Here is a 110,120-nt window from a genome sequence, read left to right as displayed (position 1 = left end):
CGTGGTCACGGCCATCGGGACGGTCGTGGTGGTGGTCGTGGGCACGACGGTGGTGGTCGTGGTGGGGGTGGTGGCGAGGGCAGTCGACTGGGCGGGTTCGGCGACGAGCCGGGGCCGTTCCGCGACGCCCGCTTCGAGCACGAACCGGATGCCGAGCCAGGACAGGGCCACGGCCACGGCGGTGGACGCCGACCACGCCGCGAGGTATTGCAGGCCCCTGGTCACGCGGCCATCCTGCCGGCGGTCCGGCCGCCGTGGACGCCTGGCCGCCCGGCACGTCGTTGACCTGCGTGGAGCTGTCGGGTGCCCTGCGCGGGCCGGCCGTCGACTCGCCCACCCGCCGGCGTGGTGAACCGCGCGGCGGGTTTTTCGGGGGCGCGGGTCGCCGGCCGGCGGGTGGAAAGCGCGGTTCGGGCCCGCCGAAGGGCCTCCGGGGCGGCCGGCGGTCATTTCGGAGTCCGCCGGTGGCCGATCCGGGGACAAATGCGTTTTCCGGCGGTCGCGGGGTTTGTCGTCGAACTTCACCGATTCGGTTCCGGTGAATTGGGCGTGATTCCGGCAATGCTCGGGTAGCGGGGCTGTCGGCTGGTGGCGGGCGACTGCGGTTGGTGGGTGCCGGTGTCGCCGGCAGGTCCAGCAGGTGGATGTTGTTCACCCGTTCGTGTCGATGGGCGTTACGGTGCGCGCCATGGTCTCGGTGTTGCTGGTCGAGGACGACCCGGTGGTGCGCTCGGCGGTGACCCGCGCGTTGACCGGGCTGGGGCACGCGGTGCTGCCGGTCGGCACGGCGCTGGAAGCCCTGCGGGAGATCGCGGGCGTCACCCCGTTCGACCTCGTCGTGCTCGACCTCGGGCTGCCCGACATGGACGGCGCGGACGCCCTGCGGATGATGCGCGGGCTGTGCGACGTGCCGGTGATCGTCGCGACCGCGCGCGACGAGGAGGCGGAGATCGTCCGCGTGCTCAACGCGGGCGCGGACGACTACCTGGTCAAACCGTTCTCCAGCGAGCACCTGGCCGCGCGCCTGTCGGCGGTGCTGCGGCGGGCCCGCAAGGAGGAGGCCCCCGAGCCGCTGCGGATCGGGCAGCTCACCGTCGACCTCGACCGGCGGGAGGCGCGGCTGGCGGGCCGCGAGCTCAACCTGACCCGCAAGGAGTTCGACCTCCTCGCCTACCTGGCCGCGCGGGAGGGCAAGGTCGTGCCGCGCGGCGAGCTGCTGGCCAACCTGTGGAACCTGCCCGGCCGGCACGACGACCAGACGCTCGACGTCCACCTGTCGTGGCTGCGGCGCAAGCTCGGCGAACGGGCCGCGCAACCCCGCTACCTGCACACCGTGCGCGGTGTCGGGTTCAAGTTGACGGCCGTCGAGTGAGGAGGTCGCTCGCGCTGGTCTCGCTGGCCGTCACCTCCATGGTGGCGCTCGCGTTCCTGATCCCGCTGGCCCTGGTGGTGCGCCAGCTCGCCGAGGACCGGGCGATGGCCGAGGCCGAGCGGCAGGCCGTCGCGCTCACCCCGGTCCTGGTGATCACCGCCGAGCCGGTCGACGTCGAGCGGGCGCTGGTGTCCACCGGCGGACGCCTGGCCGTTCACCTGGTCGGGGGACAGGTGATCGGCTCCGTGAAGGCCACCGCCGAGCAGCTCGGCCGCGCCCGCGAACAGGGCCTCGCCTTCGCCGATTCGGTGTCCGACGGGCGGGTGCACCTGCAACCCGTCGTGCTCGGCGAGGACCGGGTGGCGGTGGTCGAGGCGTTCGTGCCCGAGGACGAGCTGTCCCGCGGCGTCACCTCCGCGTGGCTGGCGCTCAGCGGCGTGGCGCTGTCGCTGGTGCTGGCGTCCGTGCTGGTCGCCGACCGGCTCGGGGCGCGGGTGGTGCGGGCGTCCCAGGCCCTCGCGGAGGGCGCGCAGCGGATGGAGCAGGGCGACCTGACCACCCGCGTGGTGCCCACCGGGCCGCCCGAGCTGGCCGACGCGGGCGGGGCGTTCAACCGGATGGCCGACCGGATCGGGCAGCTCATGGCCGCCGAGCGCGAGGTGCTGGCCGACCTATCGCACCGGCTGCGGACGCCGCTCACCGCGTTGCGGCTGGACTCCGAGACGCTCGGCGCGGACCCCGGTGCCAACCGCGTCCGGCAGGCCGTGCACGCGCTGGAACGCGAGGTCAACGAGCTGATCCGGGCCGCCCGCCGGGAGCTCGACGACCCCGAGGGCGGGCAGTGCGACGCCGCCCAGGTGGTGCACGACCGGCTGGTGTTCTGGTCGGCGCTGGCCGACGACCAGCAGCGGCGGTGGAACATGCGGGGCACCGAGCGCAGCGGGTTCGTGCCGCTCACCCGCACCGACCTGGCCGCGGCGATGGACGTGGTGCTGGGCAACATCTTCCGGCACACACCCGAAGGTGTGGGTTTCGTGGTGGCGCTGTTCCACCGGCCGGAGGTGGTGGTGATCGTCATCGAGGACGCCGGACCCGGCATCGAGGACCTGGAGACGGCGCTGCGCCGTGGAAGCAGCAGCGCCGGCTCCACCGGTCTCGGACTCGACATCGCCCGCCGCGCGGCCGAGTCCACCGGGGGCTCGCTGGTCGTGGACCGCGGGCCGCTCGGCGGCACCCGGGTTCAACTTCGGCTGACCCGGGTACCCGAGGTCCAAGGTTAACCGGCCGTTTCTTTCCGTCACCTCATACAACCTTTAAATGTTCCTTAAATAAATCATGGTTGACAATTCCGTGGTGACCGATAAGGTCATTTACGGAATTGAGGCCGACCGTAGTGCTCTCCCCCTTGCCCGGTCCGCCCGGTTCTCCGTTCGGTGCGGCGACCGCAGCGCGCTTACCCTGCGAAAAGTGCTCGTGCGGTCGCCGCGCCCGTAAAATCGTCTAGCGCAGATGAGGTTTTCCTCGTGTTCCGCATGAGCACCGCACTGCCGGTCGTCGTCACCCTCGCCGGGCTGGTCCTGGCCGGGTGCGGCGACGCCCGGGACGACGTCCGGGGCGTTGCGCAGGTGGCCGCCACGGCCACCACCAACGTCCGCACCACCTCGCACCCGGAGGCCCCGTCGGTCACCCCGACCCCCTCCGGGAGCACCTCCGCGACACCCCCCGCGACACCTTCGGCGGCACCTCCGGCGAGCACCGCCGAGACCACCGCCGAGCCGATCACGACCACGACCGCCGCCGCCGCCGCGACGCCCGTCGAGCACCGGGCCGCGCCCGAGCCCGTCGCGCCGGTGCGCGGTGACGTCGAGGCCGCCGAGGCCAGGGTGTTCACCCTGACCAACGACCAGCGCGCGGCCCACGGCTGCCCCGTGCTGGGGGTCGACGAGCGGCTGAACCGGGCCGCTCGCGGGCACAGCGCGGACATGGCCGCCCAGAACTACTTCGACCACCGGTCCAAGGACGGCCGCACGTTCGTGGACCGGGTCAAGGCCGCCGGCCACCCCTCGCCCGGCGCGGAGAACATCGCCGCCGGTCAGCGCACCCCCGAGGAGGTCGTGAAGGGCTGGATGGAGTCGCCCGGCCACCGCGCGAACATCCTGAACTGCGAGCTCAAGGCGCTGGGCGTCGGCATGGCGCGCGGCGGCTCGTACGGCGTGTACTGGACCCAGAACTTCGGCTGGTAGGTCGAGGCCGGGTATGTCGGTAGATAAGGCCTGGTCAAGTGGGTTATAGCCGTCTCGCGAAGGTGTCAGCTGGTCGAGTGGGGCGGTAAACGGACGAGATTGATGGTCACCGCCCGAGGGCCTCCAGTGCTGCTGCGCTTCGCGGGTTGGCGACTCGGGCGGGAACATAATGATCCTCGGCGATCTTGCGCGTGTTGCCTAGTTGGTTCGCCACGTCGCCGATGTCCAGGCCAGCCTCGTCCATCGCCCTCGCCACCGTTTTGCGCCCCAGTACGTGGCTGGTGAGGTCCGGGTAGCCAGCCCAGTCGAATGCCTCTCGCAGCTGGCGGCCGGCGGTGGTGAGCGACTGCCAGCCGCCCGACTCGGGAGACGGGAACAGCGGGCCGCCGCCGGCCGCCAGCTTGCGGCGTCGCCACATCGGCACGGACCACTCTGGTACGCGCAGGAGGAGTCCCTTCTGGCCGCCCTTGCGTCCGGAGACGCGGATCAGCCCCGCCTCCGGCTTCCGGACCAGGTGGGCATTCACCGTCAGGACTTGTTCCTTGTTGTCGAAATCTTCGCCAGTCAGCGCGAACAGTTCGCCGATCCGTACTCCCGTGGACAGGAGTCCGTCACAGCTATCGATCAGGTTGTCCCATACGCGACGGCGCGCCGATACTCGCCCGCGTGAATCATTCTGCTTTGTTTCGATGAACTGGCTCAGCTTCGCCCTGAGGTCTGCTACTTCGTCCTTGTCCAACGCGACGACTTCTTTCGGGTCGTGGTTGCGGAGACGCTTCATCTGGCGACCGTAGTTTCCGTGCAGGACGGTCGAATTGTGACGGATGACGAAATCGCAGATGAGCGTCAGCGTGGTCTTGACCTGGGCGGCAGTGCTGTAGCTGCGCAGATCCTGCGCCTCGTCCACCAAATCCTCGAACACTCCCACGGAGAGTTCGTGGAGTTGCAGTTGGCCACAGGCCGGAATGATCCACGTCCTGGTCCACGACCTGAAGTTCTTGACGGAACTCCAGGACATCGCCCCGCTATCGGCCTGCCCCTGGATGTAAGTGAGCCATAGCCCGCAAACTTTATCGAAGCGGGTTTCGCGGTTGATCGTCTTCTGCCGTACCTCCTTGGCCATCGACACGAGCTGCTTCTTGAGATTGTTCGTGGCTGCTGTCTTCGTGCGGCCGCGTTTCTTGACGCGAGGGAGGTTGCCGTTACGGTCGCGAAAGTAGGCGCTGGCCTCCCACCCGTTCGCGAGTTCGGTGGTGGTGATCTCGCCCCACGAGCCGACCGGTGTCCTGGGTCTCGCCATCACGCTGCTCCTTCGGTGCGCGCGCGTTCGCTGGCTGCGAGCTGCAAGGCGAGGCGCGCGGTGGGCAGGTCGACCGTGCACCGCTCGGCGACCTGGTGGGGATCCGCTGATCCGAGGATGGCAGGTAGAGCGGCTTGGGGGACGAGCAGGCGTGCAACATGCTCGCGGACGGCCAGTTCTTCCGCGGCGGCGGTGCCGACGGTGGCGGGCCCGCGGTGGAGGTGGAGCAACTCGTGGGCCAGGGCGACATGGAGCTGGCCGTCGGTGAGGCCCGGCGCGAGGGTGATCTCCCGACGCGCGAACTCGACCTCGGCCAGTCCGCCGAGCTGTGGCACGGCGAGCCCGAGGTAGAAGCCGCCTCCCTGGTGGAGGGCAGCCTTGATCAAGTTGAGGAGCGGCGGATTGTGGTGCATAAACCGTGAACGTCGATCATCGGTCAGCCGTTACGGCCCGACCGAACGTAAGTTCGAGGTTCCACCCGCGCGGCCTAAATTCCACGTCGATCCGCCTGCCCGATGTAACGCCCCTACTACTCCAAAAGAGTGACGTTAAGGTCGCCTTAGTCGCTGATAGTCAACGCGCTGGCGTTTCGTCGTCCGGGTTATACGCCGCGTGAGTGATCCGCTGCTCACTGTTGCCCGGCATTGGTCGCAGGACGTGAAGGTTGCCGGGCACGGCAGGAGCGTCGGTCGAAGCCCCCTCCGAGGACTCGCGCTTGGTGGACCTGATCACATGCCACACCATGTCGGTGATCAGCGCGCGTTCGCGCCGCCCGAGCAGATCGGCCTCGGGCGGCAGTTCGAACGGGCCCAGCCGATCCTGTTCGGCCACGTTGCGGAGTCGCTGCAGGAGTTGCTCCGGGTCGGTTGCCGGTCGGTCGACCTGCTGCTTCCTCGCAGCCCTTTCGGCCTGGAGGATCGCCGCGACGAACTTGCCCAACGTCGCGTCGTCGGGAATCTGTGATCCGCCCCAGATCTTGCCGATCGACGCGCGGCTGACGCCTGTGGCGTCCTCGACTGTCCGCAGCGAAAGTCCGACGAACGCGGGATGTCCTCGTAGGAAGTCGCCGATGGCAGACACGCGGATCCTCCAGGAGCGTGGGGGTGCTGTCTCGCGGTTACGCGACACGGCGCGGCCAGTGTCGCACGATCAATGAGGGTCGCAACTCCGCAGTCACCGCTGGTAGGAGCCCCACTCGACACGGAATAGTGGATCTTCACATTCACAAATGTCTCGTTGTGGGTTGCCGTAGGCGAGACAGGAGACGTACAGTCCTCGTGTCGATGAACGATCTTCGAAGGGGACTGATGTGACCACGGGTGATAGGCCGGTGACGCGTCTCGCCGTGTCGATGCGCTCGACGCGTACGACACTGCGGCAGCTCGCCGAACTGGCCGGTACCGGCAAGGACACCGTCCACCGTCTCGCGCGGGGCCGTCAGGTCATGGTCGCGGGCACGGTGGGTGCGCGTATCGAGAAGGCCCTCGGCGTGCCGGCGGGCTCACTGTTCGTGTACGCCCGACTGGGATCGCAGCGGGTGGCCTCGGCGCGACAGGACGCGGCATGAGTCGCTCTTCCTCAAACTCCAATCCCGACGGAGTGGTTCGTCCCCACCAGCCGTTTTCCGTATGCCAGCAACCGTCTCGTCGCTTCGGTGTTCCGGCGAGACGGCCTGCAGGGGTGTTGTGAGCAGCGGGTGGCGGGAAAGGGCGCGGGAGAAGAGTGCCGATCAGGTGCCCCGTACCGCGTGGACGGTGCTGGAGGTGGCGGACTCGATGCGGGTCGGCGAGCAGCAGGTACGTGACTGGATTCACAGCGGGGAGCTGTCGGCCTTCCGGGCCGGACAGACATACCGCGTCCCGAACTCCGAGCTGGAGCGCTTCTACGCCCGGCAGACCGAGAAGTTCGCCAGCGGTCTGCTCGACGCGTGATCTCAATCCCCTGAACACGAGGGTGGGCCGCCCACCCCGCCGGACGCGACCCGGCCGAGGCGACGACCCACCCCACACGAGAGGACCCTCGTGCACGACCTACAGAGTGACACCGCGGTGCCCGCAGCATCAACTGCGCCCGCAGACGGCGATCCCACGGGAGACCTTGCCGCCGCGTCGAACGCGCTGCTGGTGCAGGCCGCTGTGCGCAAACTCCGTGCGGACCGGTCGAACGAAGCGGTGGCGGAGACCAAGAAGGCTGTCGTGCAGGCATTCCGGCGAGGCGCGACCGGGATCGCGGTAAGCCCGCTCAGCCCGGACGCCGAACTCGCGCAGATCACGGTGACGAAGGCTACGTACAAGGCCACCACCCGCGACCGCACCAAGACCGAGGACTGGATCAAGGCCAACTACGGCGAGAAGGTCAAGACGCGCACCCGGATCGTCGGCTCCGACACCGACGTGCTGAACGTGCTGCGCACGCTCGCGCCGTACCTCCTGGAAGAGGAGGAGTACGTCCCGGACAACGTCATCTACGAGCTGGAGCTGAAGTCCCAGAAGGCGCGCCAGCCGATGGGCTGGGGCGGCGAGGTCGGTGACGACGCACCTCCCGGAATCGAGGTGACGATCAGCGACCCCAAGGTCAACTTCACGTTCCGCGACCGCGAGTTGATCGATGATCTGATCACCTCCGGCGTCGTGGACGAGGACGGCACCATCACCGGGCACGGTGCCTGATGACCGCGCTGACGACCCGCAGGCCGACCGGCGCTGCGCCGTGGTCACGAGTCCTGCTGTCCGGCGAGGCGGGCGTAGACCCGGGTTGGGTCGCAGCCGAGTTCTCCGGTGGTCACCGGCTGGTCACGACCTACTGGTTGGAGGTCGGCACAGGCCGGACCGGCGACATGTACGCGGCAGTGCCGGGTGCCGACTACGAGCTGCTGGAGCACGACGGCAGCTGGTCGGAAATCTACGAGCAGCTGTGCGCGGCGTGGGAGCTGGCGCGGGAGGTGGCCGAGGACGGAGGGCTGTCGACGGGGCTGGTCGTGAACGGCACGTCGGGTATCTGGCAGATGCTGTGCAGCTTCGCGGACACGCTGTCACGCCGCCGCGCGGCCAGCGCCTTGATCCGCGACGGGCTCGACCCGGCACCGGCCTACTCCTCGGAGATCAAGGTCGAGATCGACCCGGACGTGTGGACGCTGGTCGGCGCACGGCACCGGCAGTTCATGGCGAAGGTGTTGACGTGGCCTGGGCCGGTGATCCTGACCGCGTGGGAAGACCGGACCGCTGACGGGCGCTGGGACCTCAAGGCCCAGCCGAGTCTCGGCTGGGACGTGACCGCGTGGGTGCGCTTCACACAAGACGAGCGGCCGGAGATCGTCGCGCTGAACACCGCCGTGCACGGCCGGTCCACGGCGGCGGAACGCGCGGCGCTGCGCGAGGAGTTCACGCTCGACCGGTTGGTGTGGACGTGGTCGGGCTGCGACCTGTCGACGCCGATGCCGGTAGTGCGTGTGCTGGACGCGGACCAGGTCATGCCCGGAGAGCAGCCGCCCGTGCGCGCGGTCCGCCCGGCCCGCGCGCCCGCGCCGAGGACCATGCGCCGGTCGGTACCGCCACCCGAACCGCCGCCAGGCGACGAGGCCCCACCGTCCGACGCGGAAGTCACCCTCCACCTGGTCGACGCGTGGACGACCCACGGGGACCGGGCGAAAACCCCCACCCTCTGGGCACATACCAAGGCGGCGGGGGAAAGCGTGCTGTCCACCGATGTGTCCGGGCTGCTGTTGGAAGCCGAGCGGGTGCTGCTCGACGTCGCCGAGGGGACGCCGATCACGGTTCGCGAACTGGCCGAGCGCGCGGCCCGGCACCTCACGAAACACGGCGTCGCCATACGAGCCGAGAGCGCGAGCGCGGCATGAGCGCCGCGCTCGCCCTGCTGCCCATCGGCACGGCGTGCGTGGGAGTGCGGGTGGTCACCGTGTGCTGCGGTGGCCACCGGCCCGCCCACGGCGAGGCGTCGACCTGCTCGTGCTGCACGGACTGCGTCACCAACGCCGGCGGCCGGGCGGAGGTCCCTGCGGAACGGGTCCGCGCCGACCGCGCCGCCACGGCCGCCCGTCTCGCACGGCTGCGCGCCACAGTGCGCCGGGCCGTGCACGTCGTGATCCACGACGCCGTGGACGCCCACGTACGCCCCCTGGCCGACGCGACGAGGCACGCCGTGGCGATACCACCCCAGCAGGCACGGCCCGCTCTGCCGGAGCTGGACGAGATCTGCGCGCGGTACGAACTGGTGGACCGGCTCAAGGTCGGATTCACCGGAATGGTGCCGACGTGAAGCGCAGCGCGCTGCCGAAGCGGACCGCTCCGCTTCGGCGGGGCACGCCCCTGCGCCGCACGCCGTTCCCGAACCGGGGTCCGGCGCGGCGGGCCCAGATCGCGCCGGCGGCCGGGAAGAAGCTCGTGCGGCTTCGCCCGGGGCTGGGTGGCCTGTGCGAGGTGCGGTCGCCGTGGTGCCAGGGCAGGGGAACCCAGTTCTCCCACCGCTGGCACCAGGGTCAAGGCGGGCCGTGGACTGCCAGCAACGGCGTGCGCGCGTGCGGCCTGGGCAACGCGGCCGGCTGCCACGGCTGGATCCACCAGCGTCCGGTCGAGGCCGAGAAGTTGGGGTTGATCGTGCGTCCTGGTCCCGGCGGCAAGGCCGACACGACCTTGATCCCGGTGAAGATTCACACCGTCCAGTACGGGTACGCCTGGGTGTTCCTCGACGACAAGGGCGGCGTCGTGCCCGACACCACGCCGCGTGTGCCATGACGCCGCCGCCGTCCTCCTTTGAGGACCAGATCCTGCGGGCCATCGCCGACGGCATCCCGCACGACGAGCTGCTGGGCCTGGGCGAGTGGACGGTGCGCGACGTCGAGGACACCCTCGCGCGCCACGACCTGACCGTCACCCCCGGCGGCACGATCGTCCGCGCGAGCACTCCGACACCGGAACTACTGGTGCTGGCTGGCCGGTCGTCGAGCCCACACGTGCGGCAGGCCGCGGCCCGCGCCGGCACCGCGTTCGTAGCCCTGGCCGGTGCGCTGGCGCGAGAGCACGCGCGCGACCGGGTCGACGCGGTCCGGCGTGCCCAGAAGCTCGCGGTCACCGAGTGGTTGAAGACGCTGCAGCTGCTCCAGTACGCGGCGGAGGGCGAGCTGCGACGCCTGCAGCGGCCGGTCCCGCGCCAGCGGCACGCAACCCCGGCACGTCAACGGCGGGAGGCCGCCTCTTCATGACCAAGGACAAGGCAGGGCAGTTGTCGGTCTACGCGCCGTTCCTCTGGGCGTTGAAGGTCCCGAAGTTGTTGCTGGGCAACGGCACACCCGACACGACCGCGCACCACGTGCTGCTGGTCATGGCGACGCACGCCGATCCGGACGGGACCAACATCCGCCCGTCGGTGGCGACGCTGACCCAGGAGAGCCACTTCAACGACCAGCGCACGACGAAGGACGCGCTGCGTCGCCTGGAAGCCGCGCAACTGGTCGTGCGGACTGGTGAGCTCACCGGCGGCACCGTCATCTGGAAGCTGAACTTCGAGCTGGAGTTCAGCGGAACGGGTGCGGCGGAGGAGTTCCGCAGCCGGCGCGAGAAGGCGTTGACGAAGCAGGCCGAGCGCAATCGCCGCTACCGGCAGCGTATGCGCGACGCCGCACTGGAGCGTCATGTGACGCCGCACGGCAGCGTCACTGACGGCGCAGTGGAGCATCACGTGACGCCGCAGGTACCGTCACACTCGCAGGTCAGCCCGGCTACACCAGCCCTTGACCAGCCCTTGACCAGCCCAGGGACCTTCCGGGGCACGCTGCCCCTGGACCCCCTGCGCAACGGCCGCGCTGCGCTTGGCCGTACCGAAGACACCCCTACCGCGGCCGACGTGCTTCCAGACACCACGACGGAAGTCGATCCCGAAACTCACGTTCCCCCGGGCGTACGCGCGGACCGCGGGGAGCACGGGCCCGACGACGAGATCACCGGTGAGCCGTCACCGCACCACGACTGCGTGGCTCCCGAGGTCCGGGCTTCGTCCCCCGCCATCCCCCAGGGCCGGCCGGGCGACGCGCCGCTCGCGGTCGGGAAGGCGGCCGAGAAGTGCGCCGAGCACCCGCTACTGCTCGGCGGCACCGGACAGGACGGCACACCCAGGTGCCCGCTGTGCCGCCGCACGGCCGGGACCGGGCCCGCCCCGGCACCGCAGCAGGCACCGCTGGCCCGGGTGATCCCGCTCCGGGCGACCGATCGGACCGCGTCGTGACCACGGAGGCGAACAGCGGGGCGGAGCGGCCGGACCGGTACGGCGAACCCCGGCCGGTCGAGCACGTGTGCAGGAACGGGTGGATCGACCCCGACGCGGACAACCCGCGGCCGTGCCTGGAGTGCAAGCCGCACCTCGCGCCCGCCCGCCGGGTCAGGACGGGGTGGCCGTGACCGCCCGTCCTCCGTGCCGGGCCTGCGGCCGGCCTCGCCTCCCGATTCCCGGCTCGCCGCACCCCACCGAGAAATCCTGACAGGACCGTCCACAACGGTCGAGGCTTCGACGAAGGAGAGAATCCGATGATCACCCCGTTAGAGGGTGCCGATGGAGCTCAGCGCCTCCTGGGCCCGTGTGTTCGCCGGGCGGCTGCGGTCGTCACCGTGGCCGTGGCCGTGGTCGGATGCGGGGCGGCCGACACGTCCACCGCGACACACGGCGGGATCTGCGTGGACGACACCACTCGGCTCCGCGTCGAGGACACGCGGTGCGGCGGCCACGATGCCGAAGGGCGTCCGACCGTCGCGGATCACCACTGGCGGTGGATCCGCGCCGACGGGGACGACCAGGTCCCGGCAGACGGCCAACTCGTCCCCGCAGGACTTGGCCGCGCGACCGTCACGGCCGGGACGCTCATCGTGACAGGGCTGTCGAGCGCAGGCGGCCCTGTCCGGACGCTCATCACGGTCGACCGCGTCACGCAGGCAACCGCAGCTGGAGGTGCGCGATGAGCGGCGACGAACGCCGCGACTACGGCCCTACAGGGTGCGCGCGTCCATGGGGCCAGGGGCTGGTGCTGGCGATCGCCGCAGCGGCGGTGTGGCTGGTGGTGGTTCGTCGTGGTTGAGAGGAGACGGCCGGTCAACCTGCGATACGTGCCGCTCGTCGCGGCGGCGCTTCTGGCCTCGGGGTGCGGCTCGCTGGATGAGCCGGACGCGACACACGGCGGAATCTGCGTAGACGAGGTCACGCAGGAACGAGTGGACGACGACCGCTGCGGTGACTTCGACGATGAAGGCCGCACCTCCGCCGGCGGGTTCTTCTTCATGTGGATCGACACCGGCTCCGCCCGTGCTGTGCCAGCGAGAGGACAGCAGGTGCCCGCCACGATCGGCTCCCGTTCTGTTCCTGCCGGCACGCCGATCGCGAAGGGAATGCCGGTCTCGGGTGGATCGATGACGTCGATCCAGCGCGGCGGGTTCGGCGTTCGGGCAGGGACCACCGCCGGAATCGGCAGCAAGGCGGGGAGCTGACATGACGGTGCTGTTCGACGCGCTCCAAGTGTTCGTGCCGCCGGCCGAGCACGCCAACTTCCACCCCCGCGCCCTCCACTTGTGGGGACGCGGGGACGGGCGGCGGATGCTGCCCGACTTCGGATCGGCAGGCACGATCTGATGGCCGCCGATTCGTTGATCGAGTGGACCGACCACACCTTCAACTTGTGGTACGGCTGCGCGCGGGAATCGCCGGCGTGCCGGAACTGCTATGCCGACCCCATCGCCAACCGGTTCGGCGGCAGCCTGGCGCGAAGCGCCGCCACTCGACTGGTGAGTGCCGGCGCGGAACCCGGCACGCCGCTGAACCTGTGGCGGCGTCACGGACCGCGGTTGATCCTCTCCGAGCACAACGCCCGGAAGCCGTTGGCATGGAACCGGGCCGCGAAACGGGCCGGTGTCCCCGCGCGGGTGTTCTGCTCCTCGATGAGCGACGTGTTCGAACAGCACCCCGTGCTGGAGGTGAACGCCGAGCTCGACGCCGAACGCGCGCGACTGTGGAAGATCATCGAGCAGACGCCATGGCTGCGGTGGCAACTGCTCACCAAGCGGATCGACCTGGTCTCCGAGATGGTGCCGTGGGGCAACTCGTGGCCGGCGAACGTGTGGATCGGCACCTCTGTGGAGACCATGAAGTTCGCCGACCAGCGCATCCCGGAACTGCTGAAACTGCCCGCCAAGATCCGTTTCCTGTCCTGCGAGCCGATGCTGGAGGAACTCGACCTACACCGATACCTGGGCTGCTGGCGGCGCACGCCGACCGGAGCGTTCACCGCCAGCGCGATCGACTGGGTCATCGCCGGCGGCGAGTCCGGGCCCCAGGCAAGGCCGATGCACCCGGAGTGGGTCCGCGGCCTACGCGACCAGTGCAGTGCCTACCGCGTGCCGTACTTCTTCAAGCAGCGCGGGGAGTGGACCTGGGAGGCACCCGCCGGTGACTGGTCGGACCCGCAGCTGTACGTCGATCGCACCACCAGGAAGACCGTCGACCGGGAATCCGAGATCACGGCCGGAGGGTCTTGGACCGGGGTGTGGCGGACAGGCAGGAAACGAGCAGGCCGCCTGATCGACGGCCAGTTCCACAACGCGTTCCCGGAGGCGGCATGACGAGCCAGTCCACGTGCGCCTGCGGTTGTGGCAGGAACGTGCAGGGCGACCGGATCCCGGCGTTCGCCTCCGCGCAGTGCGTGAAGCGGTGGCGTGCCCTGATGGACATCACCGTCCCCCGGGCGACCCACCGCGCCGGGGCAACGGCCTGGACGCCGATCCCAGACGGTGTTCCCGCCGAGACCGACGGGCAAGCCGGGACGACCAATCCCCCGGGCGAGGCCTCGCCCAGACCGGATCCGCTGTCGGGAACCGATGCTCTTCCGCCCCCACGGACCGGCAGCGACGGCTACGCGGTCTGGGACGCACCCCGGCCAGGGAACTGGTGGTCACGCCTGGCGGCCCGGTGGGCGTCGAACGCCGCGCGACGGGCGGCACGTTCACCGCGGCACGAGCCCAAGGAGAAGACGTCATGATCCGCTTGGCGACCATCAAGTTCTTGTCGCTGTTGGAGGACCTGTTCCCGATCGCGCAGAGCGAGGCGGGGCTCTCGGGGTACGCGGGCATCCTCCTGCACGCCGCCGACGTGGAGGAGGGCGGCGAGCCCGGTTCGACCAGGTGCCTGGTCGGCACGTCGAGCAATCACGTCTCCATCGGGCACTGCTGGGTAGAGGCTGACGGCAGCCTGCCTCCCACCCTGCTGCCGATCACGTGCGTGAAGACGTTGCGCGCCGCACTGCCGAAGCTGCTTCCGAAGGAGGACAAGAAGAACCACGTCGTCCAACTGTGGCGCGAGGGCGACCACGTGCTGGTGGCCGAGGACCCGGACCTGTTCGGTGGCGGGTGGGAGCAGCACTACGCGTACGGCAACCTCGACGATTGGCCGCGTGAGGTCTTCCCGCTGCTGGCCTCGGCCCGGCTGACGCCGCCATCCGACTGGAAGCCGCTGGAAAACCGCACGGACTACTCGGCCAAGCGCCTCGCGGCCTTCCTGGCGATCGCAGACCGGCACGGCGGCAGCATCTCTACCTATCGCGCACACCAGCGCGCCAACGTGCACATCCAGATCGGCTACCACTACCGCGGCCTGCTGGTGCCCTCGGCGGGATGGAATGAGTCGTCCTCTGAGGATGGACTCGCGCCTACGATCGGCGTGTACGCAGCGGACTTGCCAGCTCTCTCCACGCAGCAGGCAACGCCCGACCCGGTCTCGGCATGATCGTGGCCCCCACCCAGATGGGTGGGGGCCACCCCCGAACCGCGACGTGAAACGTGCGTCGCCAACGTACTGCTGTGCTTGGTGTCAAAGACAAGCAGGCTCACCACCGGTCATCCGGTGAGCCCGCTTGTGCATGTTGCCGATCACCCCGCCGTGGGTTTCGCTGGCGGTCGTTCGGGCAACTTGGCCCCCGGCATCCTCAAGTACCAGCGGATGAAGGCGACCGCGATTCCGGCTGCCTGTCGAGTCCCTGCACGTCGCAGGAACTCGTGCTTCAGCGGTGTTGGGAGACGAAGGTAGTAGCGGGACGCCCTGGGTGGACTGATCGTTTCATCGCTGGTCACAGGCCGCTCCTGGGTGTACATGCGGGGCTGGAAGAGGTGTCACAGGGTACGTCGAAAGTGTCTCGTCACGCTACTTGTGAGACGAGACGGCTGATGGTAGCTTCTGTGCGTACAGAAATAGCGTCTGAACTGGGGAAACCCGTGAACCTCTTGGAGTCTCGCGTGGTTGCTCTCGATGTATTCATGCAGGTAAAAGCGTCTCGTTGTGCAGGTGCTGATGCGAGACGCTTGGTGGTTGAAGCCCCCTCCGTCGCTTGGGCGAACAGCCACCAGTCGCCCTACGAGTACGTGTCCTCGGACTTCGTCTCCGACCACCGCCGCGACCTTGACACAGCTGCTGCCGACCTCATCGAACCTCTGCTGCGGCAGGTCTGGATGGGCCTCGGCTACGAGGTGGAGATCGGCACGGCGGAGGACGTCGAGACCTCCCCGATGGACACCGCGACCTACCACTCCGTGTGGGACCAGGCCGCCGCGCTGCTGGACCCCGACCTGCTGGTCGACCACGCCGGCCTGGCCGACATCCGCCGTACCTACTCCTGACCGGGAGCAACGATGACCACCCTGACCACATCCCGCGATGCACTGGACCTGCTGCGCTACGGCTTCGGCTACCCGGCCGCAATCGCTCGGCCGGCGGTGGCGTGATGGACCTGGCCACCGCTTTCCGCATCGACTACGCGCACGACCTCGACCAGGCCAGCGACGGCATCTCCCGCTACGGTGCGTACCTGGCGCGGTCGGACCTGTTCCGCGAGTGGGGCTCCGCCGGCACGCCCACCGCCGACCCCGCCGAGTTCGCCGACGCCGCGGTCCGGACCGCGCTCCCGCCGGTCATGTCGCCCGGCTACGTGCGTACCGACCCGCGCGTCGTCACCGTCTCCACCCACTGGGACGACGACGTGGTGCGCCTCTCGGTCGCGGTCACCCTGGTATCCACTCCTCCCGAGCCGGTGGCCCGCGTGTCCCGCTCGTGGACGACGTGGCGGCGCGACTCCGGCCGGTGGACCGAGCCCCACGACGCCACCGGCCCGGTCCTTCTGCCCACGCTGACGGTGCGGGTCCCGATCCCCGCCGACCTGCTGCCCACCCCGTCCTACCGGGACGGGGTGCCGCGCCTGGACTCGGCCCGGCACGCGGTCGCCGTTGTCGTGGCCGAGTGCAACCGCGTGGCCAGCCCGGTGCTCGCAGCCCTTGCCCTGGCCGGTGTCCGATGACCCGGAACCCCAGCCTTCAGGGTCCCGCGGTACTCCACCTCGACGCGGCGACCAGGTCGTGCACGATCGTCGCCGACGGCCACCAGTACGGCCAGTGGGGTTCCGGCATCGGGCGGGCCGCCGCCGAGGACGTCATCGCCGAGGACGGCTGGGCGTTCGCAGCGGACTCGACGTGGACGTTGGAGCCCGACGGCTGGTACCGGCCCGTGGTCCGCGACGAGGACGCCCTCGTCCGCGCCGACGACGCTCTGCTGACCGAGTTGGGCGGCCGGTCCCTTCCGGTGGCCGGCGACGAGTTGAGCGTGCTGCTGGTCCGCTGGCGGATGGACGTGGACCGCCGTCCGGCCCCGCCGCTGATCGACACCGACCGCGCGATCGGCGCGATCGGCCGGGCCCGCCGCCGCCACCGCCTCGCCCGGATACTGCACGGCCTGCGAGCGGCCGTGCTCCCGGGTGGCCGCCCCCACTTCCCCTCGGGGGCGGCCACCACCCCGGACGGCCCGCGATGACGATCCTGATCGCCGCGGTCCTCGCGGTCGTGTCACTCCTCGCGGTCGCGTGGGCGACCGGCGGCCCGCAGGCCGACGCCGAGCGCCGAGCCCTGTTCGGCAACCCGGACGCCCCGCACCCCGACCGCGTTTTCCCGGATCGCGGCGGCCGGTCATGACCCACGCCCGCCACCGCGCACCCGTCGTCCTCCCCGGCACCGCCACCGTCCGGGCGCGGGCCGCGCTGATCGTCGGCGTGCAGATCACCGCCGGCCTGTTCCTGCTCGCCGGCCTGACCGGCCTCGCGATCTGGCTGGCCGCCGCTCGCGACCCCGGCCCGCCCATCCCGACCATCACCCCCGTCTCCGTCGACCTGGACCACGTCCCGCTGAGCACCCCGCTGGAGATCACGTGAGCACCATCCACACCACGGCAGGCGGCGACCTGCTGCGGCACCTGGCCGACGCCGTCGACTGCCTGCCGGTGGCCCTCAACCCCGACAACATCAGCTACACCGGCCTGGGGCTGCACGTCTTCACCGACCGGTCCGTCCCGGTTGAGGGCCTGCTGCCCCTGCTGGACACCCTGACCGACCCGAAGACCACCGCCACGACGCTGGACGGGTTCGTGTCGGTCGACGTCACCGGCACGACCCCCACCGGCCACCTGGTCCGGGTCACGATGGTCAACGCGGACACCAAGGGCCTCGGCCCGGCACCCGGCCTGAACGACCAGACCGCCCCGGTCCCCCTGACCGCGGCAGACCTCGCGAGCACCCGGTCCGGCGACCAGGCGGCTGGCCGTGGCTGACCTCACCCGCGACCCCCGCGTGGTCGCCGAGCGGGCCCGTGACGGCTGGACCACCTGGCATCCCGGCGACGGCACCAGCTACCAGGCCCACGTCGTCCGGATCACCGGCGGCCCCGACCACACCGACAAGATCCTGCTGCTCAACGTCGGCCGCCGCACCTACCCGATGCAGTGGTCCGACACGGACTACCGCCACCGCGAAAACGGGCGCTGGACCCGGACCACCGCCCGCGAAAACGGCATCCCCGGCTGGGTGTGGGAAGCCGCCGAGCCGCTCCTGCACGTCCTCGGCGCGACCCGCGTGGCCGACGCCGTACCCGACACCGGTCCCGACGCCGAGACCGACCCGGCAGCCTGCCTCGACTCCCGCGACGACCGCTACGTCCCGGCGTGCGGCCAACCGCGCTCCGAGCACTGCGACCTGTGCCGGTTCTGCCCCGGCCGGCACGACGACGACTGCGACCACAGGGACGAGGACCGCGCCGGCCTGGCGCTGCTGTCCACCCCACCCGCAACACGCCCGCCCACCTGGGAGACGCAGTGACCAACACGACCTGCGGCCGGTGCGGCGCACCACTGCCGATGCCCCCCGACCCCGCACTTCCCTGCCCGGCCTGCACCCGCCCGAGGCGCAAGCCCGGCACCCACCACCCCCGAGAGGCCCTCCGCTGATGCTGCCCGCCCCCGTCCTCGCCAGCACCCTGCCCGCCGACACCCCGCGCTGGACCGACCGCCACGGCTCCGTGTGGGCCGAAGCCGGTGACGACCACCTGGTGGTGATCGAGCACGACGACCGGCCCGTGCCGATCTCCGGCCCCCGGCCCCGCGCCGAGGTCGAACGCCTCTGGGGCCGACTCACCGTGGCCATCACGCCCGCCCAGCTCGACGCCGCCACCGCCGTGATCACCTCGCCGCTGTCCACCTTCCGGTCGCCGCCTGCCCAGATCACGAGCCTGCTGCTCGCCGCCTGGCCCCACCTGGACGAGAGCACGCTGCCCGAGGTCGCCCAAGCCGCCGCCTGGCATGCCGCCGCCGAGGTCGGCCTCGAACCCGCGGGCCTCCCGGCCGTGCTGCTCGCCGCCGCACCGCACATCCCCGCCGCCCTGGCCGAGCCCGCCGACCCCGACGGCGAGTACGTCCGGTCGCGCTACGGCGTTCCCGCGCGCGTCGGCGGCCACGTGGTGGTCGACGGACGCCGCCAGGGCCGCATCGTCGCCTTCAGCCCCGGCATCGGCTACCCGATGGTCCAGTACACCGACGGCCGGCATCCGGTGGCCTGCCACCCCGTCCAGGACGTGGCCTACGTGCCCGACGAGGTGGCCGCGCGCCTGATCGACCCCGACGGGCCGGGCGATCGCCAGACCGCCCTGCGCCACAACCGCGACCTGATCGGGCTGTGGCACCGGCGCGAGACCGATGCACCCTTCGAGTGCGAGGTCGGCCGGTACGCCGCCGCCGACGCGTTCGCCAGGTTCGCCTTCATCGCGCCGAACTCGTGCCGCTGGTGCGACGAGCCGCGCGAAACCCACCTGTCGCAGCACTGCGAACTGGTCGGCTGGCACACCTGGGCAGAGCCCACCGACGCCATGCGCCTGTCCCGGATGCGCGGCCGACGCGCACGCCGCCAGGAGGCGGCGGCGCGGCAGGCCCGGACCGCGGCCGGCCACAGCCCCATCGCCGCCGACGACCTCCGTCGCGCACTCGCCGAGCAGATCACCAGGGCCGCCACGAACCACGGCCTGCCCAACCTCGGCCCCCTCCTGATCGACGAGATCACCGGCGGCCTGGAGCCCGACCTTGCCCGCGTCGCCGGGCTGCACGCCGAAATCACCGCACTGCGCGAGAAGCTCGACCAGGCGCACCAGGTACTCGGCGAGAACCTCCTGGTCGACATGGAGCCGCCGGTGCCGCCGTACGGCTCACCCGAGCGGGCCGCACGCGTCGCCCTGCGAGGTGACCGGTCGTGAGCATGCTGACCAGGATCGTCGTCGGAGCGGTCGCGATCATCGCCGCCGCGCAGGTGGCCGCCTGCCAGCCGGACTCCAACCCTCCCGGCCCGGTGCCAGGCACCACGGCGACCCCCGGGCGGCGCAGTGCGACGCGCTCGGTGGACTGGCCCGCGCACTGGGAGCGGGCCCGCGTGCGGGCCGGACGGTGGTTGGCCGAAGGCCACACAATCCAGCGCTGCACGCCGAACGCCGGCGACTGGGAGGTCTTCTGCATACGCGGCGGGCGTCACCGGATCGGCGGCGGCGACCGCCTGCAGGACGCCGTCGACGCGCTCGCGGACCACCTGTGGACCTGCGGAACGCAGGAGCCGGCGACGCCTGCGCACGAGCGCGTCGCCGTGATCCCCACCAACCCCGCCAGGCGCAAGACCGGGGAGACTGCCGATGTCCGCTGATACCCCCATCACCGACCAGCCCGCAACCGAGTTGCAGGTCGGCGACCGCGTCCACCTGGACGACCAGGGCGGCCTGGACGACTACGGCACCGTGGTCGAAGCCCCGACGCTGATGTACGCCGACGACCCCGGCCCGCGCGTCCGGGTCGAGAGGCTGTATGTCCACACCGAGGACGTCACGCCGCTCGTCTCCGAGGTCCGCCGTGTGCCGCCCGGCGAGGAGCAGGAGATCTCGCTGCGACCGTGGCTCGTCACCGGCGAGCAGATCTGCGACGACCCGGAGGAGTACGACCACCCACACCAGGTCCTCGTGCACGAGAGCGACCTGCCCGAGATCATCCGGACCTACCTCGCGGCCAACGGGATGATTCCGCCCGGCGGGTGGGGTACCGCTCTCCCGTACCTGACCGCCGCCAAGGAGAACGAGCCGCGGGAGCGCAAGTCCCACCCCTGGCCGCACGACGACGTCGCCAACGACTTCCGCAACGCCGTCTGCGGCGACGGCTACGGCAGCCCCGACACCCGCATGATCGGGCTCGCCGCCCCGGAAACCGCCAGGATCAGCGAGTACGAGGTGGACGACGTCGTCCACTGGCAGGCCACCTACCACTCGGGATCGCCGTGGAAGCCCGGCGACGACACCGGCAGCGAACTGCTGCTCCACGCAGTGCTCCGGCTCCGCACCGGCCAGTGGGTGTCGGTCGAAGCGTGGAACGACTACACCGGCTGGGGATGCCAGGACGGGTCCGTGGTGCGCATCGGCGACACCGAGGACGAGGTGGTGTGGCGCGGCCTGTCCGACGACGGCCGCCGCGCACTCGGCTACGCCGCCGCCCTGCGAGGTGAGCGGTGAGCATCGTGACCGTCCGCTCGATCTTCTGCGACGTCGCGTCGTGCGGCCATTGGCATGGCCAGGCGACCGCCGGGCAGGCGACGCTCGCGGAACTGCGCCGCGCCGCGGCCCGCGCCGGATGGACCCGCCGCTACGGCGGCGACTTCTGCCCCGACCACGACGTCCAACCCGGGGACCGGGTCGTGCTGCGCCTGTCGCCCAACGGCACCGAGGTCTCGGGTGTGCTCTACCTCGACCCCGACGGCGGTCGGCGCGTGCGGGACGAGTTCGGGCACGGCTGGCCGGTCGGGGCCGGGGACGTGCGCCGAGCCGAGCCGGTCGAACCGTCCGAGCCGGCCGCGCCGCCCGCGCCGGACGTCCTGTGCCGCTGCGGGCACCCGTCGGGCGACCACCTCGACGGCACCGGGCCGTGCCGGCAGGAGTCGCTGTGCATCTGCCGGCGTGCCGTGGCGGGCACGGGACGCCTGGTCACCTGCATCGGCTGCGGGCAGTCGCGCCACCACCACGGCCGCGGCTGCTGCTACGCCTGTTTCCACGCCCACCGCAAGGCCGGAACCCTCGACCAGCTCCCGCGCCTGCGCCGCGCGGCCGAGGAGACCCAGGAGATCTACCGCGACCTCACCTGGAAGGGCCGCACCCGCGAGCAGATCGCCGAGCACCTCGGCATCGGCATGGACGCCCTGAACTCCGCGCTGGCCCGGGTGATCCCCGCCGACAACACCAAGCGAGGCCCCGCGTGACCCCGCCCCAGCCGCCGTTCCCCGGCGCGCCGCACCCGCACACCACCAGCACGGCCAGTGGAGGCAGAGCATGAGCCGCACCGCGACGCACCGCCCGGCGACCCGGCGGCGTCGGTTCCGCCACGACGACCTGGTCGCGGTCGACTTGTTCTCCGGCTTCGGCGGCCTGACCCGGGGCATCGAGGACGCCGGGTTCACCACGATCATGGCGGCCAACCACAACGCCTACAAGGTCGAGGTGCACGAGGCGAACCACCCGGGGGCCGAGCACTGGATCGCCGACCTGGTCGACCCGGAGTCCTCGGACTACCACTCCGCCCGCGACCTGCCCGCCGCCGACCTGTTGGCGGCCGGGGTGAGTTGCGTCAACCACTCGCAGGCGAACACGGTCAAGGCCTACGAGCAGGGCCTGACCCTGTTCGGGTTGGACGACCCGGAGTTCGAGGCGAGGGTCACCCGCAGCGAGCGTGACCGGGCCACCGCGAACTGCGTGCTGCACTACGCGGCCCAGCACCACCCCCGGCTGGTCCTGGTCGAGTGCACGACCGAGCTGGCCTCGTGGGGACCGGCGATCCCGGGGCGTCCGACGGTCGGCGACGGCTCGACCTACCGGTGGTGGCTCAAGCAGTTCGAGAACCTCGGCTACCGGCACCGGGTGCTCTACCTGAACTCGATGTTCTTCGGCGTGCCGCAGTCCCGCGACCGCCTCTACATCGCGTTCTGGGACGCGGCCCTGCCGACCCCGGACCTGGAGCACCGGCCCGAGTCGTGGTGCGACCGGTGCCAGACGGTCGTGGAAGGCCGCTGGTCGTGGAAGACCGGCGTCCCCGCGACCGGATCGGTGCGGTACGGCAAGCAGTACAACTACCGGTGCCCGCGCTGCCGCGGCGAGGTGTTCCCGCCTGCGAGCCCGTCGCTGCACGCGCTCGACCTGACCAACCTCGGGCCCCGGATCGGCGACAAGCCGCTCAAGTCCTTCACCGACCCCGCGACCGGCGGCACGGTCCGGTTGCCGCTCGCGCCGGCGACGATGGCCCGCGCCGAACGCTGCCGCCAGCGCTTCGCCGACTTCCCCGCGATCCTGCTGCCCGCGAAGGCGGTGCGAGGCTCGGAGCGGCACCCGTGGCAGCCGATGTCCACCCAGACCAGCCAGCAGGAGACCGCGCTGCTGTCCACCGGCGCGCTGCTGGCCGCCGCGGGCAACACCTTCGAGCGGGCCGGGTCGGACTGCCGCACCCGAGACCTGGGCCGTCCGATGTGGACCCAACCGGCGACCAGCACCACCGGCCTGCTCACCCCGCCCCTCGCCGCCCCCGGCCCCCACGACGACGCGGTGCTGCTCGCGGCGGTGAACAACTACCAGGGCGCGCCGCGCGGGCTCGACGAGCCGCTGCCCACCCAGCCCGGGTCGGAGACCCTCGGTGTCCTCACCGCGCGGGTCATGCCCAACCGCACGCACGCGACCAGCCGCGGCCTGGCCGAGTCGATGGAGACCCTGGTCGGCGGTGCCGGGTCCGGCGGGCTGGGCGTGCTGTCCACCGGTGTGGTCCCGCTGCGCAAGGCCGGCGTGCCGACCGTGCACGCCGAACCGATGCCGACCGTCACCACCGCGCAGACGCTCGGCCTGCTCAGCGCCGCCGGGACCATCAAGAACAACGGCCCGGTCGACCAGGCGCGCTACCGCGCCCACCCGGTCAGCGACCCGCTCGGCACGATCGTCGCGTCGGCCTCCAGCCAGGCGCTGCTGTTCTCCGGCTGGTCCGAGCCCGCCACCACGACCGACGCCACCGCGCAGTGGCGGGCGGCGCTCGCCGAGCTGTCCCTCGACGACTGCCACTTCCGGATGCTCGGCCCCCACGAGGTCGGCCGCGGCTGCGGCTTCGACGTCGACTTCCCCGGCCACGGCGGCACCTTCGTGGTGTGGGGCAGCACCCGCGACCAGGTGGACGGCTACGGCAACGCGGTCTCTCCACCGGTCGGGACGTGGATCGGGTCCCGGCTGCGCGCCGTGCTCGACCGCCCCGAGGCGGCGGCGTGACCGGGATCCTGCTGGAGCACCTGCCGCTGTGCAAGCGGTGCGAGCGGTGCGAGCGGTGCGAGCGGTGCGAGCGGTGCGCCGCCGGAGTCTCCCAGGAAGGCGGGAACCGGTGACCGCCATGCCGCGCTGCGGCCGGCGCGGCTGCCCGGAGAGGGCCACCACCCACCACCAGGAGAACTCCATGACCAACTCCAACACCGCCCCGGAAACCGACGACACGTGGGTCTACCCCGCACCCGCCTGGCGGCACGGCGACAGGGTCGCCATCGAGGACAGCAGCCGCGACGACTACGACGAGACCGGGACCGTCATCGGACCCGACCCGTACGACGACGGCGCATGGCTGGTGCGACTCGACGACGGCACCGAAACCTCCGCCTACGCCCACGAACTGACCGGCATCTACCCGCCCGCCCCCACTGAGAGGACCCAGACGTGAGCACCGAACTCCAGAGCCACCAGATCTTCAACGCCGTCGCGGACGCACTCATCGCCGTCGGCGTGGGCACGCGGGAGAAGAAGCGCATCCTCGCGTCCACGATGGACGTCGTCGGCGTGCCGTTTCTGTCGTTCGCCCACTACGAGTCCGACCAGGCCATCACCGAGCTGTTCGGCGAGCGCGGCATCCGCCGGGCGGCGTGGGCGGTGCCCGATGCCCGCTGACTCCGCCGCTCCTCGTGGTTCTACCGACTCCTATGCGCGGGAGACCGGCTCAACCCTCGCCACCAGCGAAGATTCCTCGGGTACCTCCAGCCCAGTGGCGTACGCGGCGATCGCCCACTACGACGGCGAGCCGGACCCGGACTTCGTGTTTCCCTCGGCCGAGGCGGCACAGGCGTACGTCGCCGACATGTGCACGCGCCCAGAGGACTGGCGGGTGTACGAACTCCACCCGGTCCGCCTGCCCGCCGGTCACTCGGCGGCCGCCGACATCCCTCTCAACACCGGCCAGCTGGAGGTGCTCCACGGACTGGCCCACGGGCTCACCGCGCGCATGGTCGGGAAGGGCCTGGGCATCTCCGAGCAGGCGGTATCGATGCGCCTGCTCCGCATCCGCAAAGCGCTGCGAGCGACGACCAACCACCAGGCGCTCTACATCGCCGCGGTGCGCGGCCTGCTCCCGCTGGGGCTGGGCGGCGAGGAGGACCTGGCCGATGGCCGATGAGCTCCGTCCCCGCGACCGGCCCTGTGCCCGCTGTCCGTGGTCACGGGAGACGCCTGCCGGCCAGTTCCCGCTGGAGCGCTACGAGCAGTTGCGGTCGACGGTCGGGATGCCGGGCGACGAGGTCGCGTTGTGCGGTCCGATGTTCGCCTGCCACAAGACCCCCGAGGGACGCGAGCAGCCGTGCGCCGGATGGCTGGCGGCAGTCGGGCGCGAGCACCTCGGTGTCCGGCTCGCGATCGCCACCGGCCGCTTGGACCCGGCCGCGCTCGACCCGAAACCCGGCTGGCCCGAGCTGTTCACCGACTACGACGAACTCGTGTCCATCCAGGCGGCCCGGCAGGGCCGCCACGGACACGACGACAGGGAGGGGGACCGACTGATGGACCGCGGAGAGATCATGCCCGCCGTGCGCACCGCGGTGTGGACCAGCGAACAGGCACGCACGCTCCAACTGGCCGACCGCGCCCGTGCACGCCGTGCCGTCGCCGCGCGTTCGGCCGACGTCGAGGACTGCGCGCTCCTGCTGAACATGCTCGGCCTGCACCCAGGCCAACGCGAATCCGAGATCGCCAACTGACACCGGTGCCCGGCGGCTGCGCCCTGGACAGCCCGCCGCCGGGCCCGGCCCTACCACCCCGCCACCAGGACGGAGCACACCCATCATGCAGCCCGACCCGGCGACCACTGCGGCCGCTGTCACGTTCCTACTCGCCTTCACCGCGATCACCCCGGCGCACTGGCTGGCGGATCACTGGCTCCAGACCGAGCACCAGGTGATCCACAAGGGGGACCACGACTGGCGCGGCAGGTGGGCCTGCGCCCGTCACTCCGCCGTGCACGTGCTCACCACGATCCCGTTCCTGCTCGCGGCCTTCGCGCTGGTCGACGGCGTCGGCGTGTCGATCACCGGCCTCGTGGCCGGCCAGGCGTGGACGTTCGGCAGCCACTACCTGATCGACCGCCGCTGGACGGTCAGCGCCGCAGCCCGTGCCCTCGCCCCGATCGGCAAGGCCCGCTTCCACAACCTCGGCGAGCCACGCTCCCACCTCACCGTCGTGGCCGAGCGGCGGGTTGCCGTGGCCGCCGGTGACAGCCCGGCGCACGAGGTGACCGTGCAGGAACGGGTCCCGCTGGACCGCCCGGTGCTGGGCACCGGCCGATACGCGCTCGACCAGTCCGCCCACCACGCCGCGCTCTTCGTCACGGCTCTGCTCACCGCGACCCTCTGAAGGGGAAGACACCATGGACTGGCGACACCGCTCGATCTGCAAGGACGAGGACCCCGAGCTGTTCTTCCCCATCGGCAACAGCGGCCCCGCGCTGCTCCAGATCGCCGAGGCGAAGACCGTCTGCCGCCGCTGCCCGGTCGTCTCCGACTGCCTCGCGTGGGCGTTGGAGTCCGGCCAGGACAACGGGGTGTGGGGTGGGATGAGCGAGGACGAGCGCCGCGCCCTCAAGCGCCGCAACGCCCGCACCCGAGCCCGCAGCAACGCCTGATCTTCCAAGAGACTCAGCGCGTGACCTCGCCTGCCCGCGATCCGCCATCGTGCGGGGATCGCGGGCAGGCGAGGTTCGTCTCATCGGATGACAGCCCGCCCGGGGTGGTCCCGTCCGGCCGGGAATTGTCGGTGGCCGCCGACATCCTGAACTTGTTCTCCTCTCCGTCGAAAGGACTTCATCATGGCCGGCGCACAGGGCGCTCCGTCCGACGTCGTGCAGTTACCCGCGGAGCCGGTGGGCGTCGGCTCGTTGCAGCACCTGCTGGGGCTGGCCGGCTGGCAGTGGCGGGTCGCAGTCCGGCGGGGTCTGCTGCCCGCTCCCGACATCGACGGGCCGGACTCCGGCCTGTGGTCGCCCGACTTGGTCGCCGTGCTGCTGGGCGAGGCGGACGCCGTGCGTGAGGCGGTCGGCACGGGCTGGCCCGTCGGTCTCCAGCGCACCGCCGACCGGTTGTCCTCCCGGACCGGGATGGCAGTGGAGACGGACGACGTGCGCGAGCTGGTCAACCGCGGCCTGCTGGAAGCCTGCGACCTGTTCGAGGGCCGCAAGGGCGACTTCCCGCTCTACGCCAGCACGGACGCGGACCTGGTCGACGCGTCCGCGCTGGAGGAGATCATCGCCGACCGCGAGCGGAACCGTCTGCTCGGCTCCGACCAGGCGGCCAAGCGGCTCGGGATCCGGGCCTCGGACTGGAAGTGGATCGAGCCCGCCGGGTGGATTGCGCCGGTGGACCACGCCTGGCGGAAGGTCGGACGCACCGGTCGACGCGAGGTGCTGTGCCGGCTCTACCGGGCCGAGGACGTCGACGCGCTGCTGGAGATCCCCGGCGTGGACTGGGACGAGGTACGCGCGTGCGACAAGGGCGACGGGTCGCCCTTGAGGGCGTTCGCCCCGAAGCTCGCGCCGGGCCGCGCGGAGCTGATCCGGCGGTGGATCGCCGAGTTCGCCGACCTCAACGGCCTGGACGTGTGGGCCCGCTACGACGGCCGCGACGACACCTGGATCGTGGACTGGGACCCGGTCGACGGGCACCCTACGAAGACCGAGATCCGCCGCGCCGCCGCGGACGAACCGGCCCTGGCCCCGCACCTGAGCGCGATGGTGTTCGGCTCGACTGCCGGAGAGGCGACCCGGTGGGCACGGGCCATGCTGGAGCCCGGCGCGGCCGTCATCCTCGACACCGAGACCACCGGCCTGGACGGCGTGGTGGTCGAGATCGCCGTCATCGACGCGGCCACCGGCAAGACCCTGCTCAACACCCTGGTCGACCCAGGCGACGTGGCGATGGAACCGGGCGCTCAGGCGGTGCACGGCATCACCGGCGAGCACCTGGCCGGCGCGCCGACGTGGGACAAGGTGGTCGCCAAGGTCCGCAAGGCCACCAAGGACCGGGTCGTGCTGGCCTACAACGCCGAGTTCGACCGGCGGATCATCCTCGGCGACTGTGCCCGGTACCGCGTGAAGCCGATGCACCTGGCCGACACGAGCGCCTGGGGCTGCGTGATGAACCGCCGCTCGGACCACCTCGGCATCTGGCGGTGGGTGGCGCTGGGCGGCGGCCACCGTGCGCTGGGGGACTGCCGCAGCGCGCGGGACGTGCTGATCCGCATGGCCGGCCAGGCACAGGCAACGCCGGGCCGGGCCTGACCCCGCAGGGTCGTTTCCAGTTGGGAAACCCGTCCCGGGCAACACCACAGGCCGGGGCGGGTTTCGGGTTTCCACGGGTTTCGGGAAACAATGAAACAGTTGTGCCCCAACGGTTACGGCCTCATGGTGGGCACATGAACACGCCGCTGATCACCTCCTCGGCCGCGCCGGTGCACATCGCTCCGGGCCTGACGCTGCACCACGAGCTGTTCGACCTCGCGGCGGCCGGGGTCGCCGAGCACCTGCCCGACCTGAAGCCGCTGCGCCCGGAGGACTTCTTCGGCACGGGGTGGACGCTGATCCCCGACGAGCTGACCGGGGAGCCGTACAAGGCGGAGCTGGTCGTCAGCCGCACGGCCGGGTGGACGGCGAAGTGCAACTTGTGGTTGGCCCCGGACCGGCGCGGCGGCGAGGTCGCCAAGCCGCACAATCACCCGTGGGACTTCCACTCGGTGACCCTCGGCGGCCTGCTGGTGGAGGACCGCGTCGTGCTGGTCGACGGCGAGCCGGTGCACAGCACGGGCGTCGAGCACCGGGTGGGCGACGTCAACAGGTTCGGCCGCGAGGTCTTCCACGAGGTGATCGACCTGGAGCCGCGCACGCTGACGCTGATGATGTGCGGGCCGGGCATGAACCACTGGGGCTACCTCGACCAGCAGGGCCGCTACAGCCGGGCGGAGCTGCCGGCGGGGTTCCGGGCCCGGCTGCGGGAGCTGAACCCCCACCGGCCCGACCTTCGGCGCACCGCGAACTGATGGGAGCCATGATGACCACGACGACCTACACCGAAACGGCCTCCGCGCCCGGTGCCTGGAGCACCCGGCTGCTGCTGCCGGAAACCCCGATCGAGACCGTCTACACCCTGCTGGCGGACCTGTCCGCCAGCACCGGTATGCCGATCACCGCGTACGTGGTGGGCGGCGACGGCGACCCGGCCGACGAGCTGCTGCTCGTGCGCGACCCGAGCCGGACCCACGGGTGCCCCACGGTCGGCGAGTACGAATCACTGGCCGCCCGGCTGGTCACGGAGACCGGCTGGGCCGTGGTGCCGGCCGGCACACCGCGCGGCATCCTGGTCGGCCTGGGACTGCGCGAGGGCTACGGGCCCGGCTCGCCGCAGCACTCGCTGAGCGAGGTCGAGCACCTCCTGGCCGAGCACGGCACCGACTGGACCTGCCGACCCGCGCGCCTGGCATCGGCGAGGCTGCTCGACGGGCAGATCCAGTGGTACGACGAGGTGGGCGCGGTGGTGGAGGCGGCGGTCGAGATGACGGCGGCCATCGAGCTGATCGCCGCCGCCTTCCGCCAGGACCGGGTCGTGATCACCGACTACGCGGCCGACCGGACCCGCGCCCTGGCCGCCGCGTAGGCGGAACACCGGCCCCGGGCATGCAGCAACGCCCAGCCGGAGAGCACGACGCCGGGAAGTAACAACGGGCCTCATGAAATGAGGCCCGTTGTTACTCGCGTCGCGCTGGTGGTCACATGGCATGCAGTCGGCGGCCGGGTCGGGTGAACGGGTTGTCTTCGGAGTCGGGGCTGAAGCCGGCGAGGTCGGCGATCTCCTTCTCGGTGAGGCCTTTCCCGCGCAGGACGTCGCCGATCAGCGCGATGAGTTGCGGTTGTTCGGGTGCGAGCAGGTCGCTGTCGGGCTCGTTGACCTTCCAGCCGCGGGCGTTGAGGTTCTTGTAGAACGTGGTGCGTTCGGTGCCGGTGACCAGTTTGAGCCGGTATGCCTTCTCGAACAGGGCCTGCATGGACACGCCCCACACGCGTTTGAGGTCCCGGAGCCGGCCGGGGGTGGCCGGGCGCAGGTCGGGGCGGATCACGTGGGAGGGCATGAGGAACTCGGCGGCGAAGGCGTTGGCCTCACCTTCGGGGTCCTCGGTGGCCAGCCCGTTGTGCAGTACGAGGTGCCCGAGTTCGTGGGCCATGGTCAGCCGTATCCGGTCCGGCGGGGCGGCGCGGTTGACCAGCATGACCGGGTGGTCGCCGATCCACTGGGACAGGCCGTCGATGCGGTGGGTGCCGAAGTCCTCCTCGAAGATCACACACCCGGCGGCTTCGAGCCAGCGGGTCAGGTTGTGCACCGGGCCCATCGGCATCCGCCACTGGGCGCGGACCATGAGCGCGGCCTGTTCAGGGGTGACGTCGACGGGGTCGAAGCTCGGCACGGTCTGCTCGGCACGCATCGACACCTCCTCGAACAGGATCGACACGTGCAGCCGGTACTTGTTGAGCCGCGCCTCCAGACGTCGCCACAGGGTCGCCTTGGTGGTCTTCTGCCGGCGCATGTGGGCGTCGACCGCCAGCGCGCCCCGCACCGCGTGGTCGCGCACCAGAAACCGCGGGGTGACGCCGAGCGCCGCGGCGAGCCGGGCGGTGGTGTCCTCGTCGGGTGTGCGTTGGTTGTTCTCGTAGCGGGACATCGCGACCTGGCTGATGCCGGCGGCCGCCAGCAGGTCGTCCTGGGTCATGCCGATGGCGCGGCGGAGGGTTCCGAGGAGTTCCCCGAAACCGTTCACGACGTTTCCTCGCCGGCCCCCGTGCTCGCCTCGTACAGGTCGATCTGCGGCAGCGACGGGTCCACCGGGTTGGAGTTGATCGGCCGGACGCCGTCGGTGCCGGCTTCGCCGGTGTCGACCTCGACCACCCAGATCGCGTCGGTCTCCAGGCCGTCGCGCAGCGAGATCACGGCCTTACCGATCCGCCGCTCCTCCGGGTCCCACCGGTATCCGAAGCCGAGCCGCACCTCCTCCAGCCCGGACAGGGTGGTCTCCGACTGCGCCCAGAACGCGAGGGCGGCCTTGGTGGGGTAGGACCGGACCCGGTCGGTGATGCTGTGCCGCTTGACGCGGGCGCGGTAGTTCAGGCCGACCGCGATCTCGCGGGTGGCACCCAGGTCGGTGAGCAGCACCTCGTCCACGCCGTCCAGCTCACGGCGCAGGTTCGCCCACAGCCGGTCGTGGATCCAGGAGGCGAGGCCGCGTTCGGAGTGGTCGGCGACCCAGCCGGGCCGGAAAGAGCGGTAGTCGGACAGGTCGTCCCGGGTGGTTGCGGTCGCGTCGACCAGAGAGGCGACGACCTTGTCGCCGAGGTCGCGCAGCACGTCGTCAGCAGGAGGGGCGGAAAACATACCAGAAAATATACCACCTTGATCAGTGGTCGCATAGGCGGGTCTGAACACCCGAAAGCCCAGGTCACTGCCTCAGGATCCCGCCCGTGAAATCACCCCTCGGCGAAATCTCCGTCGCGTGTGGGCGTAGCCCGCGCCTCGTCGATCGGCAGGTTCGTCCGGGCCTTTGCTACCCGTTCGGGCGTCTCGCCGTCCGAGACCCGATGGCTACGGTCGGAGGTCGGTCGACTACGGGAGGTGGGAACTGTGTCGGTGACGACGGAGCGCGCGGTGGCGGCGCGCACGCTGGTGTCGGGGGAGCTGTTCCGGCGGCTGGTGGTGCGGGTCGCGGCCGAGGAACGGGCGGGGTTGGAGTGGGCCGAGCGGGTGGTGGACCAGGCAATCGCGTTCGTCGCCGCGTGCGGGACGCTGCCGCCCGACGCCCGGATGTCGCCGTCTCCGGCGGTGGACATCGGCTGGCACACGCTGATCCTCTACACCCGCGAGTACGCGGAGCTGTGCGGACGGGTGGTGGGCCGGTTCGTGCACCATCAGCCCGACGACGAGCCCGGCGACCGGGCGGGCGCGGAGGGTGGGGTGAGCGCGGTCGAGGTGATCCGCCGCGCCGGCTACCGAGTCGACCCGGAGTTGTGGCCTCGCGGTGCGCGGGGATCGGCGGATTGCTATGAAGACGGCAACTGCGGCGCGTCCGGGGCCAAGGGCGACGAGAACCAGGACACCCGGCTGCCGCCGCCCTGACCCGGGCCACCCGGGCGACGACGAGGGAGTACGCGTGCGGACCAGTTGGGCCGACCTGCCGGAGACGATCCGGGCCGGACTCGAAGATCACCTCGGCGAGGTGGTCGACGCGGCCGATGTCGGCGAGGGGCAGAACAGCGACGCCTGCGCGGTGCTGACCACTGCAGACGGCGAGGCGTTCGTCAAGGCCGTGCACGGCTTCAAGATCCAGACCCGGTGGCTGCGCAACGAGCTGGCCGCCGCGACCCTCACCGGCGGGTTCGCGCCGCGCGTGCTCGCCCACACCGAGGCCGACGGCTGGCTGGCCGTGGCGTTCGAGCGGGTACCCGGCCGGGCTGCGGACCTCGCGTCGGGCTCGCCCGACCTCGCCGTGGTGGCCGACGTGGCGATGATGATCGGCATGCTGCCCGCGACCGGGCTGCGCCCGCTGACCGCCCGGTGGGAGACCACCGGCTGGTGGGCGCGGCTGGCCGAAGCGTCGCCTGAGGCGGTGGACGGGTGGGACGTGCCGATGCTGGAGGAGTTGGCCGGCCGGCTGCCCGGCTTGGTGGACGGCGACCGGCTGGTGCACACCGACCTGCACGGCCAGCAGGTCCGCATCGACGATGCCACGAACCAGGTGCGGGTGGTCGACTGGGGGATGCCGGGCGCGGGCCCGGCGTGGGTCGACCCCGCGTTCCTGGTGCTGCGGCTGGTCGAGGCCGGGCACACCCCGGCCGCCGCTGAGGACTGGGCGCGCCGGAGCATCCCGGCCTACAACGACGCCACCGACCAGGCGCTGGACGCGTTCGCGGCGTACCTGGCCGGGATGTGGAGCTGCTGGGCCGTCGCGCCGCACCCGGCACCCGGCGCGGCGCACCGGGCACGGCTGGCCCGCGGCTACGCCGCGGGCCGACTCGCGCTCGTCGGCACGACGCGCGGAGCCTGACTCGCTGCGGGTGACAGCGCGTTACCGATACTGCACGGGATGCGCCCGTTCACCACGGATTGCGCGGCCGAACGGGTGAAAACCCTGCCTTGGCCCATGAGCGCTCTGTTACAACGGTGTCAGGCCATCTCCTACGGGGTCGGGTCCACTGTGAGGGTTTGCGGAGGCCCGCCACAGGCACCCCCTCCCCGCGTCGGCCTGGCGGCACCCGGCCGTCTGCACGACCCGGCGGGCGCATCTCCCCCCCATGCGCCCGTAGCCCCTCGGGGCCGGTACGGGTCGTCGCGGCGGTGCCGCCAGGCACGACATCCACCCCGCCCGGGTCAGGCCGCCAGGTGCGCGGCCAGCGCGGCGGCGATCCGCTCGGCCGACACCCACCCGTCGTCGTCCGCCTCGACGTCGAGTACCGCGACCGGATCGCCGGCCAACTCGATCAGACCGGCCGGGTCGGGCACCGCGTAGAGCCGCACCGAGGCCGAGGCCGGGCGCAGCGGCACCAGCAGCCCGCCGACCCGGATGGCCATCACCTGCAGGTCGTCCCCGCCGTGCGGGTCGACCCGCACCTGGTCCGACTCGGCGTCGACACCGGCTGCGGCGAGGTGTGCCAGCACGGCGTCGGCGACGCCGTCGCTGGCCGCGATCACCCGCGCCCGGTGCTCAATCCCGCGCAGCCGGTCGCCGTGTTCCACCTGGATCTTGCGGCCGTCGGCGTCGACCGCGGGCGGCGGCGGGGCGTCGAGCTCGGCCCACCGGGCGCGGGCGGACTGCTCGGCGCGGGCGGGATCGACGACGACATTCCTGGCCATGGCGAGGACTCCTCGGGTAGCGGGGACCGGCGGGAGCCTACGTGGCCGCCAAGCCGGATCCGCCACGGCATCGAACGCCCGTTCGACTACATCGCCAGTGACAGCTCCCGCAGCCGTGCGGTCGCGCGGACCAGCTGCTCCTCGTCGTCGTCCCACCGGGCCCGCGAGTACGCGACCAGCGCGTCGACCAGCACAGCGGGGTCGGCGACCACGCACCACGACCCGTCGCACTCCAGGCAGGCGTGGCTGCGGCGGCGCGACCCGGGCTCCCACCCGGCCAGCACCCGGCCGGGCCGCAGCCGGACCGCGCACCACGGGCAGCGCGGCCGGTCCTCGTCCCGCTGGTAGACGGTGCGAGCACCGGACAGCGCCGCACCGACCAGATGCCGAGTGCCATGCGACCGCCATTCCATGCCGGGCAGGCTATGTCGCGGGCGCGCGGAGAACCACCTGGCGGGAGTGCCCCGGCGAGGTTCAGGTACTCGCGTTCCGTGAGGGTTTGGCGGTGTTCGGCTTGCCGAGCCATCCGCGCACGGTCAACCTGTTCACCCCGACCTGCCCCGCGAACGCGAGCTCGGAGCCCGCACCGCGCGCGCCGGGCACGATCGTCATCAACGCCGCCTGTCGCAGCGCCCCCTTGACGCGGCGGTCCGCCTCGCGCACCGCGGCGAGTTCGGCGGCGAGCTCGGCGACCACGGCGGTGTCCCCGGCGAGGAGTCGGCGGGCGGTGGTCAGCGCCGCCTCCCGGATGTGGTGGTCGTCCGGGTCCGGCCAGTGGGCGGCGATGTCGTGGGCGATGCGGGCCAGCTCGTCGGCCTGGTCGGCGTCGAGGTGGCGATCCTCTCCGGGCTGCGTGGTCATGTCTAGAACTGTACAGATCATGGCTGGGTGTGTCTATCTCTAGACACGTCACCCGTTTGGACCTGTATACCCCTAGACACTTATCTGTATAGTTCTATACAGAAGCAGGGGCACGAACCACCGGAGGACGAGATGAACACCACCACCACCACCGCTGCCGACGCCGCTCGCGACATCCGCTACCTGCACCCGCTGCTCGCCGCCCGCCCCGGAGCGGCCGTCAGCCTCACCCGCCTGCGGGAGGTGCTCGCCGGCCGCAACTACGCCCACTCCCGCGCCGTGGTCGACGCAGCCCTGCTCGACCTGGCCGACCGGCCCGACGTCATCCTCTGGGCCGAGGCCGACCAGAAGCGCCTCGACGCCGCCGACCGGGCCGCCGCGATCCGGCTCGGTGGCACCGACCGCCACCTGCTGCTCATCACCGGCTGACCCGGCCCGCCCGGTGCCCCCGGCCCCCGCCCCGAATGTCGGGCGGGGGCCGCTGCACGTCACCCCTCCCGATCCATCCATCCCCTATGGATGGATGTTCCCGCTCGTCGGCCGGGACAGGCCGCGGCCCCGACCTCCTGCGAGGTCGGGGCCGCGTCGTCGGTCAGGGTGGCGTTGTCGCCGCGACTACTTCGGCGGTTGGACGGAGTCGCACCAGCCCGCGTGCATCTGCCCCACGGGGGCACCGCAGGTGCAGGCCGGGTCGCCGGCGTCGAGAACAGTGGTCGTGATCATGGATCCTCCATCGGGTTGACCCGGCCGGGGACGGCCGGAGATCGGTGGGCCCGCGCCGTCGGCGACAGCACGGGAAATCAGCGGGTCAGGCGGGTGCGCAGCGGGCCGGGATCGAGTCGTCCGCCGGCCAGGTCGAGGCAGAGGCCGGGGTCGGCGCTGCCCTGGGCGAGGACGGCGTGCAGCTGCTCGCCGGCGTGAAGGTCGGGGCGGCCGAGGCGGGTGTGGATCTGGGAGGAGAGCACGTCCGACCAGGTGTAGGCGTAGTAGGTGCTGTCGTAGCCGCCGACCAGGACGTGCCGGAACGCGGGCAGCGGGTACCTCAGCGGAACGCCGGCGTCGACCAGACCGGCGGCGGTCAGCACACGCTCGGCGAAGTCCTCCAGCTCGTCAGGGCCGGGCAGCTCCTCGCGGGTGAGGCAGTGCAGCTCCAGGTCGACCAGGGACGCGGCGACGTCCTCGTGCAGCCGGTAACCGGCTCCGTGACGGGCACCTCCCAGGCGGTCCGCGATGTCGGCCGGGATGGGCTCGCGGGTGGTGTGGTGGCGGGCGTAGTCGCGCAGCACGTCGGGGTCGAGCGCCCACATCTCCAGCACCACGGCAGGCACCTCGACCACGTCGCGGGGCAGCCGGGCGTGGCCGGCGTCGCCGGGGTAGCGGACGTCGGAGAGCATGGCGTGGGCGACGTGGCCCATCTCGTGCCACACCTGGGCGGCCTGGTCGGGGGTGAGCAGCACGTCGCCGTGCAGCCGCGCGTCGGGCTGCGGGAGGTTGAGGCACAGGGCGACGATGGGCCTGCGGTCGAGCAGCCGGGACTGGGCGACGAGTTCGGTGGTCCATGCGCCGGACCTCTTGCCGGGGCGGTGGTGCGGGTCGACCAGGACCAGCCCGAGGTGCCGGCCGTCGCCGTCGACGGCCTCCCACACCCAGGCGTCGGGCACGGGCGCGACCAGGTCTCGTCGGGGACGGAACCACAGGTCGAACAGGTCGACCAGCACCATCTGCACCCCGTCGAGCACGGTGTCCAGCGACAGGTAGTCGCGCACGTCGACCTCGGCCGCGCCGCCGTCGACGCGCCGGGCCTGGTAGGCGAGGCGGGGCCGGTCCCACGGCGGCAGGTCCCACGGGCCGTTGGGCAGGGAGGCGTCCTCGGCGGCGGCGAGGCGTGCCGCGTGCGGTGCCAGCTCGTGCAGCAGCCCGCGCACGGTGTCGACCGACCCGGCGGTCTGGACGGCCAGGACGTAGTCGGCGTGGTGGCGGTACCCGAGCAGCGCGGCCCGCTCGGCGCGCAGCCGCAGCAGCTCGGCCACCAGGGCGCGGGTGTCGTGGGCGTCGCCCCGGGAGCAGCGGTTCAGCGACGCGGTGTGCACCCGGCGGCGCAGGTCGGCGTCGTCGAGGTGGGCCAGGATCGGCTGCACGGTGGTGCCGGCGAGGGTGAGCAGCCACCCGCCGAGACCGCGTCGGGCTGCTGCCTCGGCGGCGCGGGCGAGGTCGACCTCGTCCAGGCCGGAGAGGGCGGCGGGGTCGGTGACGTGCACTGCGGCGGCCTCCTGTCCGGAGGTCAGGCGGGCCTCGATCGCGGTCTCCAGCTCGGCCTCGCGCACGGTCAGCTCGTGCAGCCGGTCCCTGCCGGCCGGGTCCAGGTGCGCGCCGGCGCGCCGGAACCGGCGGTGCAGGCGCTCGACCAGGCGCAGGTCCTCGTGCTCCAGGCCGAGCTCGTGGCGGCGGCCGTGGACGTCGGCGACGCGGGCGGCCAGGGCGGGGTCGAGCCAGGCGGCGGCGTCGGCGGCGGCCAGCAGCGGCGTGACCACGGCGTCCACGTCGCGGCGGGCGGCGGTACCGCCGGTCTTGAGCAGCACCGACCATGCTTGCCGGATCGGCCACAGCCGGTCGTGGGCCAGCTCGATCGCCACGACGTCGTCGACCATCGGCGGGGCCGGGCTGTCGCGGACGTCCGCGAGGGCGACGGCGCGGGCCTCGATCGCCGCGCGGACGGCAGGCTCGACGTGGTGGTCGGCGACCAGGTGCAGCGGCGGCCACCCGGACGGCCAGGTGCTCGTGTCGGCGAACAGGATGTCGGGGGAGGAGGGCACGTCCACACGGGTCTCCTGGTGGTGGGCGGGATGGGACGGGACGACCACGGCCCGGCGGCGCGGGGTCACCGCGGGAGGAGCGCGTGGCGGGCGCGTGGCGGGAGACGGAGCACGACGGCGGTGGCGTTGTCGCTGTCCGGGACGGCGGTGACCGCCGCGTCGACCAGCGCGTCGGCGAGCACCTGCGGGGTGTCGTGGTAGTCGGCGACCAGTTCGGCGGTCCGGGACGGCGGGATCTGCTTGTGGACGCCGTCGCTGGTGAGCAGCACCAGGTCGACCTCGGCGTCGGGGCCGCGCAGCAGGGTGGAGGCGATGGTGGCCGGCACGGCGGTGACCAGGGTGCCCGTCACGTAGTCGTCCATGACGTCCAGGCCCTCGGCCAGCGTGTGCAGCGCGGCGTGCCCGGCGTGGTCGAGGTCGGGGTTGGTGAGCATGTGGCGGATCAGCGCGGCGGCGGTCTGGTCGGCGGTCCAGCGGCGCAGGCCGCCGGCGCGCGACCAGGTGGCGACCGCGCAGTCGCCGACGTGGGCGATCTCGATCCCCCACTCGGTCACGCTCACCACCGCCCCGACCGCGTTCGGCGCGCCGTCGTAGTCCAGGTACGTGGCGGCGGCCCACAGCAGCCCGGCCCGCGCGCCCTGGGCGGAGGCGACCAGCGCGGCGGGCTCGGCGGCGCGCCGGGAGGCCGCGCACACCTCCGGGTCGGTGCCGATGCCGTCGATCACGACCGCGCCGGTCCCGAGCGGGGTGGTCACGGCGTGCGCGGCGTCGGCCTGGGCGGGCCGGCCGCCGACGCGGGTGGCGATACCGAGTGCGGGGGCGGTGGGCTGCGGGGTGTAGTCGTCGGGCGGCCACTCGATCACGTGGGGTCCTCTCGTGTGGATGTTCACCTTCACCTCACTTCACGCGCTCTCCCTCTCCCCGACCTGCTCAAACAGGAGAGGGAGAGCGTGAGGTGAGTGCGCGGGCGGGCGTGTGTGCGGGGGTGTACACGCCCTTGGTGCCGGGCGGCCGGACGAGCACCTGGCGGACGTCGACCAGCCGCCCCAGGAGGTTGTCGACCGACTGCTGGCTGGTCTCGTACCCCTCGGCCAGCAGCGCGGCGAGGATCTCCCGGCGGCCCATCCGCCCGGCGGCGGTGACCAGCGCGACCACGCGGTCGGTGAGCGGCGGGCGCTGGACGGCGGCCGTCACCTCGGGCTCGGGGACTGGTGCCGGCTCGGGCGCGCGGTCGGCGTCGGCGGCGGGCAGCGGGATGGCGGTGCGGGCCAGCGCGGCGGCCACCATGTCCCCGGCGGCGGCCAGCAGGTCGGCGTGCTCGGAGCGGGGCCCGTCCGTCCCCGGCGCGGGCGGGTCGGCCTGGCGTGAGCGGCCCTGGAGGTAGGCGCGGAACTCCCCGGAGTCCCGGGTGGGCAGCGAGGCGAACCATGTCCCCGTCGCGGCCAGCTCGTCGGGCGTCCACCGCGCGCGGGGCTGGAGGGTGTGGGCGCGGGCGATCTGGGCGATCGTGGGGCCGTCGTGCAGCACGGGCTTGGCGGACTCCTGCGGGTAGTAGAGCTGCACGTAGCGGGGCTCGCCCCGGTCTGCCAGGTAGGTCTCGCCCGGTTCGGGCAGGTCGGGCAGGCCGTAGAACCGGTCGCCCAATGCGCGCCGGCGTTCGTCGGCGTTGCCCGACCGGCACATCGCGGTCAGCGTGGTGTTGTTGAAGATCGAACCGCCCTCGGCCCCCCAGAACTCCACGAGGAAGTCCTGACCGCTCAACACGACGTAGACCTGCACGAACAGCGTGGAGCGGGTGAGGTGGCCGACGATCTGCCCGGCGGTCCAGTCGCGGCCCTGCCAACGGATCACGCGGCTGTGGTCGGTCAGCACGCGGGTGGACTCGGTGACCACGATCCAGATCGGGGTGAGCGCGCGGCGCTCGTCGGCCGGCAGGTGTTCGCGGCGGGTCGCCTCGCCCAGCATCGCCACCAGCATCTTGAGGGTGTCGTCCATGCCCTGCGCGACGCGGATGGGCAGCTCGACCGGGCTCCCGGTGCCGTCGTCGATGTCGACGATGTCGGCCACCAGGTCCTCGACCTTGGCCGCACCGCACACCACGACCTTCCCGACCAGGATCCCGGCCAGGATGATGATCCTCTCCAGGGCGGTTTTGCCGGACCCGGTCGCGCCGACGATCTTGATGTGCTGGCAGAGGTCGGCGGTGACCTCGTGGGCGCGCCGGTCGCGGCCGACCGGCACGGCGCGCGGGTCGAGCCGGGAGCCGTCGAGCACGCGGAACGGCAGCGCCTTGGAGGCGGGCTTGGTCCAGGTGACGGTGATGGTGACCCGCCCCATCTGGCCGTCCTCGGTCACGTCGACCCCGCTGCGGGGGACCGGCACCCCGAGCAGTTCCTGTACCGCCAGCCCGATGTCCTCGGCGTTTTTCCTGGTCAGGGCGGGTAGCGCCTCGATCTTCGGCATGGCTACCGCGCGCCAGTCCTCGCCGGCTGCCTTCGCCTGGACCTGGGCCTGGCGCAGTGCCCGGCGGGCGACCGCGAGCTGGGACTCGCGCAGGCATTCCCACGACACGCCGGCCCCGTCGGGCAGTTCCTCGGTTTGCACCACCTGGTAGTGGGAGTGGCCGACCCCGGCCAGCACGGCGGCCCCCAGCACGTCGTCCAGCTCCCAGTCGTCGCGGTAGTCGGGCAGGTCGTCGACCAGTTCGCCGTCGAAGACCTTCTTCTCGATCTCGCCGGGCGGGCGGGCGATCCGGACCTGGGTGATGTTGAACTGCCAGATGATCGCGGTCGCCAGTTCGGCGAGGGCCAGGCCGGCCAGCGCGGGCAGCCACCACCAGCCCTCGACCGCGGCGCACGCGATCCAGACCGTGTGGAGTCCGACCGCGAGGATGTAGGCGCGCGACCACCAGACCTTGACCGTCCAGTCGACCAGCCGGAACGCCTCGCCGCCGAGCAGCCAGTTGCAGCCCTGCCACACCGCGGAGACGGCGCTGACGAGCACCAGCAGGCCCGTCCACCACCAGTCCAGGCCCAGGGCCGGGGGGAGGTAGGCCAGTGCGAAGCTGGCCGCCGCGGCGGCCAGCACGAACAACACCTTGATCGGCACGGCGAGAGCTCCTCTCCGGGGCGGCCGGTCAGGCCGACTTCTGCGCGGACCCGTAGGTGAGGGACTGGTTCTTCCACCCGACGGCCAACGTGGTGTAGCCGTCCGCGTCCTTCTGCCGCTTCGAGGCCTGCCGCATCAGGCTGTCCCTGGCCGAGGACAGGCGCGGGCAGCGGTTGGCCTCGGCTGCGAGGTCCGCGGCCTGCCGCTTCATCTCCGCGGCCTGCGCGAATGCCTCGGCCGAGGCATCGCGGAACGACCCGCGGATCTCCGCGACGGTGGTGTTCTCGTTGAACTGGAAGTAATCGTCGAACTCGCGGACGTTGATCGTCATGGTGGTGCTCCTGGTGTCGATGTACGGATTCGGCAGGTCAGGCGGGTGAGATGAGACGTGAGGTGAGGTGTCCGGCGGGGGCGGGGCGGGGTCGGCGGGCCACTCGTAGTCGGCGGCGCGGGGCTCGGGCCAGTCGATCTGGTCGGCCGGCGTGTGGGGGTCTGCCAGGTAGTCGACGGCGGCCTGGGGCAGCGGGTCGACGTCGAGCAGGTCGTCGTCCACGCCGACCGCGAACGGCTCCGGCGGCCGGCGGCGCAGCGGGTCGACCAGGGCCTGCCATCCGGCGCGGACGTGGTCCTCGGTGCCGTAGCCCCAGCGCTCCCACCGCGACAACCCCTCCCGGCCGTCCGGCGGGGCGTCCGTCGGGTCGCCCCGGTCGTCCGGGTCGTCCGTCGGGTCGTCTCCGTCCCCGTTGTCGCGACCGGCGGGGGCGACGACGCCCTCTCCCCGGGACGGCCCGCCGCCCAGATCGCCGTCGGTGGAGATCACCGTCCCGCGTCCGCCCGGCCGGGGTCCGTGGCCGCCGGTCCTGCCGATGAAGGGCAGTCCGCGTCCGGCTCGTGGCCCGCCCCGCCCACCGGACGGGCGCGCGTCGCCCGCGCCGCCGGCGGGGCGTCCTGCCCGTCGGCCGCCGGACGTCCGGCCGGCACCGGCGGGCGCACCGGGACGTCCTGTCCCGCCGGCCTGGCGTCCCGACGTCCGGCCGGGCGTCCGGGGCTTCCCGGCCGAGGAGGCCGAGGAGGCCGAGGAGGCCCGGGGGCGTCCGGACAGCCCGCGCAGCCGTCCCAGGGCACCCCGTCCGGTGCCGGACGCGTCCGGGCGGCCCGTCCTGCGCGGCCGGGTGCCGCCGAGCCAGGACGGCAGGACGCCCTGGGCGCGGGAGAGCGTCCGGCGGGACGCGTCCCGGGCGGCGGCTGCGCGTCCGGCCGCCGCCCGCTTCGTCCTGCCGAACACGCCGCCCGTGCCGCCCGCGCGTCCGGGACCGCCGACGAACCGTCCGTCCCGCCCCCGGCCCCTGCCGTGCCAGGACCCGAGGCGTCCGGACAGGCGGCCCGTCCCGGGCCACCGCGACCGGCCGCCCAGGCCCCGGCTCAGGCTCCGACCCGGACGGCGTCCGGACAGTCCGGAGCCGCGCCACAGCGACTGCGCCGCCCACCCCAGGACGGCCACCAGCACCAGGCCCATCAGCACCGCGGCCCACCCGGGCGGGGCCGCCGCGAGGGCGAGCGTCCCGCCGACCAGCAGGCCGAGCAGTGCCAGGACGGCCAGGACCGTCCGGCGGGGCACCTGCCCCACCCGGATCCTGGGCAGCGCGTCCTGGCCGTCCCGACCTGCGGCGTCCTGCCCGTCCTGGGTGTCCGGCCGGGCGTCCGGACGGCGGGTGTCCTGGCCGGGCGGGGCGGGGCGGCGCGGTGGGACGGCGACGTAGCCGGGCGGCCGGGACGCGTCCTGCGCCCCGCCCGCACCGTCCTGGCTGGTGCCGGTCATCCGGTCGCGTCCCGTCCTGCGCCCTGCCCGGCGTCCTGCTCGGCGCGCATCGCGGCCAGGACACGGAACGAGTGGTCCCGGGCGAAACCGACGCCGAGGACGTCCTTCGCCCACGCGACGAAGCCGCGTCCGGACGGCCACTCCTCGTCGTGCTCGGCCCGGTAGCGGATGATCGCCTCCCGGACAGGACGGTCCCGCTCGTCGAGGCGGACCAGGACGGTCCGGTCGGCCGGGCCGGACGCGTCCTGTGGGGCCGGGGCGGTGTCCGGCAGGACAGGCGGGGTGGCGCGTGGCGCGGTCCGGACCATGGTCAGGCGGGAGGTGGGGACCGAGAGCCCGTCGGCGTCGACGTCGACGTCCCACCGGGACGGGTCGCCGTGGCGCAGGTACCGCAACCGGCTCGCCCACCCGTCCCGCGCGGAACCGGCCGCCGGGACGGGACGGGACGCCCGCCGCCGGGCGCGCTGCGCGTCCCCCTCCTTCAGCAGGACGGTGGCGCGGGCCAGCGCGGTGTCCGCGTCCGGGATCCGGTCCTCCACCGCCACCTTCCACGCGGTCCAGGTGTGGCGGGAGGCGACCAGCCAGCGGGCCAGCCCGAACTCCGGGCGCGGCGGGATCGGGCTCGCGGTCCACAGCCTGGCGATCTCCTCCGCGCGGCGGTCGCGGTCGGCGCGGTGCTCGCGCAGCTCCCAGCCCAGCACCGACAGGATCGAGATGCTGCCGAACAGCACGCCCAGCACCGACGGCCGGTCCCACGCGGGTGACCACTCGTGGTAGTTGACCGCGGAGGCGTAGAGCACGACCGCCCACATCACCGCCCGGTAGAGCGCGGGGGAGTCCCCGCTCAACCGGGCCAGATGGGCGAGCCTGGCCATGAACAGGCCGACGGTCTCCAGGAAGATGCCGACGGCAAAGGCCACGGCGAATGCGACCAGCGGCACCCATGGGCCTTCCAGGCCCAACTCGGTGGCCGCGAACGGCATCAGGCGCGGCTTGAGCGCGGCCACCTGGCCGAACATCGCGGCGGCCGAACCCAGCAACAGCGGCACGGTCAGCACGACGTTCCACAGCCGGGTGCCCCCGGGCCGGCCGCGCCTCGGGTGGAGCAGCACCAGATCCTCGGCCGGTTGGTCGCGCTCGTCGCGCTCCCGCTGACGCTTCCACTCCTCGTGCTCGGCGACCAGCGCCGCGTCGGCCGTCGCCAGCTCGACGCCGGTGGCCTGCGCGCGCAGCACCTCGGCCTCGGCCTCGGCCAGCACGCGGGCCCGGTCGCGGATGGCGGCGGCCTGCGCCCGGGTGAGGGCGCGGCGTTCCCAGAAGCCGGGCGCGCCGGGCGGCCTGGGTACGTCGGTCTCGGTGGTCATGGCAGGGGTCTCCAGCTCAGAGGATGCGGGCGAGGTCCCGGCCGGTGAGCCGGCCGGTGTGGGACAGGGCGTCGGCGACGGCCTCGACCGCGCCCCAGTGGTCGTGCAGCAGCGCCCGTGCCTCGTGGCGGGCGTCGTCCTCGGACAGGTCGGTGCGCCGTCCGTAGTCCGCGACCAGTCGCAGGTCGCCGGGGTTCGCGGCACGCAGCCGCCGCGCCGGCCGCCCGGTGCGCAGGGCCTCGGCCTCGACCCCGGCGACCGCGACCAGCAGCCCGACCGCCGGGTCGGCGGGCGAGGTGAGCGTCCTCCCGGTGACCGACCACTCGTCGGGGCCGACCCACCGGCGGGTCCGCACGTACCAGACAGCGACCTCCTCGACCGGCTCGTGGTAGAGGTCGGCGAGCACGACGTGCCCCGCCTCGTGGTGGGCGGCGGCGTCGCGGAACCCGGCCAGCAGGCCCGCGACCTCCGCGTCCGGGACGAGCGCGGCGCTCACCGTGCGCCCCCGGACAGCACCCGGTCGAGTGCCCGCCCGGACAGCCGGCCCGACGCGGCCAGCGCGCCGGCCACCGCCTCCACCACCGGCCAGTGATCGCACAGGAGGTCGTGGCACCAGGCCCACACCCCGTCGCGGTCCAGCCCGGCGTCCGGGTCGGCCAGGCACGCGGCCAGCTCGGCGAGGTCGGTCTCGCTGTCCCGGCACGCCGTCCGACGTGCCCTCGACAGCGACACCCCGGTACCGGCCGCGACGTGCATCGCCTCGGCCTCGATCCCCGCACCCGCCACCGCCGCGGCCTCGTCGGCAGTGCCGGTCACACGCCCGTAGACGGTGCGACCACGCGGTGCCCGCAGCAGCCGGGGCCGCACCCACACCTCCCGCACCGGAATCCCCAGCGCCGTGGCCACCACGACGTGCCCGGCCTCGTGCACCGCCACCAGGACCACGTCGTCCACGCGGCTCACGACCGCCTGCCGGCCGGGACCATGGCCAGTGCGTCGCGCATGTACTTGCGGCGGCGGACGACCAGTTCCTCCGCGGCCTGTCGAACTCGCCAGACCGTCGTGGGGTGGTGCAGGTAGTACTGCACGTTGCCCGCGAGGTAGTAGGTCATCCGGGACTCCGGGTCTGTGGCGAGAAGCTCGGCGAGGTCGTTCGCGCGGTCGCGGAGCGCCTGTGCGAAGCCGGGCTGGTCGGCGGCCCCCGCCTGGGTTGCGTCGGCCAGCACCCGGCGGACCGTCGCGGCGGCAGCCACCAGGTCGACGTGCTGGTCGGCCAGGCGCATCGCGGTCTGCGGCCACGGCTGCTCCGGGTCACGCAGCGCTGCCCACGTCGTCTCCAGGCTGGCAAGCACGGTGCGGCAGTCCCGGTAGGCGTCGGCGATCCCGATCGCGGCCGAGTAGCCGGGCATGTCCGGGTCGGGGGCGGTCACCGGTGCCCGCCCCCGAAGTCCTGGTTGCTGCGGGCCATGCGCGAGTAGAAGTCGTGCACGGCCTTGCTGGGCTTGCTGGGCTTGCTCATCTGGAGTTCCTCCGAGGTGGTCGGTGGGTCCGGTCGGGGCGGGGGTCTTGTCGGGGTGTCACCCCGCCCCGACCGGGGCTAGTGGGGTTGACCTGCGGGGAGGTCGGGCTGTGCGGCGGCCGAGGAGAGGTAGGCCTCGCTGAGGGCTGCGAACGTCCTTGCGCGGTCCTCCTCCCAGTGCGCGGCCAGGTTGGTGGCGTGCCACAGCAGACGGCCGGCCGCCCGCCGGTGCTGCTCGGCCGTGGTCGGCGGGGTGCGGGTCAGGTCGTGGAGCAAGTCGTTGGCGTTCATGGCCGCGTCGGCACTGGTCACCAGGTCCTCCTCGGAGAGCTGTCGTCAGCGGGATGAGGCATGGGCCGGCGGAGTGGCGAGCGGGACGGCGTACGGGAGGGTCAGCAGGTAGTCGCCGTCGTCGGTGTGCACGGTCGCTGCCCCGCGCCAGGCGGAGCACCGCTCGGTCGTGGCGACCACCCGGGCGCTACGGCCGCGCGCGACTTCGATCCGGTCGCCCCGCTTCAGAGCGAGTACGTCCACGGTGGCGGTCATCGTCGTGTCCTCCAGGTCAGGCGGGGAGTCCGGTAGAGCAGTTGGTGGCCCGGCAGGGGAAGCGAGGGAGATACCTCCCCTGCCGGGTTCCGCACCGCGCCGGGATGAGGGGGTCGCAGGGGCGGTGCGGAGCTTCAGGTGGTGTCGGGCTGTGGGGCGCTGTGGTGGTGGGCCAGGGCGGGAACTGCGCGGACGTAGTACGTCCGGTAGTTCGTCCAGGCGTCGGGCTGGACGTAGTAGGTGCCCTTGCCGTTGCCGACCCGCTCGGCCAGCAGATGGCCGGCTCCGATCGCTCGCCGGAGCGTTTCGGTGCTGACCCCCAGTTCCGGAGCCAGTTCGCTCAGCCGCCGAGGTGGCGAGTCGGGCGTGTGCATGGGGCTTGTCCGTTCGTCAACCTATCTAGATAGACCTATCTAGATAGGCAAGTTACCACACATGCCACATACCTATCTAGAACGGTCGTCGTACGCTGTGGGTGTGGCAGATGACCCCCGCTCCGACGCCGGTAAGCCCTCCGAGCGGCCATACCGCACGATCGCCGCCGAGCTGCGCGCCGCCATCGCTCGTGGTGCCTACGTCGCTGGTCAGACGCTTCCGAGTGCCACGATGCTGATGGCGGAGTACGGCGTCTCACGTCAGACCGTCGCGAACGCGATGGACATGCTGCGTGGTGAGGGGCTCGTCGAAGGCCGGGCGGGTGCCGGTGTGTACGTCCGACGACGGCCTGTTGCTGTGCGCCTTGCGCGCAACCGGCTCTCCCGCGAGGCCCGCGAAGCCGGGCGTGGCGCGTTCTACGCCGACGCGGCAGCGGCAGGGTGGACTCCCACCGTGGAGGTCACGGTCACGGTGGAACCAGCCACCGAGGACGTCGCCGACCTGCTGGCGATCAACCCGGGCGACGAGGTCGTGGTGCGGGCGCGGGTGATGCGCGCGGACGGCGTCCCGGTACAGATCGCCACATCGAGGCTGCCCAGGTCGATCACGGCGGGGACCCGGATCGAAGACGAGGACACCGGGCCGAGCGGCACCTACGGCGTGCTGGACGAGATGGGGCATCGGCTCGGTCACTCCGTCGAGCGGGTGAGGACTCGTCCCGCGACGTTGGAGGAGGAAGACGTCCTGCGCCTGCCTCCTGCCGCGCCGGTGTTCGACGTGGTGCGGGTCGCGTACACCGCAGACGGCCGGCCGGTCGAGATCAACAGGATTGTCATGGCGGGCGAGCGGTTCGAGCTGGTGTACGAGATCGACATGGGCTAGGCCGAGGCGAGCCTAAAGTCGCCAGCGCGGCCCGAGTCCTGCTTCGGCCACCGGCGCGGTGCCGATCGCGAGCATCGGTGCGCGCCGAGCACCCGGTACGGGGAGCACCAGCAACTCGCTGACCACGTCGCGCAGAGTGCCGGCGTAATCCCACACGATCTCGCGGGTTTCCACCCGCATCCGGAGACCGAGCGCGTCGGTCTCAGACCGGATGCGCAGTGCGTCCCGCCAGCCGTGGGGCCAGACACGCGCGGCGTCGAGCTGCTCCCGCTCTTCCTCCACCGGCAGAAATTTCCAGCCGGCGCAGCGCAGCAGCACCAGACCTTCCAGTCCGGGGTAGCGCGCGAGGATCTCGGCTTCGGTGAGCGGTACCAGTGCGGTCATGCCGAGGGGTCCGAGTTCTCGCCCACCACGAGGCGGCCGACCAGGATGACGGCAGCCAACGCGCTGGCTCCGATGATGCAGATGACCCATGCCATGCGCCGGACGCTAGGAACGGATGCGGCGGAACGGGTACCACGTGGCGTGTGACTACCCGATTGCGCTACGGGCCGACGACTCCGAGTCGTCGGGCGAGTTGCCGCAGGCGCGTGGCGGGTGTCCGGCGCTGAAGCAGATCGGCGACGACCTGGCGGGGCAGGGACTGGTAGCGGATCCAGTCCGGTGCCATCTGCTCCATCGTCAACAGCATGGTCAGCGCCGTGTCGTCGTTTCCGAGTCGTGTGTGGACATACGACAGGTCGGCGAGGTGGCGGGCACGACTGGCAAGTGGGAGCGCGCCATCGCGGGGGAGTTCTTTCGCTGCGGCCAGCGCTTCGGGATAGCGGTCGAGCACGACCGCGCAGTCGACGGCCAGCATCGCCACCTTCGCCGGGCCGAACGTGGTCTGGTGGTCGGCGCGGTCGCGGCCGACGCGTCCGGCGACCTCTTTCGAGACGGCCAGCAGTTCAGCGGTGCGGTCCGGCTGAAGAGCACGCGCGGCGGCGGTCGCGGCGGTTACCGTAAGAGTGCCGTACGCGGTGAGCTGCGGGAGCTCGGAGCCGCCAGCGGGCTCGATTTCGGACGCCGCAGTCATGGCCACCTGCTCGGCTTCCTTGTAGCGGCCGGCTACCAGAAGTTGCCACGACACCGACACCCGCATCGCAGCCGCCAGCAGCTCGTCGTTCCCGGTCTTCGCCGCGATCAGCGCCTCACGGATCGCGAGCCACGCGGTGTCCGGGTGCCCGAGGTGCACGAGCGTGTCACCTGCCGCCTGGTAGGCGCGGGCCAGCGCGGCGGCCACCTCGGGCCGCTCTGCAGAGGTCACGGACTTGAATGTGGCGCGCAGGCGGACGAGGGCGTCGGGAAGTAGTTGCCCCAGCAGGTTGTACTTGCCGCTCCAGTACGCACCCCAAAGGTAGTCGGCCGTCCGGTGGGCCTCCTTGGCGGTGAGCGGCTCACTGGGGTACACGACCTCCGCGATCAGGTCGTCCACCGGGGTGAGCGCGGCGCGGATGGCCACGATACCGGAGTCGGGCCCGTTCGGCATGGTCGCAGTCGTGCCGAGCAGCGTGGCAACGCCGGTGTCCAGGGCGCGCGCCAACCGCTGGAGACTGTTGATCGACGCGGTGTGCCGCTGTTCCTGTTCGAGCGCGCGGACCAGGGACAGCGATACCCCGGAGCGATCTGCCAGTTCGCGCTGAGTCATGGTGTTGCCGCGCAACTGCCTGATGCGTGCGCCGATGCCCGGAGTGTCCATGCGGACCGCCGCCGTCCTTCGTCGAGGTGTCCCCTCCGCCGTGGTGCCCCCGGCGGCCAAACCGGGGGCGGTGCACCTCGACGAAGAGTTGCGGACCCAGCGTATCGGTCTCCGGCGTCCTCGGAGCGGGCATCTCCTCATCACTTCACCTCCGATGCGGCCCTGCCAACCCCCCGAGGTGCCTGCTCCACCCGTCTCGCCCCAGGCTGGCTCAAGCGAGACAGGTCGACATACGCTGATCAGCGCAACCCCACACCGCCACCGGGGTTGACGCCAAAGGGGGGTTGACATGGACACCCGGACTCCCGCCGAGATCGAGGACTCCGAGAGGCGAAAGGCGCAGGTCCTGCGTCTGCGTCGTCGCCGCTGGACCTTCCAGGAGATCGGTCAGGCGCTCGATCCGCCGGTGTCTCGTCAGCGCGCGCACAAGATCTACGCGGACGCGCTGGCCGAGATCGTGCGTCCGGAGCTGGACGAGCTGCGCAAGGAGTACCGCGAGACGCTCGACGAGGCTCTGCGTGAGGCGTGGCAGATCAGCGAGCGGGACCACGTGCTCGTGTCCCACGGTCGTGTGGTCCGTGCCGGTGTCCCTGCGATCGATGAGGAGACCGGCAAGGCGGTGATCCGAGAAGGGGAGGGTGCGCCGCTGTTGGACGATGCGCCCAAGATCAGTGCGCTGGGGCTCGTTAAGTCGCTGGTCGAGTCACTGCGCAAGCTGGACGGCGTAGACGCACCGGTCAAGTCGCCGTTCGGCGGGGGCTTCGAGGTGAACGTGAGGATCCACGGCATGGACGCCGAGGCCATGCGATGACCGGGGTGTGGTGGCGGCGGCTGGCGCTGGTCCTGCTGGTGCTCGCGGGGTTGAGGTGGGGTGATGTGTTCCGGTCCTGGGTGCCGGGCGCGTGGGGTGTGGCGTTGTCGGTGCTGATGCCGTTCGCCGTGCTGATGATCGCGGCGGCGGTGCCGACGGTGGCGGAGCGCCCTCAGTGCTGGTTCCAGTTCATCGTGGCCATACCGGGCGTGGCGGGCACCGACCACGTGCACCGCTGCCGCCTGGACCTCGGGCACGTCGAGTCCAGCCACGATTGCCGGTGCGGGTTGAAGTTCTTCCCGGCGGGGTCGGAGGCCAAGCTGTGAGGGCGGTGCCGATCCCGGACCAGGTGGTGTGGGCGAGCGGCCGGCGTGTCGTGATCGGCCCACCCGACGGCGATCTGATGGGCCCGATCGCCGCGGTCGAAGCCGTGGCCGACATCTCGGCTGGTACAGGCCTGCCGCAGCTGGCTGTCCGGTGCGCCTTGGAGCCCGGAGATCTGGAGGCATTGGCTGCGGGCGGCTGCGTGTGGATCAGCTTCTACGGCGGCGGGATGCCGCCGTTCTCCGTGGCAGTCGGACCGTGACCGTCGTCGAGGTCGAGATCGTCGGCGGCGAGTACTGGCCCGCGCCACTCACCCCATGATCAATCTCTCGTGTTAGTGCAGTAAGTACTCGATTCAGGAGGAGTCCGCCGTGTTGAACGTCGAAGGTCGCCACCCCGCTGTGCAGGAGTTCGCCGACATGTTCGAGGTCGATCACCTTGACCCCGGTCTGCCGCGCGAGGTGAGCGCCTTGTTCGGCGAGCAGGCGCAGCAGCTGCTCGACCTCCTGCCGGATGGCCTTGGGCTGACGCGGGCGCTGCACCGGCTGTGGGAGGCGAAGAACGAAGCCGTCTTCCTCGCCGTCCGCACCCAGCGCAAGGCGGACGAGGCGTGACGTCATCATCGGAGTCCCTGGCCGGTGTCGTGCACATCGCGGGCAACGACGTCCGGGTGGACCACTTGCTGCGCCAGCGGTGCTCCTGGTGCGGCCTGACCCTGGTCGACTACGACCTGACCCGCGTGGCCGTGCCGGAAGGCCACGACCCGACGCCAGCGACCTGGCCGGTCGGCGGACTGGTGCTGGTGGACGGCAACATGAAGGCGACCGTCGGCGGCATCGGCCAGGACGTGAAGCTTCCCGCCAACGCATGCGCGCTCATCGACCCGACGGTGACGGCATGACGGCCGGCTACGCGATGTGGCCTGCCTCCGGCTGGCGCGAGACGAAGCTGCTCACCCCGGAGGACCTGCCCAACCTGCTGCTCGACCACCTCGACCGGGTGTGGTCGCAGCGCAAGCCGTACACGGTCCAGGTCCCGGTCTCACCCGAGTTCGTCACTGACGAGCCCGCGATGAAGTACGTGCGGAACACGCTCGCCGGCGCGGTCGCGGAACTCCTCGAACCCGACCAGCGGACCGCGATCACCACCACCGGCGTCCAGTGGTGGATCCGGCCGGTCGGGAGCGACGAAGAGGAGTTCCCTGTCCCGGAGTCTCGCCTGGGCGAGTTCAGGGACCAGCCCATGGTGATGGTCTTCGCCAGGGTGTCGGGGATCAGCGTGCCCGCGTACATCGGGGGGACCTGGTGAGCCTCCACGGCACCGACGAGTGGGCCGGGCCTGACCGGTGGCGTGCCGCCGTCTCCCACTACAACCTGCCCACGGACTCGCTGGCCGTCCAGATCGGCCGCCCCGGCACCGACGGCTGGCACGTCATCACCGGACTGGGCCACCTGACCAACACCACGCCGCTGTCGTTCGACAAGCCGCTCACCGTGCGGGAGCTGGCCCGGATCAAGCGCCGCTGGCTGCTCGCCTACAAGCTCGGGGACACGACCGTGCTCCATGACGACGGCACCGGCACGGAGTGGCGCGGCAGCAAGGGCTGGCGGCGGTGCTGGATCAAGTTGAGGATGTGGATCGCGTGACCGGACAGATCGGCCAGCCCTTCGCCCTGACGGAGGGGCAGCGCGAGAACCTGCTGTGCCACTTGTACGTCGTCTTCTTCGCACCCCCGATCGAGTTGTGCGGCTGCGGCGACCCTGAGGCGGGCGTCCGCCTGATCCACGAGTTGCTGAAGCTCTACGACGAGCCGGGCTTGATCTACGACACCGTCGGCGCGGTGCTCGGCGACAACGCCGGCGTGCAGCAGGTGGTGCTGTCCTTGCTCGGGGCAGCCGAGTTGACCATGTGCAGCACGACGCTGTGGTCCGCGTACCTCCTCCCTCGCGGCAAGTGGGTGTTGTGGGCTGTGGCACGGCTCGAACAGGCCGCGGTGAGTTGGGCTGACAGGCTCGACTCCGAGGGCTCCGGCTACCCGCACAACGGGCACGCCTGCGTCGATTCCTGCTGGGAGATACCGAAGTGACCGCGCGCAAGCCGCTGATCGACGGCATGACCGAGGCTGCGATGAACGCCCAGGCGCGGCGCTTATGGCCGGACCGGAGCAGCCTGGAAGAGCGTGCCGCCCCGCTGTCGGAGGAAGCCGTGTTGGAAACCACCGGTGTAGCACTGAGTGAGAAGAGCCGGGCGCAGTTGCGTTTGAAGGCGGGCCTGCTGGAATCGCTGGTAGGTGCCCGCGCACAGGAGGTCGAGCGCTGGGGCCGGTTCACGGGCTTCGTGACCTTGACGAAGGGACAGTGCGAGGAACTGTTCGACGCCCACCACCTGTCCGACGACTGGGAGGAGACCGCGACACCCGGCACCAGGATCGGGCCGATCCTCGGCGACGTCCCGGTGGTGCTGGTCGCCACCGTCGAAGAATCGACTCCGTGGAAGCTCGGGTGGCGGCCACAAACCAGGGAGCAGGAGCCGTTGCTCGTGCAGAAGCTGGCCGTCTACACCGAGGTGTCGTGCTGCCTGCTGACCGACTCGACCGGCAAGAACCACTGCACCCACACGCCCCGCGAATACCCGCCGCTGTCGTGGAGGTGGCGCGCCCGCGAGCGGTGGCACAACTTGCGCGAGCGGGTGGCCCAGTGGATCGCAGGCGACCGCTGGCCAGCCGACGACGAGACCGCCGCGGCGGTGCCTGGCACGCCCGTGGGCGGATCGGCTGCCACCTTCGAGGAGTACTTCGGCCAGGGGATGGCTCGCGCGCTGAAGGAGTTCGAAGGGTGACCGCGCCGTTCGGAGGGGACGAATGGCCCGACCTGCTGGCCAGAGGCGGACCGGTGGACTGGCTCGACGTAGGGGTCGCCGCACCCCCGGGTTTCCTCACTCCGCAACGACTCCGCGATGCCCCGTCGAAGCGGGAGCTCGCCGCACTCGGGTCGATCGGCACGCGCTACGAAGGCCCGTTGACCGGCCACGAGGAACGGCGCGAGTTGCCCGTGGCCGGTCAGATCACGTGGGACACGGTCGTGGACCTCTACAAGCAGTTCGGCCAGGCCGACGACGTACCGAAGGTCGTGGTGATCCCCGAACGGCAGTGGGAGGCCCTGCGCCGCGCGGTGTCGCCCACGCTGGCCTCGGAGATGGCGACCACGCTGTCGTTCGTCACCGCGCCCTTCGGAGGGCTGCGAGTCGTCGTCGCACCCACACCCCGCACTCGTCGCGTTCCGGTCCGGCGCACCGGCCCGCTGCTCGGCTGTCGAGCACGGCACGCCGGGGCGCTCCGCGTGGCCCGGCTTCAGCGGCGCGTCGACCGACGAGCTGCCCGCCGACGCCGGCCGGTCGCGTCGGTGGCCTACGCCGTCGTGACGTCGGAGGTGACTCGTGGTTGACCTCGCCACGCAGGTGCTGTCGGCGATCGACGCCGCCGAGCGCGACGCGCGAGCCGCAGCCTGGAAGGACGCGGACTGGGTCATAGCCTGGCAACCTGTCCCGAAGCCGGACGAGGAGATCCCCGACCCGGTGGTGCTCGCCGACGGCAAGCCGATCATCCGGCTCCACACCGAGTACGCGGGACACCTCGCGGTCGACCACGTGGTCCGCCAAGACCCGACGGCCGCGCTCCGACGTTGCGCAGCCGACCGACGCACCGTCGAGCGACACCGCCCCGTCCCGGACCACGGCCGGTTCAGCGACGACTGGGCCGACAACTGCCCCAACCCGGACGACTGCGCCCACTACGAACGCCCGCCCGTCTGCACCTGCTGCTGCGACAACACGGGCGACCCGGTGCCTGCGCCTTGCCCGGACCTGCTCGACCGGGCAGACGCCTACGGAATCACCGCAGTGGCGCGGGCATGACCGGCAACCGGCTCGTGGCCCTCGTGCTCCGTGTCCTCCACGTGCCGTGCGGCGACTTCGGCGGCCAGTGGCCCGACCGTCGGACCCGCTGGTGCCTGAAGACCTTCGGCCACTCGGACAGCCACGCCTACGACTTCACGGAGCAGCCGCTACGACGCGCACGGCTCCGCGCGCAGGGTTGGGGTACTGCAAGGGAGGCCGAGCGTGGTTGACCGCACCTCGCAGCGGGAGCCAGCTCGGGTGCTCACGCGGACCAGGCCCCGGCGCAGCGAGTGCGTCGTGCTGATGATCCGTCCGTTGAGCCTGGTCCTGTTCGGTCGACGACGCCCCTAGTTCGTCGGCTCCAGTGCTGCACGCCCCCGCCGGTGCCGCGCGGGTGCCCGCGCTGGCTCGGCAGGTGGGTGACGCCCTCCGGACGCAGCGTGGGATTGTGCCCGGATGCGGTGGAACGTGGTGGTAGCGGCCTGCACAGCGATGGTCGCGCTCGTCTCCCTGGGGTTCATGATCGACGCGGGGACGTGGTTGGACAAGGACGAATGGGCGGCGCTCGGCCAGTGGGCTGGCGGGATCGGCTCGGCCGCGGCGGTGATCGTGGCGCTGTGGATCGCGCATCGCGATTGGACACGAGCGAGAACCGCTGAAGCCGCGGAGCATCAGGCGCAGGCGCTCCTGGTGCTCGCGGAGGTGGTGGACAAGGAGATCCGTGTGACGAACCACGGCTCGCGACCGGTCTTGCGGCTGGTGGTGCCACGCCTGTACTGGCCCGGCGGAGGCATCCGAGCGGATCGTCACGAGTTCGCGCCGCCGGTGAAGTCGATCCTGCTCCCAGGCGGTACCTGGAACGCCCCGCTGCCGAACAGCGGCACGCCCAAGGGCAACATGCTCATGATCATGAAGATGCTGGCGGGAGGCAACGGGGTATCCGCAGAGCTGCGCTGGACGGACTCCCACGGCAACCACTGGGCACGCCGTGGCGAGGAGGCACCGCGGCTGATGGCCGAGTCGGACTGGACACGACTCGGCGCTGACGAAGTGGTCCGCGAAGTCGACCTGGCGGGGCAATCGCCTTCGGCAGGCCCGCGCAGTATCGGTGCGCCGCTCGACGACCTCGATGACGACGACTGACGACCCGGCGATCGCCGACGGTTGGCAGTAGAGTGCGCGCGTGCCGAGCCTGGAACCGTGCCCGACCTGCGGCAGCGACGTGCTCAAGCTCCCCTACGGGGACAACCCCGACGTGCTCCTGGCCATCGAGCCGCGCGAGGTGCTGACCTCGTACGTCCCCGAGCCAGACCGGTGGGCTTTCCTCCGCGGCGTCGGCTTGGTGTGCCTCGACGGCGTGCTGACCCAACCGACGCGCTGCTTCGTCATCCATCCCTGCTCGAAGTACTTCGCCAACCGAGGCAGCGGAAGCACTCCTACGTCACGCTCTACCCCCACGTCACCGTCCCCGCGCGCCCCGCGCGACCCGGATCGTCCCGCCCTCAAAGGCCGCCAGCAGATCATCGAACGCGGCCGGGAGACCGACCGCCGAGAGCGCGAACGAGCACACCAACGCCGGTACGGACGCGACGATCCGAACCACGGCCGCTAGCCCCGGCTCCAGCTCGCACACCGAAACGACGCTGGGAGCGCCCACCGGTTCCGGCGAGGCGCTCCCAGCGTCGTCATGCGGTCACGCGCCGCGCAACGCGGCCCGCATCTCCTCCAGCAAGCCCCGGACGTCGTGGTGCAAGCACTCGCCGTCCCAGTCCTGGAGCCGGAGCGCGGCGGTGATGTAGGCGCGTCGCACCTTCTCCAGCTCGGCGCGCAGCGCGGAGTTCTCGGACTCCTCGCCGCCGGCCTCGCGCAGTTGGTCGGCCAGGGTGGTGATCCAGCCCGCGTCGTCCTCGCACACCCGCGTCGGCTCGGCGTCGCTGGCGAACTGGACCTCGTGGTACGGGTGCCACTCCAGACGAATCCTGCTGTTCTCGTCCTCGTGCTCCCGCCAGCCCACGACGCCCGTGTGCTTCGGGTCGTGGCGCATCGCGCACAGGTACGACTTGGACAGGTCGGCTACCTCGTCGGTGAGACCCTCGCCCAGCTCCTTGCGCAAGAACGCGGGCTTGTCGTGGAACGTGACAGCGGGCGCGGTGTCGTCCTGGTTGTGGACCTCGGGCACGGGGGTGGCGGTGTGCGGCGTGGACTCGGTGACCTCGTGCGTGCCGGTCGGGGTGATCATCGTGATCGCGTGAACCATGCCGCCGCTCTCCCGGATGCTGGCGGCGCTGGTCAGGGCTGCCGTCCGGCGGTCGGTACCGCGCTCGATAAGCAGCGTGCCGGACTTGCCGCCCACGTTGGTGTACGCCACGTGGTGGTCGCAGACAGCCGGGTCGATCGACAGCGTGTGCCAGAGGTTGCCGTTCACCAGGACGACGTAGGTGCCGTCTTCGTTGTCCCACAGCCGGGCGTCGGGGCACTGGGCGAGCACGATCCAGGCCGCAGCGGGCGTCGAGACGGCTCCGGCGGGGTCGCGGACGAGGTCGTGGCGGCGCGCGGTGTACACGCCGGCCTTGATGGCTGTGATCATGCGGGTGGCGTTGCGGCGAACGATCTTCACGAAGTGCCTTCCCGTCCAGGGTGGTCGGTCGATCCGCCGTGGCGAGGGCGCGTCCCGGTCCGCGCCCTCGCCACGAGGTCAGGTCCAGCAGCCGCGCCAGCAGTGGGCGTCGCCGCACCCGTGCGGGTACTGCGCGACGTGGTCCGCGCGCACGGCGTCGCGGCGGGCGGTGCTTGGGGTCCGCGAGCGCACCATCCACCTGGGCGCGGATGCGGTGCGGGATTGCGTGCCGGGGGCGGTCTCGACCAGTCCTTCCACCACGTGCGCACCCTCGTGCCCGGCGTCCCCCGACTCGCACGAGTCGGGCCCCCACGCCACCAGCGCGCCGACGACCTGCCCCTCCCAGAGGTAGGCGACCAGCACGGTGCCGACGATCTCGCCGCGCCGCAGCGGGAACTCGACGGTCGCGTCGGCCAGGAACTCAGGCATGGGGATATCCCGGGATGTAGTGGGCTGGTGAAGTGGGTGCCCCAGGCCATCGCGGCCCGGGGCCTCGCGGCAGAGGCGGCTACGCGCCGCGCAGGACGTCGGACACGAGCCGCTGTGCCTCGACCAGGTGCCCGGTGGCGGTCTCGCCGTCCCACGGCGGCAGGTCGGAGCCGCCGCCCCGGCTGTACTCGTCGGAGACGACCATCTCGGCCTGGATCAGGCCGCTGCGGGCGTGGCCGAGCGCCGTCTCCAGTCGGGCCGTCTCCTCGTCACGCCGGGACAGCACGGCGTGCAGCGCGGCGACGATCCGGGTCCGGCCGGCCCCCGGCAGCACCAGGTCGTCGCCGATGTTGTTCTCGATGGCCGCGACAAGGTGGTGGACGTCGACCTCGGTCTGGGTGGGCTCGGCCGTGGTGCGGGGCTTGTTGTTCGACAAGGTTTCCTCCGTGGTGCAGTGGACCGGCTGAGCTGCCGTGGCGTGGGCACGTCCCGATCCGTGCCCCACCACGACGGCTCAGCGGCAGGTGTAGACGCCCCAGCAGGCGGCCTTGCCGCAGTACGGGTCCCAGCCCGACCAGCAGTCGCAGTACTCCGGGTCTTGGCCGGGGGTGAGCAGGGTGCTCGCGTTGGTGCGGGCGTCGGCGATCTGGTCCGGCGTGTCCGCCGGGCCGATGCCCACGGAGTGGTGCGCGGAGTTGTGGTTGGAGTCGTAGGCGGTGACCCGGTAGGTCGACCAGGACCGGCAGCCGTGGGTGCGGCGGATGACGGCGAACTCGATCACGCGGGTGCCGCCGGTGACCGTGGCGGTGGCGACGACCTCGCGGGACACGACCTCGCTGTCCGACACCGCAGGCGTAACCGGCGGCGTGGACTTGGCGCGGGTGCGGCGACGGCGGGTGGGGGCGGACTCGGGCGCGTCGACCGTCACGTGCACCCGGCGGGTGCAGCCGCCGGTCCGCTGGACGGCGATGTCGGCCCGGGTGCCGGGGACGATCTCGATCGGCCAGGTGATGCCGGTCAGGCTCGCGCACTGCTGCTCGGTGCGCCACGCCCCGGCCTGGGTGCGTCCGGGCCGGATGGTCAGGGTGACCGTGATGGCCACGTCGGGGGCGAGCTGCTCCCGGACCGCCCGGGGCAGCGGCAGCCGGCCGCCGTCGATGTGGGCCTGGGTGAGCCGCACGGTGCGGGCGGTGGTCGTGTCCTCGACCTCGAAGTCCGGTCCGGTCACGGGGATGGTGGTCGTCATGTCGTCGCTCCAGGATCGGGCGGCTGCGGAGTTCGGAGCCCGCAGCCGCCGTGTGGGTGGGGATTGGTTCCGGTCCCCTCGCGGTCCGTAGGACCGTGGTGCCGTCTCCGCGAGGGGGTCGACCTGGGCCACGGCCCGGTCGACGGACGGACTCCGGCCGGGTGCCGGAGCCGCCCAAGCTCAGGCCGCAGCCGCGAGGCCGGTCGCGGCGCGGCGGGGGTGGATCGACTGCAGGTTCGCGGTTGCCGTGAGAATCGCCGCCGCGATCCGGTGGTAGCAGGGGTGGATGCTCCGCAGCCCGGCCGGGCAGTTGCAGGCCTGCGGGGCTGCCAGGTAGAAGCCGTCGCCCTTCGAGGCCGCGACGCGGAACACCGGGGTGTGGCGGGTGCGGATGGCGACGATGCCGCCGTCGGCGATCACCTGCTCCGCCTTCTCGATCGCGGCGTCCTTGAACCCAGCCGTGGCCTCGGCCTTGATCGCGGCGCGGATCTTGGTCTCGCAGCCCCGGCCGTACCCCTTGGCGATCGAGCGGGCGGCGCGGAGGACACGGCCGCAGCGGGTGCACCGGGTGGTGGTGGCGGGGGCTGCGGTCGTGGTGGTCATCTCGTCCTCCGGTCGCTCAAACTGTGTAGCTACACAGTAACCCGAAACCTTGTAGCTACACAAGGGGTCTGTCAAACTCCGTAGCTACAGAAGGAGGTGGAATGGGCGACACCACCAAGCCCCGCCAGGTCCGCATCCCCGATGGCTACTGGGCCACGTACGAAACCGTGTGCGCACGCCTTGGTCGCACGCGTGCGGAGGACATCAACGACCACATCCGGGCCCTGGTCGAGGAGCACGGCACCCCGGAAGAAATTCGCCTGATCGAGCAGGCCGACCACGAACTCGCCCAACGCCGCTCCCGCAAGGGCGGCAGACCATCCATCACCGCACCGGAGGAGTAGGACGTGGCCATCACCACCTCGACCGAGTTGGCGCACGGCGTGCGAGCCGCAATCGAGGTGCTGGAAGAAATCGCGCTCGCCGCGGTGAAGGAAGCGGCCACCGCCGATCGCCCCGAGGGCGTGGCCGAGTGGGTCACCTACGACGGCACCTTGCGCTATAGGGGAGGTGATTCCCTCGCGATCGGACCGTGGAACGGCGACATCCCTGCGGCAGCATGTGCGCTCGTCGCTGGCCAAGATCCCGCCGCCGTACTCCGCCGATGCGCCGCAGACCGGAAGTTGGTCGCCGAGGTGGCTTCGTGGCGGCACACCTACATCGAGGAGGACACCTGGTACTCGTGTGCCGTCGCGGTCGATCCGGAAGATCCTGAGCAGCGCCCGGGTGGCGGCTCGGCCAAGCCGGACGACACCCGACCGGACACATGCGACTGCGGACTGGAGGGCCGGAGGCTCCGGATTCTCCGCCCGCTCGCCGAGGGCTACGGCATCACCGGCACCGCTCAGGAGGAGTGAAGTGGGCAACCGGAACACCCCCCGACCGGACAGACTCGCCGTCGACGAATTCGTGCGGTGGCTCCTACGGCAGATCGCCATGAGCGCGCAAAGCGCCCGAGCGATGCCTCACGCGATCGAGCACATCCAATCCCTCTGGTCGCCAGCGCACCTGCTCGCCCAGTGCGAGGCGCACACCGCGATCCTCGACCGGCACCACGCCCGCACGGTCATGGTGGTCGACTACGAGTACTACGAACCGGGTGCGCAGGCGTGCGCCGAGTGCACCCAAGTCGACGGCCCGTTCGACCTCTCGGACGACCCGGACTACGTCCTCCGCCGCTTCCCATGCCCGACGTGGCACGACGTGGCCTTGGCATATCGGCACAACAACGGCTACCGCGAAGAGTGGCGGCCATGATGAAGCAAGGCACCCAGATTTGCCGCTGGCTGGCGCGATCGTCCGCGGGCACAATCACCTCTCGAACCGCCTTCTCTGGCCACGTCCGCTTCGCGGCCTCTCTGTAACCTGATGTCGCAGCCCCCACCTGCACCGATGGTGGAGGTGTGCTGTGACCACGGTGGTGGAGCACGACTACGCGCCGCGCGGCACGGCTCGCCAGGTCATGGAGTGCCGCGATGGCGAAGTGCTCGTCGCCGGCCCGGCAGGGACGGGCAAGAGCCGCGGGTGCATCGAGAAGCTGCACACGATGTGCCTGCTGAACCCCGGCATGCGCGCGCTGATGATCCGCAAGACCGCCGTGTCGCTCACCTCGTCGGGGCTGGTGACCTACCAGAAGCACGTGGCGGCAGAGGCGATCGCCGCCGGGGTCGTGAAGTACTTCGGCGGCTCCTCGAAGGAGCCGCCCGCGTGGAAGTACGCCAACGGCAGCGTCCTGGTGGTGGGTGGCCTCAACGACCCGTTGAAGATCATGTCCACCGAGTACGACGTGATCTACATCCAGGAGGCGACGGAGGTCACGAAGGAGGACTGGGAGTCCTGCACCACTCGACTGCGCAACGGGGTCGTGTCGTTCCAGCAGCTGCTCGCCGACTGCAACCCTGACTCCGAGACGCACTGGCTGTACCTGCGCTGCCAACAAGGCCAGACCCGGATGCTGGAATCACGGCACTGGGAGAACCCCACCTACTTCCACGAGGACGGCACCCCTACCGACCGGGGCCGTGACTACGTCCTGGGCAAGCTCGCCAACCTCACCGGCGTCCGGCGGGCCCGGCTGTACGAGGGCCGGTGGGTCAGCGCCGAGGGTGTGGTCTACGAGCAGTTCGACCGCAGCGTGCACCTGCTCGAACGGTTCGACATCCCCGAGACCTGGCGTCGGTGGTGGACGGTCGACTTCGGCTACACCAATCCGTTCGTGCTCCAGTGCTGGGCCGAGGACCCCGACGGCCGGATCTACCTGTACCGGGAGATCTACCACACGCAGCGCCTGGTCGAGGACCACGCCCGGGACATCCTGCTCACCGTCACCAAAGTGGTCGGCGACGTGCCCGACCGCGAGGTGCTGACCGCCAAGGACATCCGCGAGGACGTCGCCGCGAAACGTCGCGTGTGGATCGAGCCGAAGCCCCGCGCGGTGATCTGCGACCACGACGCCGAGGACCGGGCCACCCTCGAACGCCACCTCGGCATGTCGACCACCGCCGCGAACAAGAAGGTCAAGGGCGGCATCGAGCTGGTGCAGTCCCGGCTCAAGTTGGCTGGCGACGGCAGGCCGCGGCTGTACCTGCTGAAGAACTCGGTGGTGGAGCGCGACGTCGAGCTGGACGACAAGCTGCAGCCCTGCTCCACCGAGGAGGAGCTACCGAGCTACATCTGGGACACCAAGGGCGGGGTGAAACCCAAGGAACAGCCGGTCAAGGAGAAGGACCACGGGATGGACGCCAAGCGGTACATCGTCGCCGAGCTGGACGCCGAAGGCCGGCCGCGTGTGCGGTTCATGGGTCGGTGAACCTCGGTGGTGAGAGCCGGACTCGAACCGGCACCCTCCGTCACCCCGCAACAGCTTCATCCCGGGATTCGCTGCGCATCGACGGTGCTCTCCCTGCTGAGCTATCTCACCCTGGTGGCTGCCCTTGGGTCATAGCCTGGACCGGCCGGTCGGCCTGTGCGCTGGGGAGCCTCGCCGGCTCCCGGTGTACGGCCAGGGCTGTGCCGGTGTGCGACGTCCTGATCGTAGCCGGGGCCCGGGTCGTCCTCGGACTTGTCCGCGATGTAGGAGATCAGCGAGCTGGTGACCACGACGCGGCGGCTGCCGACCAGCTTCGTCCGGACGGGGAGCTGGCCGTGCTGGAGGAGCCGGTAGGCGTAGGCGCGGCTGACCCGCAGAGCCCACGCCGCATCCTCGACGCTGACCATCGCGGGCCACAGGCGGATCTCGTCGAGGGTGGGTCCCTGGGGCCGTTGACGTGGGGGCATCGCGGCTCCTCGGGTGGGGATCCGTAGTAGACACAATGGACACCACGGACGTTATTTACGCTGGTAGACAGCATAGACGACTGTCTCGCCCGGAGCTTGATCGTGCGAGACACTGCGCCCTACCTTGACCGCATGTCGGACGTTCGCGTGCGGGTCGCAGTCGGTGCGGTGAGCCCCGACGTCCGAGCCCGGTCCCGGACGCCCGTCTCCGTCGTGGGGGCGGAGCGGGCGTCCGTCTACTCCGGTCGCCCCAGTCGGGGGTGCCCGTGACGATCCGCAAGCTCCGCCTGCCGCGCCGAACCGCAGTCAACATGGTGGTGGGGCTCGGCGCGATCGTCACCGGCCTGTGGCTCATCGTCGCCACGCTGTTCGGAATGGCAATCGGCGGCGGCGCGGGCCTCGTGCTGTCCGGGTTGGCGCTGCTGCTGATCGAGGCGCTGAGCGACCCGCCGGACGACCGGGGGCGGCGATGAGGAGCCTGTTCGGGCGCTTGGGCGCGCCGGTCAACCAACCGCCCGTGCCGTACACGCAGCGATCGACCCGCTCCGGCCTGGCCGGGTTGTTCGGCGGCGGCACGAGCACGACCAAGACCGCAGCGCTCAACGCCTACCGGGGCGTCGGCACCCTGTTCGGGATCGTCAACCGCACGTCGAACGCCACCTCCCAGGTCGACTGGCACCTCTACCGCAAGGCGAAGTCGGGCAAGAAGGAAGACCGCGTCGAGGTCACCTCGCACGCCGCGCTCGACCTGTGGAACCGGCCCAACCCGTTCATGCCGCGGCAGGAGTTCGTCGAGACCTCCCAGCAGCACGTCGACCTGGCCGGCGAGTCGCCGTGGGTCGTGGCCTACGACCAGCGCGCCAGGAACCTGCCGCTGGAGCTGTGGCCGGTCCGTCCCGACCGGATGGAACCTGACCCGCACCCCGACAAGTTCCTGACCGGGTGGAAGTACACCGACCCCGACGGCGGCGAGATCCCGCTCGGGCTCAAGGAGGTCATCCACCTCAGGATGCCCGACCCCATCGACCCGTTCCGCGGGTTCGGCCCGGTGCAGTCCATCCTCGTCGACCTCGACTCGTCCCGTTACACCAGCGAGTGGAACCGGAACTTCTTCCGCAACTCCGCCGAGCCGGGCGGAATCCTCGAAGTCGACAAGCGCCTGTCCGACGAAGAGTTCGACGAGATGACCACCCGGTGGAACGAGCAGCACCGCGGCGTCGCCAACGCCCACCGGGTCGCGGTCATCGAGCAGGGCAAGTGGATCAACCGCACGTTCACCATGCGCGACATGCAGTTCGCCGAGCTGCGCGGCGTCGCACGGGACACGATCATGGAAGCGTTCGGCTTCCCCAAACCGCTGCTCGGCATCGTCGAGGACGTCAACCGGGCCAACGCCGACGCCGGCGAGTACGTGTTCGCCAAGTGGCTGGTCGTGCCGCGCCTGGAGCGCATCAAGGGCGCGCTGAACAACGACCTGCTGCCGCTCTACGGCGACACGGCCCGGGACCTGGAGTTCGACTACGACTCGCCCGTGCCCGACGACGACGACGCCGAGAACGCCGCGCGCGAGTCCAAGACCAACGCGTTCAAAATTCTTGTGGACGCGGGCGTGGAGCCGGACGACGCGGCCGAGATCGTCGGCCTGCCCCGGATGCGGATGCGGACCGCCCCCGCACCGGCACCCGCGCCCGCCGGCAAGGCCGCGGACACGTCCGCCGACGCGCAGTGGCAGAGCATCGTCGCCCGCCTGGTACGCAACGCCGACGACCCGCCGGACGACGACCCGCCCGAGGTCGACCTCTCCGCCACCCAGGCCGCATTCACCGCAGCCTTGGACCTGCTGCTCCTCCAGTGGGTCGGCATCGTGGCCGACTGGATCACCGAGCTGATCCAGCAGATCGTGGACATCTTCCGCAGTGGCGGCGACCGCACCCAGCTCGCCGACATCGAGGTCGCCACCGCGCCCGCTGTCGACGCGCTGCAGGACGCGATGACGGACCTGGGCGAGACCGCAGCCAACCTGGTAGTCGACGAGGCCGCCGAGCAGGACGTGAACCTCGACCCGGTGTGGCCGGCGCGTGCCGACTACGCCGAGGACGCGCGGCTCACCGTCGACCTGCTCGCCAGCGGTATCGCGACGTCCGCGGCGCGCGAGGCGCAGCGTGTCGCCGGACCCGATCCGGACGCCGACCAGGTCGGTGAAGCCGTGCGGACGCACCTGGAGTCGCTGACCGACGCCGAGCCGCGCAGGGCCCTGGGCGGGGCGCTGCACTCGGCGGTCAACCACAGTCGCTTCGCCACGTTCGCGGCCGGTCCGGTCGGCGCGCTCTACGCCTCCGAGGTGATGGACAGCGCCACCTGCGGGCCGTGCAAGGCGATCGACGGCCGTTGGATCTGCAACACCGACGACCTCGCGCCGCTCTACGCCCTGTACCCGCTGGCGGGCTACGTCGACTGCAAGGGCCGCGAGCGATGCCGCGGCACGGTCGTGGGCGCATGGCGTCCCGGAACAGGAGAGGCGTGATGGGGCGGCAACAGCGGCTGAAGATGCAGCGGCGAGGCGGTGCGGTCGTGAACCGCCTCGTGCCCACGGTGGAAGGAACGAGCGGGCAGCCAGTGCTCCGTGCCGACCGGGCGCGTGCGGCGCGTGAGCGTGCCGCAGGGCATCGCCCGTCGTGCACGTGCGGCGCGCAGGTTCCGGAGAACCGCGACTGGTTCTCGATCCGGAACTTCACCGACCAACCCAACCGCGCGGCCATCTACCTGTTCCAGGAGATCGGCTACTGGGGCGTCTCCGCGTCGGAGTTCGTGCAGCAGCTCAACCAGCTCAACGTCGACTTCCTGGATGTCCACATCAACAGCCCCGGCGGCGAGGTGGACGACGGCGTGGCGATCTTCAACGCGCTGCGGCAGCACCGTGCCCGGGTGACCGTCTACATCGACGGCCTGGCCGCGTCCGCAGCCTCGTTCATCGCCATGGCCGGTGACGAGGTCCTCATCTCCCAGTTCGCCCAGGTGATGATCCACGAGGCACACGGCCTCGAGTTCGGCGACGCCGCCGACATGCGTGCGATGGCCGACCTGCTCGACCGGTACTCGGACAACATCGCCGCGATCTACGCCTCGCGCTCCGGCGGCCCGACCGCGCAGTGGCGCGAGTTGATGCGCGTCGAGACCTGGTTCACCGGCGCGGAGGCGGTCGACGCCGGCCTGGCCGACGACACCTACGACCTGTTGTCCGCCGACGAGTCGGACGAGGACGAGCGGATGGCGGTCGCCCGCTGGGACTTCAGCGTGTTCGGCTTCCGCCACGGGGGCCGTGCTGCGGCCCCGGCCCCGCTGCTCCCCACCAACCAGGTCGCCGCCGTCGAGCCCCGGGCGGACGATGCCGGGCAGGACGCCGCCGTCGAGGACGTCGACACCACCGCGCCTGGTACGCCCGGCGCGGACGGCAACCCGCCCGCGCCACAGGACTCCGGCGCACAGACCGAACCCGTCGCCGAGCTCAATGTTGAGACCGAAGTCGACCCGGCGAGCACGGCCACCGACCCGGTGGAGCGGCGGCCGGCCGACGAGGCAGCCGCTCCGGACGAGGCCGCCCCCGAGCCCAAGGACGCCAGGCCCGAGTCCGCCGAACCCGACGATCAGCCCGACATCGTCGACACACCCACGTCGGACCCGTCCGGGGACGTGTCCGCAGATGCCCCCGACAGCGAGCCCGCACTCGACGACGCCGGTACGTGGGCGCAGCTCACCGCCGGCCTGACCGCCGCCTCGTCCGATCCGGACGACCTGTTCGCAGATTTCACCAGAGCCCTGAAGGGGGCGGAAGCATGAGGACCACTCTGTCTCCGGGGCGGCGCGCGCTGCTCGCCGCACGCGGTATCGACCCGAGCCGGGTCGGCCGGGTCACCAACCGCGCCAACCTAGCCCCGCCGCCCGGCGTGCCGGTCCCGCGCAACGCCGAAGAGCTGGCGGAGATGGTCGCGGACCCCACCCGCATCAAGGACGTGCTCGCCGACCGGGCGGCGTTCGGCGGGTGGGTGCAGGCCTACGCCGACCAGCAGCAGGGCGAGGGCACCGAGCTGCGTCGCATGGTGGCGGAGGAGTCCCAGCGGCAGCTGGCGAACCTGCTGCGGGAGAACGACGTCAGCCCCGAGGGCGAGGAGCAGATCAAGCGCCTCAACCTCAGCCCGCAGAGCCCCACCGCGGCCCGCCGGATGCTCACCAGCTACCGACAGGCCACCGCGCACAACCCGAAGGCACCGGGTGCGCTGCTGGACAACCGGTTCCCCAGCGCCAACGAGTTCATCTACAACATCTGGCACCTCAACCAGACGCCCGAAGCCATGGCGACGCGGGCGGAGATCAGCAACGCGTTCGGGTCCGTCGTGCCGTCCGACGGCGGGTTCCTGGTCCCGGAGACGCTGCGCTCGCAGCTGCTGGAGATCGCGCTGGAGGAGTCGGTCGTCCGTCCGCTGGCGACGGTCGTGCCGATGGAGTCGGCACGCGTGCCGTTCCCGATGATCGACTCGACCACCAACGCCGGTTCGGTGTTCGGCGGGATGCTCGCCTACTGGGGCGAGGAGGGTGCGGCGCTGACCGAGTCCTCGGCGAAGTTCGGACGCATCGTGCTGGACGCCCGCAAATTGACCGGGCTGAGCGCGGTGCCCTCGGAGCTGCTGCAAGACAGCCTCATCTCGTTCACGGCGCTGATCGAGCGGCTGTGGCCGCAGGCGCTGGCCTGGTACGAGGACGTCGCGTTCATGACCGGGAGCGGCGTGGGCGAGCCGCTGGGGTTCCTCGGCGCGGGCAACAACGCCTCCGTCGCCGTCGCGGCGGAGACGAGTCAGGAAGCCGACACCATCTACGCCGAGAACATCATCAAGATGTACTCGCGGATGCTGCCCGCCTCGTTGAACCGGGCGGTGTGGATCGTGTCGCCGGAGGCGATCCCGCAGCTGTACACCATGGCGCTCAGCGTCGGTACCGGTGGCGCGCCGGTGATGCTGGTCAACGCCGCGGGCCCCGGCCCGGCCACCATGCTCGGCCGCCCGATCATCGTGTCGGAGAAGGCTGGCCGGCTCGGCGACCGCGGCGACGTCGCGTTCGTCGACCTCGCCTACTACCTGGTCGGCGACCGGCAGCTCATGACCGCCGCGTCGTCCACCGACTACCAGTTCGGGTCGGACAAGACCACGTTCCGGATCATCCAGCGGGTCGACGGCCGACCGTGGCTCCAGTCCGCGATCACCCCCCAGAACGGCGGCCCCGCCCTCTCGCCGTTCGTCGAACTGGCCGCGCGCTGACCTGCGCCTGCGCCCCACGTACAGGAAGGAACGATCCTCATGGCACAGGCGGCTCTCGGCCGGCTCTTCGACATCAGCGTCGGCTGGTCCCCGGTCGACGCGCAGACCGCGCAGACGGGTAAGCGGGTCTCGCTGCGCAACGCGGGCGGCTGCACGATCGTGGTGATCAAGGCGGCTGGCACGGCGGGCGACGACCACTCCTACGACCTCCAGCAGCACACCGCCTCCAGCGGCGGCACCACCGCCGACCTGGACATCATCACCTCGTACCACCTCAAGGACGAGGTGACCCTCGACGGCGACGAGACCTGGGCCCGGCTCGCGCAGGCCGTCGCGAGCGAGATCACCGAGGCCGGCGCGGCGGGCACCTCCGCCGAGCACGAGCAGATCCTCGTGATCGAGATCGAAGCCACCCAGCTCGCCGACGGCTACGACTACATCTCGCTCAACAGCGGCGGAGAGGGCAGCAACGCCCAGCTGTCCACCTGCATCTACCTGCTGCGCGACCTCATGGCCCAGCGCGCCCCGGTCAACCTCGCAGCCCCGCTGTCCTAAGGAGACGGACGCATGGCTCCCACTCCCACCGCGCTCAAGGCGATTCGGCGGATGCTGCTCGGCTCCGACCCGATCTCCAAGGCCACGGGCACGCTGGCCGCGACCACCGTGCCGCTGTTCACGATCGCGGGCGGCCGCGTCATGGTCACCAGCCTGATCGGCGTGGTCACCACGGCGATCACCGTGGCGAACTCCTACAAGCTGCAGAACAACCCGACCACGGGCGACACGTCGGACATCGTGGCCGCCACCGACATCGGCACCACCGACACCGCGGCGGGCACCGTCCTCGGTTTCGACGGCGCGCCCGCCTCGTCGATCGTCCGCGGCGCGGCCGGGCTCTCCCGCCGGCTGATCCTTCCCGTCGGCCAGATCGAGCACGTCTCGGCCGGCACGGACGGCGCGATCACTTGGTACCTGACCTACGTGCCGTACGACGACGGCGCGTCCGTAGTCGCGGCCTAGTCGTGATGCCGGTCTGTGGGCAGTGCGGGACCCGCTACGCGATCGGCGTGGCGGTGTGCCCGCACTGCGCGTCCACCGAACTCGCGGACGACACCGTAGGCCGCGTGCCGGCCGCGGTCACGGCCGGCTGCACCTCGGACGGCTGCCGGATGGCGGGCCAGAAGCGGCGCGTACTCCTGCGCCGGGCAGCGGTCGGCGTGGTCGAACTGCCCACCTATCTGTGCGAAGTGTGCGGAAGCCGGCTCGCGCTCTGGTGGCCCGGTGAGCTGAGAGAGGACCCGAAGATGGCCAAGGTCACTGTCCACGGCGGACCGAGCAACGCGGCCGACCCGAACGGGCCCGACGTCGCGCCGCCCAGCCGGGTCGCCGAGGAACCCGTCGAGCGGTCGGCCGACCAGGGTGACGTGGTGACGGTCGGCGAACACGGCCCGGAACTGGTGGTGGGCGAAGGGCACGGGCACGTCGAGCCCACGCCGGACGTCGAGCCGCAGCAGTCGCCCGACGAGAGCGGGGACGACACGGCCGAACACGTCGCCGAGCCGGACTACGAGGCGCGGACCGCCGTGCAGCTGCGCGCCGAGCTGGCCGACCGGGGGCTGTCGACTGCGGGTCTCAAGCCCGAGCTGATCGCCCGACTCCGCGAGCACGACGCCAACCCCGGCACGCCATGAGCTGGGAGCAGCTGTTGGACATCAGTCGCGAAGCAGCGGCGCTAGTACGGGAGGACGTGGCCCGCACGCCGACAGCCTGCCCCAACGACGGCGAACCGTTGGCGCGCAACAGCAACGGCGTCCTGCACTGCCCGTTCGACGGCTGGCGATCCACCTGACCGCTGGGGGCCCGGGGCGGACGGGCCCCCAGCACCCCACACCGAGAGGAGGTGACCGATGGCCACGATCCCGTGGTACTGCTCGCGCGAGGACGTGATGGGCGCGACGGACTCGAAGTTCACGGCGCGCGACACCGCACGGGTGGACCGGGCCGTCGCCGCCTCCTCGCGCGGTATCGAGCTGACCCTGCACCGCAAGTTCTACCCGTGGACCGGGACGCGCACGTTCGACTGGCCGAACGACCAGCACGGGACGTCGTGGCGTCTGTGGCTCAACCAGCACGAACTCGTGTCGGTGTCCGGCATCGTCACCGGTGGAGTGACGCTCGCGCCGGCCGGTTACCTGCTGCGCCCAGACGCCGGACCGCCGTACACCCGCGTCGAGATCAACCTCTCCGGCGGCGCATCGTTCGGCGCGGGGGCGACCCACCAGCGGGCCATCAGCATCGCCGGAGTGTGGGGCTACGACGCAGACACCGACCCCGTAGGTTCGCTTGCCGTCGCGGTGTCGAGCACCACCGCCACGAGCATCACGGTCACCGACTCGGCTGCGGTCGGCGTCGGCCACATCCTGCTCGTGGGCTCCGAGCGCATGATCGTGACCGGCAAGCGAATGGCCAGCACCGGCCAGACCGTCCAAGCCCCACTGGCGGCGCAGCAGAACGCCACCACGCTCGCCGTGGCCGACGGCTCCACCTACGCCTACGACGAGGTGGTGCTGCTCGACTCCGAGCGGATGCTCATCGTCGACATCGCGGGCAACAACCTGAGCGTGCGCCGGGCGTGGGACGGCTCGACGCTGGCCGCGCACACCGGGTCGACCATCTACGCCGGCCGCGCGCTGACCGTCGAGCGCGGAGCACTCGGCACCACCGCAGCCACCCACCTGATCGGCGCGCCGATCGCACGCCACCACGTGGTCGATCCGGTCCGGCAGCTGTGCATCGCCGAGACCATCAACACGGTGCACCAGGAGCTCGCCGGCTACGCGCGGCAGATCGGCGCGGGCGAGACCGCCCGCGAGTCCTACGCGCGAGGCCTGCGCGACTTGCGCGCCGAGGTGTACGCGGCCTATGGCCGCAAGGCCCGGATCCGGGCGGTGTGACATGACCATCGTCGTTGTCGCGTCGGGGCCGATGTTCAACGGCCGCGCGGTCGAGGCGTCCGGCGAGTTCCTGGACGCGGCGCTCGACGAGGTTGCCGGCCAGGGCTACGCGAACGTCATGAGCAACCTCAACGCGTCGATCCAGAATCCGACTCCGTACTACGAAACCCAGGTCACCGTCGACCGTGCGGGCAGCGACCGGGTGGTCCACGACCGCGACGTCATCTACGGGCCGTGGCTGGAAGGCACCGGCAGCCGCAACTCACCGGAGACCTCCTTCCGGGGCTACCGGTCGTTCCGGCGCGCCGCCGCTCTGCTGGACAAGCAGGCCCTGGAGCTGTCCGAGCACGTGCTGCAGCGCTACCTCCCGAGGATGAGGTGAGCGCCCGTGCCGAACGGCTGGGACGGACCTGACCCCGTCGAAGCGTCCGACCTGGACGACTACGAGCTGGGCACCCGCTACCGCGCGAACGTCGACCTCACCCTGACGCACGCCCGCGTGTGGACCGGGGCCAGCGAGATCAACATCTCCAACCGGCGCGCGCGGGTGTGGACCACCGGCGGCGCGCAGCTGGGCATCGCGACCCTGCCGGACGATCTCGGCAGCGGGTGGACCACCCACGCCTACGACGCCCCGGTCGAGATCGCGGCCGGGACGCAGTTCGTCGTGTCGTTCGCCACGGGCGGCAACGAGGGCGCGGCGGCCGGTGCACTGGTCGCCGACGTGAACTCGGCCGACAGCGCGCTGACCGCGCTCGCCGCGGGCAGCGTGACGCCTGGCAACGGCCTGTACCACCTGACCCCCGGAGTCTTCCCGAACACCGGCAGCGGCAACCAATCCTTCTACGGCAGCGACGTCGTTTACGAGCTGGGCGTGGGCGGGAACACCGCGCCCAGGATCACGCAGATGTCGGTGACGGCGAACGGCGCGCTGGCCGTGGCGACGGTGGTCGTTGAGGACGACGAGAGCCTGGTCGGCGCGACCTACCGGTACCGGTGGGGCGACGGGACCAGCGACACCGTCACGACCCACCCGATCGCGTCGGCGCAGCACACCTACACCGATTCCGGCGTGTACGCCGTGACCGTGACCGTGACCGACGCGGACGGCGCGCTGGACTACGAGGCCCGCCCGGTCGTGATCGTCGTCCCGGACATCGGCGTCAATCCGTTGACGGAGGCCGTGATCGCGGGCGTGCTCGCCGCGGTCGAGACCCACGCGCTCACGTCGGGATGGTTCGAGACGGTCAACGGGCACGAACCGATTTCACGGCCCGGCTACGGGGTGTCGGCCGCGGTGTGGATCGACGCGCTCGGACCGGTGGCCGCGCGGTCCGGACTGCACACCACCTCCACCCGCCTCGTGCTGGCGGTCCGGATCTACACCGACGGCGACGCGCCGCCCCACGACTGGATCGACCCGCGGGTCACCGCCGCGACCGCGGCGCTGATGGGCGCGTACAGCGGCGACTTCACCCTGGGCGGCGCGGTGGCCGAGGTGGACCTGCTGGGCGCCTACGGGCAACCGATGGCGGCGCAGGCCGGGTGGCTGAGGTTGGACGACGGGGCCCGGATGCGGGTCATGACGATCACCATGCCGGTGATCGTCAACGACGTGTGGGAGCAGGTGCCCTGACGTGTGGAACGAAGGTCAGCCGGTAGTCACCGTGACGAACACGGTGCTGGACGGAACGGTCGTGCGCTGGTTCCCGGACCTCAACTCGGCGCAGATCCAGCGGCCGTGGATCTGCGCCTCGCACCACGGGGTGCGGGTGGGGCCGAGCGTCTACCTGACCGAAATCCCGGACGACGTTGTCGACGCCGCCCGCGCCGCGTGGCGGGAACTGACCTCCGGTCGTGGCGGTGACCTCGCTTACCTCGCGACGCATCGCAGCCGCACGGTCCCGAACGGGCCGCTGATCCCCGTGGAGGACACCGATGGCTAAGAGCAACGGGCTGGGGATGCAGCTCTACGTCGACGGCTACGCGATCGGCGACGACACCAAGGAAATCGGCGAGATCGGCGGTGGCCCGGCCGCGCTGGACTACACGCCGATCACCAAGTCGGCCATGGTCCGGATCGGTGGCCAGCGCGACGGCCGCATGAACTGGACCGCGTTCTTCAACCCCAGCAACGGTGAGACGCACGACGTGCTCGGCGCGCTGCCCACCTCCGGCCGGTACGCGATGGGGTGCATCGCCACCACGATCGGGTCGCCAGCGGCGAGCCTCTACGGCAAGCAGATCAACTACGACCCGACCCGCCCGCAGGACGGCTCGCTCTCCGTCGCGGTCAACGTGCAGGGCGACGGGTACGGGCTGGAGTGGGGCGAGTTGCTCACCGCCGCGCCGCGCCACGACACCGCCGCCACCGACGGCTCGGGCGTCGAGTTCCCCGGCCAGGCGTACCTCCAGTTGCCCGGCAGCTCCGGGAACACCGCGACCACGCCGGACGCCGCGGCGCTGGACATCGTCGGCGACATCGACATCCGCGCGCACATCGCGGCCGACGACTGGACTCCCGCCGCGGACAGCGCGATCGTGGCCAAGTTCCTGACGACGGGCAACCAGCGCTCCTACTCGCTGCTGCTGTCGACCGCTGGCGCGCTCGTGCTCGCGTTCAGCACGGACGGCACCGCCGTGATCAGCAAGACCTCGACCGCGAACCTGTCCGCGCTCGCCGCCGGGGCGTCGGCGTGGGTCCGCGCCACGATGGACGTCGACAACGGTGCCAGCGGCTACACCGTGCGCTTCTACACCAGCACCGACGGCACCACCTGGACCCAGCTCGGCCTGGACGTCGTCACCGCCACCGCCACCTCGATCCACGCGGGCACCGCAGTGCTGGAACTGGGGTCCCGCAACGGTGGCACGACCGACCTGCTCGCGGGGAAGGTGTTCGAGGCCGAGGTGCGCACCGGGATCGGCGGGACCGCCGTCGCGCACCCGGTCGCCACGACCTCCGGCATCACCGACCTCACCGGCCTGGTGTGGACGGTCAACGGCACCGCCTCCCTGTCCAACCGGACCGTGCACGGCCTGCAGGCGTACCTGCACGTCGTCGCCTTCACCGGGGCCGACGCCACGATCAAGCTGCAGGAGTCCAGCGACAACGGCGCAACCGACACCTGGACCGACGTGGTCGGCGGCGCGTTCACCGCAGTCACCACCGGCCCGCAGGCGCAGCGCATTCAGACCGCGCGCGGGCTCACGGTCGAGCGGTACCTGCGCGTCGTCTCCACCACCAGCGGCGGGTTCACCTCGCTCGTGTTCGTCGTGGCCGCCGTCAAGAACGAAACGGAGGTGCTTCTGTGATCAACCGCATCCCGCCCCGGCTCAGCCCCGCCGCCATGATCACGTTCGCGACGGCGGCCCCGCTCGGGCCGACCCGGCACTGGCGGAAGGCGTCATGTCGGGAAGTCGACTGCAAGCACTGGCGCGAGGGCTGGATCAGTGCATTCGACGAGTCGGACCCCGACCAGCACGCCAAAGCCCAGTACGTTCGCAACTTCTCCGGCCGCCGATTCACCGAGACCCGCGACGAGCAGGGGCGCACCATCTTCCGGTTCCACACCGAGCAGATGTGTTTCCACGCGGACAGCCACGTCATCCGCGACGAGGACGTGCCCCCGCTGTACGTGGCGCGCGGAGGCGACTGGCGGCAGGACACCAGCGCAAGGGTGACCGTCCACTCCGGGCCCGATCCTTGGCTGGACCACATGCAGACCAACCTGGAGCGCGTCGCGGCGCGCTTGGAACCCGGGGAGTAGAACGATGGCCAAGATCAACGGTCTCGGATGGACCACCCTGAGTGTGGACGATTCGGGCGGTACCCCCCGAGACATCCGCAACGACACCACCAACTTCGACTTCGCGATGCCCCGCGCCGTGCAGGACGTCACCGGCGTGGACAAGTCCGCAATCGAGCGGCTGCTCAACCTCGCAGACTTCTCCATCAACCTCAACGCGGTCTTCAACGCCGCTGCGAACGCCTTTCACGCCGTGTTCAAAACCGTGCCCAGCACCAGCGTCGCGCGCACCGTGTCGCTCGCCATCGCGTCGCAGACGCTGGCGAACGAGTGCCTGCCGACCGACTACCAGGTCACCAGGGCAGCCACGGGCGAACTGACGTGCGCCGTGCCCTTGGTGCTCGCCGACGGCACCGTGCCCACCTGGTCCTAGCCCCCAGCCCATCCGCCGAAAAGAGCACAGTCATGGGATTCACAGGACGGATCATCGAGCTGCGCTGGCCCGGGGACCACGCGCTGCACGACATGAAGGTCGACATCCGGCCGCCGTCGGTCGCCGCGCTCGATTTCCTCGGCGACCGGCCGAAGGTGGACGACAACGACGCGTGGGAGGCGTACGCCCACCGCAAGGTCGAACTGTGCGCCGAGCACGTCGTCACCTGGAACCTGGAAGACGGCGACGGGCAACCGTTGCCGCGCACGGGCGACGCGCTTCGCGGGTTCGACGGTGGAGCGATCATCGAACTGCTCGACGCCTGGGCCGACAACGCGCGCGTCCCGAACCCGTCCAAGGCCGAGAACCCGGCCAGCAAGCAGGCGCGGGAGCCGATCGACCCTTTGGCCGTGACCTCCGCTCCTGGCTCGCCCATGGGTTCGAGTTCGGCGGTGGAGGCGTCGATCCCCGTTCTGGACGTCCCGTCACCCGACCCCGAGAGGTCGGAATCGCTGAGTTCTACCTGACCGTCTGGGAGCGGTTCGGCTGCGATCCCGACCGGTTCGACCAGATGGACAGCCGGGTCATGCGGTGGCTGGAGATCGACTCGCTCGTGCGGCAGCGGCGCGCGGAGACGCAAGCGGCTTGAGGAGGTGAGCGGTGAACACCGTCGAAATCGTCGTCACGGGCAAGGACAAGTTCTCCGCCACCCGCGACGCGATCGTCAAGAAGGTCGAGGGGATCAAGTCCGCCGCCGACAACGCGGCCAAGTCCGTTGGTGCGGTCGAGAAGGCGGCGGCCAAGCCTTCACCGGCCGCGATCGACAGGCTTTCTCAGTCGCTGGTCCGCGCCGACGCCAAGGCCTCCGCCGCCGCTGACGGCCTGGAGCGCGTGGCCGACACCGCGGCGAAGACGGACCGGGTGGCGGACTCGCTGGACGAGGCAACCGCGGCCGCCGAGCGCCTGGTGGCACGGGTCGCCCGGCTCGGCGACGAGACCGCGTCGGTTGCGGAGCGGATGCCACTGGGCCTGGTGTTCCGGGACGCGGCCCGCGAGTCCGGGGCGGCGCTGGACGAGCTGGTGCTGTCGCTGTGGCGGACAGGAAGCGAGGCCGGCGAGGCGCTGTACCGCGGGCTGCGGCTGGACCGGTTGCAGTCCCGGATGCGGTCGGTCGGCCAGGTCATGGCCGAAGCGCTCGACCGCGGCTTGGAACCCGCGCGCCGGCTGCGGGCCGTGCTGCTCGGCGCGGCGAGCTCGGCGTCGGATGCGTGGGACCAGGTCGCGGACGCGGTCGACAGCGCAGCCGCGGCATCGGTGCGCGCTGCGGCGGTGATCGGGTCGACCTGGATGCTCACGGTCCGGCGCGTGCGCACGTCGGCCGCCGAGGCGAAAGCGGCGGTGGTCAACGCGTGGGACGACGCGATGGACCGCGTCCAGACGCGGGCCGCCGCTGCCCGCATGTTCGTGGTGGACACGCTCGATCGAATGGCCGACCGCGTGGCAGTCAGGGCATCGCGCATCGGCGACGCGATGGAGGACGCGTTCGACCGCGCTATGGCACCGGCCCGGATGTGGGGTGCCCGCACGGTCGAGGTTGCGGACCAGGTCGAAGCGGCCTGGACGCGCGCCACCGTCCCGGTTGTGCGGTTCGGGCGCGCGGTGCTCGACGTCTCGGCCGAGACCGCGCGGCTGACCGGCAGGGTCGTCGGACCGTTCGGCCGCGTCGCGGTCGCGATCGGCGACGTGCTCGGGGACGCCGGGCGGCGCGGCGGCCAGGCGTTGTCACGCGGCATCGACGACTCGCTGGACCGTACGCTCGCGTCGGTCAAGTTCTGGTCCGGCCACGTCGTCGCGCTGGCGCGTTCGACGTGGGAGTCGGCGGGCGAAAAGGCCGACGCGATGCGGAAAGGGTTCGGGCGCGCGAAGGACAAGACCATCTCCAGTTTCACGGAGATGGCGGACAAGATCACCGGATCGCTGCCGAGGGCACTGAACAGCCCTGCGCTGATGGGCGCGATCGCCGCTGCGGGACTGCCTCTCGGAGCAGCGGCGGGCGGCGCGATCGTGTTGGGGTTCGGCGGTGGATTGGCTGCGCTCGGCATGGTCACCACGGCCAGGACCGCTGAGGTTCGCACGGCGTTTCAGCGGATGAGCGACGACGTGAGCGGCAAGTGGGCGGGCATCGCCGAGCCGTGGCGCAAGACCATGGTGAACGTGTCCGAGCACATCGGCGACGCGTTCGACAAGATATCGCCGCGCCTGTCCAGGTCGTTCGACACTCTTGCCCCTGCGGTGTCGCGGTTCTCAGGAAAATTCTTCGATGCGTGGGCTGGCTTCGACCTCGAACCGCTGAGTCGCGGCGCGTCGCGCGTCATGGACGACCTCGGCGGCCGGATGCCCGGCATCGTGGACAGCCTCTCGGAAAACTTCGACGAGCTCGCCGAGTCGATCGAGCGGAACCCGAAGGCGCTGGGCCAACTCGTCGAGGCGGGGACAGGGTTGGCTGGCCACCTGATCGGCGACCTGGGCAACCTCAACAGCGAATTCGGCGCGATCGGTGAAGAGATCGAGATGTTCACCAACTTCTTCCGCTACGGGAAGTACGAGGTGAACGCCGAAATCGGCCTGACAGCGGACGGCGAGTCGATGATCGTGACCAGCGGGCGAATCGACGCGATGTTCAAGGACATCGCGAAGGGAGCCGCTGCCACCGGGCGCTCGACCTACGATGCGAAGACCGCGTCCGAACAACTGGAGAGCGCGTGGCGTGCGCTGGCGGACGCCGGCGACGACCTCGCCGAGCGAGGATCGGGCATCCAAACCCTGCTGGACCAGATCGCGGGCCGCACCCCGTCCTACGAGGAAGCGACCCAGCAGATCAACGACGGCATCCGGGGCCTGTCGGACACGTTCTCCGACGCCACCAACCACGCGGACGGATACGGCAACGCACTGGTCGGAGCGGACGGAAAAGTCAATACCCTGACCAAGAACGGATCCGATCTCCAGGACACGATCATCAATCTGCAGAGCGGATTCTCCAACGCTGCGGCTGCCGTCCGGGAGTTGGAAGATGCGGGCTGGTCGCATGACGCCGCCGTGCTGAAGGTGAACACCGACATGATCGAGCAGTACAACCGGTTGGTGGCTGTCGGCCAGATCATGGGCCTGACCGAGACCCAGATGGAATCGCTGCTCGGTGTGTACGGGCTTACGCCGAAGTCCCTCGACACGATCGCGAGACTCGACGAGAACGGCGTCCCGCAACGGCTGGACGCCATGGCCCGGAATCGGACGGTCACCTACACCGCGCAGTACGTCGACTACGGCAATCCCAACACTTCGCACGACAACTCTCGCAGATCGAACACCGGGTGGGGCGTCGGCGGCTACGCACACGGTGGCGTGTCGGGCGGAGGCTGGACGACGGTTGGTGAGCTCGGGCCCGAGCGAGTGAAACTCACGCCGGGCGCACAGGTGCAGCCCTACACCGAGTCCCGCCGGCAGTTGGAGCCTGCGGGGATGACTACGGGAGGCAGCAGCGCAGGGTTCACCTTCGATTTCGCCAACATCGGCCGCGCGGGCGGCTTGGACCGGCTCTTCATCGACTGGCTGAAGAACATGGTGCGGTCCCGCGGCGGCCAGCCGGAGGTGTTCGGATGAGCTTTCCTGCCACCGCACAAGATCTGATCGCCGAGCTGCACCTGGCCGGTGGCTGGCGCGACGTCACCGGCCACGTGTTGCAGCGCGGGGGCCTCAACATCCAGCGCGGCCTCAGCTCGGAGGACAACACCGGCTCTGCCAGTACCTGCGCGTTCGAACTGGACAACACGAGCCGCGACTACAACCCCCGGAACCCGGTCGGCCAGTGGTTCGGATCCATTGGGCGCAATACCCCTTTCCGTCTCTCCCTCGGACTCGGAACCGACACGTTCACCCGCACCGTGTCCAATGGTTGGGGAACCTCGGAAATCGTCCACAATGGCTCGGCACTGACGTGGTCCTCGACCCGGAACTCCGGCACGGCCGCAGACCACGCCGTGTCCGGTGGCAAAGCCACGCACACCATCAGCGGGACGGTCGCGTGGCGCGCGGACTACCTCGGCTCGGTCTCACGATCACGAGTCGACGTCGCTGTCTCGGTCACGTTGTCGGCCTCCGACGTGACCGGCGGAGATCTGGAGCCCGCGAACCTCCTGCTGGGCGGTGTATCCACAGGCGACTACCACATGGTCCGCGTGGTGATCACGACCAGCGAGGCCGTCACGGTCCGGCTCATGCACGCCGACGGCACCTCCTACTCGGACACGGTCACGGTGCCCGGCATCACCTACGTCGGCGGCATGACGTTGCGCGTGCGCGCCCAGATGGAGGGCGCGGGACTGCGCGCGAAGGTGTGGAACATCGCCGCCGGCGAGCCCGCAGGTTGGCACGTGAGCGCCGGTGTGGGGTCGAAGGGGCCCGCGCGTCGAGGCTGGGTCGGTGTGCGCAGCGGTGTCGGCGGCGGCAACACCAACGTGCCGGTGACGTTCTTCTACGACGACGTCGCGATCCGGAGCCCGCGGCACGCTGGCGAGGTGCCGACGTGGGAGCCGCACCGCGACGGCACGGGCCAGGACAGGTACGTGCGGGTCGAGGCATCGGGCATCCTGCGCCGGCTCAGCCAGGGCGAGAGTCCGCTCCAGTCGGCACTGCGGCGCGCCTCGGTGTCGGCGGGGGCGGTGGCGTACTGGCCGTGCGAGGACGGCTCGGAGGCGCGGGAGATCGCCTCGGCGCTGGCTGGTGATGAGTCGTGCCGGATCACGGGGAGTCCGAACCTGGCCAGCAGCACCAGCTTCGCCTGCTCAGACCGGCTCCCGGTGATGAGGGACGGGTCGTTCGACGCATGGACGACCCCGTACCCGGCGACCGGCCAGCTCCAGATGCGGTGCCTCTTGGAGATCAGCGTGTCGGACCCGCCGGTCAACGACGCGATCATCGCGCGCCTCTACACCTCCGGCAGCCTGTTCTGGCAGGTCGTCTACGGGACCGGCGGAACCCTGAGGCTGGAGGGCTGCCGGGATGAGGCCACCATCCCGGTGAGTTCCGGTTCGGTCCCCTTCGGGATCGACGGCAAGTCGATCCGCGTCTCGGTCGAGCTGACCCAGACGGGAGCGGACATCGAATGGGACCTTGCATACCTCGAAGTGGGGCAGTTCACCGGCTTCGTCTTGTCCGGCACCGCCACCGGGTACACGCTCGGCGCTGCCACCAGAGTATGGGTCGCACCGCAGCGGAACCTCGACAGCACAGTGCTCGGCCACGTGCTGGTGCAAAACCAGATCACCGGCTTGTTCGACTTGAAGGCGCAGCTCAACGCGCACGTCGGAGAGACGGCTGTCGCCCGGACCACGCGGCTCTGTGCGGAAAACGCGATCCCGGTCATCACGCACGGCGACGCGGCCTACAGCACGGCCATGGGAGCGCAGTCGGTGAGCACCCTGCTCAACCTGCTGGCCGAGTGCGCCCGCGCCGACGCCGGAGTACTGCACGAGGCCGCAGGGGACGTGGCCCTGTCCTACATCGCCCGCGACTCGCTCTACAACCAGCCGGCTGCGGTGACGATCGACTTCGGCGGCCACGAGCTCCAGCCCGGATGGGAACCCCGCGAGGACGACCGGACCACCCGCAACGACGTATCCGTGCGCCGGCGCGACGGCTCGTACGCGCGTGCCGTGCTGGAGACCGGACCGATGTCCACCGCGCCGGCAAGCGAGGGGGGCGTGGGCCGGTACGACACCGACGACACGGTCAACGTGGAGCACGACGGGCTGCTGGCGGACCTGGCCGGATGGGCTCTGCACCTCGGCACTGTCGACGAGCCGCGCTACACCTCGATCAGGGTGCTGCGCGAAGCATCGAGCGTGGCCGCGAACGCGACGCTCTCCGATGCGCTGCTGGACCTCGACGTCGGCGCGCGCGTCGTGGTGACGAACGTGTCCTCGGCGGACATCTACGACGACGTGACCCAACTCGTCGTCGGCTACGAGGAGTACATCGGCCGGTTCCAGCACCAGGTCGCGATCACCGGCCGGCCGGAATCGCCGTACCACGTAGTCGATCTGGATGACGGCGAACTCGACCGGTTGGACTCCGACTCGTCGAGGCTGGCCGAAGACCTCGACACCATCGAGACCGACATCGACGTCGTCACAAGCAACCCGACCGAACTGTGGACCACCAGCGCGGCCGATTGCCCGTTCGACATCCGCATCGGCGGCGAGGTCATGACCGTGACCGCCGTGTCCGGCAGCTCGTCGCCGCAGACCTTCACGGTGCTGCGCAACGCGAACAACGTCGTGAAGACCCACCAGGCGGGCGCGGGCGTGCGTCTTGCCCAGCCGAGCTACCTGGCGTTGTGAAGGGGGAGTAGACCATGCCGATTCCTTCAGGGGCCAGGCTCACATCAGGGCGCGCCAACGCTCTTGGGCGACTGGTCGCCCAGACCACGTGGACGACAGACAGCAGCACGTTCACCACGTCCGAGGTGATGGTGCAGTCGGTGCCGTTCACTGCCACGGCGGGCGTCTACTACTGGGTGCTGGTCGACGCGGGATGGACCTGCTCCAGCACCGGCACCGCGACGTGGCGCATCCGCGCGACCGGCGGAGCGTCGGTCACCACGAGCGGGTCCCAGAAATACATCCGGAAGAGGCGCGTCCACACCGCCGGAGCGTTCGACTTCCTGGAGGTCAAGAGCCAGGTGTTCGCCGACATTGTGCCCTCTGGCGGCCAGATCACCGTCGGCCTGTCCGGGTCATCGGATGCCGGCACCGGGAAGCTCATTGCCGCCTCGGACAACGTGGGCTGGATGGGCGTGTTCGCCGTGGGCTTGTCGTGAGGGGAGGTGTGAGTGGGTGACATCGCGGATCTGCTTCAGGCGATCGGTGCTGTCGTCACCGCGCTCACCGGAGCAGGAATGGCGGCTTGGGGGGTGGTACGCACCCGCCGGGAGCGGCCAGCGGCTGCACAGGCTGGCGCGGAACGGGTCGCCAAAGCGCTCGCCGACGCGGCGGCGGACGGAGAACTCACCGCCGAGGAGATCGCTGAGGCGTTGCGGCACATCCAGCCAAATCCACCGGCCGAGGACGGAGTTGATCCGGCGTGACCACTGAGGACCGGTTCGCCGGCGTGGTCGATGAGGCCGCTGACCAGGCCGCCGAACAGACACGCGACCACAAGGGCCCGTGGTGGATCGCGGCGGGGTTCGGGCTTCTGCTTGCCGGCGTCGTGTGGCTCTCCTGGCACACCGTCCACCAGTCGGCCGAGATCAGCCACCTGGATGAGCGGCAGCGCACGGCAGCAGATGCCGCCCACCAGTTGGCTGACCAGGTGCGTTCGCTGGGCGGTACTCCAGCGGTGCAGCCTCCGGCGGTCGGCGAGCAGGGAGAAACGGGTCCTGCAGGGCGGGGCATCGCGTCCACGTCGATCGTGGCCGGCCGGCTGCTGATCGCCTACTCCGACGGCAGCACCGAGGACAAGGGCGCGGTGGTCGGCGCGGCAGGCCCGGTGGGCGCGCCAGGTGTCGACGGCGCGCCGGGCCGCGGCGTTGTCGGTACCGCGATCCTGGCTGGCCGCCTGATCCTGTCCTACTCGGATCAGACCACTGAGGACGTGGGCCAGGTCGTGGGTACGACCGGCGCGGACGGCGACGACGGCGCGCCCGGCCGCGGTGTCACCAGCGTGGCCGCACTCGACGATCGCTTGATCGTCACCTACACCGACGGCACGTCGACGGACGCCGGGCCGCTTCCTGCCGGGCTGGCGGGTCGCGGCGTGCAGCACACCGCGGTCATCGACTGCCGGTGGCGGGTGACTTACACCGACGGCACCACTGAGGACGCGGGCGTGGCATGCACCACCCAGACCGTCACGCCACCGCCCTCCACCACGGCGTCGACTCCGACGCCGCCTCTACGACCTCTCGGGAGGTGACATGCGCACGATGTACGACAGCACGCGGCCGTGGGAGATCCCGGCCGGTGCCGAGATGGTGGCCGGCTACGTAGACGGCCGGTGGGCGTGGTCCCAGGAAGCGTGGGACCGGTTCCGCAACGCGATCAAGGTCAGGATCAGCGCCGTCGGCGCGACGCACCACGCCGAGGTCTTCGACGTCGAGCCTGGGTGTATCTGGCCGCCGGAAAACGTGGTGCCGCTGGTGGTCCGTGCACGGGCGGCCGGGATCGACCCCACCGTCTACTGCAACCGACGCAACCACTGGGCCGGGGTGCGCGCCGTGTTCGACGCGGCAGACGTACCGCAGCCGCACTACTGGGTGGCCGAGTACGACGGCGTCGCCGAGGTGCCCGCCGGATCGGTCGGGAAGCAGTACCGCGCGCCGGAAGCGTCCGGCAAGGCCAAGAGCCCGGCGCACTACGACATCAGCAGCATGGCCGACTACTGGCCAGGCGTGGACGAGGAGGACAACATGCCCAGCGCACGCGAGATCGTGGACGAGTTGCTGGCGCGGCCCGTGCAGTTGTGGGCCGGACAGGAGGTGGCGATGGTCAACCTCCTGCGTGGTGCGCAGGGGTACGCACACACCCTGTACGACGTGCTGGTGCCGAACGGGGACAACTTCGGTTCGCCACTGTTCACCGACAACCCCAACACCGAGCAGGCCCGCACCGTCAGGCTGCGGGACTTCTACCAGGAGCTCCGCGACGGCCAGGCCGCCAGCGCGGCGCGCGAGTCCGCGGCGCAGGTCGCGCTGGAGCGGGTTCTGGTTGCGCTGGCGACGCAGAACGGCGGCGAACTGGACGTGCCCGCACTCCTGGCCGACGTCCGCCAGGCCGCAGAGGACGGGATCGAGACCGGCCTGCGCGACCGCGTGGTGTCGGTCGACGTCTCCGTGCGCGGGCCCGTGATCGACCCCGCCACCGGCCCGGTGGCGGCGAACACCTTGGAGGTACCGGCATGACCGCATCCGTTGACCAGCGCCCGCGCCCGATCCGCGACGCGTTCCGCAGCATCGGCTCCGCGATCGCGCTGCTCGGCTCCGTCACCACCAGCCTGGTCGGGTGGGGAATCCTCACCCAGGTCCAGGGCGACGCCGTGACCGGCCTGCTCGGCGCGGTGCCCGGCGCGGTCACCCTCGTGACCACGGCGCTGGCCGCGTTCGGCGTGCTGCGCCGCGCCGAGCCGCTCGTCACGCCGATCGCGGATCCGCGCGACGACGCCAGCCGCGCCCTGGTGCCCGCCGACGCTGGCCCGGACAGCATCGCGGCGGCCGGTTGACCCATCGCCGTCCGGTGTCCTGCCGGCTCTTCTAGATACAGAGAGGTTCGGTGCGTGAGCGGCGCACCGAACCTCTCCCGCTTATCTACCGGCCGCAGGCGAGATCATTGAGAACTCGCGCTGTGATTCCATCCGATGACCTTTCGTCGGACGGCAGCATCGGCTTGCCGCTCATGCCGATGTAGTCGCCCATTTCCCACAGGCGCTGCCCGGACTTGCAACTCCGGGAGATGCCTGTTCGCTTGCTTCCGGTGTCATCAGTGCATCCGTTGTCGATTAGATCGTCGGTGATGGGTGCACTGTGGTAAACGACCCGAGCGCATTCTCCCGCCGTCGTCGCTGTTGTTGGCACAGTCGAAGTTGCCGTGGAGGGCGTTTCGGCGGTGCACGCCGTCAACATCACGAGCACAATGGGGATGGGGATGACGGCTCTGGCAGGCTGCATCAGTACCTCCGGCGACGAATGATGCCGTGAAGTGTGCCAGGCCCTCGCTATCTCGTAGAGGCGTCTGCGAGTGCTCGTCGGACACACAGGGCGAACGCGAGCGTCTGCGAGGCGTTGAGCAGCGGAGCTCTTCCGTCGGGGGGTGTCAGGATTTTGACTGCCCCGTCACGCGTTGCCGCTGCGCCGAGCCTCAGTGGGGCACCGTCAGCATCGGTGCAGTCGATCAAGTGGCTTGCCATTATCTCTGGCCCGGACTCCATTCCGCTCCCCTCCTTACCCGCGCGGGCGCTGGCATGCGGAGCCTGCGCCACTGCGGATACCCAGAGGAGAGTATGCGAGTTTGGTCCGTTTGGGGTACTAGTCCATATGAGTGAAGTTCGCGTCTCAAATGGGACGGCGGGCGAGAAACTGGCGATAAACCATGCTGGGCGGGGAGGGGCTGGCCGGGGCGAGAAGGGGCCCGCCCCCTCAGGGATTGCTGGTCAAGGGGGCGGGCGGGGGCGGGTAGGGGCCAAGAGGGGCTAGTTGATCAACCTCTGATTTGCTGGACCCAGAACTTCGGCTGGTAGCACCGCCGAGCGGAACCGGGACCGGGGGCGCGGCCGAGCCCCCGGTCCCGCCGTGGTCAGAGCTTGGGCTGGTGGCCGTCGGTGGGCAGTTCGTCCAGGATCAGCACGGTGTGGCTCGACGTCACGTCCGGCATCGTCTGGAGCCGGCTGAGCACCAGGTCGCGCAGGCTGTGCGCGTCCGGCGCGCGCACCAGCAGCACCAGGTCGTAGTCACCGGACACCAGCGCGCCGTGCCACACCTCCGGGATCTCCAGCACCCGTTGCCGCACCGCTTTCCACGAGTGCTGGCTGATCTTCAGGTACACGTAGGCCGAGATGCCGAACCCGTAGCGCTCCGGGTCGACCACCGCCGTGTAACCGGTGACCACGCCGTCCCGGTGCAGCCGCTCCACCCGGGAGTACGCGCTCGCCCGCGAGATGTGCAGCTTCTCCGCGAGCGCCCGCATCGACAGCCGGCCGTCGGCGCGCAGCTCCTCCACGATGCGCCGGTCGGTCGCGTCGAGCGGTGCCGGGTGTCCAGGGCTGGGCGTCATGTGGCCGACGATAACCCGTTCGCGCGTCAATCCGTCCAGAATTCCACCTCGGATCTGGATCTTTGGCAGGTGTGACGCGGACCATGCGGGTGTCCGGTCACGCCGAGCATCGGAGGAGCCCGTGGTCGCCACCAGGGAGCGGTCGTTGCTGCCGACCGAGGAGCCGCTGTCGTTGCTGCGCAAGGACGGCGCGCCGGTCACCGACTCGCCGCTCGCGATGCCCGACGACGAGGTGCTGCTGGAGCTGCACCGCCGGATGGTGATCGGCCGGCGCTTCGACACCCAGGCCACCGCGCTCACGAAGCAGGGCCGGCTCGCCGTCTACCCGTCCTCGCGCGGCCAGGAAGCCTGCGAGGTCGGCTCCGTGCTGGCGCTGCGCACCGAAGACTGGCTGTTCCCCACCTACCGCGACTCGGTCGCGCTGGTCACCCGGGGCGTCGACCCGGGCGAGACGCTGACCCTGCTGCAAGGCGGCTGGCACCTGGGCTACGACCCCTACCAGCACCGGGTCGGGCCGCAGTGCACCCCGCTGGCCACCAACACGCTGCACGCGGTCGGGTTCGCGCACGCCGCGCGCGTCAAGGGCGAGGACACCGCCGCCCTGGTGCTGCTCGGCGACGGCGCGACCTCCGAGGGCGACACGCACGAGGCCCTCAACTACGCCGGGGTGTGGCACGCCCCCGTCGTGTTCCTGGTGCAGAACAACGGCTACGCGATCAGCGTGCCGCTGTCCAAGCAGACCGCCGCGCCCACGCTGGCCGCCAAGGGCGTCGGCTACGGCGTGCCGTCCGTGCTGGTCGACGGCAACGACGTGGCCGCCGTGTACGCCGTGGTCCGGGAGGCCCTGGAGTCCGGCGGGCCCACCCTGATCGAAGCCCTGACCTACCGCATCGAGGCGCACACCAACGCCGACGACGCCACCCGCTACCGCACCTCCGACGAGGTCGCCGCGTGGCTGGACCGCGACCCGGTCGACCGGATCGAGGCGCACCTGACCGCGCGCGGCCTGCTCGGCCCCGCGCGCAAGGCCGAGATCGCGGCCGAGGCCGAGGACTTCGCCGCCTCCGTGCGCGCGAAGCTGAACGTCGACCACGAGTACGACCCGGCCACGCTGTTCGAGCACGTGTACGCCACCCCCACCACGCACCTGCGGGAGCAGGCGGCGGCGCTCGCGGAGGAACTGGCGTGACGGCGTCCGTGGCGGGTACCAGCCTGTCGATGGCGGGCGCGCTCAACCGGGCGCTGGCCGACGCGCTGGAGGACGACCCGAGCGTCCTGGTGTTCGGCGAGGACGTCGGCCCGCTCGGCGGCGTGTTCCGGGTGACCGACGGGCTCGCCGCGCGGTTCGGCGAGACGCGCGTCTTCGACACGCCCCTGGCCGAGTCCGGCATCGTCGGCACCGCGATCGGCATGGCCATGAACGGGCTGCGGCCCGTGGTCGAGATGCAGTTCGACGCGTTCGCCTACCCGGCGTTCGAGCAGATCACCAGCCACCTGGCGAAGCTGCGCAACCGGACGCGCGGGAACGTGTCGCTGCCGGTGGTCATCCGGGTGCCCTACGGCGGCGGCATCGGCGGCGTCGAGCACCACTGCGACTCCTCCGAGGCGTACTACACGCACACGCCCGGCCTGACCGTCGTCACGCCCGGCACCCCCGACGACGCCTACCGGCTGCTGCGCGACTCCATCGCCTCGCCGGACCCGGTGATCTTCCTGGAGCCCAAGCGGCGGTACTGGACCCGGGGCGAGCTGTCCGACGTGGCCGTGCCGATGGACCGCGCGCTGGTCCGCCGCACCGGTTCCGACGTCACGCTGATCGCGTACGGGCCGATGGTCGCGACCGCGCTGGAGACCGCGGCGGCGGCGGTCGAGGAGGGCTGGGACGTCGAGGTCGTGGACCTGCGGACGTTGTCGCCGTTCGACGACGAGACGGTGGGCGCGTCGGTGCGCAAGACCGGCCGGGCCGTCGTGGTGCACGAGGCGTCCGGGTTCGGCGGGTACGGGGCCGAGGTCGTGGCCCGGGTGACCGAGCGGTGCTTCCACCACCTGCACGCGCCCGTGCTGCGGGTGACCGGGTTCGACATCCCCTACCCGCCGCCGAAGCTGGAGGAGCACCACCTGCCGAGCGTGGACCGGATCCTGGACGCGGTCGCGCGGCTCCAGTGGGACGACGAGGTCGTGAGGGGGTACGGTGCCTGACTTCCGGCTGCCCGACCTGGGCGAGGGGCTGACCGAGGGCGAGATCGTCACCTGGCTGGTGGCGGTGGGCGACCACGTGTCGATCGACCAACCCGTGGTGGAGGTCGAGACGGCGAAGGCCGTGGTCGAGGTGCCCTGCCCGTACGAGGGCGTGGTCCGGGCCCGGTTCGGCGAAGCGGGGGAGAAGCTCGCGGTCGGCTCCGTGCTGCTGTCGGTGGGCGCGGAGGAACCGGCCGGGACCGGCTCCGGCAACGTGCTGATCGGCTACGGCACCTCCGACCCGCCCCGCCGCCGCCGCGCCGACCGCCGCCGCTCCGGCCGAGCCGCACCCGCCGAGCCTGTACCTGCCCGGCTTGTACCCGCCCAGTCCACATCCGCCCAGCCCGCACCCGTCGAGCCCGCACCCGCCGAGCCCGCCCGGGGTGGTCCGGTCGGCCTGGCCCCGGCGGTCATCTCGCCGCTGGTGCGGCGGATGGCGCGGGAGAACGGGCTGGCGCTGGCGGGCATCGCCGGCAGCGGCCCCGGCGGGGTGATCCGCCGGGTCGACGTGGAACGCGCGCTGTCCACCCGGCCGGCCGCGCCCGGGGTCGAGCGGCCCGCCGCGCCGGGTCGGCGCATCCCGTTGACGGGCCTGCGCGGGCTGGTGGCGGAGAAGCTCGCCACGTCGCGGCGCGAGATCCCCGAGGCCACCGTCTGGGTGGACGTCGACGCGACGGACTTCCTGGCCGCGCGCGCCGCGCTGCCGTCGGTGTCGCTGCTCTCGCTGCTGGCCCGGTTCACCGTGCTGGGGCTGAAGAAGTTCCCCGAGCTGAACTCCCGGGTCGAGGGCGACGAGGTCGTCGTGCTGGACGAGGTCCACCTGGGTTTCGCCGCGCAGACCGACCGGGGCCTGGTGGTGCCCGTGGTCCGCGACGCGCACACCCGCACCACGGCCGACCTGGCCGCCGCGATCACCGACCTGGCCACGTCGGCGCGCGAGGGGAAGATCGCCCCGGCGTCGCTGACCGGCGGGACGTTCACGGTCAACAACTACGGCGTGTTCGGGGTCGACGGGTCGGCCGCGATCATCAATTACCCGGAGGCGGCGATCCTCGGCATCGGCCGCATCGTCGACCGGCCGTGGGTGGTGGACGGGCGGTTGGCGGTCCGCAAGGTCACCCAGTTGACGCTCGCCTTCGACCACCGGGTGTGCGACGGCGGCACGGCCGGCGGGTTCCTCCGGTTCGTCGCCGACTGCGTGGAGTCCCCGATCACGGCGCTCGCCGACCTCTGAGCGGGCATCCTCGTAGATTGGTACCCGTGACCGCACCCGCCTACCCGATCCGCACCGAACGCCTGCTGTTGCGCCCCTTCACCCCCGCCGACCACGCGGCGCTGCACTCGTGGCAGTCCCGCCCCGACGTGGTCCGGTACCTCTACGGAGAGGCGAAGACACCGGAGGAGACCACGGAGAGCCTGGCGAACAAGGCGTCGATCACCTGGCCCGCGAAGGAGGGCGAGCACCTGGTGCTGGCCGTCGAGCACGACGGCCGGGTGATCGGCGAGACCGTCCTGAAGTGGCTGAGCGAAGAACACCGCCAAGGTGAGATCGGCTACATCTTCCACCCCGACCACCACGGCCGCGGCTACGCCACCGAAGCGTCCCGGGTCATGCTCCGGCTCGGGTTCGAGAACCTGGGCCTGCACCGGCTCGTCGCGTCGTGCGACGCGTCGAACGCCGCGTCGTGGCGGGTGATGGAGCGCCTGGGGATGCGCCGCGAAGCGCACTTCCGGCACGCGGAGATCTTCAAGGGCGCGTGGGGCGAGGAACTCGTCTACGCGATGCTGGAGGACGAGTGGCGCGCTAGCCGGTGATCTTCTTCACCAGTTGCTCCTTCACCGCCTTGAGCTCCTTCGCGCCCAGGACGGGGAGCAGGACCTCCAGCTTCTCCAGCGGCACGGTGTACAGCTCGGCCAGGTCCGGTTCGACCTTCGAGCCGCTGACCTTGGCGCGCGCGATGAGCGCCCTGGTGGCGCGACCGGTGCCCGCGTACTGGGCCACCAGCACGACGACCTTGTGCGCGCCGGTGTTGCCGCTGCTGAAGCTGTTGCTGCTGAAGTTGAGGTGGTAGACGTGGCCGTCGTGGACTTCTTCGGGCTGTGCCATGCGGTGGTCGCCTCCGGGGTCGTGGGCGGGTCGCGGACCACCCTGGTACGCCGGGCGGGCGGACGTGGCCGGGTCGCGACGAGTTCAGCCATCCGGCGCAGTCCCGTCGTGCCGGAGCCGGGATGATCGGCGGTGGAGGTCCGGGGATGGGCTACGTCTGGTACGTCGGCTACGGGTCGAACCTGCACGCCGACCGGTTCGACTGCTACCTGTCGGGCGGCACGCCCGACGGTGCGGCGCGCGGCTACCCGGGCTGCCGCGACGTCAGCCCGCCGCGCGCCGTGCGCCCGGTGACGGCGGCGGGCGGGATCTACTTCGCGACCCGGTCACCGGTCTGGGGCGGCGGCCGGGCGTTCTTCGACCCCGACCTGCCGGGCACGGCCGCCCTGCGCGGCTACCTGATCACCACCGCCCAGTTCGCCGACGTGGTCGAGCAGGAGATGTACCGCGAACCGGGGCCGGAGATCGACCTCACCGCGGTCCTGGCCACCGGCCGCGACCAGCGCGGCCCCGGCCGGTACGACACCCTGCTGCACCTCGGGGACGTCGCCGGCCACCCGGTCCTGACCTGCACCGCGCCCTGGTCGTCGGGCGACGTGGAGCACACCGCGCCCTCGGGCCCGTACCTGAGGGTGCTCCGCGACGGTCTGCGCGCCGCGCACGGCTGGTCCACCGGCGACGCCGCCGCGTACCTGGCCGACCGCACCGCGTTCTGGACCCGGGCGGAGATCGAAGCACTCCGGGGAAGGTCGCGGCGCTGAACCGCGTCCCCCCGGAGGCGACCGGACCTAGTCGCCGTCCGGCGGCACGGGCCTGAGGTTGCCGTCGCGGTCGGCCACGCACGACGCCACGCGGGCCGACGTGCCGAGGAACTCCGTCATGCACCGGCCGAACTGCTCGTGCCCACGGGCGTTGGGGTGGAACGACTCCTGCAACGCGTGCCGCGCGCGGACCTCGTCCCGCAGGCCGTCGAAGTCGACCATCAGCCGGGTGAACCACTCGCGCTCCGGGTTCTTCCCGCCGGCGCACGCCTCGTGGTCCGCCCCGGCCCGGGACAGGTCCAGGAACCGCGCCCCCACCGAGGACGCCGCCTCGCGCAGGCCCGCCGCGAGCTCGCCCACCGCCTCGTCGCGCACCCACTGCAGATCGTCCGTCCGCAACGGACACCCGGCGAGGTTCTGGAGGTCGAAGGGCAGGTCCGGGCCGACCGGGGCCGCGTAGGACTGCACCACCAGCGTGTACGACAACGGCGTGTACCCCTCGTCGTGCAGCACCTGGCGGATGTCGCGCAGGGCCTGGCGCACCTTGGGCACCATGCGGTCCACGCGCTCGCGCCACTGCTGGGCCAGCCCCGTCGCGCAGTCCGCCCGCTCGAACCACGCCCGCAGGCACGCGCCCAGCACGTCGCCGAACTTCGGGTCGTCGTTGGCACCCGTCGCGACCACGACCGTCGTCACCCGGTACTCGCGGGCGATCCGCGCCAACTGCCGCGCCTGCGAGATCTCGGTGTTGTTGGTCCCGTCGGTGAGGCCGACCTGTTCCGAGCTCGACCCCGAGCACGCCAGGTTGAACACTTTCTCGACGCCGGCGACCTTCGTCCGGTGCACCGACGCCTTGGTCGAGCGGTGGCACCAGTTGTCGTTCTCGCCGTCCGTGCCGGGCTCGTAACTGCCCGCGCCCTCGCCGGACATGGTGCTGTCGCCCAGCGCGACCAGCGCGGCGGGTGCGTCCCGGTTGGGGCCGAGCGGCTCCCGGAGCGGGGAGTCGGCCACCATGAGCAGCACCGCCAGCAGGGGCAGCACCAGGGCGAGGGCGACGAGACGGCGGAGCATCGCGGCCTATCCTACGGACACCCGCCCCGCCGAGAGGACCACCGTGCGATCGGCCGCCCGGTGCACCTCCTCGTGGTGCGTGGCGATCAGCACGGCCGCGCCCGCGTCGGCGGCGCGGCGCAGCACCCGCACCGCCACGGGCGCGCTGACCTGGTCCAGGTGGGCCGTCGGCTCGTCGGCGAGCAGCACCTTCGGCGCGCCGATCACGGCCCGCGCCAGCGCGGCCCGCTGCTGCTGGCCGAACGACACCTCGGCGGGGTAGCGGTCGGCCAGCCCGCCGATGCCGAGTTCCGTCAGCAGGGCGGCGACCCCGCCCACGTCCGCGCCCCGGCCGCCGAGCCGCAGCGGCAGCGCCACGTTCTCGGCCAGCGTCAGCTCGCCGGCCAGACCCATCGCCTGCGGCAGCAGGGCGCACAGCCGCCACGCCGGGGGAGCGGTCAGCACCTCGCCGCACAGCTCCACCGTGCCGCCGTCGGCCCGGTCGAACCCGGACAGCACGCTCAGCAACGCGCTCTTGCCCGACCCGGACGGCCCGGACAGCGTCACCAGCTCGCCCGCCGACACCGCCAGGTCGACCCCGCGCAGCACGTGGACCGTCCCGCCGGGCTGCGCGAAGGACCGCCGGACCCCGACCGCCCGCAACGCCGTCATGCCGCCAACACCCCGTTCCGCAGGTCGAACCTGGTGTCGGCCAACGCGATCAGCCGGGGGTCGTGGGACGCGACGACCACCGGCACGCCGCGCTCGGCGAGGTCCGCCACCGTCTCCAGCACCAGGTCGGCCGAGACCGAGTCGAGCTGCGAGGTCGGTTCGTCGGCCAGCACCACGGACGCGCCGCGCGCCAGCGCGCAGCCGAACGCCAACCGCTGCTGCTGACCGCCCGACAGCGCGCTGACCCGCCAGTCCGCGGTGTCCGGCAGGCCGAGCTGGGCCAGCAGTTCGCGCACCGCCGCCGCGCGGCCGGACGCCTGGGCCGCCGCGCGCAGGTTGTCGCCCGCGGTCAGGTGGCCGACGAGGTTGTCGGCCGGGTTCTGGAACACCAGCGCGATCTCGGTGCGCCGCAACGCCCGGCGCGCCTTGGCCGACAGCCGCGCGGTGCCCCTGCCGCGCAGCTCCACGCCGCCGGTCGTGGGCCGCTCGACCAGGCTCAGCACCCGCAGCAGCGTCGACTTGCCCGAGCCGGACGGCCCGGCCAGCACGGTGATCCCGCGCGCGGGCACGTCCAGCGTCACGTCCGACACCGCGTTCACCGACCCGGCGGGCGTCCGGTACTCCACGCCCACGCCGTCCAGGCGCAGCACGTGGTCCGCGCGGGCCGGTCGCTCGCCGTACAGGTCGGCCACGGCCGCCTCCCCCTCCTCGTACCGGTCAGCCACGGATCAGCTCCCCGATCCGCGCCGAGCGCACCGCGCGCACCGCGATCCACGCCGCCACCAGCACCACCAGCGCGCTGCCCACGACCGTCACGCCGAGCAGCGGCAGCACTTCGGGCAGCTCCGGGGCCGGGGTCAGCCGGGGCGCGGGGTCCAGTCGCGGCACGGCGTACCCGCTGCCGACCGCGCTCGCCGCCGACCCGACCACGACCGCCGCCACGGCGAGCGCGCCGAGCTCCAGCAGGTGGCTGGACAGCAGCGCGGAGGGCCGCAGCCCCATCCGGGTGCTGAACGCGGCCGACAGCGCGTTCTGCCGCCGCCGCACCTCGATCGCCAGCAGCAGCGCCATCGCCGCGACCACCGCGAGCACCGCGCCGATGGCGGCGACGAACCCGAACGTCCACTGGATCGTCAGGAACGGCAGGCCCGCGATCGCCCGCGACTTCTCGACCCCGTTGCGGTAGGTGATCCCGCTGTCGGACAGCGCGTCACCCACCTCGCGCAGGGGTTTCGCGGACCACACGTACCAGGAGCCGACGTCGGACGGGTCGGCGATCAGGTCGCGCGGCACGACCCAGCCGGACGTGCCCAGCTTGGGGAAGGACGCCAGGTGCGCGGCCGGGGCCAGGCGGGGCAGGCCGGGCAGCGCGATCTCGCCCTCGGCGGCGCTGCCGATCCGCAGCGGCCGGTCGAGCAGCGCCGGGTCGAAGTCCTGCGGGAACGCGCCGTCGCGGAACGTCGCCGGGTCCACCACCAGCCCCACCCGGTCGTGGAGCTCGCTCACCCCGACGACGGTGGAGTTCCCGCGCAGCGCGGCCGGCAGCTCGATCAGGTCGGACACCCGCACGACGCTCTCCGCGCCGGTGTACATGCCGGACTTGACGTCCAGCGCGGTCTTCTGCGACCCCGCGATGCTGGTGCCCACCGCGATCGTGCCGACGGCCAGCACGCCGACCAGCAGCACGCCGGTGACCGGCCCGGCGGCGGCGGCGAGCCTGCGCACGGCGAGCTGGGCGGCCGGCCTGGACCAGAGCGACACCCGGTGCGACGCCTTGAGCGCCCAGCGCGCCACACGGGCCGCGACCAGCGCCGCGGTGAGCACGACCAGCAGCGGGAACGCCAGCGCCGCCGCGTCGATCCGGGGCAGCCCGCCGATCTTCGTCGGCGAGGACAGGCCGCTGTCCTGCACGCGCAGCCACGCCCACACCGCGAGCCCGGCGGTGGCCAGTTCCCACGGCACGGCGGCCAGCACGCGGCGCGCCCGGTTGCCGGTGGTGGACGCCTGGAACACGCGGTGCCCGCGCACCGCGGCGGTCGCCCAGGTGACCACCAGGCTCAGCGCGACGACCACGAGCACGGCCAGCGCCCCGGTGACCGAGGTCCCGGGCGGCAGCGCGGTCGAGGGCGCGTAGACGGGCAGCAGCAGCCGGGCCACGCCCCACCCCAGCAGCCCGCCGACGAGCAGCGGCAGGCCGAGTTCGAGCAGCGCGCGACCGCCCAGCGCCGCCGGGCCCGAGCCGCGCACCCACAGCAGCCGCAGTTCGGTGTGCCGGCGCTGCGCCCACTGCACGGTCACCGTGGCCACCCCGGCCAGCCCGATCAGCAGGCTGATCAGCGTCAGCGGCAGGATCGCCGCGCGCACGTTGCGCGCCGTCTGGCGGGCGTTCTCCACCGGCAGCACCAGCGGCGACATCACCCGGATGCCCATGTCGTCGTACTCGCGGACCCGGGCGGTGCCGGCGGCGAGCAGGTCCTCGGCCTCGTCGACGGTCTTCGGGACGGCGCTGGGGAACCGGACGGTCACGTCGACGACCGGGGTCAGCTCGGGCGGCAGCGCGTCGAACGACGCGGCGTCGGGCACCCACACCACGGACGTCGGCATGTCGGTGTCGCGCCGCATGGTGTTCGGGACGACGTAGTGCCGCTCGGAGCACCACCACGCGTCCAGCGGGTCGCGCACGTCGGCGTAGATCGCGGTGACCGGCGGCAGCCTCCCGCCCATGCCGCGCTCGCCGAGTCGGAGGTCGGTGGTCAGGGCGATGCTCCTGGGCACCCACAGCCCGTCCTCGCCGCCGCCTTCGAGGACGTCGAGGTGGTCCGTCGCACCGGGGCGGAACCCGAACTTCGCGTAGGTCTGCCCGCCCCCGAAGTCGGTCCGCGCCTCGCGGGTGTAGGCGGCGGGCAGCACCGGCTGGTCGCCGGCCGACTGGCGGACGGCGTCGAAGAACGGCGTGACCTGGTTCGCGGGGAGGTCGACTTCCAGCGACGGGTGCAGCGACTCGGTGCACAGCCGGTCCTGCTGGTAGTCGACGGCGGCACTGCCGGAGGCGGCCGAGTGCAGCACCGCGGCGGCCACCACGAAGCTCAGCAGGAGTGCCGTGACCAGGCTGACCACCAGGGTCAGCGGGCTCGACAGCGCGGCGCGCGGCGCGGCTCTCCACGGGATCTGCACCCTGGGAACGGTAACCGGCGGTTGCTGATCACCGCGTGATTTTCCCTACTTTCGTATGGTGCCGGGGCCTTCCCACCGAGAGTAGTCGCGCGATCACACCGTTTCGCCGGACGATCTGCGGTTTCGGCCTCCGCGCCTTGACACCTCGACTGTGGTCTAGTCCAATTTTGTCCACCTGGAGGCCGCCACCGCTAGGAGGCATACGACGATGTCGCGCAGAGTCCTGTTCGCCAGGGTGTCGGCGGTGGCGGCCCTGGTGGCCGGTGCCGTCGCGGTGGGGCTCGCCCCCGCGTACGCCGCCTCGGCCACCGCCACGTTCACCAAGACCCAGTCCTGGGATTCCGGCTACACCGGGCAGTTCTCCATCAAGAACGAGACCAGCACCGCGATCGGCTCGTGGAAGGTGGAGTTCGACCTCCCGTCCGGCACGACCGTCGGCGCTTACTGGGACGCGTTGCAGACCAACGCCGGTGGGCACTACACGTTCACCAACCGGAACTACAACGGCAGCATCGCGCCCGGTGCGGCGGTCACCTTCGGCTTCAACGCCTCGGGCACGGCCGTGCCGGTGAACTGCAAGCTCAACGGCGTGCCCTGCACCGGAGCGCCCACGGTCACCACCACGACGTCGACGACCACGAGCACCACCACGAAGACGACCGGCCCCACCACGAGCACGAGCACCAGCACCACGACGACCACCCCGACCACGACCACGACCACGACGACACCCACCACGACCACGACGTCCACCCCGCCGGTCGGCCTGCCCAAGCGGGTGCTGGTCGGCTACCTGCACGCGAGCTTCGCCAACGGGTCGGGCTACACCCGGATGAAGGACGTCTCGCCGGACTGGGACATCATCAACCTGTCCTTCGCCGAGCCCACCTCGGTCACCTCCGGGGACCTGCGCTTCCAGCAGTGCCCGGTCGCGGAGTGCCCGAACGTCGAGCCCGAGGCCGAGTTCATCGCCGGCATCCGGGAGAAGCAGGCCCAGGGCAAGAAGGTGCTGATCTCGATCGGCGGCCAGAACGGCCAGGTCCAGCTCACCACCACGGCCGCGCGCGACGCGTTCGTGCGCAGCGTCGGCGCGATCATCGACCGCTACGGCCTGGACGGTCTCGACGTCGACTTCGAGGGCCACTCGCTGTCGCTGAGCGCGAACGACACCGACTTCCGCACCCCCAGCTCGCCGGTGATCGTCAACCTGATCTCCGCGCTGAAGTCGCTCAAGGCCCGCTACGGGTCCAAGTTCGTGCTCACCATGGCCCCGGAGACGTTCTTCGTCCAGCTCGGCTACCAGTTCTACGGCGGCGGTTCCGGCCAGGACCCGCGCGCCGGCGCGTACCTGCCGGTCATCCACGCCATGCGCGACGACCTGACCCTGCTGCACGTCCAGCACTACAACTCCGGCCCGATCATGGGGCTGGACAACCAGTACCACTTCATGGGCGGCAGCGACTTCCACGTGGCCATGGCGGACATGGTGCTGGCCGGGTTCCCGGTGAAGGGCGACACCACGAAGTTCTTCCCGGGCCTGCGCCAGGACCAGGTGGCGATCGGCCTGCCGGCGAGTGTCAACGCGGGCAACGGCTTCACCTCCGTCGGCGACACGCACAAGGCGCTGGACTGCCTGATGAAGGGCACGAACTGCGGGCCCTACAAGCCGAAGGCGACCTACCCCGAGCTGCGCGGCCTGATGACGTGGTCGATCAACTGGGACAAGTACAACGGGTACGAGTTCTCCCGGTCCCACCGGGCGTACCTGCCCCGCTAGCACCGGTCCGCGCGACCGGTCGACGGGAGCGGCGAGGTCGACCCGCCACGGCGGGCGGCCTCGCCGAGCCCCCCGCGAGGCTCGCGGGGGCGTCCGGAGTTTCTTCAGAGCACGGCGTTCCCGGGCCGGACGGGAGCCGCCTACAGTTCGAGCCGACCGGGGAGGGCCGCCAGATGACGATCGCACCGGCACCGCCCCGATCGGGCTCCCGGCGGGCCTCCCGGTGGTCACGGCCCCGCGAGTCCTCCGCGAAGGCGTTGCGCCGCAACGCCTTCGCGCTCGGAGCCGCGCCGCTCCGCGCCGCCCGCGTCCGGTCGCGCGTCGCTCCCCGCATTCTCCACCACGGCCCGGCTGACGCTCCTGGTCGCCGGGCCGGTGGTGGACCCCACGTCCGGCCCCCGGCGGCGGTCGCGCCGGACGGGCACGGCGGTGGCTAGTCCCAGCTCCACTGGATGCCGTACTGACCCGGCACCGGGTCGAGCGTGATGAACTGGAACGTGCCGGCGGCCCGGTCGAACGCCACCTCGCCCCGCTTCTCCACCGGCATCGCGTTGCGGGGCCGGAAGAAGCCGTTGCAGTGGCGCGGCAGGTGGTCGGGGTCGAACGCGATCTGGAGCACCAGGTCCCGCGCCGGCCGGTAGATCGCCAACTGCGCGTGCCGGTCGGTCTGGCCCGGCGGGAACCGCACGCCGAACTCCACGGCGGCCAGCTCGCCCGCGTCCAGCGGCCGGTCGAGCGCGAACTCGAACGCGCACGTCGAGGACGGCACGTCGGCGCGGAAGCGGGTCGGCCGGCACCCCTCGGTGAAGGTCACCCCGGGCGGCTGGTTGAGGCTGGAGCAGCGGGTGACGAAGAGGAACCGGGTCGTGCCGTCGTGGTCGGCGCGGATCAGCCGGCGCACCCGCATCGACTCCTCGTGCCCGTGCCCGTCGACCCGGTAGGACACGTGCTGGGAGAGCCGGTGCGGCGTGTCCAGCTCCTCCGGCGTGGCGTCCACCTTGGCCAGGGCGCGGGCCACCGACTCGGGGCGGTCCCACACCTGGTCGAACGCGATGGTCGGGCCGGGGCGGTGGGTCCACCGGCCGCGCGGTCTGCGCGGGCCGAGCAGGGCGGTCAGCGTTTCCGGCGGCTGGCCCAGGATCGTCTCCAGGGCGCTCACGGCGGCCAGCGAACTGGCCCGCTCCGGTCGGTTCTCGCCGTTCTGCCAGTAGCTCAACGCGCTGATGCTGACCGGGGTCGACCGCTCGCGCAGCCGCCGGCTGATCTCGTTGAGGCTCAACCCGCTGCGCTGGATCGCGGCCCGCAGCGCGCCGCTGAAGTCAGCGGGCATCGTGGTGGTCATGACGGCCCCTTCGGTAACGCGCAGGGTGCGTTCGGGGAACAACTACCGCCCGGCAGCCTACCTCTCCGGCCGGGTCACGGGGAATTCCGAGAACGATTACCGGCATTCCCCGACGGGCGCGCCGAACGTTCCCACCGGGCCGCGACCGGTGCCGCACCACCATTCCCGCCCGGTCCGCACCGCCGGAAATTGGTCTCGACAAATTATGTCGGAATGGCCCGTCGGGTGGTTTCCGAATCGAATCCGCACACCCGCACGGGCCGTCGCCCCATGATCGAGCCCGGTGGTCGGGCGCGGTGGTCGGGCGCGGTGGTCACATCCGGTCGACGTGCTCGATCAGGAACTCCTGGTCGGCCTTCCCGGTGCACGACGCCTGCGCCAGCTCCGCGCCGTGCGCCACGTCCGCCGGCCCGCCGAGCACGCCCACGCACTTGCCGCTGTGCACCGGCCGCAGCACGAACCCGCGCGGCCGGGGTGCGGACACCGCTTCGAGCAGGAACCGCTGGTGCGCGGCCCCGGTGCAGCGGTCCGGCGCGAGCAGCGCCTCGTCGTCCAGGTACGCGCCGTCCACGGACAGGCAGCCCCAGCCTTCCTCCGGGTGCTGCCACTTGATCAGGTAGACGCCCTCGGACACCGCTTCCAGGTAGGTGTCGGGCACCACCCCCTCGCACGGCCGCTGCACGGCCAGCGGGCGGTCCGTGCGCTTGTTGCGCTCCCGCCCCTCGCCGACGCAGAAACCCCGGTCCTCCACGTGCGCCGGGCGCAGCAGGTACCAGCCGTTCGCGGGCGGGTCCTCCAACGCGCCCGGCCGGACGACGAACGCCGTGATCATCGCCGCCACCGCCACGAGCACCGCGACGGCGGCCACCAGCGGCCACCGCCCGCGCCGCCACCGCGACTCCGCGACCACCTCGACGTCCGATCCGGCCACGCGCTCCACGACGGGTTCCTCTGCGGGCTCCGCGACGGGCTCCGCGACGGGCTCCGCGACGGGCTCCGCGACGGGGTGGGCGGCGGGTTCCATGGCCAGCCGCCGCCGCGCCCGCACCCAGCGCTCGGCCTCCGCGTCGGCCAACCCGCACGCCCGCGCGTACGCGGCGACGAGCTGTTCGCGCGGCAGCGTCGCGCGCCCCAGCATGGTCGCGGTGGTGCTCGACGGCAGCACGTCACCCGCCGCCTGCGCCCTGCCCTCCAACTGCCGGTAGGTCGACCCGGACCACAGCCGCAGTCGTTTCATCGCGGCGACGAACTCGGCGGCGGTTGTCGCGTCCTCGGGCCGCGGCGGCCCCGCCCGGTGATCATCCACGCACCCAGCCTGGTCTAGCCGGCGGCGGCCCTCCATCGGCGGTTCGGTCCACCGCGCTGCTGCGAGTGCCGCACGCGCCGGGTGCCGGCACCGGTCCGCCCCGTGCGGCAACACCGGTCACCCAGGCCGAACACCGGCCCCTGACCGGCACGAACATCCCCGAACAAGCTCGAACGGCGGCGGACACCCCGGCCCGGATATACCGGGGAGGGGAGGTGGGGCATGACGGTGGAGATCCGGTTGCTCGGCACGGTCGAAGCGGTGCTGGGAGGGCGGCGGACGGACCTCGGGCACGCCCGGCAGCGGTGCGTCCTGGTGGCCCTGGCGGTCGAGGTGAACCAGCCGGTGACGTTCGACCGGCTCGTCGCGCGGGTCTGGGGGGACCGGCCGCCGCACCGGCCGCGCGCCGCCCTCTACGGCTACCTGTACCGGCTGCGGCGGGCCCTGGCCGACGCCGACGGCATCGCGCTGGTCCGCCGCACCGGCTGCTACGAACTCGTCGCCGACCCGGACGCGGTCGACCTGCGGCGGTTCGAACGGCTCACCGCCGCCGCCCGCCGGCCCGGCCCGGACGCCGACCGGCTCGCCGGGTACGACGACGCCCTGTCGCTGTGGCGCGGCGAGGCGTTCGCCGGGCTGGACACGCCGTGGCTCGCCGCCGTCCGCGCGGCGGCCGAGCAGCAGCGGTACCTGGCCGAGACCGAGCGCACCGACACCGCGCTGCGCCTCGGCTTGGGCGCGGGCGAACTGGCCCGGCTCACCACCCGCGCGGCGGACCACCCGCTCGACGAGCGGGTCGCCGCCCAGTTGCTGCTCGCCCTGCACCGCGCCGGCCGGACCGGCGAGGCCCTCGCCCGCTACCAACGGGTCCGCCGGCTGCTCGCCGACGAACTGGGCACCGACCCGGGACCCGCGCTGCGCGCCGCGCACCGGCAGCTCCTCCAGACCCCGCTCGACGCCAGGGCGCGCCGCCGACCGCCCGCGACCACCTCCGGGGACCCGAAACGGTGAATTCGCCCGGGTGGTCCCGGTGGCGGACGAACCTGTCCACCCGCCGCGCCGCAACGCCGTCGCGTGACGCATCCCCGTCGTCCCGCCCACTCGACCTCCCCGTCGCCGTGACCACCCTCCGGTTCGCCGGTGCGGGAAAAGTCGAGCGGATCTCGAATCCGCTGGTCACCCGTCTGTGCGACGCCGCGTGGCCGCACTCGCCTGAACGGCCTAACGTCAGCGGTGCGAACCAGGAGGGGAGCAGCATGACCAGGACGTTCCGCCGCACCGCCGGCCGGGAGCACGAGGGCTGGTCGGGCTCGGGACACACGGGGCGGACCGCGGCCCGCCCGTCGCCGGACGCGCCATGTCCGGCTTAACGTACGGGGGTGTGCCGTGGCCGGCTTAAGAGTGCGGGGGTGCGTTGGGCCGCAACGCGCCCCCGGAACCGACTACCGCACCCGAACACGGCACCCCGAGACCGGGGTGGCCCAGCCGGCGGCAGCCACCGGACCGTGGCACGAGCAGCCGGTGCCGACCCACACCGCCGTTCCCCGCGGCCGTGGGAGGCCAGGACACCGACGTCGCACCGGGCACGTGCCCGGTGCGACGTCGTCATGCGATCAGCGCCGCCCTGGGCGCTGCGGTCCCGCGCGGTCGACCGGTCACTCGAAGCGGCCGGGGTCGCCCGCACCGCGGCGGACGATCTGCGGCTCGCCGTCGGAGAAGTCGATGACCGTGGTCGGCTCGGTGCCGCACTCGCCGGAGTCCAGGACCGCGTCCACCGCGTTGTCCAGGCGCTCCTTGATCTCCCAGCCCTGCACCAGCGGCTCGGCCTGGTCGGGCAGCAGCAGCGTGCTGGACACCATCGGCTCGCCGAGCTCCTCCAGCAGGGCCTGCGCGACCACGTGGTCCGGGATGCGCGCGCCGACCGTCTTCTTCTTCGGGTGCAGCAGCCGGCGGGGCACCTCACGGGTCGCCGGGAGGATGAACGTGTAGCTGCCCGGCGTCGCGGCCTTGATCGCCCGGAACACCGAGTTGTCGACGTGCACGAACTGGCCGAGCTGGGCGAAGTCGCGGCACATGATCGTGAAGTGGTGCCGGTCGTCGAGGTGGCGGATCTGCCGGATGCGGTCCAGACCGTCCTTGTTGCCCAACTGGCAGCCCAGCGCGTAGCAGGAGTCCGTCGGATAGGCGATGAGGCCGTCCGACTTGATGAGCTGCACGGCCGCGTCGATGGTGCGGCGCTGCGGGTTGACCGGGTGCACGTCGAAGTACCTTGCCATGCGCGGAGCTTAGTGGCCCCGGATTCGACGTGCGCGGGAACGCCGGTCAGGCGTGCCGGTGATCAGCGGGCGTGCGCACCGAAAGCGTTGTGGCGGCGCGGGGTCCGCCGACCGGTCATGGGGACACCCCGACGCCCCGGGCCCGACCGCACGACCGGCACGCCGCACCGCCGAGCGCGTCAGATCCAGCCCTCGCGCGCGGCGAGCAACCCCGCTTGGAACCGTGACTGCGCGCCCAGTTCCGCCATCAGCTCGGTGACCCGCCGGCCCACCGTCCGCTCGGTCACGCCCAGCGCCCGCGCGATGGACCGGTCCTTCATCCCGGACGCCAGCAGCGCCAACAGCTCGCCGTCCCGCGCGGACGGCACGGGCTTGTCCCCGGCGGTCTCGGCCGGCACCGGCGTGGCCCGCTCCCACATCTGCTCGAACGCGCACCCCAGCACGTCGATCAGCGCCGACTCGCGCACCAGCAGCCGCACCGCCGGATCGGGGTCCTGGTAGGAGGCGGGCATCAACGCGGTGCGCCGGTCCACGATCAGCATCTTCATCGACGCGTCGGGCAGCACCCGGGCCTGCTCGCCGGCCTCCACGCAGCGCCGCATGTTGGCCACGTGCACCGGCGTGGACAGCGAATCGGCCGAGTACACGAACCGGTACTCGACCCCGCCGGCCAACTGCGTGATCTCGAAGTCGTTCGGGTTCCACTGCCCGCCCAGGTACGGCGGGGCGTCCACCGCCAGGACCTCCTCGCGGGCCTGCGCCTGGAGCCTGGTCACCGACGCGATCACCGCGTCCTCGCCCTCGACCAGCTCCACCGGCGAGCCGGTGTGCGCCGGCCCGGACCGCAGCCGCTGCGCCAGCTCCTCGGCCCGCACCTGCATCCGGGCCAGGTCGCCGCGCCGCCGCTGGATCAGCGCGGCCAGCGCCTCGTCCGGCGCGACGATCAGGTAGGCGGCGGGCGCGTAACCCAACTGGTGCACCAGACCCGCGCCGACCAGGGTGGCCACCGACGCGCGCACGTCCGAGGGCGACTCGCCGACGTGCTCGGCCAGCTCGACCGCGGTGGCGCGGCGCAACTCCAGCAGGGCGAGGTAGACGTCGTTCTCCCGCCGACCCAGGCCGACCGGTTCCAGCAGGAACATCTCCACCTCGCAGGGCGAACGTCCGGCGACGGTAGGACGACGCCCGCGTGCCGTCAAGGGCCGGTCGTCGGGTCCGCCGGGGTCCGCGCCGGACCCCGGACAATGTCGGAAACCGGACATCCCGGGCGCGGGAAATCGGCCGGAACCGTACGAAAGTCTCTTGTCGGGCCAGGTCCGGTCGGCAAATACTCGCCGTGTCCGATCGGACACCGCTCATCACCGCCCGGAACAACGTGGCCGTCGAGGGCCGGCCGTTCCGGACGCCCTGTGCACCGGAGGAGCAGTGATGCGACACCCCACCCTGCCCGGAAGACTGTTCGGCCTCGGCCTGGCGGCCACCGCCGCCGTCGCGGTCGCGGTCGTCCTGCCCGGCGCGGCCACCGCCGCCCCGGAAGGCCCGATCGTCGCGGAGAGCGCGCCGAACGCGCTCCAGGACAGCTACATCGTGGTGCTGAAGAACGACCGGCTCGCCCGCACGGCGGTGCGCGGTGCGGCGGACGCGCTGGTGGACCGCTACGGCGGCCGGATCGGCTTCACCTACCGCGCGGCCGTGAAGGGCTTCTCCGCGACGATGTCGGCCCAGCAGGCCAAGCGCCTGGCCGCCGACCCGGCCGTGGCGTACGTGGAGCAGGACCGCGCGGTCCAGGTGCTCGCCGACCAGAACAACCCGCCGTCGTGGGGTCTGGACCGGATCGACCAGGACTCCCTGCCGCTCAACCAGAAGTACAGCTACTCCACCGACGCGTCGAACGTCACCGCGTACGTCATCGACACCGGGATCAACTACAACCACACCGACTTCGGCGGGCGCGCCTCGTTCGGCTTCGACGCGTTCTCCGACGGCCAGAACGGCAAGGACTGCCAGGGCCACGGCACGCACGTGTCCGGCACCGTCGGCGGCACCGCCTACGGCGTGGCCAAGAAGGTCAAGCTCAAGGCCGTCCGGGTGCTCAACTGCCAGGGCAGCGGTTCGGTGTCCACCGAGGCCGCCGGCGTCGACTGGGTGACCGAGAACGCCGTCCTCCCGGCCGTGGCCAACATGAGCCTCTACACCGGCACGGCCAACGAGCCCAGCCGCGTGCTGGACGACGCCGTGCGCGCGTCCATCCGCTCCGGCGTCTCCTACGTCGTCGCCGCCGGGAACTTCAACGACGATTCGTGCAAGTACTCACCGCAGCGGGTCACCGAGACGATCAACGTCGCCGCCACCGCGAACACCGACGCGCGGGCCTCGTTCTCCAGCTACGGCACGTGCAGCGACCTCTTCGCGCCCGGCCAGAACATCGTGTCGGCGTCGTACTCGAACAACTCGGGCTCGGCCACGATGAGCGGCACGTCCATGGCCTCGCCGCACGTCGCGGGCGCGGTCGCGCTGTACCTGGCGGACAACCCGGCCAAGACCCCGGCCGAGGTGCACAGCGCCATCACCGCCTCGGCCACCGCCGGCAAGGTCACCAACCCCGGTGCCGGCACCCCGAACCGCCTGCTGCGCGTCAACAAGGGCGGCACCGGCGCGGTCACCGTGACCAACCCGGGCAACCAGAGCACGCCGCTGGGCGGGAGCGCGAACCTCCAGCTCACGGCGTCCGGCGGCACCGCGCCGTACGCGTGGTCGGCCACCGGCCTGCCCCCGGGCCTGTCCCTCGGCGCGTCCAACGGCCTGATCACCGGCACCGCCACCACGCCCGGCGCGTACACCGTGACGGCCACCGCGACCGCGTCGGCCGGCGGCGCGGGCAGCACCACCTTCACCTGGAACGTGGTCGGCGAGGGCTGCCCGCCGCAGACCAACGGCACCGACGTCGCCATCCCGGACCTCGGCGCGGCGGTGACCAGTGCGGTGACCTTCACCGGCTGCGGCGGCAACGCCTCGTCGGCGAGCAAGGTCGAGGTGCACGTCAAACACACCTACCGGGGCGACGTCGTGATCGACCTCGTCGCGCCGGACGGCACGTCGTACCGGCTGAAGAACTCCAGCGGTTCGGACAGCGCGGACAACGTCGACACCACCTACACGGCCAACCTGTCGTCCGAGGCGCGTGACGGCACGTGGAAGCTCAGCGTGCGCGACGTGGCGCGGGCGGACGTCGGCACGATCGACACGTGGACCTTGACGCTCTAGCGGCGTCGAGCACTGGAGCCTGACACTCCAGTCGGTCGGGGGCCGTTCCCTGCGGAACGGTCCCCGGCTGCGCGTGTCCACCGCCTCCCGGCGCGCCCGTCACCGGGGGTCCACCGCTGACTCGTGGTCCAGCGCGTCGGTGGTCTCGGCGATGATCTCCCGCATCGGCCGCTCGGCGGCGGACGGGTCGCCGCACCGCCCGGGAACGCACGGCCGCCAGGGCAGCGGCCACCGGCGGTGGGTTCGAGCAGTCCTGATCGGCACCGGCACCGGCATCGGGAAGCTGATCGCCGACCGGGCAGCGGCGCTGTCGGTGCTGTCGGTGCTGGCAGCACGCTGCCGGTCCCCACGTGGAGCGCGGGCATGAGAGTTCATGCCCGCGTCCCGGAACGTCCGACACCTCCGCGACGACACGGCCACACCCCAGGAGCCGCGGAAACGCGGTGGACTAGCGCGCGTACCCGGGGAGCATGGCCGCGACCTCGGCCGGTGACGGCATGGCCGCGACCTCGGCGGCGAGGGTCTTGGCGGCGTCGCGCACCGCCGTGTCGGCCAGCAGGTGCCGGGCCCGGTCGGCGATCGCGCCGGAGGTCACCAGGTCACCGATCAACCGGTCGCCCAACCCGTGCGACAGCACGGCTTCGGCGTTGCTGAACTGGTCCGCGCCCTGCGGCAGGACCAGTTGCGGCAGGCCCGCGCCGAACGCGCCCAGCGTGGTACCGCTGCCGCCGTGGTGCACGACGAGATCGGTGTAGGGCAACAAATCCGCCTGCGGCACCCACGGCAGCGCGGTGACGTGCGGCGGGATGTCGCCCAGCGAGTCCGCCTCGACCGAGGGGCCCACCGCGACCAGCAGCCGCGCGCCGTCCACCTCGGCCAGTCCGGCGATCGCCGTGCGCAGCACGTCGGAGCTGCCGAACGCGGTGCCCAGCGTCAGGTAGATCAGCGGACGCTCGTGCGCGACCACCCAGTCGGGCAGCTCGCCCGGCTCGGCGAACGGCACCGGCCGTAACGGGATCGTGGCCGTCGTCGCCAGGAAGTCCTTGGCCTGCACCGAGGGAGGGCACACGTCGAGGTAGGGGTTGCCCAGCGTCATCGGGTACTTCGCGGGCAGGTCGACGCCGAGTTCGGCGGTGAACTCCCGGTAGGGCTCCGGGGCGTCCACCAGCTTGGAGTCCCACATCCGGCCGAAGCCGTGGCACAGCCCCGGGATGCCCGCGACGTGCGCGGCCAGGCCCGCGCCGGGGTTGGCGATCTCGTGCACCACCAGGTCGGGCCGCCACTGCGCCAGGAACGGTGTCAGGTCGGAGAAGCAGGCGCGCGGCAGCGCCGAGCCGAACACCCACGCGACCAGGTCTTCGTCGACCTCGGTGGGGATGATCGGCCGGTCGCCGAGCAGTTCGGCGACAGCGGCGCGCGGGGACGAGCCGGCGGTCACGTGCCGGAGGCCGAGCCGCTCGATCGCGGGCGCGAACTCGGCGGTGGTGGCGAAGGTGACGTCGTGACCCCCGGCGTGGGCGGCGATGGCCAGGGGGAGCAGGGGATAGGTGTGTCCGTGCGAGCCGATGCTCGAAAAGAGGATCTTCACCGGTTCGAGCGTACCAAATTTCGACAGACGATGAATTCTGCCGATCCGCGCTAGGCGACCAGCCAGTGGCGGCCCGAAGTCCACCCCAGCAACCGCCGCCCCCGACCGCCGCGCCCGGTCCGGTCGAACCCGCCGCCGTCGACCACGTGCGCCAACCCGGCCAGCGGGAGGTGCAGTGCCACAGGCGAACGCGCCCACCACCGGTCCAGCAGGGCCTGCGGCGACGCGGTGAGGGAGAGGAAGAACACCAACTGCCGCCACGCGTACGCGACGTCCTTCACGGCGGCGAGCCCGCGCGGACCCCGCACGGCCGGTACGAGCCGCACAGCCCGGTCGAACGCACCTCCCGCCGCCGCCTCCCAGTCCACGTCGACGCCCGCGTGCACCAGCGTGGCCAGGTTGTGCGTGGTCAGGAGCTGGGCGTGCTCGATCATCGACCCGTTGGCCACGACGGGGTTCGCGCCCCGCCGGTCGGCGCGGCCGTCGCACCACCGCACGAACGTCCGCACGTCGGCCGCCGCCGCGAAGTCCAGGCCGTAGTAGCGCGCGTAGAGGCCGCCGTCGAGCAGTTCGCCCGCGAGCCGGGCCGCCGCCGGGAACTTCGGCGTGAACGTGCCCTGGAAGATGTCGGCCGCCAGTTCCTCCACCCACGGCAGGTCGGGCGCGAGCTGCGCCAGTTCCCGCACCATCGGGTTGGGCACGACGGTGCCCGGGAACGCCGCCAGCACCAACCCGCCCAGCCGGCGCGCGGTCGCGCGGCCCGCCGGCTCGGCCCGGTGCCCGGCCACCGCCCGCACCCAGGGCAGTTCGTCGAACGAGACCTGGTGCGAGAGATCGGTCAGCAGCAGCGAGCGGCGGGCCCGGAACGCCAGGTAGGTCGCCGCCATCAGGGTGCGCAGCGCCTCGTCCGCGTACCCGGCCGACACGGCGACCGCCGCGACCGCCGGTGCGAACTCCGCCAGCACCTCGGCCGACGGCACGATCCCCGCGTCCACCAGCTCCTCCACGGTGCCCGCCAGCGCCCGGCGGACGATGCGCCGCACCGCCTCCGGGATCTCCGCGCCGCGCGGCAGCCCCGGCACGTCCTCGTGCACGGGTGCCAGCAGGTCGTCCACCTGGTCGATGCCCCGGTCCGGGCGCAGCCCCGCCACGCGCGCCAGCACCAACGCCGCGAACGCGGGCACGGACGGGATCGCGGCGTTGGCGGCCTGTTCGGCGCGCACGGCGGTGTGCCGCGCCGAACCGGGCCGTCCTCGGCGCTCGACCATCGAGGACACCGCGTGCCGCACCCTCCGCAGCTCGTGTGGCGCGATGCGCTCGCCGTCCACCGCGATCGCCGCGCAGGTCCGCAGGATCGTGGCGTTCTCCCTGGGATCGCGGTGCTTGCGCGGTACCGGGTGCGCCGCCGCCAGCTCCCGGTACCGGTCGAGCAGCCGCGCGGCCCGCGCCCGCCAAGGGCCGTCCAACTTCGCGCCGATCTGCCCGTCGACGGCGGAATCGAGCCACAGCTCCAGCAGCTCGTCGGCGTACGGGTGCCACCCGGTCAACGTCGCCCGCATGGTCTCGACCCGGGGGTGGGGTGTCCGCGCGGCCAACGCTTCCCGCACGTCCGCAGCGGTCTTCCGCCAGACCGTGCCGGGGTCGCGGACGACGCCGTCCGCCGGGGTGAAGCGGAGTTGGTCGGCGAACGGCGAGATCTCGCGCAGCAGCGCTCCGGCGGCATCGAGATCACCCGCGCGCACCAGCCAGGCCAGCACGAGCAGCGCCGCTTCCTCCGGCACGTCGACCCGGTACGTGCCGGCGTCCAGCCGGGCGTGCGACTCCGTCAGCCCGTGCAGCGCCCGGGAGAAGTCCGGGGTGCCGCCTCGGGCCACCGCCCTGCCGGTCGCGAACCCGCCGCGCAGCACCTCGGGCGTGACCCACGCCGGCAGCCCCTCGACGGGCGTGCGGGAGCCGATCCGCAGGGTGCCGTTCAGCATTCCGCGCAGCACCGCGCCCCACTGCCGCACCCGGTGACCGGCCCGCTCGCGGGTCGTCGGGTCGGTGTGGGCGGCGGCGGTGGCGAGCGCGTCCGCCAGCCGCGCGGCCGGGTAGCCGGTCCCGTGCATCGCGGAGGGATCGGGACCCGACCCCGCGCCGTCCGGGGTCCCGTCGCGGTGATTGGCCGTCACTAGGTCCTCTACCTGCCCTTTTATCGAGTTCTTGAGGCACCCTAACGTGTTTCCGGTACCGGAACCCCACGATTTTCCGCCGTGCCGCGACCCGCGTCGGCGGACGTCCGCGGCTGTTGCGGTCGTGGGTCGTTCGGGGGTTCCGCCCGGCCGGGGTGCGTCAGGTTGCCCGCCACGGTCGAACTCGGTCCCACCGCCTGGCCTCCGGCTCCGATCAGGACCGCGCGGCTCGTGCTCCGCGAGACCGAGGCCCGGGATCGCGCGCCGCTCATCGAGCTGTTCTCCTCGCCGGAGGTGGGCACCTACATCGGTGGACCTCGGCCGCGCGCCGAGCTCGAACGCGCCGTTCCCGAGGTGTGGGGGCGCGGGTACGCCGCCGAGGCGTGCGCGGCGGCGCTCGACTGGCCGGCCGACGTCCATCCCGGCGAACCGGTGGCGCTGTGCACCCAGAGCGCCGACGCCCGCGCGCTGCGCCTCGCGGCGAAGCTGGGGTTCACCGAGGTGGAGAGGTTCGAGGCGTTCGGTGCCGAGCAGTGGTTCGGGGTGCGGTCGCCGGTCCCGCCGACCGGCTGAACCCGGGGGTCGCCGAACCCCCCGGCGAGCGGCTCCGGGGCCACGTCACGCAGGGGCGGCCGTGCGGGCTTCTTCCGTTCGCCGAGATCCCGCGCGGAGTCCGCGTAGCCTGCCATGGTGCATCCGCGTGCTGGGCTGGTCTCGGTCGTCTGCGCCTTGGCGCTCGCCGCGTGCGGTGTCGCATCCCCGACCACGGCCCGGACTTCGTCGCCCGCCTCCGCGCCGACTGCCACCGCGGCACCGCCCGTGACGTCCGCAGCCGCCGAGTGCCCGCTCCCCGAATCCGGGTTCGACTGCGACCTGCAACGCCGCATGACGGCCGTGACCCGCTACATCGCGGACCGGCCGGGCAGCGTGGGCGTCGTTGTGCGCGACCGCCGGACCGGTGCGGTGTGGCGCAACGAGCACGCCGCCGACCTGGTGTGGACCGCGTCCACCATCAAGCTCGCGATGACCGTCGACCTCCTCCGTCGCGACCGCGCCGGCGCGATCTCGTTGACCGACGAGGACCACGCGCTGATCACCGCGATGCTGCACGACTCGGACGACGACGCGGCCGACACCCTGTGGACGCGCTACGCCGGCCCGGACCACCAGGCGTTCAACGCCGCGTTCCCCTCCTACGGCCTGACCTCGCTGAAACCGGCGGACCCGTCCTCGCCGTACTGGGGCTTCCAGCGGTGCACCGCCGAGGACCTGGACCGGCTGATCCGGTACGTGCTGGACAACCTGCCCTCCGCCGACCGCGCGTACGTGGTCGGCGAGATGCGCACCGTCGGCCCGGCGCAGCAGTGGGGCGTGTGGGGCGCGGGACCTGCGGCACGG

Annotated in this window: 132 protein-coding genes and 1 pseudogene (2 of these 133 running past the window's edge); 92 read left to right on the top strand and 41 right to left on the bottom strand. The window is 71.7% G+C overall.

Going from position 1 to position 110,120, the window contains the following annotated elements:
- A protein-coding gene (locus AB0G01_RS19115) for a hypothetical protein (RefSeq protein ID WP_360947141.1) crosses the window boundary here: on the bottom strand, positions 1–225 show its 5' end (the start). 339 nt of this gene lie to the left of the window's left edge; 225 of the gene's 564 nt are visible here — the first part of the coding sequence; its start codon is at positions 223–225; its stop codon lies off the left edge, out of view.
- A 463-nt stretch (positions 226–688) separates the two neighbouring features.
- Here AB0G01_RS19115 and AB0G01_RS19110 point away from each other — a divergent pair, with 463 nt between their 5' ends.
- The 3 genes from AB0G01_RS19110 to AB0G01_RS19100 all read left to right on the top strand — a co-directional run bounded on the left by AB0G01_RS19110 (position 689) and on the right by AB0G01_RS19100 (position 3,615).
- Entirely contained in the window at positions 689–1,372 is a 684-nt protein-coding gene (locus AB0G01_RS19110; RefSeq protein ID WP_360947139.1) for a response regulator transcription factor, read from the top strand.
- Positions 1,369–2,652, top strand: a complete 1,284-nt coding sequence (locus AB0G01_RS19105; RefSeq protein ID WP_360947137.1) for a HAMP domain-containing sensor histidine kinase — start codon at positions 1,369–1,371, stop codon at positions 2,650–2,652. The genes AB0G01_RS19110 and AB0G01_RS19105 overlap by 4 nt, the downstream gene beginning before the upstream one ends.
- Before the next feature lie 252 nt (positions 2,653–2,904).
- Positions 2,905–3,615, top strand: coding sequence for a CAP domain-containing protein (locus AB0G01_RS19100; protein ID WP_360947135.1), 711 nt, complete (start codon positions 2,905–2,907; stop codon positions 3,613–3,615).
- 106 nt (positions 3,616–3,721) lie between these two features.
- Here the strand turns inward: AB0G01_RS19100 and AB0G01_RS19095 are convergent, their stop codons facing one another.
- Entirely contained in the window at positions 3,722–4,915 is a 1,194-nt protein-coding gene (locus tag AB0G01_RS19095) for a site-specific integrase (protein WP_360947133.1), read from the bottom strand.
- A 134-nt stretch (positions 4,916–5,049) separates the two neighbouring features.
- Here AB0G01_RS19095 and AB0G01_RS19090 point away from each other — a divergent pair, with 134 nt between their 5' ends.
- Entirely contained in the window at positions 5,050–5,337 is a 288-nt protein-coding gene (locus tag AB0G01_RS19090) for a hypothetical protein (protein ID WP_360947132.1), read from the top strand.
- A gap of 151 nt (positions 5,338–5,488) precedes the next feature.
- Here AB0G01_RS19090 and AB0G01_RS19085 read toward each other — a convergent pair whose 3' ends face one another.
- Positions 5,489–5,995 carry a hypothetical protein gene (locus AB0G01_RS19085; protein WP_360947130.1) on the bottom strand — a complete coding sequence of 169 codons (507 nt, stop codon included), beginning with the start codon at positions 5,993–5,995 and terminating at the stop codon, positions 5,489–5,491.
- A gap of 250 nt (positions 5,996–6,245) precedes the next feature.
- Between AB0G01_RS19085 and AB0G01_RS19080 the strand changes: the two genes are divergently transcribed.
- The 34 genes from AB0G01_RS19080 (at position 6,246) to AB0G01_RS18915 (ending at position 29,264) form a co-directional block, all read left to right on the top strand.
- Entirely contained in the window at positions 6,246–6,482 is a 237-nt protein-coding gene (locus AB0G01_RS19080) for a hypothetical protein (RefSeq protein WP_360947129.1), read from the top strand.
- A gap of 166 nt (positions 6,483–6,648) precedes the next feature.
- Positions 6,649–6,846, top strand: coding sequence for a helix-turn-helix domain-containing protein (locus tag AB0G01_RS19075; protein ID WP_360947128.1), 198 nt, complete (start codon positions 6,649–6,651; stop codon positions 6,844–6,846).
- A gap of 204 nt (positions 6,847–7,050) precedes the next feature.
- Positions 7,051–7,584 carry a hypothetical protein gene (locus AB0G01_RS19070; protein ID WP_360947126.1) on the top strand — a complete coding sequence of 178 codons (534 nt, stop codon included), beginning with the start codon at positions 7,051–7,053 and terminating at the stop codon, positions 7,582–7,584.
- The gene (locus AB0G01_RS19065; protein ID WP_360947124.1) at positions 7,584–8,771 is read left to right on the top strand and encodes a hypothetical protein; all 1,188 of its coding nucleotides are present in this window, start codon (positions 7,584–7,586) and stop codon (positions 8,769–8,771) included. Before AB0G01_RS19070 ends, AB0G01_RS19065 begins: the two co-directional genes overlap by 1 nt.
- Positions 8,768–9,190: a hypothetical protein gene (locus AB0G01_RS19060; RefSeq protein ID WP_360947122.1), complete on the top strand. Its 423-nt coding sequence runs from the start codon at positions 8,768–8,770 to the stop codon at positions 9,188–9,190. The genes AB0G01_RS19065 and AB0G01_RS19060 overlap by 4 nt, the downstream gene beginning before the upstream one ends.
- Positions 9,187–9,666 carry a hypothetical protein gene (locus AB0G01_RS19055; protein WP_360947120.1) on the top strand — a complete coding sequence of 160 codons (480 nt, stop codon included), beginning with the start codon at positions 9,187–9,189 and terminating at the stop codon, positions 9,664–9,666. The genes AB0G01_RS19060 and AB0G01_RS19055 overlap by 4 nt, the downstream gene beginning before the upstream one ends.
- Positions 9,663–10,133 carry a hypothetical protein gene (locus tag AB0G01_RS19050; RefSeq protein WP_360947118.1) on the top strand — a complete coding sequence of 157 codons (471 nt, stop codon included), beginning with the start codon at positions 9,663–9,665 and terminating at the stop codon, positions 10,131–10,133. Before AB0G01_RS19055 ends, AB0G01_RS19050 begins: the two co-directional genes overlap by 4 nt.
- The gene (locus AB0G01_RS19045) at positions 10,130–11,152 is read left to right on the top strand and encodes a hypothetical protein (protein ID WP_360947116.1); all 1,023 of its coding nucleotides are present in this window, start codon (positions 10,130–10,132) and stop codon (positions 11,150–11,152) included. Before AB0G01_RS19050 ends, AB0G01_RS19045 begins: the two co-directional genes overlap by 4 nt.
- A complete protein-coding gene (locus AB0G01_RS19040) occupies positions 11,149–11,325 on the top strand; it encodes a hypothetical protein (RefSeq protein ID WP_360947114.1) in 177 nt (58 codons plus the stop codon). Before AB0G01_RS19045 ends, AB0G01_RS19040 begins: the two co-directional genes overlap by 4 nt.
- A gap of 699 nt (positions 11,326–12,024) precedes the next feature.
- Positions 12,025–12,402: a hypothetical protein gene (locus tag AB0G01_RS19035; protein ID WP_360947113.1), complete on the top strand. Its 378-nt coding sequence runs from the start codon at positions 12,025–12,027 to the stop codon at positions 12,400–12,402.
- 1 nt (position 12,403) lies between these two features.
- Complete coding sequence (locus AB0G01_RS19030; protein ID WP_360947112.1) at positions 12,404–12,544, top strand: hypothetical protein; 141 nt, start codon at positions 12,404–12,406, stop codon at positions 12,542–12,544.
- Entirely contained in the window at positions 12,544–13,530 is a 987-nt protein-coding gene (locus AB0G01_RS19025; protein ID WP_360947110.1) for a phage Gp37/Gp68 family protein, read from the top strand. The genes AB0G01_RS19030 and AB0G01_RS19025 overlap by 1 nt, the downstream gene beginning before the upstream one ends.
- 412 nt (positions 13,531–13,942) lie before the next feature.
- Positions 13,943–14,689, top strand: coding sequence for a hypothetical protein (locus AB0G01_RS19020; RefSeq protein ID WP_360947108.1), 747 nt, complete (start codon positions 13,943–13,945; stop codon positions 14,687–14,689).
- 575 nt (positions 14,690–15,264) lie between these two features.
- The gene (locus tag AB0G01_RS19015) at positions 15,265–15,576 is read left to right on the top strand and encodes a hypothetical protein (RefSeq protein WP_360947106.1); all 312 of its coding nucleotides are present in this window, start codon (positions 15,265–15,267) and stop codon (positions 15,574–15,576) included.
- A gap of 104 nt (positions 15,577–15,680) precedes the next feature.
- Positions 15,681–16,250 carry a hypothetical protein gene (locus tag AB0G01_RS19010; RefSeq protein WP_360947104.1) on the top strand — a complete coding sequence of 190 codons (570 nt, stop codon included), beginning with the start codon at positions 15,681–15,683 and terminating at the stop codon, positions 16,248–16,250.
- The gene (locus AB0G01_RS19005) at positions 16,247–16,759 is read left to right on the top strand and encodes a hypothetical protein (RefSeq protein ID WP_360947102.1); all 513 of its coding nucleotides are present in this window, start codon (positions 16,247–16,249) and stop codon (positions 16,757–16,759) included. The genes AB0G01_RS19010 and AB0G01_RS19005 overlap by 4 nt, the downstream gene beginning before the upstream one ends.
- The gene (locus tag AB0G01_RS19000) at positions 16,756–16,917 is read left to right on the top strand and encodes a hypothetical protein (protein WP_360947100.1); all 162 of its coding nucleotides are present in this window, start codon (positions 16,756–16,758) and stop codon (positions 16,915–16,917) included. Before AB0G01_RS19005 ends, AB0G01_RS19000 begins: the two co-directional genes overlap by 4 nt.
- Positions 16,914–17,153: a hypothetical protein gene (locus AB0G01_RS18995; RefSeq protein ID WP_360947098.1), complete on the top strand. Its 240-nt coding sequence runs from the start codon at positions 16,914–16,916 to the stop codon at positions 17,151–17,153. Before AB0G01_RS19000 ends, AB0G01_RS18995 begins: the two co-directional genes overlap by 4 nt.
- Entirely contained in the window at positions 17,150–17,548 is a 399-nt protein-coding gene (locus tag AB0G01_RS18990) for a hypothetical protein (protein WP_360947096.1), read from the top strand. The genes AB0G01_RS18995 and AB0G01_RS18990 overlap by 4 nt, the downstream gene beginning before the upstream one ends.
- Complete coding sequence (locus AB0G01_RS18985; RefSeq protein WP_360947094.1) at positions 17,541–18,092, top strand: hypothetical protein; 552 nt, start codon at positions 17,541–17,543, stop codon at positions 18,090–18,092. The genes AB0G01_RS18990 and AB0G01_RS18985 overlap by 8 nt, the downstream gene beginning before the upstream one ends.
- Positions 18,093–18,219: 127 nt before the next feature.
- Positions 18,220–19,515 carry a hypothetical protein gene (locus tag AB0G01_RS18980; protein WP_360947092.1) on the top strand — a complete coding sequence of 432 codons (1,296 nt, stop codon included), beginning with the start codon at positions 18,220–18,222 and terminating at the stop codon, positions 19,513–19,515.
- Positions 19,512–19,952: a hypothetical protein gene (locus tag AB0G01_RS18975; protein ID WP_360947090.1), complete on the top strand. Its 441-nt coding sequence runs from the start codon at positions 19,512–19,514 to the stop codon at positions 19,950–19,952. Before AB0G01_RS18980 ends, AB0G01_RS18975 begins: the two co-directional genes overlap by 4 nt.
- On the top strand, positions 19,942–20,805 hold the full coding sequence (locus AB0G01_RS18970) for a hypothetical protein (protein WP_360947088.1): 864 nt from the start codon (positions 19,942–19,944) through the stop codon (positions 20,803–20,805). The genes AB0G01_RS18975 and AB0G01_RS18970 overlap by 11 nt, the downstream gene beginning before the upstream one ends.
- Positions 20,802–21,545: a hypothetical protein gene (locus AB0G01_RS18965; RefSeq protein ID WP_360947086.1), complete on the top strand. Its 744-nt coding sequence runs from the start codon at positions 20,802–20,804 to the stop codon at positions 21,543–21,545. Before AB0G01_RS18970 ends, AB0G01_RS18965 begins: the two co-directional genes overlap by 4 nt.
- Positions 21,546–21,615: 70 nt before the next feature.
- Complete coding sequence (locus AB0G01_RS18960; RefSeq protein WP_360947084.1) at positions 21,616–23,583, top strand: DNA cytosine methyltransferase; 1,968 nt, start codon at positions 21,616–21,618, stop codon at positions 23,581–23,583.
- Positions 23,584–23,692: 109 nt separating this feature from the next.
- On the top strand, positions 23,693–24,022 hold the full coding sequence (locus tag AB0G01_RS18955) for a hypothetical protein (RefSeq protein WP_360947082.1): 330 nt from the start codon (positions 23,693–23,695) through the stop codon (positions 24,020–24,022).
- Positions 24,019–24,246 (top strand): hypothetical protein, encoded by a 228-nt coding sequence (locus AB0G01_RS18950; protein WP_360947080.1) that lies wholly within the window; start codon positions 24,019–24,021, stop codon positions 24,244–24,246. The genes AB0G01_RS18955 and AB0G01_RS18950 overlap by 4 nt, the downstream gene beginning before the upstream one ends.
- 94 nt (positions 24,247–24,340) lie before the next feature.
- Entirely contained in the window at positions 24,341–24,748 is a 408-nt protein-coding gene (locus AB0G01_RS18945) for a hypothetical protein (protein ID WP_360947078.1), read from the top strand.
- Positions 24,738–25,325, top strand: coding sequence for a DUF6283 family protein (locus AB0G01_RS18940; protein ID WP_360947076.1), 588 nt, complete (start codon positions 24,738–24,740; stop codon positions 25,323–25,325). The genes AB0G01_RS18945 and AB0G01_RS18940 overlap by 11 nt, the downstream gene beginning before the upstream one ends.
- A gap of 85 nt (positions 25,326–25,410) precedes the next feature.
- On the top strand, positions 25,411–25,977 hold the full coding sequence (locus AB0G01_RS18935; RefSeq protein ID WP_360947074.1) for a hypothetical protein: 567 nt from the start codon (positions 25,411–25,413) through the stop codon (positions 25,975–25,977).
- 13 nt (positions 25,978–25,990) lie between these two features.
- Complete coding sequence (locus AB0G01_RS18930) at positions 25,991–26,245, top strand: WhiB family transcriptional regulator (protein WP_360947072.1); 255 nt, start codon at positions 25,991–25,993, stop codon at positions 26,243–26,245.
- Between the two features lie 183 nt (positions 26,246–26,428).
- Positions 26,429–27,895, top strand: coding sequence for a 3'-5' exonuclease (locus AB0G01_RS18925; RefSeq protein WP_360947070.1), 1,467 nt, complete (start codon positions 26,429–26,431; stop codon positions 27,893–27,895).
- A gap of 134 nt (positions 27,896–28,029) precedes the next feature.
- Positions 28,030–28,650, top strand: a complete 621-nt coding sequence (locus AB0G01_RS18920; RefSeq protein WP_360947068.1) for a hypothetical protein — start codon at positions 28,030–28,032, stop codon at positions 28,648–28,650.
- 11 nt (positions 28,651–28,661) lie between these two features.
- Positions 28,662–29,264: a hypothetical protein gene (locus tag AB0G01_RS18915; RefSeq protein WP_360947066.1), complete on the top strand. Its 603-nt coding sequence runs from the start codon at positions 28,662–28,664 to the stop codon at positions 29,262–29,264.
- Positions 29,265–29,376: 112 nt separating this feature from the next.
- Here the strand turns inward: AB0G01_RS18915 and AB0G01_RS18910 are convergent, their stop codons facing one another.
- Positions 29,377–30,420: an XRE family transcriptional regulator gene (locus AB0G01_RS18910; protein ID WP_360947064.1), complete on the bottom strand. Its 1,044-nt coding sequence runs from the start codon at positions 30,418–30,420 to the stop codon at positions 29,377–29,379.
- On the bottom strand, positions 30,417–31,031 hold the full coding sequence (locus tag AB0G01_RS18905) for a hypothetical protein (protein ID WP_360947062.1): 615 nt from the start codon (positions 31,029–31,031) through the stop codon (positions 30,417–30,419). The genes AB0G01_RS18910 and AB0G01_RS18905 overlap by 4 nt, the downstream gene beginning before the upstream one ends.
- Before the next feature lie 246 nt (positions 31,032–31,277).
- Between AB0G01_RS18905 and AB0G01_RS18900 the strand changes: the two genes are divergently transcribed.
- On the top strand, positions 31,278–31,769 hold the full coding sequence (locus tag AB0G01_RS18900; RefSeq protein WP_360947060.1) for a hypothetical protein: 492 nt from the start codon (positions 31,278–31,280) through the stop codon (positions 31,767–31,769).
- A 34-nt stretch (positions 31,770–31,803) separates the two neighbouring features.
- Positions 31,804–32,697, top strand: coding sequence for a phosphotransferase (locus tag AB0G01_RS18895; protein WP_360947058.1), 894 nt, complete (start codon positions 31,804–31,806; stop codon positions 32,695–32,697).
- A 323-nt stretch (positions 32,698–33,020) separates the two neighbouring features.
- On the opposite strand, the gene AB0G01_RS18890 is transcribed toward AB0G01_RS18895, so the two are convergent.
- From AB0G01_RS18890 to AB0G01_RS18880, 3 genes are all read right to left on the bottom strand, one after another.
- On the bottom strand, positions 33,021–33,503 hold the full coding sequence (locus tag AB0G01_RS18890; protein WP_360947056.1) for a hypothetical protein: 483 nt from the start codon (positions 33,501–33,503) through the stop codon (positions 33,021–33,023).
- 86 nt (positions 33,504–33,589) lie between these two features.
- Positions 33,590–33,916: a hypothetical protein gene (locus tag AB0G01_RS18885; RefSeq protein WP_360947054.1), complete on the bottom strand. Its 327-nt coding sequence runs from the start codon at positions 33,914–33,916 to the stop codon at positions 33,590–33,592.
- A gap of 61 nt (positions 33,917–33,977) precedes the next feature.
- Positions 33,978–34,364 (bottom strand): hypothetical protein, encoded by a 387-nt coding sequence (locus AB0G01_RS18880; RefSeq protein ID WP_360947052.1) that lies wholly within the window; start codon positions 34,362–34,364, stop codon positions 33,978–33,980.
- Positions 34,365–34,496: 132 nt separating this feature from the next.
- On the opposite strand from AB0G01_RS18880, the gene AB0G01_RS18875 reads away from it, so the two are divergent.
- The gene (locus AB0G01_RS18875) at positions 34,497–34,793 is read left to right on the top strand and encodes a hypothetical protein (RefSeq protein WP_360947050.1); all 297 of its coding nucleotides are present in this window, start codon (positions 34,497–34,499) and stop codon (positions 34,791–34,793) included.
- 371 nt (positions 34,794–35,164) lie between these two features.
- Here the strand turns inward: AB0G01_RS18875 and AB0G01_RS18870 are convergent, their stop codons facing one another.
- The 11 genes from AB0G01_RS18870 to AB0G01_RS18820 form a co-directional block, all read right to left on the bottom strand.
- Complete coding sequence (locus AB0G01_RS18870; RefSeq protein ID WP_360947048.1) at positions 35,165–37,183, bottom strand: M3 family metallopeptidase; 2,019 nt, start codon at positions 37,181–37,183, stop codon at positions 35,165–35,167.
- A gap of 59 nt (positions 37,184–37,242) precedes the next feature.
- The gene (locus tag AB0G01_RS18865; protein ID WP_360947046.1) at positions 37,243–38,040 is read right to left on the bottom strand and encodes a hypothetical protein; all 798 of its coding nucleotides are present in this window, start codon (positions 38,038–38,040) and stop codon (positions 37,243–37,245) included.
- Between the two features lie 67 nt (positions 38,041–38,107).
- The gene (locus AB0G01_RS18860) at positions 38,108–40,285 is read right to left on the bottom strand and encodes a hypothetical protein (protein WP_360947044.1); all 2,178 of its coding nucleotides are present in this window, start codon (positions 40,283–40,285) and stop codon (positions 38,108–38,110) included.
- 28 nt (positions 40,286–40,313) lie between these two features.
- Entirely contained in the window at positions 40,314–42,104 is a 1,791-nt protein-coding gene (locus tag AB0G01_RS18855) for a hypothetical protein (RefSeq protein ID WP_360947042.1), read from the bottom strand.
- A complete protein-coding gene (locus tag AB0G01_RS18850; protein WP_360947040.1) occupies positions 42,101–43,468 on the bottom strand; it encodes a DUF2637 domain-containing protein in 1,368 nt (455 codons plus the stop codon). The genes AB0G01_RS18855 and AB0G01_RS18850 overlap by 4 nt, the downstream gene beginning before the upstream one ends.
- A gap of 16 nt (positions 43,469–43,484) precedes the next feature.
- Entirely contained in the window at positions 43,485–43,964 is a 480-nt protein-coding gene (locus AB0G01_RS18845; protein ID WP_360947038.1) for a hypothetical protein, read from the bottom strand.
- A complete protein-coding gene (locus AB0G01_RS18840; RefSeq protein ID WP_360947036.1) occupies positions 43,961–44,431 on the bottom strand; it encodes a hypothetical protein in 471 nt (156 codons plus the stop codon). Before AB0G01_RS18840 ends, AB0G01_RS18845 begins: the two co-directional genes overlap by 4 nt.
- Complete coding sequence (locus tag AB0G01_RS18835) at positions 44,428–44,898, bottom strand: hypothetical protein (protein WP_360947034.1); 471 nt, start codon at positions 44,896–44,898, stop codon at positions 44,428–44,430. Before AB0G01_RS18835 ends, AB0G01_RS18840 begins: the two co-directional genes overlap by 4 nt.
- A gap of 167 nt (positions 44,899–45,065) precedes the next feature.
- The gene (locus tag AB0G01_RS18830) at positions 45,066–45,299 is read right to left on the bottom strand and encodes a hypothetical protein (protein ID WP_360947032.1); all 234 of its coding nucleotides are present in this window, start codon (positions 45,297–45,299) and stop codon (positions 45,066–45,068) included.
- 24 nt (positions 45,300–45,323) lie between these two features.
- Positions 45,324–45,533 (bottom strand): hypothetical protein, encoded by a 210-nt coding sequence (locus AB0G01_RS18825; protein ID WP_360947030.1) that lies wholly within the window; start codon positions 45,531–45,533, stop codon positions 45,324–45,326.
- Positions 45,534–45,667: 134 nt separating this feature from the next.
- A complete protein-coding gene (locus AB0G01_RS18820; RefSeq protein ID WP_360947028.1) occupies positions 45,668–45,907 on the bottom strand; it encodes a hypothetical protein in 240 nt (79 codons plus the stop codon).
- 103 nt (positions 45,908–46,010) lie between these two features.
- Between AB0G01_RS18820 and AB0G01_RS18815 the strand changes: the two genes are divergently transcribed.
- Positions 46,011–46,790 (top strand): GntR family transcriptional regulator, encoded by a 780-nt coding sequence (locus AB0G01_RS18815; RefSeq protein WP_360947026.1) that lies wholly within the window; start codon positions 46,011–46,013, stop codon positions 46,788–46,790.
- A 12-nt stretch (positions 46,791–46,802) separates the two neighbouring features.
- On the opposite strand, the gene AB0G01_RS18810 is transcribed toward AB0G01_RS18815, so the two are convergent.
- Together AB0G01_RS18810 and AB0G01_RS18805 are read right to left on the bottom strand one after the other, a co-directional pair.
- The gene (locus AB0G01_RS18810; protein WP_360947024.1) at positions 46,803–47,174 is read right to left on the bottom strand and encodes a hypothetical protein; all 372 of its coding nucleotides are present in this window, start codon (positions 47,172–47,174) and stop codon (positions 46,803–46,805) included.
- A gap of 160 nt (positions 47,175–47,334) precedes the next feature.
- A complete protein-coding gene (locus AB0G01_RS18805) occupies positions 47,335–48,528 on the bottom strand; it encodes a helix-turn-helix domain-containing protein (RefSeq protein ID WP_360947022.1) in 1,194 nt (397 codons plus the stop codon).
- Between the two features lie 289 nt (positions 48,529–48,817).
- Here AB0G01_RS18805 and AB0G01_RS18800 point away from each other — a divergent pair, with 289 nt between their 5' ends.
- From AB0G01_RS18800 to AB0G01_RS18740, 13 genes are all read left to right on the top strand, one after another.
- Positions 48,818–49,339 (top strand): hypothetical protein, encoded by a 522-nt coding sequence (locus AB0G01_RS18800; RefSeq protein ID WP_360947020.1) that lies wholly within the window; start codon positions 48,818–48,820, stop codon positions 49,337–49,339.
- Complete coding sequence (locus tag AB0G01_RS18795) at positions 49,336–49,665, top strand: hypothetical protein (RefSeq protein WP_360947018.1); 330 nt, start codon at positions 49,336–49,338, stop codon at positions 49,663–49,665. Before AB0G01_RS18800 ends, AB0G01_RS18795 begins: the two co-directional genes overlap by 4 nt.
- A 5-nt stretch (positions 49,666–49,670) precedes the next feature.
- Positions 49,671–49,925, top strand: a complete 255-nt coding sequence (locus AB0G01_RS18790) for a hypothetical protein (RefSeq protein ID WP_360947016.1) — start codon at positions 49,671–49,673, stop codon at positions 49,923–49,925.
- A 109-nt stretch (positions 49,926–50,034) separates the two neighbouring features.
- On the top strand, positions 50,035–50,277 hold the full coding sequence (locus AB0G01_RS18785; RefSeq protein ID WP_360947014.1) for a hypothetical protein: 243 nt from the start codon (positions 50,035–50,037) through the stop codon (positions 50,275–50,277).
- Entirely contained in the window at positions 50,274–50,564 is a 291-nt protein-coding gene (locus tag AB0G01_RS18780; RefSeq protein ID WP_360947012.1) for a hypothetical protein, read from the top strand. The genes AB0G01_RS18785 and AB0G01_RS18780 overlap by 4 nt, the downstream gene beginning before the upstream one ends.
- Positions 50,561–50,971 carry a hypothetical protein gene (locus AB0G01_RS18775; protein ID WP_360947010.1) on the top strand — a complete coding sequence of 137 codons (411 nt, stop codon included), beginning with the start codon at positions 50,561–50,563 and terminating at the stop codon, positions 50,969–50,971. Before AB0G01_RS18780 ends, AB0G01_RS18775 begins: the two co-directional genes overlap by 4 nt.
- The gene (locus tag AB0G01_RS18770; protein WP_360947008.1) at positions 50,968–51,309 is read left to right on the top strand and encodes a hypothetical protein; all 342 of its coding nucleotides are present in this window, start codon (positions 50,968–50,970) and stop codon (positions 51,307–51,309) included. The genes AB0G01_RS18775 and AB0G01_RS18770 overlap by 4 nt, the downstream gene beginning before the upstream one ends.
- Positions 51,306–51,749, top strand: coding sequence for a hypothetical protein (locus AB0G01_RS18765; RefSeq protein WP_360947006.1), 444 nt, complete (start codon positions 51,306–51,308; stop codon positions 51,747–51,749). The genes AB0G01_RS18770 and AB0G01_RS18765 overlap by 4 nt, the downstream gene beginning before the upstream one ends.
- Complete coding sequence (locus AB0G01_RS18760; RefSeq protein ID WP_360947004.1) at positions 51,746–52,501, top strand: hypothetical protein; 756 nt, start codon at positions 51,746–51,748, stop codon at positions 52,499–52,501. Before AB0G01_RS18765 ends, AB0G01_RS18760 begins: the two co-directional genes overlap by 4 nt.
- On the top strand, positions 52,498–53,106 hold the full coding sequence (locus tag AB0G01_RS18755) for a hypothetical protein (protein ID WP_360947002.1): 609 nt from the start codon (positions 52,498–52,500) through the stop codon (positions 53,104–53,106). Before AB0G01_RS18760 ends, AB0G01_RS18755 begins: the two co-directional genes overlap by 4 nt.
- Positions 53,099–53,575, top strand: a complete 477-nt coding sequence (locus tag AB0G01_RS18750; RefSeq protein ID WP_360947000.1) for a DUF6221 family protein — start codon at positions 53,099–53,101, stop codon at positions 53,573–53,575. The genes AB0G01_RS18755 and AB0G01_RS18750 overlap by 8 nt, the downstream gene beginning before the upstream one ends.
- A 438-nt stretch (positions 53,576–54,013) precedes the next feature.
- Entirely contained in the window at positions 54,014–54,700 is a 687-nt protein-coding gene (locus AB0G01_RS18745) for a hypothetical protein (RefSeq protein WP_360946998.1), read from the top strand.
- 40 nt (positions 54,701–54,740) lie between these two features.
- The gene (locus tag AB0G01_RS18740; protein ID WP_360946996.1) at positions 54,741–55,169 is read left to right on the top strand and encodes a hypothetical protein; all 429 of its coding nucleotides are present in this window, start codon (positions 54,741–54,743) and stop codon (positions 55,167–55,169) included.
- An 81-nt stretch (positions 55,170–55,250) separates the two neighbouring features.
- Here the strand turns inward: AB0G01_RS18740 and AB0G01_RS18735 are convergent, their stop codons facing one another.
- The 5 genes from AB0G01_RS18735 to AB0G01_RS18715 form a co-directional block, all read right to left on the bottom strand.
- Positions 55,251–56,174, bottom strand: coding sequence for a hypothetical protein (locus AB0G01_RS18735; RefSeq protein ID WP_360946994.1), 924 nt, complete (start codon positions 56,172–56,174; stop codon positions 55,251–55,253).
- Between the two features lie 78 nt (positions 56,175–56,252).
- A complete protein-coding gene (locus AB0G01_RS18730; protein WP_360946992.1) occupies positions 56,253–56,603 on the bottom strand; it encodes a hypothetical protein in 351 nt (116 codons plus the stop codon).
- A gap of 79 nt (positions 56,604–56,682) precedes the next feature.
- Entirely contained in the window at positions 56,683–57,039 is a 357-nt protein-coding gene (locus AB0G01_RS18725; protein ID WP_360946990.1) for a hypothetical protein, read from the bottom strand.
- Positions 57,040–57,117: 78 nt separating this feature from the next.
- Positions 57,118–57,849, bottom strand: coding sequence for a hypothetical protein (locus AB0G01_RS18720; RefSeq protein WP_360946988.1), 732 nt, complete (start codon positions 57,847–57,849; stop codon positions 57,118–57,120).
- 180 nt (positions 57,850–58,029) lie between these two features.
- Positions 58,030–58,452 (bottom strand): DUF6011 domain-containing protein, encoded by a 423-nt coding sequence (locus AB0G01_RS18715; RefSeq protein WP_360946986.1) that lies wholly within the window; start codon positions 58,450–58,452, stop codon positions 58,030–58,032.
- A 101-nt stretch (positions 58,453–58,553) separates the two neighbouring features.
- On the opposite strand from AB0G01_RS18715, the gene AB0G01_RS18710 reads away from it, so the two are divergent.
- The 4 genes from AB0G01_RS18710 (at position 58,554) to AB0G01_RS18695 (ending at position 61,261) form a co-directional block, all read left to right on the top strand.
- Complete coding sequence (locus AB0G01_RS18710; protein ID WP_360946984.1) at positions 58,554–58,796, top strand: hypothetical protein; 243 nt, start codon at positions 58,554–58,556, stop codon at positions 58,794–58,796.
- Positions 58,797–58,799: 3 nt separating this feature from the next.
- On the top strand, positions 58,800–59,309 hold the full coding sequence (locus tag AB0G01_RS18705; RefSeq protein WP_360946982.1) for a DUF6221 family protein: 510 nt from the start codon (positions 58,800–58,802) through the stop codon (positions 59,307–59,309).
- A 103-nt stretch (positions 59,310–59,412) separates the two neighbouring features.
- Positions 59,413–59,709, top strand: coding sequence for a DUF6221 family protein (locus AB0G01_RS18700; RefSeq protein WP_360946980.1), 297 nt, complete (start codon positions 59,413–59,415; stop codon positions 59,707–59,709).
- 151 nt (positions 59,710–59,860) lie between these two features.
- Positions 59,861–61,261, top strand: coding sequence for a phage terminase large subunit (locus AB0G01_RS18695; protein ID WP_360946978.1), 1,401 nt, complete (start codon positions 59,861–59,863; stop codon positions 61,259–61,261).
- Between the two features lie 7 nt (positions 61,262–61,268).
- Here the strand turns inward: AB0G01_RS18695 and AB0G01_RS18690 are convergent.
- A pseudogene (locus tag AB0G01_RS18690) lies at positions 61,269–61,372 on the bottom strand.
- The gene (locus tag AB0G01_RS18685) at positions 61,363–61,728 is read right to left on the bottom strand and encodes a helix-turn-helix domain-containing protein (protein WP_360946976.1); all 366 of its coding nucleotides are present in this window, start codon (positions 61,726–61,728) and stop codon (positions 61,363–61,365) included. The pseudogene AB0G01_RS18690 and the gene AB0G01_RS18685 overlap by 10 nt, the downstream one beginning before the upstream one ends.
- Before the next feature lie 266 nt (positions 61,729–61,994).
- On the opposite strand from AB0G01_RS18685, the gene AB0G01_RS18680 reads away from it, so the two are divergent.
- The 23 genes from AB0G01_RS18680 to AB0G01_RS18570 all read left to right on the top strand — a co-directional run bounded on the left by AB0G01_RS18680 (position 61,995) and on the right by AB0G01_RS18570 (position 83,449).
- Positions 61,995–62,201, top strand: a complete 207-nt coding sequence (locus AB0G01_RS18680) for a hypothetical protein (RefSeq protein ID WP_360946974.1) — start codon at positions 61,995–61,997, stop codon at positions 62,199–62,201.
- Positions 62,198–64,252, top strand: a complete 2,055-nt coding sequence (locus AB0G01_RS18675) for a phage portal protein (protein ID WP_360946972.1) — start codon at positions 62,198–62,200, stop codon at positions 64,250–64,252. The genes AB0G01_RS18680 and AB0G01_RS18675 overlap by 4 nt, the downstream gene beginning before the upstream one ends.
- 92 nt (positions 64,253–64,344) lie before the next feature.
- A complete protein-coding gene (locus tag AB0G01_RS18670) occupies positions 64,345–65,565 on the top strand; it encodes a head maturation protease, ClpP-related (protein WP_360946970.1) in 1,221 nt (406 codons plus the stop codon).
- Entirely contained in the window at positions 65,562–67,037 is a 1,476-nt protein-coding gene (locus AB0G01_RS18665) for a phage major capsid protein (RefSeq protein ID WP_360946968.1), read from the top strand. The genes AB0G01_RS18670 and AB0G01_RS18665 overlap by 4 nt, the downstream gene beginning before the upstream one ends.
- Positions 67,038–67,076: 39 nt before the next feature.
- Positions 67,077–67,592: a hypothetical protein gene (locus AB0G01_RS18660; RefSeq protein WP_360946966.1), complete on the top strand. Its 516-nt coding sequence runs from the start codon at positions 67,077–67,079 to the stop codon at positions 67,590–67,592.
- Between the two features lie 12 nt (positions 67,593–67,604).
- Positions 67,605–68,057 (top strand): hypothetical protein, encoded by a 453-nt coding sequence (locus tag AB0G01_RS18655; protein ID WP_360946964.1) that lies wholly within the window; start codon positions 67,605–67,607, stop codon positions 68,055–68,057.
- Positions 68,058–68,062: 5 nt separating this feature from the next.
- Positions 68,063–68,728 (top strand): SAP domain-containing protein, encoded by a 666-nt coding sequence (locus AB0G01_RS18650; RefSeq protein WP_360946962.1) that lies wholly within the window; start codon positions 68,063–68,065, stop codon positions 68,726–68,728.
- Positions 68,729–68,742: 14 nt separating this feature from the next.
- Complete coding sequence (locus AB0G01_RS18645) at positions 68,743–68,886, top strand: hypothetical protein (protein WP_360946960.1); 144 nt, start codon at positions 68,743–68,745, stop codon at positions 68,884–68,886.
- A gap of 58 nt (positions 68,887–68,944) precedes the next feature.
- Entirely contained in the window at positions 68,945–69,991 is a 1,047-nt protein-coding gene (locus AB0G01_RS18640; protein WP_360946958.1) for a hypothetical protein, read from the top strand.
- Position 69,992: 1 nt separating this feature from the next.
- Positions 69,993–70,373 carry a hypothetical protein gene (locus tag AB0G01_RS18635; RefSeq protein ID WP_360946956.1) on the top strand — a complete coding sequence of 127 codons (381 nt, stop codon included), beginning with the start codon at positions 69,993–69,995 and terminating at the stop codon, positions 70,371–70,373.
- 6 nt (positions 70,374–70,379) lie between these two features.
- On the top strand, positions 70,380–71,627 hold the full coding sequence (locus AB0G01_RS18630) for a DUF4082 domain-containing protein (protein ID WP_360946954.1): 1,248 nt from the start codon (positions 70,380–70,382) through the stop codon (positions 71,625–71,627).
- A 31-nt stretch (positions 71,628–71,658) separates the two neighbouring features.
- Positions 71,659–71,937 carry a hypothetical protein gene (locus AB0G01_RS18625; protein WP_360946952.1) on the top strand — a complete coding sequence of 93 codons (279 nt, stop codon included), beginning with the start codon at positions 71,659–71,661 and terminating at the stop codon, positions 71,935–71,937.
- Positions 71,930–73,306: a hypothetical protein gene (locus AB0G01_RS18620; RefSeq protein WP_360946950.1), complete on the top strand. Its 1,377-nt coding sequence runs from the start codon at positions 71,930–71,932 to the stop codon at positions 73,304–73,306. The genes AB0G01_RS18625 and AB0G01_RS18620 overlap by 8 nt, the downstream gene beginning before the upstream one ends.
- The gene (locus AB0G01_RS18615; RefSeq protein ID WP_360946948.1) at positions 73,303–73,761 is read left to right on the top strand and encodes a hypothetical protein; all 459 of its coding nucleotides are present in this window, start codon (positions 73,303–73,305) and stop codon (positions 73,759–73,761) included. Before AB0G01_RS18620 ends, AB0G01_RS18615 begins: the two co-directional genes overlap by 4 nt.
- A 4-nt stretch (positions 73,762–73,765) precedes the next feature.
- Positions 73,766–74,173 (top strand): hypothetical protein, encoded by a 408-nt coding sequence (locus tag AB0G01_RS18610; RefSeq protein WP_360946946.1) that lies wholly within the window; start codon positions 73,766–73,768, stop codon positions 74,171–74,173.
- Positions 74,174–74,205: 32 nt separating this feature from the next.
- Positions 74,206–74,700 (top strand): hypothetical protein, encoded by a 495-nt coding sequence (locus AB0G01_RS18605; RefSeq protein WP_360946944.1) that lies wholly within the window; start codon positions 74,206–74,208, stop codon positions 74,698–74,700.
- Positions 74,701–74,833: 133 nt separating this feature from the next.
- On the top strand, positions 74,834–77,836 hold the full coding sequence (locus tag AB0G01_RS18600) for a hypothetical protein (protein ID WP_360946942.1): 3,003 nt from the start codon (positions 74,834–74,836) through the stop codon (positions 77,834–77,836).
- Positions 77,833–80,574: a hypothetical protein gene (locus AB0G01_RS18595; protein WP_360946940.1), complete on the top strand. Its 2,742-nt coding sequence runs from the start codon at positions 77,833–77,835 to the stop codon at positions 80,572–80,574. The genes AB0G01_RS18600 and AB0G01_RS18595 overlap by 4 nt, the downstream gene beginning before the upstream one ends.
- A 128-nt stretch (positions 80,575–80,702) precedes the next feature.
- Positions 80,703–81,053 (top strand): hypothetical protein, encoded by a 351-nt coding sequence (locus AB0G01_RS18590; RefSeq protein ID WP_360946938.1) that lies wholly within the window; start codon positions 80,703–80,705, stop codon positions 81,051–81,053.
- Between the two features lie 12 nt (positions 81,054–81,065).
- The gene (locus AB0G01_RS18585) at positions 81,066–81,320 is read left to right on the top strand and encodes a hypothetical protein (protein WP_360946936.1); all 255 of its coding nucleotides are present in this window, start codon (positions 81,066–81,068) and stop codon (positions 81,318–81,320) included.
- Positions 81,317–82,147: a hypothetical protein gene (locus tag AB0G01_RS18580; protein WP_360946934.1), complete on the top strand. Its 831-nt coding sequence runs from the start codon at positions 81,317–81,319 to the stop codon at positions 82,145–82,147. Before AB0G01_RS18585 ends, AB0G01_RS18580 begins: the two co-directional genes overlap by 4 nt.
- Before the next feature lies 1 nt (position 82,148).
- Positions 82,149–83,132 (top strand): hypothetical protein, encoded by a 984-nt coding sequence (locus AB0G01_RS18575; RefSeq protein ID WP_360946932.1) that lies wholly within the window; start codon positions 82,149–82,151, stop codon positions 83,130–83,132.
- Complete coding sequence (locus AB0G01_RS18570) at positions 83,129–83,449, top strand: hypothetical protein (protein WP_360946930.1); 321 nt, start codon at positions 83,129–83,131, stop codon at positions 83,447–83,449. The genes AB0G01_RS18575 and AB0G01_RS18570 overlap by 4 nt, the downstream gene beginning before the upstream one ends.
- A gap of 1,070 nt (positions 83,450–84,519) precedes the next feature.
- On the opposite strand, the gene AB0G01_RS18565 is transcribed toward AB0G01_RS18570, so the two are convergent.
- Complete coding sequence (locus tag AB0G01_RS18565; RefSeq protein WP_360946928.1) at positions 84,520–84,996, bottom strand: Lrp/AsnC family transcriptional regulator; 477 nt, start codon at positions 84,994–84,996, stop codon at positions 84,520–84,522.
- Positions 84,997–85,117: 121 nt separating this feature from the next.
- Between AB0G01_RS18565 and AB0G01_RS18560 the strand changes: the two genes are divergently transcribed.
- From AB0G01_RS18560 to AB0G01_RS18545, 4 genes are read left to right on the top strand one after another with little or no spacing between them, the layout of a single operon-like run.
- Positions 85,118–86,185 (top strand): thiamine pyrophosphate-dependent dehydrogenase E1 component subunit alpha, encoded by a 1,068-nt coding sequence (locus AB0G01_RS18560; protein ID WP_360946926.1) that lies wholly within the window; start codon positions 85,118–85,120, stop codon positions 86,183–86,185.
- 29 nt (positions 86,186–86,214) lie between these two features.
- Positions 86,215–87,195: an alpha-ketoacid dehydrogenase subunit beta gene (locus AB0G01_RS18555; RefSeq protein ID WP_360947392.1), complete on the top strand. Its 981-nt coding sequence runs from the start codon at positions 86,215–86,217 to the stop codon at positions 87,193–87,195.
- Positions 87,188–88,468, top strand: coding sequence for a dihydrolipoamide acetyltransferase family protein (locus AB0G01_RS18550; protein WP_360946924.1), 1,281 nt, complete (start codon positions 87,188–87,190; stop codon positions 88,466–88,468). Before AB0G01_RS18555 ends, AB0G01_RS18550 begins: the two co-directional genes overlap by 8 nt.
- Before the next feature lie 26 nt (positions 88,469–88,494).
- Entirely contained in the window at positions 88,495–89,049 is a 555-nt protein-coding gene (locus tag AB0G01_RS18545; RefSeq protein WP_360946922.1) for a GNAT family N-acetyltransferase, read from the top strand.
- On the opposite strand, the gene AB0G01_RS18540 is transcribed toward AB0G01_RS18545, so the two are convergent.
- Positions 89,039–89,341, bottom strand: coding sequence for a hypothetical protein (locus AB0G01_RS18540; RefSeq protein WP_360946920.1), 303 nt, complete (start codon positions 89,339–89,341; stop codon positions 89,039–89,041). The genes AB0G01_RS18545 and AB0G01_RS18540 overlap by 11 nt on opposite strands.
- A gap of 146 nt (positions 89,342–89,487) precedes the next feature.
- Between AB0G01_RS18540 and AB0G01_RS18535 the strand changes: the two genes are divergently transcribed.
- Positions 89,488–90,102, top strand: a complete 615-nt coding sequence (locus AB0G01_RS18535) for a histone deacetylase (protein WP_360946918.1) — start codon at positions 89,488–89,490, stop codon at positions 90,100–90,102.
- Positions 90,103–90,129: 27 nt separating this feature from the next.
- On the opposite strand, the gene AB0G01_RS18530 is transcribed toward AB0G01_RS18535, so the two are convergent.
- The 4 genes from AB0G01_RS18530 to AB0G01_RS18515 are packed head-to-tail and all read right to left on the bottom strand — an operon-like array spanning position 90,130 to position 94,998.
- The gene (locus tag AB0G01_RS18530; RefSeq protein WP_360946916.1) at positions 90,130–91,173 is read right to left on the bottom strand and encodes a GDSL-type esterase/lipase family protein; all 1,044 of its coding nucleotides are present in this window, start codon (positions 91,171–91,173) and stop codon (positions 90,130–90,132) included.
- 6 nt (positions 91,174–91,179) lie between these two features.
- Positions 91,180–91,824 carry an ATP-binding cassette domain-containing protein gene (locus tag AB0G01_RS18525; protein WP_360946914.1) on the bottom strand — a complete coding sequence of 215 codons (645 nt, stop codon included), beginning with the start codon at positions 91,822–91,824 and terminating at the stop codon, positions 91,180–91,182.
- On the bottom strand, positions 91,821–92,507 hold the full coding sequence (locus AB0G01_RS18520; RefSeq protein ID WP_360947390.1) for an ATP-binding cassette domain-containing protein: 687 nt from the start codon (positions 92,505–92,507) through the stop codon (positions 91,821–91,823). Before AB0G01_RS18520 ends, AB0G01_RS18525 begins: the two co-directional genes overlap by 4 nt.
- A 34-nt stretch (positions 92,508–92,541) precedes the next feature.
- Positions 92,542–94,998: an ABC transporter permease gene (locus AB0G01_RS18515; RefSeq protein ID WP_360946912.1), complete on the bottom strand. Its 2,457-nt coding sequence runs from the start codon at positions 94,996–94,998 to the stop codon at positions 92,542–92,544.
- A 208-nt stretch (positions 94,999–95,206) separates the two neighbouring features.
- Here AB0G01_RS18515 and AB0G01_RS18510 point away from each other — a divergent pair, with 208 nt between their 5' ends.
- Positions 95,207–96,775 carry a cellulose binding domain-containing protein gene (locus AB0G01_RS18510; RefSeq protein ID WP_360946910.1) on the top strand — a complete coding sequence of 523 codons (1,569 nt, stop codon included), beginning with the start codon at positions 95,207–95,209 and terminating at the stop codon, positions 96,773–96,775.
- A 433-nt stretch (positions 96,776–97,208) separates the two neighbouring features.
- Here AB0G01_RS18510 and AB0G01_RS18505 read toward each other — a convergent pair whose 3' ends face one another.
- Positions 97,209–98,117, bottom strand: a complete 909-nt coding sequence (locus tag AB0G01_RS18505) for a helix-turn-helix transcriptional regulator (protein ID WP_360946908.1) — start codon at positions 98,115–98,117, stop codon at positions 97,209–97,211.
- Between the two features lie 313 nt (positions 98,118–98,430).
- Positions 98,431–99,423, bottom strand: coding sequence for an XRE family transcriptional regulator (locus AB0G01_RS18500; protein WP_360946906.1), 993 nt, complete (start codon positions 99,421–99,423; stop codon positions 98,431–98,433).
- Between the two features lie 222 nt (positions 99,424–99,645).
- On the opposite strand from AB0G01_RS18500, the gene AB0G01_RS18495 reads away from it, so the two are divergent.
- Positions 99,646–100,434: an AfsR/SARP family transcriptional regulator gene (locus tag AB0G01_RS18495; RefSeq protein ID WP_360946904.1), complete on the top strand. Its 789-nt coding sequence runs from the start codon at positions 99,646–99,648 to the stop codon at positions 100,432–100,434.
- 644 nt (positions 100,435–101,078) lie between these two features.
- On the opposite strand, the gene AB0G01_RS18490 is transcribed toward AB0G01_RS18495, so the two are convergent.
- Together AB0G01_RS18490 and AB0G01_RS18485 are read right to left on the bottom strand one after the other, a co-directional pair.
- Positions 101,079–101,699 (bottom strand): L-threonylcarbamoyladenylate synthase, encoded by a 621-nt coding sequence (locus tag AB0G01_RS18490; protein WP_360946902.1) that lies wholly within the window; start codon positions 101,697–101,699, stop codon positions 101,079–101,081.
- 179 nt (positions 101,700–101,878) lie between these two features.
- Entirely contained in the window at positions 101,879–102,841 is a 963-nt protein-coding gene (locus AB0G01_RS18485) for a helix-turn-helix domain-containing protein (RefSeq protein WP_360946900.1), read from the bottom strand.
- 286 nt (positions 102,842–103,127) lie between these two features.
- Between AB0G01_RS18485 and AB0G01_RS18480 the strand changes: the two genes are divergently transcribed.
- Positions 103,128–104,963 carry a S8 family serine peptidase gene (locus AB0G01_RS18480; RefSeq protein WP_360946898.1) on the top strand — a complete coding sequence of 612 codons (1,836 nt, stop codon included), beginning with the start codon at positions 103,128–103,130 and terminating at the stop codon, positions 104,961–104,963.
- Between the two features lie 99 nt (positions 104,964–105,062).
- Here AB0G01_RS18480 and AB0G01_RS18475 read toward each other — a convergent pair whose 3' ends face one another.
- From AB0G01_RS18475 to AB0G01_RS18465, 3 genes are all read right to left on the bottom strand, one after another.
- On the bottom strand, positions 105,063–105,338 hold the full coding sequence (locus AB0G01_RS18475; RefSeq protein WP_360946896.1) for a hypothetical protein: 276 nt from the start codon (positions 105,336–105,338) through the stop codon (positions 105,063–105,065).
- A 73-nt stretch (positions 105,339–105,411) separates the two neighbouring features.
- Complete coding sequence (locus AB0G01_RS18470) at positions 105,412–106,551, bottom strand: glycosyltransferase (protein WP_360946894.1); 1,140 nt, start codon at positions 106,549–106,551, stop codon at positions 105,412–105,414.
- 50 nt (positions 106,552–106,601) lie between these two features.
- Positions 106,602–108,722: a hypothetical protein gene (locus AB0G01_RS18465; RefSeq protein ID WP_360946892.1), complete on the bottom strand. Its 2,121-nt coding sequence runs from the start codon at positions 108,720–108,722 to the stop codon at positions 106,602–106,604.
- 231 nt (positions 108,723–108,953) lie between these two features.
- On the opposite strand from AB0G01_RS18465, the gene AB0G01_RS18460 reads away from it, so the two are divergent.
- Entirely contained in the window at positions 108,954–109,295 is a 342-nt protein-coding gene (locus AB0G01_RS18460) for a GNAT family N-acetyltransferase (RefSeq protein WP_360946890.1), read from the top strand.
- A 246-nt stretch (positions 109,296–109,541) separates the two neighbouring features.
- Positions 109,542–110,120 carry the 5' portion of a tat pathway signal sequence gene (locus AB0G01_RS18455; protein ID WP_360946888.1) on the top strand. It continues 186 nt past the right edge of the window, so only the first 579 of its 765 coding nucleotides appear in the window; the start codon lies at positions 109,542–109,544; its stop codon lies off the right edge, out of view.

The sequence above is a fragment of the Actinosynnema sp. NPDC023587 genome (genome assembly GCF_040640215.1).
Taxonomy (GTDB): Bacteria; Actinomycetota; Actinomycetes; order Mycobacteriales; family Pseudonocardiaceae; genus Actinosynnema.
The sequence above is the reverse complement of the archived record's forward strand: the minus strand, read 5'-3'. Positions and strand labels throughout refer to the sequence as shown.

Coding starts and splice junctions, on each gene's coding strand:
- AB0G01_RS19110 (WP_360947139.1), top strand. CDS start 689: ATGGTCTCGGTGTTGCTGGTCGAGGACGACCCGGTGGTGCGCTCGGCG.
- AB0G01_RS19100 (WP_360947135.1), top strand. CDS start 2,905: ATGAGCACCGCACTGCCGGTCGTCGTCACCCTCGCCGGGCTGGTCCTG.
- AB0G01_RS19095 (WP_360947133.1), bottom strand. CDS start 4,915: ATGGCGAGACCCAGGACACCGGTCGGCTCGTGGGGCGAGATCACCACC.
- AB0G01_RS19065 (WP_360947124.1), top strand. CDS start 7,584: ATGACCGCGCTGACGACCCGCAGGCCGACCGGCGCTGCGCCGTGGTCA.
- AB0G01_RS19060 (WP_360947122.1), top strand. CDS start 8,768: ATGAGCGCCGCGCTCGCCCTGCTGCCCATCGGCACGGCGTGCGTGGGA.
- AB0G01_RS19050 (WP_360947118.1), top strand. CDS start 9,663: ATGACGCCGCCGCCGTCCTCCTTTGAGGACCAGATCCTGCGGGCCATC.
- AB0G01_RS19045 (WP_360947116.1), top strand. CDS start 10,130: ATGACCAAGGACAAGGCAGGGCAGTTGTCGGTCTACGCGCCGTTCCTC.
- AB0G01_RS19030 (WP_360947112.1), top strand. CDS start 12,404: ATGACGGTGCTGTTCGACGCGCTCCAAGTGTTCGTGCCGCCGGCCGAG.
- AB0G01_RS19025 (WP_360947110.1), top strand. CDS start 12,544: ATGGCCGCCGATTCGTTGATCGAGTGGACCGACCACACCTTCAACTTG.
- AB0G01_RS19020 (WP_360947108.1), top strand. CDS start 13,943: ATGATCCGCTTGGCGACCATCAAGTTCTTGTCGCTGTTGGAGGACCTG.
- AB0G01_RS19010 (WP_360947104.1), top strand. CDS start 15,681: ATGGACCTGGCCACCGCTTTCCGCATCGACTACGCGCACGACCTCGAC.
- AB0G01_RS19005 (WP_360947102.1), top strand. CDS start 16,247: ATGACCCGGAACCCCAGCCTTCAGGGTCCCGCGGTACTCCACCTCGAC.
- AB0G01_RS19000 (WP_360947100.1), top strand. CDS start 16,756: ATGACGATCCTGATCGCCGCGGTCCTCGCGGTCGTGTCACTCCTCGCG.
- AB0G01_RS18995 (WP_360947098.1), top strand. CDS start 16,914: ATGACCCACGCCCGCCACCGCGCACCCGTCGTCCTCCCCGGCACCGCC.
- AB0G01_RS18980 (WP_360947092.1), top strand. CDS start 18,220: ATGCTGCCCGCCCCCGTCCTCGCCAGCACCCTGCCCGCCGACACCCCG.
- AB0G01_RS18970 (WP_360947088.1), top strand. CDS start 19,942: ATGTCCGCTGATACCCCCATCACCGACCAGCCCGCAACCGAGTTGCAG.
- AB0G01_RS18960 (WP_360947084.1), top strand. CDS start 21,616: ATGAGCCGCACCGCGACGCACCGCCCGGCGACCCGGCGGCGTCGGTTC.
- AB0G01_RS18940 (WP_360947076.1), top strand. CDS start 24,738: ATGGCCGATGAGCTCCGTCCCCGCGACCGGCCCTGTGCCCGCTGTCCG.
- AB0G01_RS18935 (WP_360947074.1), top strand. CDS start 25,411: ATGCAGCCCGACCCGGCGACCACTGCGGCCGCTGTCACGTTCCTACTC.
- AB0G01_RS18930 (WP_360947072.1), top strand. CDS start 25,991: ATGGACTGGCGACACCGCTCGATCTGCAAGGACGAGGACCCCGAGCTG.
- AB0G01_RS18925 (WP_360947070.1), top strand. CDS start 26,429: ATGGCCGGCGCACAGGGCGCTCCGTCCGACGTCGTGCAGTTACCCGCG.
- AB0G01_RS18920 (WP_360947068.1), top strand. CDS start 28,030: ATGAACACGCCGCTGATCACCTCCTCGGCCGCGCCGGTGCACATCGCT.
- AB0G01_RS18915 (WP_360947066.1), top strand. CDS start 28,662: ATGACCACGACGACCTACACCGAAACGGCCTCCGCGCCCGGTGCCTGG.
- AB0G01_RS18905 (WP_360947062.1), bottom strand. CDS start 31,031: ATGTTTTCCGCCCCTCCTGCTGACGACGTGCTGCGCGACCTCGGCGAC.
- AB0G01_RS18890 (WP_360947056.1), bottom strand. CDS start 33,503: ATGGCCAGGAATGTCGTCGTCGATCCCGCCCGCGCCGAGCAGTCCGCC.
- AB0G01_RS18885 (WP_360947054.1), bottom strand. CDS start 33,916: ATGGAATGGCGGTCGCATGGCACTCGGCATCTGGTCGGTGCGGCGCTG.
- AB0G01_RS18880 (WP_360947052.1), bottom strand. CDS start 34,364: ATGACCACGCAGCCCGGAGAGGATCGCCACCTCGACGCCGACCAGGCC.
- AB0G01_RS18875 (WP_360947050.1), top strand. CDS start 34,497: ATGAACACCACCACCACCACCGCTGCCGACGCCGCTCGCGACATCCGC.
- AB0G01_RS18855 (WP_360947042.1), bottom strand. CDS start 42,104: ATGACCGGCACCAGCCAGGACGGTGCGGGCGGGGCGCAGGACGCGTCC.
- AB0G01_RS18850 (WP_360947040.1), bottom strand. CDS start 43,468: ATGACCACCGAGACCGACGTACCCAGGCCGCCCGGCGCGCCCGGCTTC.
- AB0G01_RS18825 (WP_360947030.1), bottom strand. CDS start 45,533: ATGACCGCCACCGTGGACGTACTCGCTCTGAAGCGGGGCGACCGGATC.
- AB0G01_RS18820 (WP_360947028.1), bottom strand. CDS start 45,907: ATGCACACGCCCGACTCGCCACCTCGGCGGCTGAGCGAACTGGCTCCG.
- AB0G01_RS18810 (WP_360947024.1), bottom strand. CDS start 47,174: ATGACCGCACTGGTACCGCTCACCGAAGCCGAGATCCTCGCGCGCTAC.
- AB0G01_RS18805 (WP_360947022.1), bottom strand. CDS start 48,528: ATGGACACTCCGGGCATCGGCGCACGCATCAGGCAGTTGCGCGGCAAC.
- AB0G01_RS18800 (WP_360947020.1), top strand. CDS start 48,818: ATGGACACCCGGACTCCCGCCGAGATCGAGGACTCCGAGAGGCGAAAG.
- AB0G01_RS18795 (WP_360947018.1), top strand. CDS start 49,336: ATGACCGGGGTGTGGTGGCGGCGGCTGGCGCTGGTCCTGCTGGTGCTC.
- AB0G01_RS18775 (WP_360947010.1), top strand. CDS start 50,561: ATGACGGCCGGCTACGCGATGTGGCCTGCCTCCGGCTGGCGCGAGACG.
- AB0G01_RS18745 (WP_360946998.1), top strand. CDS start 54,014: ATGCGGTGGAACGTGGTGGTAGCGGCCTGCACAGCGATGGTCGCGCTC.
- AB0G01_RS18730 (WP_360946992.1), bottom strand. CDS start 56,603: ATGCCTGAGTTCCTGGCCGACGCGACCGTCGAGTTCCCGCTGCGGCGC.
- AB0G01_RS18720 (WP_360946988.1), bottom strand. CDS start 57,849: ATGACGACCACCATCCCCGTGACCGGACCGGACTTCGAGGTCGAGGAC.
- AB0G01_RS18715 (WP_360946986.1), bottom strand. CDS start 58,452: ATGACCACCACGACCGCAGCCCCCGCCACCACCACCCGGTGCACCCGC.
- AB0G01_RS18710 (WP_360946984.1), top strand. CDS start 58,554: ATGGGCGACACCACCAAGCCCCGCCAGGTCCGCATCCCCGATGGCTAC.
- AB0G01_RS18700 (WP_360946980.1), top strand. CDS start 59,413: ATGCCTCACGCGATCGAGCACATCCAATCCCTCTGGTCGCCAGCGCAC.
- AB0G01_RS18685 (WP_360946976.1), bottom strand. CDS start 61,728: ATGCCCCCACGTCAACGGCCCCAGGGACCCACCCTCGACGAGATCCGC.
- AB0G01_RS18675 (WP_360946972.1), top strand. CDS start 62,198: ATGAGGAGCCTGTTCGGGCGCTTGGGCGCGCCGGTCAACCAACCGCCC.
- AB0G01_RS18665 (WP_360946968.1), top strand. CDS start 65,562: ATGAGGACCACTCTGTCTCCGGGGCGGCGCGCGCTGCTCGCCGCACGC.
- AB0G01_RS18660 (WP_360946966.1), top strand. CDS start 67,077: ATGGCACAGGCGGCTCTCGGCCGGCTCTTCGACATCAGCGTCGGCTGG.
- AB0G01_RS18655 (WP_360946964.1), top strand. CDS start 67,605: ATGGCTCCCACTCCCACCGCGCTCAAGGCGATTCGGCGGATGCTGCTC.
- AB0G01_RS18650 (WP_360946962.1), top strand. CDS start 68,063: ATGCCGGTCTGTGGGCAGTGCGGGACCCGCTACGCGATCGGCGTGGCG.
- AB0G01_RS18640 (WP_360946958.1), top strand. CDS start 68,945: ATGGCCACGATCCCGTGGTACTGCTCGCGCGAGGACGTGATGGGCGCG.
- AB0G01_RS18635 (WP_360946956.1), top strand. CDS start 69,993: ATGACCATCGTCGTTGTCGCGTCGGGGCCGATGTTCAACGGCCGCGCG.
- AB0G01_RS18620 (WP_360946950.1), top strand. CDS start 71,930: ATGGCTAAGAGCAACGGGCTGGGGATGCAGCTCTACGTCGACGGCTAC.
- AB0G01_RS18610 (WP_360946946.1), top strand. CDS start 73,766: ATGGCCAAGATCAACGGTCTCGGATGGACCACCCTGAGTGTGGACGAT.
- AB0G01_RS18605 (WP_360946944.1), top strand. CDS start 74,206: ATGGGATTCACAGGACGGATCATCGAGCTGCGCTGGCCCGGGGACCAC.
- AB0G01_RS18595 (WP_360946940.1), top strand. CDS start 77,833: ATGAGCTTTCCTGCCACCGCACAAGATCTGATCGCCGAGCTGCACCTG.
- AB0G01_RS18590 (WP_360946938.1), top strand. CDS start 80,703: ATGGTGCAGTCGGTGCCGTTCACTGCCACGGCGGGCGTCTACTACTGG.
- AB0G01_RS18575 (WP_360946932.1), top strand. CDS start 82,149: ATGCGCACGATGTACGACAGCACGCGGCCGTGGGAGATCCCGGCCGGT.
- AB0G01_RS18570 (WP_360946930.1), top strand. CDS start 83,129: ATGACCGCATCCGTTGACCAGCGCCCGCGCCCGATCCGCGACGCGTTC.
- AB0G01_RS18565 (WP_360946928.1), bottom strand. CDS start 84,996: ATGACGCCCAGCCCTGGACACCCGGCACCGCTCGACGCGACCGACCGG.
- AB0G01_RS18555 (WP_360947392.1), top strand. CDS start 86,215: ATGGCGGGCGCGCTCAACCGGGCGCTGGCCGACGCGCTGGAGGACGAC.
- AB0G01_RS18540 (WP_360946920.1), bottom strand. CDS start 89,341: ATGGCACAGCCCGAAGAAGTCCACGACGGCCACGTCTACCACCTCAAC.
- AB0G01_RS18535 (WP_360946918.1), top strand. CDS start 89,488: ATGGGCTACGTCTGGTACGTCGGCTACGGGTCGAACCTGCACGCCGAC.
- AB0G01_RS18530 (WP_360946916.1), bottom strand. CDS start 91,173: ATGCTCCGCCGTCTCGTCGCCCTCGCCCTGGTGCTGCCCCTGCTGGCG.
- AB0G01_RS18525 (WP_360946914.1), bottom strand. CDS start 91,824: ATGACGGCGTTGCGGGCGGTCGGGGTCCGGCGGTCCTTCGCGCAGCCC.
- AB0G01_RS18510 (WP_360946910.1), top strand. CDS start 95,207: ATGTCGCGCAGAGTCCTGTTCGCCAGGGTGTCGGCGGTGGCGGCCCTG.
- AB0G01_RS18505 (WP_360946908.1), bottom strand. CDS start 98,117: ATGACCACCACGATGCCCGCTGACTTCAGCGGCGCGCTGCGGGCCGCG.
- AB0G01_RS18495 (WP_360946904.1), top strand. CDS start 99,646: ATGACGGTGGAGATCCGGTTGCTCGGCACGGTCGAAGCGGTGCTGGGA.
- AB0G01_RS18490 (WP_360946902.1), bottom strand. CDS start 101,699: ATGGCAAGGTACTTCGACGTGCACCCGGTCAACCCGCAGCGCCGCACC.
- AB0G01_RS18485 (WP_360946900.1), bottom strand. CDS start 102,841: ATGTTCCTGCTGGAACCGGTCGGCCTGGGTCGGCGGGAGAACGACGTC.
- AB0G01_RS18480 (WP_360946898.1), top strand. CDS start 103,128: ATGCGACACCCCACCCTGCCCGGAAGACTGTTCGGCCTCGGCCTGGCG.
- AB0G01_RS18475 (WP_360946896.1), bottom strand. CDS start 105,338: ATGAACTCTCATGCCCGCGCTCCACGTGGGGACCGGCAGCGTGCTGCC.